This is a genomic window from Prevotella ihumii, assembly GCF_900155655.1.
Classification (GTDB): Bacteria; Bacteroidota; Bacteroidia; order Bacteroidales; family Bacteroidaceae; genus Prevotella; species Prevotella ihumii.
The window spans coordinates 383,359-494,982 of record NZ_LT706987.1; the positions used below are offsets into that span (position 1 = coordinate 383,359).

Sequence of the window (111,624 nt, forward strand, 5' to 3'; positions counted from 1 at the left end):
TAAACAAACTTTCACCTCTTTTATTAATATTATTCCATTAAAAAGCAGTAACTTTGTGGCGAATTTTTTGAATTTAAAAACTTACGTAAAAGATATATTATGGCACAAGAGGATGTATTCAAGAAGATAGTAAGCCACTGCAAAGAGTATGGCTTTGTCTTCCCAAGTAGTGATATTTATGATGGTTTGGCAGCAGTTTACGACTATGGTCAGAATGGTGTTGAACTGAAAAATAACATCAAGCAATATTGGTGGCAATCAATGGTGTTGTTGCACAACAACATTGTTGGAATAGACTCTGCTATCTTTATGCATCCTACAACGTGGAAAGCCAGCGGACACGTTGATGCTTTCAACGACCCATTGATTGACAACCGCGACTCGAAGAAGCGTTATCGTGCTGATGTGCTGATAGAAGACCAGTTGGCAAAGTACGAAGAGAAGATGGATAAGGAGGTGGCTAAGGCGGCTAAAAAGTTTGGCGACAGCTTTGATGAGGCTAAGTTCCGTGAAACCAATCCACGTGTGTTGGAAAACCAACGTAAGCACGACGAACTTCACGCACGCTTTGCCGAGGCTATGGAGTCGAACAATTTGGAAGAGTTGAAGCAAATTATCATTGACGAAGGCATTGTTTGCCCTATCAGTGGTTCGAAGAATTGGACCGATGTGCGCCAGTTCAATCTTATGTTCTCTACCGAGATAGGTGCTTCGGCCGACTCTGCAAGCAAGATTTACCTCCGCCCTGAAACCGCTCAAGGTATTTTTGTAAACTTCTTGAATGTACAGAAGACGGGTAGAATGAAACTTCCATTCGGTATTGCACAGATAGGTAAGGCTTTTCGTAACGAGATTGTGGCTCGTCAGTTTGTATTCCGTATGCGTGAATTTGAGCAGATGGAAATGCAATTCTTCTGCCAACCAGGTACAGAGATGGAGTGGTTCAACTACTGGAAGCAGTATCGCCTTGCTTGGCATCAAGCTTTGGGAATGGGCAATGACAACTATCGCTACCACGACCACGAAAAGTTGGCACACTATGCTAACGCTGCAACCGACATTGAGTTCCGTATGCCATTCGGTTTTAAGGAAGTAGAGGGTATTCACTCACGTACCGACTTCGACCTTTCGCAACACGAGAAATACTCAGGTCGTCAGATTAAATATTTCGACCCTGAACGCAACGAAAACTATACACCATACGTGGTGGAAACATCTATCGGTGTAGACCGTATGTTCCTTACAGTGATGTGCCACAGCTATACAGAGGAACAGCTCGAAAATGGTTCTACACGTGTAGTATTGCGCTTGCCTGAACCATTGGCACCTGTAAAGTGTGCAGTGCTTCCATTGGTGAATAAAGACGGATTGCCTGAAAAGGCGCAAGAGATTGTGAACGATTTGAAGTTCCATTTCAATACTACCATCGAGGCAAAGGATACCATTGGCAAGCGTTATCGTCGCCAAGACGCTATCGGAACACCATTCTGTGTTACCGTAGATGGCGATACACTGAACGATAACTGCGTAACCTTGCGTCATCGTGACACAATGGAACAGGAGCGTGTGCCTATCGCTAAGTTGCGTGAGATTATTGAAGACAGAGTGTCAATCACTTCTGTGCTGAAGAAATTGGACGTGAAGTAATTTATAAATATGACTTACAATAAAACAAAAACCACATTGCAGCGCATTATCTGTGCTGCAAGTGTGTTGCTACTATTGTGCGCAACGGTGGGAGCATTCACTTCTTGCTCGGACGACGACAAAGAGATGGGCGAGTTTGCCGATTGGAGAAACAGGAATGATAAGTATTGGAACGACCTATACACCCAAACCAAGCAGAAAATAGCTAATGGAGACAAGTCGTGGGATATAATTCTGAACTACACTTATCAGAACCAAAAATCAACACAAGGTGAATTGACTTATTCTCCAGAACGATACATCATTGTGCATAAATTAGAAAATGGTACAGGTTCGGGTACGCCTTTGTACACCGATTCTGCATTGGTACACTACCAAGGACGAATGATACCGTCTGAAAGCTATACAGGTGGCTTTGTCTTTGATAACAGTTGGGGAGGTTTGACCTTCAATCCTAAAACTTCAAGACCACGCCAAGTGTATGTGGGAGCTATGGTGGACGGATTTGCAACTGCACTTCAGGCAATGCATATCGGCGACAACTGGGAGGTTTACATTCCTTATCAGTTGGGCTATGGCTCGGTTAAGCAGAATGAAATACCAGCTTTCTCAGTGCTTATCTTCAATCTTCGTCTACATTCTTATTATCGTGCAGGAACAAAAGTTCCTGATGTAATTTAGAATATTTCGGTTCGCATAACACTAAATCACCATTTTAAAGAGGTGTCATTTAGTGTTATGCGCTTTCTTATATTCAGGTCAACATTTTAAAGTATATGGTATTTAGCAAGGCTATAACCGATGCGCTCTTAGAAAAGATAAGGAGTGGCGAGGCCATGTCGACCCAAGAGAAGCTCAACTTGATAGTTCAGTTGAGTATTCCGTCCATCTTAGCGCAGGTAACGTCTGTGCTGATGTTTTATATTGATGCCTCTATGGTAGGCTCATTGGGTGCTGCTTCCTCGGCTGCAATCGGTTTGGTAGAACCTGCCACATGGCTTTTTGGGTCGCTTGTAGCTGCTGGAGGAATGGGCTTCTCGGTGCAAGCAGCCCACTTTATTGGGGCTAACGACTTTGAGAAAGCACGCTCTGTGATGCGACACGGCTATATTTTCGGCTTGGCATTTAGTTTTTTGCTGATGGCAATTGCAGCTTTGTTGGCGTTTCCGTTGCCTCGTTGGTTGGGTGGAGGTGCAGATATACAGTACGATGCTTCAATGTACTGCCTTATCTTTTCGTTTGCTGTGCCGTTCCACATGGTGGAATACCTTTCGTCAGCTATGCTTAAAGTGTCTGGCGATATGCGTCATCCCAGCTTTATAGCTGTGATGATGTGCGTGTGCGATGTGGTTTACAACTTCTTTCTCATCTTTCCAACCCGCGAGTTGACCGTGTTTGGCGTTTCGTTCAATGTGTTTGGATTTGGCTTAGGTGTGGAGGGCGCAGCTTTGGGAACAATGCTTTCATTTGTAACAGCTGCTATTCCTTTGGCTTATTTTGCCATCTATCGCAGTCCAATATTGGCGTGGCGATTAGATACAAAACGCTTTGTTTGGGTATGGGAGTACGTTGTACACGCTGTAAAAATAGGTGCACCGATGGCTTTACAATACCTTCTGATGAATGGCGCACAGGTTATTTCGACGATGATAGTTGCTCCATTGGGCAATTTTGCTATAGCTGCCAACTCGTTTGCTGTAACGGCTGAAAGCCTTTGTTATATGCCTGGGTACGGTATTGGTGATGCTGCAACAACCTTGGTTGGACAAAGCGTGGGCGCAAAACGCCGTGAACTCTGTCGTAGTTTTGCTTATATGACGGTTGGATTGGGAATGGCTGTGATGGCATTGATGGGCGTTGTGATGTATATCTTTGCACCTGAGATGATTGGAATGTTATCTCCTGTGGCTGAAATACGTGAGTTGGGTGTAGCTGTGTTGCGTATTGAGGCTTTTGCAGAACCATTCTTTGCCGCTTCTATCGTTGCTTATAGCGTATGTGTGGGTGCTGGTGATACCTTCAAACCATCGTTGATAAATCTTGGATCAATGTGGTTTGTGCGTCTGACGTTGGCATACACCTTGGCTTCTACCTACAGATTGCAAGGTGTATGGTTTGCTATGGCAGTAGAATTAACCTTCCGAGGAACGTTGTTCTTAATACGTATTTTCCGTGGACGATGGATGAATAACATTGCAGATCAGTCGCAGAAGGAAAGTATAACAGCATAGAACATTAACAAATAAATGACATTTTTCGAACAAGTAAGTAATATGTTTAGCGTGTATAAACAACATTTCAGAACGTATAAACGATATGTTTAGAGCATATAAATAAATATTTTTAGAACAAGTAAATAACATTTTAGTATGACTTGGTTTTCATCTTTATTAGACACACTTAATTATTGGACAATCTTTCTTGGAATGTACATTGAGGGAACGGTTATTCCTTTCCCTTCCGAACTTATTGTTGCACCTGCAGCCTATCATGCTGCGGCAGGTCATTTAAATATTTTCGGTGTAGTTATCATTGCAACTTTGGGTGCAGTAGCAGGTTCTACAACCAACTATATTGCAGCTTATTTCCTTGGCAGACCTATTATTTATCGCTTTGTTAATAGCAAATTGGGTGCATTGTGTCTACTTAACGAGGAGAAGGTGCAGAAGGCTGAGAAGTATTTCTACGACCACGGAGTTATTGCAACATTAACGGGACGATTGATACCAGGGATTCGTCAGATTATTTCGGTGCCTGCTGGCTTATCCAAAATGACGTTTTGGAAGTTTTTGCTTTATACTTTTATTGGTTCAGGTTTGTGGAATTGTGTTTTAGCAACCTTGGGTTGGTATCTTCATTCTATTGTTCCAGAAAGCCAACTGACCCAAAAGATAGAAGAATACAATGCTTATATAAAGTATGGCATCTTGGGTATCGTAGCTGTTGTAGCACTCTATTTCCTTATAAAGCATTTTGCAAAGAAACAGAAGTCTGCAGAGTAATGCGTAAAGAAGGTTGAAGGAGAGTAGGACATAAGTCTACTTAGAACTTCTTTAAGCATCGTTAGAATATGATAAAAGCATTACATAGTAGACTCTCAAAAATGCGATGTCGCCTTTTTGAGGGTCGACTCGCTAAACGTCTTCAAAAACAACTAAAAATAGCTCAAAATAAGCTCGCAAATCTCGAAGAAGTCTAACGACCGATTTGGGTTTAAAGACATATCCATCAAATAAAAATAGAGCAGAACCTCTTCATCAAGGTTTTGCTCTATTTTTTTGTGTTATGACGATTTATATCGTCGTATTATCCGTAGATAATATTACCATTTTCGTCTAAAAATTCTTCGTCAATACCCTTCTCATAAGTAGTCATTGCACGAAGACTCATACCAATATTAGAGAAACCACCATCGTGATAGAGGTTCTGCATTGTTACCTTCTTGGTCAAGTCGGAGAACATTACGATGCAGTAGTCTGCACATTCGTCAGCCGAAGCGTTGCCTAATGGCGACATACGGTCGGCAAAGTCGAAGAGCTTATCCATACCCTTTACGCCCTGACCTGCGGTGGTCATTGTAGGCGACTGCGAAATGGTATTGATGCGTACATTCTTTTCACGACCATAAATATAGCCAAAACTGCGTGCAATACTTTCCAACAATGCCTTTGCATCTGCCATATCGTTGTAACCAAAGAAGGTGCGTTGAGCTGCTACGTACGAGAGTGCAAGGATAGAACCGTACTCGCTGATAGCGTCAAGCTTCTTTGCGCTCTGTATCATTTTATGGAACGATACTGCCGAGATGTCAAGTGTTGTATTGAGCAATTTGTAGTCTAAGTCGTCGTAAGTCTTACGTTTACGAACGTTAGGCGACATACCAATAGAGTGTAATACGAAATCAATCTTTCCACCTAATATCTCCATTGAGCGACTGAATACATTCTCTAAGTCTTCTACACTTGTAGCATCTGCTGCTATAACTTCACAATTCAATTTCTCTGCCAATGCGTTTACAGTTCCCATTCTTACGGCTACTGGGGTGTTGGAAAGTGTTATCACTGCTCCTTCTTCTACAGCCTTTTCGGCTACTTTCCACGCAATTGACTGTTCGTTGAGTGCACCAAAAATGATGCCTCTTTTACCTTTTAATAAGTTGTAACTCATATCTTTTCTTCTAAAGTAGGTTTCAAAGGTACAACAAATAGTTGAGAAAGGAGGACAAGTGGTATATATTTTAGGAATTTAAAACCTTTCATACCTTGTTCACGTGCATCTTATTACTATTTTTATTCTATGGTTATCGTGGACGCTTGTTACCTTTTAAAAGCGTTATATTATTGTTCTATTTTTCCTCGCATCATCTTTCAGAAATAAAACATCTATCTATGGTGTGCAAAACATATATGTTTGGCATTGCCAAAGTTCAACTTTGAGGTGGTAAAACATATATGTTTTGGGTGGTCAAACATATATGTTTCGAATGCAACTAATCAAGGAAAATGAAGAATTATCGTATAATGCGAAAACTATCTGATAATGAGTGAGAAATGGAGTTAACTGTATAGAAGTGCGCTGATTGAAAAGAGCAGAAATATGTAGATTTGTGCAGAAGTTCAGTTACTAAATCATTACCAAGATTGGGAATAGGTAACTAAATGCAGATATAGGTAACTGAAATTATTTGGTTCGTGTGTTTGTTGCTTTGGTCGGCAGTTTTCTGCATAAGTAAAGAACGCTTTAATTCGGGTAACTTTGCCCATAAAGATTAAAGCGTATGAAAACAGTAAAGATGAAGGTGTTGCTCTACCTCAAAAAGAGCGGTATGGACAAGTCGGGTAAGGCTCCCATCATGGGACGTATCACGCTTGGAAGGAGTATTGCGCAGTTCAGTTGCAAACTGTCTTGCAACCCCGATTTGTGGAATCCCCGTGAAAGCAGAATGGACGGAAAGAGTCGTGAGGCAGTGGAAGTGAATGCCAGATTGGAAAGTCTGCTGCTATCCGTCCAAACAGCCTATCAGTCTCTGCTATCCAAAGATTGCCCATTTGATGCAACTGATATAAAAGAGGAATTTCAAGGAAGCGTTCAATCTAAGTGTATGCTTATTGAAAGACTGGATAGACTCATCAAAGAGAAAGAAAACCATATAGGCATTGACATAAAGGGACAAAGCATATTTGGCTACCATTCCACTCGTACCCATTTGCAGAACTTTATAAAAAGTAGGTATAAGGTTTCTGATTTGGCTTTTTCACAGCTTACTGAGCAGTTCATCTACGACTTCCAACAATACTTTATGGGTATTTGTGGGTTTCAGGAAAGTACGTTCTATAATGCCGCTACCCATCTGAAAACGGTATGCAGATTGGCTTATCGTGAAGGATTAGCCGATATTTTATTGTTTGACAAAGTCAAGGTAAGCAAAGGCGACAAGAAACTACCCAAAGCTCTTGACAGGTGTTCGCTTGACAAACTAATGAACATACAGTTTGGAGAGTTGGAGGAAGAAATGGAAACCGCAAGGGACTTGTTTGTCTTTGCCTGCCATACGGGTGCAGCCTATTGCGATTTGATGGAGTTAAGCAGGTTGCATCTTGTCCGTGATGACGAGGGAAGTCTTTGGCTGAAGTTCAACAGGCAGAAGACTGGAGTACTTTGCCGTATCAAGTTGTTGCCCGAAGCCATCAGGATAATAGAGAAGTATCGAAGCAATGAAAGGGAAAGCCTATTGCCACAGATGAAATATGCCACCTATCAATCGTATCTTAAAGCATTGCGCCTAAGAGCAGGCATAGCCTTTCCCTTTACCACGCATACGGCAAGGCATACCTTTGCCACGCTCATTACCCTTGAACAAGGCGTACCGATAGAAACGGTAAGCAAGATGTTGGGGCATAGCAATGTGAGTATGACCGAGCGATATGCAAAGGTTACGCCACAAAAACTATTTGTGGAATTTGAGCGTTTCCTTTCTTTCACGGAGGATATGCAGATGAGTATTTAGCCATAGAATAGAAGCATTAAAACTAAAATCATGATGAGAAGTACATTTAAGACACTGTTTTATATCAACAGACAAAAGACCAAGGCAAATGGTCTGACCTCCATACTCTGCCGTATCACGATAGATGGCAAGAACTCTGTCATTACTACAAACGAAGAATGTAAGCCTGCGGAGTGGAATGCCAAGCAAGGAATAACTACAGATAAGAAAACAAACCTTCGCCTGCAATCATTCAGAGAACAAGTAGAAAAGACCTATCAGGAACTGCTCCTAAAAGACGGGGTGATAAGTGCTGAACTGCTTAAAAACAGATTGCAAGGCATAGCAACTTCTCCTACCACTTTGTTGGAGCTTAGCAATACAGAACTACAATCGGTAAAGGAAGGTGTGGGCAAATCAAAGGCAGAAAGAACATACACTAACCTTTGCTATGCTAACAGGATGCTGTGTGAGTTTATCAAGGATATAGGTAACGAGGATATTGACATCCGTACCATTACAGAGGAGCTATTTGAGGAATACCGATTCTTTCTTAAAAAGAAAGGGTTGAAAAGCTCTACCATCAACAATTATCTTTGTTGGCTGAGCCGTTTAATGTTCCGTGCGGTAAGCCAGCGCATCATTCGTTATAATCCATTTGAGCATACAGAATATGAAAAGGTGGAAAAGGCTATCCGCTTTCTTATCAAGAGTGATGTGGCAAAGCTGATGGCAATGAAGATATGTGATAGCGATGCCGAACTTGCAAGACGAATGTTCGTCTTCTCCTGCTTCACAGGTTTAGCCATTACGGATATGGAACATTTGATGTTTGGGCATATCAAGAGTGCCGCAGACGGACAAATATATATAAGAAAGGAGCGTCAGAAGACCAAGGTGGAGTTCATTGTGCCGTTACACCCCATTGCCAAGACGATTATCGAGCAGCAAAGGCAACTAAAAGCGGTGAAAGAAGAAGGCAATAACACGGATATGGATAATCGTCTTATCTTTCAGCCCTGTTGCAGCAGAAGTGTGTTAGCAGCGAAGTTAAGCATCGTAGGCAAGGCTTGTGGTATCAAGCAACGTCTGTCCTATCACATGGCAAGACATACCTTCGGAACGATGTGCCTAAGTGCAGGTATCCCCATTGAGAGCATCGTCAAGATGATGGGACACGCATCAATTGCAAGTACGCAGATTTATGCACAGGTGACGGGCAGCAAGATTTCGGAAGATATGGACAGACTTATAGCCAAGCATAAGTGTACTAATGAGATAATGGAAAAGGAAGCATATAAAACAGTGGTGTAAGGTCAGAGAGGGAAATGACCATTCCGCTGCAACTCCTTGTATCATAGTCTTTTATTTTTTTATTCTTTTTAATTGTAGCCATATTGTAGCCACAACAGAGTATTTTGAGAGTACACGCAGATACTGCTACCCGAAATGCGCACTTGCATTTCTTGGGTTCAAAAGTACAAAAAAGTAGAACATCCTCCAAATTATTGTGGGAAAATGTTTTAGAAATCTTTTGGCTACAATTTTCAGTGCATGGTGCAAGTCTATATATATAGATAGACCTTGCACCATGCACTGACAGTCCCAAAGATGTGATTGATTGATATGGCAGGCTAAAGATTTTCGCCTACGTATTGGGCAACACGGCAACAAATAACGCATAATGTTAAAAATGCAAAATGGCAATATAATGCCAATATTGGCAATTTAATATTCTTTCTAAAGCCCTATTTGTTAAGAACTTTGCAGCATTATTTCTAACAAAAAGACGGATACATATGAAGACAAAGAAACAAAACTCTGGAAGTAACGCAAAATTCTACGTTGTACTTCCGACGCTTGAAATCATGCTCTCCGCCAGCAAAAACTGCAAGCTAAGGGCAGGCTATGCCGATATGGAATATTCCAACTTTATGAAACACTGCAAGATGCAGACCGACCTTCGTATCAACACTTATGCAAGATGTGCCGCAGCCTTCGATATGGATGTGCTGCTGATACATCTCCCAAAGGGAATGATTGATTCCATGATTGCAACCACACCCCATAAAAGCCTTCGCTTCTCCACAATGGAGCAGGAAGATCTCATCGTTATTCTCAATCGGCTGTGCAAGCTAGACAGTAGAAGATTTAAGCAGCATCTTATGCAGTTATTGCACCAATTGGGGAAGGACTCTGAATTTCCAGACGGATGATAATCCACGGAGAGCAACAATTCAATCCTAAACTGAAAAGAGAAGTAGCATATGACAGAAGAAGATAATTTACAAAAGACGGTAATTGCAGAGTTACGCTCACTAAGGAACGACATGGAGCGAATAGCCAGCTTTATCGTGGAAATGAGACGCGATTATTCCGTTTTGGAGGATAAGATGGAACTCAGTTCCTCCGACGTCATCAGACTCTTGGGCATTTCGCGGGCATCCCTTGCCCGATGGAGGGACACCAACGCAATCCCGTTCAGGTATATATCATGCAACCACGTTGCTTATCCGTTCAAGGGACTTTACGTCGCCGTCAAGAGCGGACGTGCCTCCTTCAAGGGTTTCAGACGGGTGGAAGCCCTGCAACGACTCAACGCCTACAAGGATGGTGTCCTTAAAGGATATATGGGAAATGGTCAAACTTTATTTGAGGAACTATGAACATCAAAGAAGAAATACTAAGCCGAACCAACAAAGGACTGGATGTGTTCTGCTTCTATATGCCCATCGACTTTGTGCCAAAGCGCAATTTTCGAAATCCTTTGTATGACGACAAGCGTGCATCGTGCAATATCTATCTCGACAACAAGTCCGGCTGCTACCGAATGAAGGATTTTGGCAATGAAGCCTATTCGGGGGACTGTTTTTGGTTTGCAGCCACAATGCTCGGACTGGACGTGAGGAAAGACTTTGTTAAGGTGCTTGAAACCATAAATCGGGACTTGCAGCTGAATATTTGCATTGAAAGGAAAGAACATAGTAATCCCCACACAATGATGATGAAGCCTTGCAAACCAACCTTAGTACAACCACCTAACCAGCTCAAGAAGATGGAAGGTAAAAAGTGGTACAAGCTAATTGAGCAATCTTTCAATGTCAAAGAACTAGACTATTGGGAGCAATATGGTATTGATACTAAGACTCTGCAACGTTTTCATGTAAAGTCGCTTGCTCGCTATGAGTCTGTCTCCAATCAGGGTAAGCCGTTTACACTTGGTTCAACACATGAAGATCCGATGTTTGCATACAGTATGGGAAAGTTTGTAAAAGTCTATCGCCCTAAGAGTAAGCTGCGCTTTCTTTATGGGGGTGAGAAAGTGAACGACTATGTTTTTGGCTTCCAGCAGCTGCCCAGCAAAGGGGATGTTGTTTTCATCACAGGTGGGGAGAAAGACGTGCTTTCACTTTCGGCTCATGGTTTCAATGCCATCTGTTTCAACAGTGAGACGGCACAGATTCCAGAGAATATCATCGAAGGGTTACAGCTCCGCTTTCGCCACATTATTATATTGTACGACTCTGATGAGACAGGCATTAGAGAAGCTAAACGGCAGACAGATGCACTTGCTCAATACAAGGTATTGAGTCTAACCTTACCATTGCAAGGGGGTAAGTCGGAGAAGGATATATCGGACTTCTTTGCCTTGGGCTATGAAGCAAAGGACTTGAAAGTGCTTCTTAATGATATGTTCACCAATATGTATGCACAGACGATGATGATATTGCAATCTTGTGAGATAGACTACGATAATCCGCCAGACGCTTCAAAGTCGGTGGTGGCAGTAAATGGTGTTCCGCTTGGAACGCAGGACAATCTGTTTTGTATCACAGGTGGAGAAGGAACAGGCAAAAGCAACTACATTGCCGCCATCCTTGCCGGCACTCTTGGGAGAGAACGATTAAAGGCAGAGCAAACCTTGGGATTGGAAGTAACTGCCAACCCCAAAGGATTGGCTGTACTTCACTACGATACAGAGCAATCGGAGGCACAACTCTATAAGAACTTGGAGAAGACACTTCGCAGGGCTGGTATCAAGTCCGTGCCAGAGTTTTATCATTCCCTCTATCTAGCATCGCTATCACGCAAGGACAGACTGAAAATCATTCGTGAGAGTATGGACTTGTTTCATCACAAACACAGTGGAATTCATCTTGTGGTCATTGACGGTATAGCAGACCTGATACGCTCCGCCAACGACGAAACAGAGAGTATAGCCATCGTGGACGAACTCTATCGATTGGCAGGAATTTACAATACTTGTATCATTTGCGTACTCCATTTTGTACCCAACGGCATCAAACTCAGAGGACATATAGGGTCTGAACTGCAACGCAAGGCTGCGGGCATTCTCTCCATCGAGAAAGATGACAATCCCGAACACTCGGTCGTCAAGGCATTGAAAGTGCGTGATGGAAGCCCGCTAGATGTGCCGATAATGCTTTTTGGATGGGACAAGGAAGCCGATATGCACGTTTATCGTGGAGAAAAGTCGAAAGAGGATAAGGAAAAACGCAAGACCGATGAACTGTTGGCTGTTGTAAAGTCTGCATTCCGTGCCAAACTAAAGCTATCATATCAAGAGTTGTGCGATGTGTTGATGCGTGAAATGGAAATCAAGGATCGAACGGCAAAGAAGTATATTGCCTATATGAAGGAGCAGCGTATTTTGTCGCAAGACACAAGTGGTAACTATCAAAAAGGAGAATTATGTCATACATAGACCAAAGAACCGAAGATATATGCCAGAAACGCTTGTTTGACAAGCTGATGACTGTCGAGGACAAACTTGATCGCTTGCTGGTTTTACAGGAACAATCCATCGACACGACCGTACACCCTCCATTGAAACCTGAATACTTGGACATCATCGACGTTTCCAAGATACTCAAAGTGGAGCAGAAGACCATCTATAACTGGGTTTGGGCTGGAAAGATACCCTATCTTAAAGCCAATGGGCGTTTACTCTTTCTCAGAGAAGAGATAGATGAGATGCTCCGAAAGCGGGAGGGATGGTAATTATTGTTGCTTATATTTTTTTATCCGCAATTATTTTGTCGGGACAAAAATAATACTTACCTTTGCAAGCAGAAAGTTGGTTGCGGTTTTACCGCACATGAAGATAACAGTACTCGCTTGGCATACCGTAAGATCTGCCGGCGAGTCATTTTTTTATATATACTATGGCAAATAAAAAATCACGTTCCATTCAGGAACAAATCGATTTACTGAAAGATAGGGGTATGATTATTGAAGACGAGGATTTTGCCCGTCTTCACTTGAACCATATCAGCTACTACCGATTAAAGGGGTACTGGTGGGATATGCAAAAGGACAGAGACCATCATATATTTATGGAGGAATCCAGATTTGAGGATGTTATCTCACGTTATTTCTTCGATAAGGAATTACGCCTGATACTGTTTGATGCCATTGAAGCGATAGAGATAGCACTACGAACAAAAATGATTTATCATCTCTCACAATCTTTTGGCGGGCTATTCTATACCGACAAAAAACTCTTTGTAAATGAATCTCTCCACCAACAGCATATAGAGGATTTGATGAGCGAATTTATGCGCAGTGGTGAAGTCTTTATAAAAGAATACAAACGCAAATACGGAGTGTGGCAAGACGGGAAATGTACATCATTTACCCAGCAGCCTGATGCGTGGGTGATTTTTGAGGTGGCAACTTTCGGTACCCTTTCAAAGATATACAAGAATCTCTGTCATCAGTTACCGGAAAAGGCGAGAATTGCCAATGACTTCGGGCTTAACATACACACGGAACTCTCAAGCTGGCTCGAAGCTATATCCTATTTGAGGAATATTGTAGCCCATCATTCCAGAGTTTGGAGTCGGAATATGGTAAAACGACCTATGGATATCAACAATCCCAAAGGTATATGGCTGAGAAATCCTCTTTCGGAGTTTGCCAAGAAAAAGCCATATCTGATAATTACCTCTATGTTGTACCTGTGCAATGCTATCAATGCCGGAGACACTTACAAAAAGAAAATTATCTCATTGATAGAAGAACGTCCGGATATTCCAATTTACAAGATTGGCTTCCCTAATCATTGGAATAAAGAACCTATCTGGCAATAATGAATTTATGGAGATAATTCAACCAATTATCATACACAATATAAGAATGCCAAGATAAAAATTTTTCAAAAATCGAAAGTCAAGCACAAGAACAAGTGCTTGACTTTCATTTGGATAACCAATACATATTTAGTGTCTCCATTTGGGTCTGAAACTCTGTGAATGGCTATCTTCAAAGGAAAGGCTATTTCTTTTAGCAAATATATATTTTTTCGTAGATTTTTGAGCTGACTATGGATTTTAATATGTATCTTTGCTGTCGTGAATAATGTATTGTTTCGCGACAAAAATTATATGTAAATATGAATGAAAGTATTGAAAATAAAATACTTGCAAAGGTAAAAAAATGCGGACGTAGTTCTGTATTCTTTATTGGTGATTTTATTTCGTATGGTAGTCGAAATTCAGTTAATAAAGCATTGGAGCGCCTCACGGCGAAGGGACTGTTGCTTAGAGTCGCACGTGGTATTTACTGCTATCCTAAAATAGAAAAGGTGTATGGACTTGGTGCAGTCCCTCCATCGCTTGAAGACATCGCCAAGGCAATGGCAAAAAGAGACGGGGCAAGAATTGTCCCAACAGGGCTTTTTGCCCAATACCAACTGGGACTTACTCAACAGGTGCCGATGAATGTTGTTTATTTAACTGACGGAGTGTCTCGCACAATAGATCTTGGCGAGGGGAAAAACATAAAATTCAAGCGTGCCTCACCCAGATACTTTGCCATTCGCAGCCAGTTAGCTCTTCTTTTGACAATGGCACTTAAAGATTGGAAAGTGGAAAATTTGACGGAGGAACAGATCGCCCTCATTAAAGCACAGGTAAACGCAAATCCCCGCTTTCAGGCGACAGATCTAAAACTAATGACCTCAAAGGTAAGGGAATTTATAATTAGCTTGTATGAATAAGTTTTTGAAATTATCAGATTCACAGCGAAAAACCGTCTATGAATCAATTGCGCATAAGGTGGGACTGCCAGCCCAAGTCGTTGAGAAAGATTTCTGGGTAACCGCAATCCTACAGGTGATCTTTGCACTGCCTGTTGCCGGGCATATAGTTTTCAAGGGTGGTACAAGTCTGAGCAAAGGCTGGAAACTCATAGAACGATTTTCGGAGGATATAGACCTTGCTGTTGATCCCGTATTCCTTGGCGCGCAGGAAGGAGACCTTACGAAAAAACAAATCAAGAAATTGCGTAAGACATCGTCGCTTTTCGTTTTAGCGAAGCTGGCTCCCATGATTTGCGAAGAACTTGAACGGCAAGGATTACAGTCGTTTATTACAGTCGAAGCACAACCCAACGGCGAAGGTGATAACACGTATCCCGAACCACGTCAGATTTATCTTCATTACAAGTCTGTCTTTGATAAGGCACTCACATATCTTCGTCCTGATGTAGTATTGGAAGTCAGTGCGCGTTCATTGATTGAACCGACAGAGCCAATACAGATCAAAAGTATCCTTGGTGAGAACCTCCTTATTATGCCATTGACCGATAGTGTCATATATACTGCCATTCCTGCAAAGACATTTCTTGAAAAGGTGTTCTTGCTCCATGAGTTATTCTCTGTTCCCGGGCATGGAATGGTGGCTGAACGCAAAAGCCGACACCTTTATGACCTTTACGTCATGATGAATAAAGATTTTGCAAGGGATGCAGTTACTGATGATATTTTATGGGAATCCATACGCCATCATCGGGAAATTTACACCTCTGTGCGAGGTGTGGACTATACGCCTGATGTACGCAAACGTCTCCAGCTTATCCCCAGAAAAGATATTATTGACACATGGAGTTCCGACTATGAGTCAATGAAAGAATCTATGATTTACGGGGAAAAGCCAACATTTGATGAATTATTAAAGGGGATGTCAAAACTTCAAGAGATGTTTAGAGGAGAAGATTGTCACAAATAATGCTTACGGTTTTGGAATAGAACAAGATTTCGGCAATAAAATGGTATTATTGCCGAAATCTAATCGTTAACACTTATAGTTCTATATTTAGTGTCTCCATTTGGGTCTGAAACTCTGTGAATGACTGTCCTCTTCTTTATTTTGAACAGGAGACGGCTCATTGCTTATCTTGACAGAATGACTATTGCCAGATAAAGCCTCTTCTTGTTTCATGCCCTCCGTTTCTTCCTTTTCCTCTTCCGATGGTGCAAGTGTAAGGGCAATCTTTCTGTCCAACTCTGCCGACTGCCCTTTGAGCGAACGAAGCTCTTCTTCTTTCTTCCACGTTCCATTAGCGATAGCAGTATAGATTTCCTTATTGGCTGCAACCTTCTCTTTCTCCTTCTCGTGCGATTCTATCACCTTGGGGATACGCCCCAGCGCACCCAAGAAATTCTCACACGCAAGTTTCGGGTCCGCAGCCAACTTACCGTTATTATAGGTATAGTAAATGCTTTCCTGTCCTTTGACAAAGAAACGGTTCACGGAGCAGTCAAACAAATCCTTTGAGGTACTCTCCGTCTTCACCATGATAGAGAAACCATAAATCTCACCTATTTTATTGTACTCACCTTTGGTGCGTGCCTTGTCGTTAATTTCTTGCAGGCGTGCGGCAATGACCTTGATGTCTGTGCTGTCCTCCACACCCTTTATGACCAGTTTGTTGATAGGATTGCCCTCTGCATCACGTTCCACGCGCTTCTCAAAGCACACCAAGTCTGCCTTGGCTTCCTTGATCTTGTCTGAATGGAAAGACACGGAGCTGTCAATCTCTGCCAACTTTCCCGTTGCGGCATCACGTTCACGGAGGAAGTTCTTACGCTCGGATTCCAGCGTGGCAATCTTCTTGTCGAGTTTGGCTTTCTCTAACAAGTCCGTATTACCAGATAGCACGGCAACATACTCTGAAAAGTTCATACCGCTATCCTCGTCCATCGAACCCTCGTCAATGGTACGACTACCGAGCGTATTGGTCTTCAACTGATTGATAAACAATTGCTTGTTATGCAGAAGGTTGAACTTGTAGCTGTCAAGTGACCGTTCCACGGCATAGATAATCACATCGACCTTGTTGTCTGCAAATTCTTTGGCAACCAAATTTCCTTTACGGATTGCCCGACCATTGCGCTGTTCTAAATCTGAGGGTCGCCAGGGTGTATCAAGTTGATGCACCGCCACCGCACGCTGCTGGGCGTTGACACCCGTTCCAAGCATAGAAGTAGAACCGAAGATGATACGGATGTCTCCACGATTCATCGCTTCTACCATCGCTTTCTTGGCTTTCTCATTCTTGCACTCCTGAATGAAGCGTATCTCGTAGGACGGGATATGATAATCTTCCACCAATTTACGCTTTACCTCCGAATAGATATTGAAATCTCCACCGGGCTTATACGTACCCAAATCGGAGAATACAAACTGGGTACCTTTCTGTGCATCATACTTCTGATAGTAGTCATTGAGTAATTTCGCACAATGGCTTGCCTTGTTGTCGATATGGTCTGAGTACCCATTTTCGTCTATCATGCGTAGATCCAAGCTCATCTTGCGCGCGTAATCAGTTGCAATCAGCATCTTTGCCTTTTCCTCACTCTCGCTCAACGGCGCACGCCCCAAAAGCGTGGCATCACCGTTTTTGGCAAACTCCATCAACTTGCCGATAAACTCCTCCTGTTCAGGTGTCGGCGGAATGTTATGGAGTATCTCGTTTTTTTCGGGACGATCGATGCCTATATCCTTTGCTGTGCGGAAATCGCAAATCTCCGCATAAAAGTAATGGGGGTGTTGCGGCGTACCAATTGGGACAGGCGAAGAATACCCTGACGCATATCCACAGGAGTGCAACAAACCCGAAAAACATTTGTTTCGTTGAGTACAAACATAAGTTTTTCGGGCAAAGGTAGTAAAGTAAGAATGTTACACAAAGGCGGCTAATATTGGATGCTTACAATGGTTTTAACCCAAATCGAGCTTTCTATGTTAATATCCAAATATTTTGACCGTTATTTTCAATTTATGCTGAGATTTTATATTCAGGGGTGAATGTTTGGCGGTTTCTAACCATTGCAGTGACCAAATGCACAAGTTTGTTCTTGACATTGTTCAGTGCAACTTGCTTCTTCTTTCCGCGTTCCACGAGGCGCATATAGTACCTCGCCATAACGGGATTGAATTTGACGGCAGCCAGTTCAGCTTGTGTCAGCATAGCCTTTATCTGGCGGTTCGCCATATAATGTACATGCGGATCAGAATGCACACTGGTGCCAGAGTCTTTTCCGAATGGGGCTAAGCCGTAATAGCAGGCAATCTTGTGCGAGTCGTAGTTGAAACGATGGAAGTTGTCTGTATACACCATCAGACAGACAGCGTTCTGCGTTCCTATGCCAGGCACCGAGGTCACGATGGTGAACACCTCGGTGAGCTCTTCGTCCGACTTAATGAGCTCGGTGATTCGCTTGTCTATCTTCTCAACTTCCTTATTGAGTTCTGACACGATATGCCTTCCGCTCTGCGAGATCATCGTCTTGATAGGCGATTTCTCCATGGTGAGCTTCTTCTCGCTTCTACGCACCTGAAAGCTGCATCTATGACGTACCACCATTTGACGATACAGAAACAGCTCTCGTAGTTGTGCAAGTGACTCGCTAAGTGGCTCGTACATAACGGCTTTGTCGTGATTTCTCATAGCGTATTCTGCAATCATCGAGGCGTCGGCGCGGTCAGACTTCAATCGTCTGAGACCTGATGCGTCCTTGATGCTCTTGGCGTTCTCAAGCCACATGTCGTAGCCTTTGCCGTAGAGGAAGTTGCATAGCCCTTTGCTGTAGTCGCCAGTATTTTCACCGCAGAAGAGCCACAGGGATGGGTCGATGCCGTAGGAATTCTTCTCCACCCACTTGACCAGTTGCTTGTAGCCGGACACTGTTGTCTTGAACTCGTTGAACACTCTTGGGGCCGTTTCTGTCAGACCGTCTGCAAAAATGATAGCCACATCAACTTTTTCTTTCGAAAAATCAACTCCGATAAATAAATTCTTCATATCTTTGTACAATTTTATTAAGTAGAATTGGTCGATAGTTGTATGGACTAACACTCTAACAAGGCTCAGAGCCGATAATTTTCTATCTGGTCTTTGCAACTATGTCGATGAGGTCCGAAACGATTTATAGCTTTTAGTTGGGTCATTAGCTGGTTTACCTCTTCGACAGACCGATTCTACCTTTTTACAACAAAGGTACGAAACTGTCTTTAGTAATCATAGTTTTATCTTGATTATTTAATGTTTATGCGACTGCGTCGCATTCTTCTGCAAACTTAGAGGTCATTAGACCAGTTTAGGTGCTTACTTTATTATTTTTGAAACTTATGAGATGTCTTTTGGATTATTTTGGCTTTATTTTACCTATATCTGCAGTCACATAGCCCGCTATGCTCCTTTGATATATGCAAAATAAATCTCAACATAATCGCAAAATACATTCTCATTCTAACGACCGATTGGGGTTAAAAATAATTTATGACAAACAAAACCCATAAATTCATCCGCAGAGAGATGAATTTATAGGTTTCAAAAGTAGTGTTATGAGGATTTCTAAACAGAAAAGACTCATTCTTTGATGCGGATAAACGCATTGGCAAGAATGGCTGTAAGACCGCCCATTGTGATACCGCTTGAGAATATATTTTGAATGATTTCGGGCATTTTCTTCATAATATCGGGAACAAGTTCAACGCTCAAACCCATAGCAAAGCTAATAGCCATCACCAAAACTGCTTTACGATTGATAGTAGTTGCGGCAATGATGCGAATACCTGCTGCAGCCACTGTTCCGAACATAAGAAGTGTAGCACCGCCAAGTACACAGTCGGGAATTAAAGAGAACAATTGTCCTACTACAGGGAACAAGCCCAAAAAGACCAAAGCACCTGCTATGAAATAACCTACATAGCGACTTGCCACACCCGTAAGTTGTATCATACCATTGTTTTGCGCAAAGATAGAGTTTGGAAAGCTATTGAAAACTGCTGCCAAAAACGAGTTGAAACCATCGGCAAGAATACCGCCCTGAGCACGCTTCATAAACACTTCGCCCTCAACTGGTTGACCAGAGATGAGCGAGTTTGCAGTGATGTCGCCGTATGCTTCAACAGCTGTTACAAGATAGATGAGACCAATACCAATAATAGAACCCACGTCGAAACGCAATCCATACTTGAAAGGTACAGGAATGTTCAATGCACCAGCTCCATTAAGACGTGAGAGGTCTATCATTCCCATAAAATAAGCAACCACACAGCCCAACAACAAGCCAAGCACAATGGAAGCCATACGGAGGAAACGATTGCCCGAACGATTGAAAAACACAATACTCAACAATACCAAAAGTGCTAAACCAAGGTTTTGCATAGAGCCAAATTGCCCTGCTTCCATTGCCATCTGACCACCTCCACACGAATTAATACCAGCCTTAATCAAGCACATACCAATGAGCGAAACCACGATGCCCGAAACCAACGGAGTGATGATTTTACGCATATAAGGTAAAATGCGGCTCACAAACATTTCAACCACTGATGCCACCAAACACGCACCAAAAATATAGCTTAGTCCCATTTCTACATTCATCTTTCCGCCTACCATTCCGAGCATACCTGCGCCAATGATAGGACTAATAAATGAGAATGATGTACCTTGGATACAGAGCAAGCCTGCCCCCACAGGACCTAACTTATAACATTGTACGAAGGTAGCAATACCCGACACGAAGAGCGACATAGATACAAGAAAGCCCGTTGTCTCTAAATCGAATTGTAATGCCGAACTAATGATGAGCGGTGGAGTGATAATAGCCACAAAGATGGCCAAAAGGTGCTGAAGTGCCGCAAATATAGTTTCACGCAATGGCGGACGGTCGTTCAGTCCGTAAATAAGTTCTTTTGATTCTTCCATAGTTAGGTTACAATATAATAATTTTAGTTTTCAAAGTTTTCGTAAAGCAAAAACTAATCTCGCTTAATCTCTAAGTTTGATTTCGCAATTGTCTAACGACTCAATAATTGCCAAGCTCTCGCAGCGTACCCCCGCAGCCTCTATCGCCTCACGGCCGTGTTGGAAAGCTTTCTCAATAATAAAGCCCATTCCCACGAGTTCTGCCCCAGCCTGTTGACACAAATCCATAATGCCTCTGGCTGCATTACCATACGCCAAGAAGTCGTCTACAAAGAGCACTTTGTCGTCAGGAGTAAGATATTCTTTTGATATACACACGTGATATTCACGCTGTTTGGTGAACGAAAAGACCGTTGCCGAAAGCATATCGACCATTGTTGATGGCTTTTTCTTTTTTGCAAATACCACAGGTAGGTCGAGCAAGAAGCCCATCATTATGGCTGGCGCAATGCCACTTGCCTCCACTGTAATAATTTTGTTGATTTCGGTAGATGCGTAGCGGCGTATCAATTCCACAGCTATCTGCTTCATCAAGTTAGGGTCTAACTGATGATTAATAAACTTGTCTACCTTTAATATTCCTCCTTCAAAACATTTACCATCTTTAAGGATGCGGTCTTTCAATGTCTTCATTGTACAATTATTTTTATTTTGCGTGTATTTTGAATTAACTCTAAAAAAGCAAAAGGACTTCTAAATAAAAGTCCTTCAACAATAATTGCGTGCAAATTTACTATTTTTTTCAAAAACAAATTAGCTTTTATTCTAAATATTTTATCCCATCAATGAAATCCATAACTTTTATGCGGAAGTATGGGAGTAGAAAGCAGAAAATGGAATAAAACTCATATCTGACTGAAATACAGCGGATATTGCTTGTTTCTTCTTAGGGTTGCATCATAGAAAACAGGCAGAAAAGGGAGCGAAAAGGAGGGAGTTCAGTTACCAAATCGTTCGAAAAACGATGAAAGGAAAAGGACGGCTTAAAGTGGTAACTAAAACGGTGTTTTCTCTTTCATTATCAGTGCCTTACACCGCTCAAAGTTCCTCGAAGAAGTGTAATTTTGCAAGCAAAAAACAATGGAAAAAGAAAAATTCAAGCTGCTTTTCTACCGCAAAAGAGGTACGCAGAACAAAAACGGTAAAAGTCCCATCATGGGACGCATCAGCGCAGGACACTCTATGGTACAATTTAGTTGCAAATGCTCATGTACTCCTCGCTTGTGGGACAGTCGCAAGAACCGACTGCTGGGCAAGAGTGCTGAAACCGTATCGGTAAACAAGGAACTTGACCGCCTTCAGGTGAGTATTCACAAGGTTTATGAGTCTCTTTCGGGTAAATCCAATGCTTCCATCACGGCAGAGCGAGTACGGGATCGTCTTTTCATACTTCGGGACTTGGAAAACAAGGAAAGCAGTGTCGGCAACCGCCTACGCCACTTGCATTAGGTCATTCGCAAGGCATTGCAGGAGCGATACGTTCGTGAAGACCCTTTTGAACTCATAGACATAGAAACGCCTACCTACGATCGCAATGCACTTACGGCGGACGACCTGCAAAAACTCTTAGCTTACCGTCCGCACCGCTCGACAGACAACCATTGCAGACTTATTTTCCTCTTGGGATGTTTTACGGGGCTGGCATTCTCCGATTTGAAGAAACTCAGAATGGATGATGTTTATACGCTCGGTGATGGACGCAGATATATCTCCCTCTGCCGAACAAAGACACAGAACAGAAGTATTGTCCCATTGCTGCCCGTTGCCGAGAAAATACTCGCCATTGTGAGCCACGGACGAAGGGAGGGGCTTTTCTTTCGAGAGTTTCCCAGCAACAGTAATTTCAATAGAACTATTCAGGAGATATGTATTAAGGCAGGACTGCCACCGCATACCCAAGCGACCTCGCACACCGCACGGCACACCTTTGCTACGACCATCTGTCTGGAGAACGGACTTCCGATAGAGACGGTGAGCAAGATGCTGGGGCATCGCTTTATCTCCACGACCGAGATTTATGCACGGGTGACCAAGAGCAAGATTGCCAAGGAAATGCAACCCCTGATGGGTAGTGAGCATACAAGGGTACTGCGTAAAGCCTTACGGCTGTGTCCGTCAAGAACACCGAAAAAGTCAAGTCCCATAATTGGGATGTAACAGCCGTAATGAATGATTCAAAAAAAGAAGTCCAACTTTTTAACAAGAAGAACAATGAAACAGAAGAACAAAAAGGAACTTTCCTACTTCCGATTGAAGTTGGAAAGCTATATGAGTGAACATCACCCCGAAAGAATGAGTAATACGGAGTTTATCACGGCAAGAGCCGACATAGCACTGACCGCCTACTGCGATGCCGTGACGCAAGGTTTTAACCATTTAGAAGCAGAAAGAATAGCAAGTGAAGTGCTTTTCAGTGGACTGCACTTTTCAAAGTATGACACCCTTGTTTACATCTTGGAGAACGAATTTGAGAAGGAACTTCCTGCACCGCTCCCCGAGAGGCTTTCACTTTTGTTGTTGGCGAATAAGGCTGTTCAAGCCACATTCGACAAGTTCGGTTTGACGGACACATTGGCTTCTGACGAGCAATACGGCCGTCTTTACACCGAACTGACAGGCACGATAGTACTGCTCATCGAGAGCAACAACCTGCCAATGGTCAAACAGACGGAGGAAGCAAGCCCGAAGGCATTGTAGGCAAAGGCGCACGCAAAGTTCCTGATGCCGTTTCTTATCGTGCAAAGGTACAACGGCAGCCTATCTGCCCTGACAAGGTCGAGTCCTGCGGATGGAGAGAAGAATCTCCACCGCAGGATTTTTCTTTTTCAAGGCGGTACTACAATTCTCAATATCCGTGCGGTCGTATTCATCTCTCCCAACCTTGCAGGGCAGGGCTGCCGTAGAGAGATAGGCACGACAAGAATACGGCATACTCAGGCTCTTTGGACGCAAAAGCGAATTATAGAAACAATAGTTAGAACTAACGATTGTCTTGACAATCTTATTATATGACAAGCCTTTTTTTGTACAACTTATTGTCTGTACAATTTGTTGTCATAACAATTTATTGTCAAGACTATCTGTTGTCAAGACAAACTATCGTCAAAACAAACTATTGATAGTTCGACATCTCGATTTGTCGAACTATCGAACTGTTGATAGACCAACAAATATGCAATAAAAGGAAAGAGCCGGCACCTCATCTCATTACCGCAATAACGCTGAGGAATTTTCTCGTGGTCTTTTCTCTTGTTTTCCTAACATTTCCCTGCTTTTCCTCATTTCTTGCAGCGGTGCTTCCGAGGGTTTACTTTTGCACTCGATAAGTACGGCAATGGACTGCATAACAGTTTGTTTGCCGAGCAACAACAAAGTAATCAAAACAAAATTAAGGCAATGAAACTCATTATCATCGACCGCAAAGCGTGGGAGCGACACCACTCCGAATTTGCAGACTTTATCCACAGTATCGAACAACTCATCGGCAATCCGCCCAAAAAGGACGAATGGCTTGACAATGAAGCCGTATGCCACAGGCTCGGCATCAGCAAACGCACCCTGCAATCCTATCGCGACACGGGTAAAATACCCTTCTCCATCATTGGGCATAAATGCTATTATAAGGAGAGCGACATCGCAGAGTTACTGAATGCAAACAATGAATGAAATCAAACACAGAACGAACTATGGAAGAGAATGAAATCATTACACAGCAAGACCCTCAAATGCAGATGTTTGCACAGTTGATGGAGGGTACTTTGAAGAAACTGGAGCGTTATTGTTCTACAGCCCGTCCGATGCTGGGCGGAGAGATTTACCTCACTGGCGAGGAGGTTTGTAGCCAATTACGGCTCAGCACACGCACACTCCAAGAGTACAGAAACTTAGGAACGCTTCCTTTCTACAAAATCGGAGGGAAGATACTTTACAAACAGAGCGACATACAAACAATGCTTGAAAGACATTATAACGCAATACCCAAGAAATTATGGCAAGAATAGATGAACAAAGGAAACAACGTCTGGAACAAGCCCTTCGAGATATGGGCAATTATGGCGTTAAACTCCGCAAGCCCGAAGAGTTGCCCGATTTTGACCAGCCCGTAGATTATGAAGAGGAAAAGAAAAGATTTGAGCCTGTTAAAGTTGAGGAACAAAATGACAAGGAGAGTCACAAGGACTATTCTCAACCGTCCTATCAAGAAACAGAGTTGTCACCAACGGAAAGGGCTACTTCTACCGAAGAGAATCATCAACGAATGGGAAAAACAAGGGAAAGGAAGCAATTATCCGAGTTTCAGGGGAAATATCTCCAGCCCTTTCGCAACAGCCACCGCAAAGCCGTGTATGTATCAGAGGAAACTCAACGGAAGTTGGACTTCGTGGTGAGGAAAATCGGTGAGCAGGGAGCAAGCGTTTCAGGCTATGTGGAGCAGGTGCTTCGAGAACATCTCGACCAATACAAAGATGATGTGGAAAGATGGCGGAAACTCTGAAGTACTGCATTCCTCGAATGCAAGTCTACGCTGAGTTACTGTATTCAGTGAATGCAGTAACACGGCATGGGCTTATAATCCCATTTTCTACATCAGCAAGGTGTGTCTTTGTACCACAAATTGCTATTTGTACCACAAAGACCCTTGCCCCGAAAGGGGATTAAATCACTCCAAAGTCGTGATTAGAAAGCAATGAAAAAGCAGAAACAAAAGAAGCCAGACGGCAGATGTGCCACCTGCCCACGATGGGACAGATGGCACATCAGAATACCTAATTCCGAAGACCAGCAGAAGCTTATCAATCTCTACCGCAAGTCGGGAGCAAAAACGAAAAGTGATTTTGTCCGAGCAAGGCTTCTTGGTGAAGCCTTTAAGATCATCACCCAAGACCCTGCAAAAGAGCCTTACTTGGAGAAACTCTCCGAAATCGTCACCATGACTCATAAGATAGGCATGCTATACAACGAAGTCGTGAAAGTCCTCAATACTTATCATTCTGTAGTCACTTCTCAACAACTGCTCGGCAAACTTGAAACTTATTCCCAACTTCTTATCAGACTACAACAGCATGCACTATTTCTGACAAAATTTTAATACAGTTGGTTAAAATTAACAGAGCGTTTGTAAATCACCATCCCATTGTAAAGGCATGGGATGCCAGGTGTTGATGAAGGAGGGCTACCCCTCGCGTGTCACATCATGCTGCTCACGTCATTTAATCACCTTCTTTCCATTGACAACATACACACCTTTAGGCAAACGGGCGATTCCCTCTTTGCCCTCTCCAACTTTAACCCCTTGAAGGTTATAGATGGCATATTGGGAAGCATTTGTCGTTGTATGGGTAGGGATGCCCAACTCTACGTCATCCAACACAACAGCCAGCGACTTCACGGCGTTTTCGTTATTGTTATGATTAGGCTCCACAAAAGCAGAGAAACACTCAACAGTTGGTGCTTGAGACAGCTCAAAGCAATTTGTTTCTGCATTATAGAGATAAGCCGAGACTGGCTGATGTTGTTCAATCGTTCCAACAAAGTTATAATTGTCAGAGCCGAGAACACTCTTGACTTGCTGATTGACTTCTACATCCTTGCCATGGATGGTCAGAATCATGTCTGCTGTTGCGTCATGAATGTGTTTTATTTCCAGAAGATAAGGACAATAAGCCTCTATATGCTGAGTTGTGTTAAAATAAAGTTTGTTCTCCTGCTCATGAACGAAATTATAAACATGCAATTCGGCGGGTTGGCCGTTTATCTTGATGGCATCGGGAACAAAAGGTAAGGAGACGGTAGTCCATGCGCTTCCTGTATCCTTACCATTGGCAACCAAAGGACGCTGGCATGTAATTTCTCTTGCGGTAAAATTGCGCAACATCTTTATGGGCTGGTTGGTTTGTAAGGTTATCTTCGGTGCTTCATCGCCCAAGATGACATTTTTTCCTTTCAAAGCCTCGGGTACGGTGCTTGCTTCGTGCAGATAATATAGACAGTTGGGATTGTTGCTTGGCTTCAACTTTGTATCTGGCTTCACATTCAAGTCGCGCATGTCTACTGCTATGGCATCCGTCAAGTCGATACTCTCTTCTGGCTCAAGAGCCATTGACGTTCCATCTGACAGGTACTTCATCACGGCAGCTTTGCACGTAATGGCTCCATTGCATATAGCCTTACCTTTTTGATAGATACCTTCGTATCCCAGTAATGTTATGATATATCTTGTTCCAGGAATCAAGTTGTCGAAAGCAAACGGTAGTGTGATAGTCTTTCCTGCGGGAATGATGGCATTTAGCCGTTTCATCTGTACGTCTTGTTTCTTTCCAACTATTGCGATGAGCAAATCGCGGTCGTAATCATCAGTCGCCGTATTTTTAACCTCAAACCGTCCTTCCAGGTGGGTGCCATACAGTTCATCCGCCTTTTTACTACTACCGTTTGTGCAGAATACCGATGCCGTTAATTTAGCGTCTGGTACGTTCTTTCCTTCTGCGACGTCCACCTCTCCTTTACCTACGAAATCGATGTCGCAATCTTGCATGCTGTCCCAAACGTTAATGCGATATTGTGTTTTCGGCTTCGCCACATCGGGTTGAAAGCTCAAAGGTACTTCTATCGTTGCGCCAGGTGCTATGGATAAGCCCAATACCGAACGTTTGTTGCCGAAAACAAAACTTAACGAGCCTGTAAAGTCAGGACCAACATTCTTTATTTTTGCCATAGCCGTATAAGTTCTGCCCGTCTTGATGACTTTTGGCATGTCAATGGAAACCAATTTCAAGTCGATGGTTTGAGGATTGATGATGGAAGCATTCAGCTGGGTTTCCGTAATATGTAAGTTGCATACCGACTTCTCCGCACCAGGGCAAAGTTTCCAGGTGTTTGCCTTTTTGTCTTTGCATATGGGCAACAGCTGATAGTCACCTTTCAGTCCTGCGCCAAAGTTTTTCAAGATTGCCTTATAGAAAGTCCTTTTAGGGGTGATTGGCTCGTACGAGATGAAATCGCTCTCGTGCACCACTTTAATCAACTTACCGTCTTTATATAAGCCCACGCCCATTTTACCTTCAAAGGGCAACAGCATGTAATTGAACACCTCGTAAGACAGACTAAGGTTTTTAAAACCTTGATCAATTCTTTTTCTCGACATTTGGCTAAGGCCGCGCAAGTGTAGGTCTATTACCGTTATGGCGTCCAACTGCTCTTCACCTTCATTCGGCTTAACGCCTAAAATGGCACACTGGCTCAATGAATATCCGCCCTCAAACGATCCTATTCCTTGTTGGTCTGGATTGAGAATAGACAAGCGGAAATAACCATCAGACAAGCCGCTCCATCCCCAGTTGATGTGAAAGTAATCGCCCGACTCATATCCATCGCAAACGAATTCGTGTCCACCTCCAGTTGGCGCCACACCACCATACAGAACGGGGCGACCTTCATTCAATTCCTCGTAAATCATATTGTTCCATGTCTTTGAGGTATATCCACTACGGTCGGCATAGCGTGCCGTCTTGCTGTATCCAAAATAGTGTGTCAGTGCGTATGGCAACTCAACGGCTATCGTTCCCGAGCCCCCTTGCTTGGCGGTGGCATAGTCCATTTCCGTTGAGACTCCGCAATATTTCATCAATTTCGCCACGGCGTTTTTCTGCTCCCGATTGGCATTCTCGTCATACGTTCGCAGCATGTTTTTCCAATCGAATGTCGTTTTGGGCAGTGCGTCCAAAACCTTTCCTATCTTCGGGCTCTTGTAGCCGGGTATCGTTTCGAGGGTTTCTCCCTGCGGGCATTGATGATAATACATCACTTGTGCCATGGCTGTTGCGACGCATCCTGTTACCGTTCGTTCAAAAGCCCCCATCGGGCAGGCGTCATTATAGGGCGCTCCTTGATCCCAACGTGTTTCGATGAGCGGACGAATGGATCGTTTCACGCTTAGTCCCGCACGGGTTCCAGGAGTTGTTTTTAGGTTTTTTAACTGTAGACGGACAGCCGTTTTTATCTCGTGCTCATACAAACTGAGCAAGTCTTTCAATTGCACGGGAATGTTGTTTACGTCAAACTTTCCCGTATAGGCATATCCCAAGACAGCGTCTGTCCGATCGTCTGCCGACGTGATGACAAAGCCTTGCCCGTTTCCATTGTTGAAAACATAATAAGCGTTGGGACACTGCATGACCATTTTCAACTGGTTGCGCTGAGCTTTTGCGCGAGTGCTTGTCGTTGATTGTTTTTGCTTCAAAAATCGCATAGCCAGCTTCATGGCCTCTTGCTTTCCGATGGGATTGGCATTGGCCAAGGTGGAAATGGCGATTAAAACGAATAATAGAATTTTCTTCATTGTTGATTTCTTTTGCAGGCATACGAGCGTTGCTTGCGTAAGTATGGAAATAAAGTACGGCAAGGAGGGTACGGCTTCATTGCCGTAAGCGCCCCTGCCTTTTACTGTCGTGATGTTTTAAGATTTTGAAAATTTGACAACTTTGCTTCCTATTTTGGCTATATATTCGCCAGCAGGCAGTGTGTTTATACAGATAGTCTTGTTACCTCTTACCGCATGGGTTGCCACCAATTGTCCTGTTACGCTGTACACGCAAACTTGCTCCGTGCCATTGTTTGTTGCTCCCTCTATGATTAAGCAGCCATTGCTAAAGCTTATGTTCGCTTGGTCATAGGTGATTTCTGCGATGCCATCCGTTTTCCCCTCTACTGCCGTGTTTTTTTCATAACTACATTCGGTGTCATCCGAAGATTCGCTCACGGGAACATGCTTAAAAGCCTTGTTGAGCGGAAGGTGGTTGAAGTACAAACAGTTGCGCGGACCTAAGTAAAGGCGGTCTCCTTCTGATTGCGCCAAAGGAATGAACGTATGTGCGGCATCGTACTGTTCATCGCCTTCATCACCATAGCTGAATGTGTAAGGGAAATCTTCTGTTCCTGTGTTCTTGATGTCTCCATTGTCATCGTACACATACTTTAGCTCCATGATTGTGCGATCCGTCGCTTCTTCTCCTGGAATATATTTCAAACCTACCATGCGGTCGTCAATGTTTTTATCGTATTCAAACACTTCTTTCCATACATTGTTGCCGTTGCTCATCATAAAACTAAAGATCTGCTCACGTCCCTTGTCATCATAAGTAATGGTGGTATGGCGATCTGCGAAATCTTCCAGTTTCAGATTCTTCTCGTCAAACTGCACGTCATTGGTTTTAATCACGCGCATCTGTGCATCGTACTCGTATGTAGAACGTACGTCTTCCATCAATACAAGGTTCCCCTCTTTATCTAGTTTTAACGTGTATCTGTGATAGGTCTTGATGAATCCGTTGTTGTCACGATCGTAAACGTCACGTCGGTCTTTTTGCTGTCCGCCATCTGGCTTGACGGTATAGCGTGTTTCTTCTTTCAAATAGCCATTCGAATCATAAGCGAACTTGATGACTTCTGTTGGTTTATCATCTTTGGTAGATTCTACTTCTGTCAGAAAGCCATAGTCATCATATTTATATTTGAAGACTTCTGAACCTCCGAACGTACTCCATTGTGCAAGACGATGCGTGTGAACTTTTGGAATAGCTCTGTAATAATTGGGTGCTTTCTTACTTTGGGCGTTAATGCCTAAACTCAATACTGCCAAAAGAGCAGGTAGTAAAAATTTTCTCATGTTAATTGTTATTTTATAAAAGTTTAAATGTATCTCTATATCATAGTGCGCAAACCAAATGCGATACGCATATTTGAGTTATGACGCCTTTTGTATTGCAAAAGTACGTCTTATCAATATAATGAGCAATACCTACTAATTGTGGCGTTACTCAGGCATACCTATTTGTAGGTATAAATATAAGTCTGTTAAGGTATTAGCTTGTTTATCAAGTTGTTAGCTTGTTCAACATGAAACTTATAAAATAATTAATCTATGTTCTTTATGTTCAATAGTTCGTTAAAATTTGAGATAATTGTTACGCAGCTTTCCTCTGCCAGCCAAAGAGTTCTTTGATAGTATGACTAATTAACTTTCGGTTCGGTATGCTCCGACACCTGTCGAAAATTAATTTTGCAATGTATGTGCTCGCCATGAGCTCCTTGAAAGAAGCCATGGAATACGGTAGCCCGTTTTCCTTCATCATCACCTTTGCCACATTCTGTGATGCAAATGATGCGTTGTAGGAGAAGTCCAACTGATTCTTGTGCCTTGCCTGGCAATGCGCGAGTCCGGTATACTGCTTGGCANGTTGTCACCTTGTATTAAAGCTCTTCATTTTTCTTCTACCTACAACTAGTTACTTCTCTAAAAAAATCATTTTATCAGCTTATCTTCAAGTGAGCAAAATACATAAAAATAGGTATTTTGCATTTTTTTTCATCTTCGTATCTTTGCAACCAAATTTATAACACTCATTATTCAAACAATTATTAAAATGAAAAAAACAACTATCGCCCTGTTTTTGGGGCTTACAGCCATGGTCTTTACATGGACATCGTGTGACAAATCGGAGGATTTATCCCAAAAGAAAGAGAAAGAAGAACAACATGTGATTAGCAAGCATGCTGATATTTTGTTGCAAGCAGAACAAATGACCAACTACGACAAGTGGGTTTACATTGATTTGGAAAGCGGCAAGCAAGAAACCAAGACAGATTATCGTGAATGGGTGTATGGCATGATGAACCGGCAAACGGGCGAAATGCAACAGATTACCAAAACGATACCCGAGCGTGCAAATAACGAACCAAAGAAGTGGCATATCGCTTTCCACTTGTATGACCCCATGACCAATGGTGGTGAAGTAATGATTGCAGGTAAGGACACTACTTCTGTTGACCAAATCACTGAACTTCCCAAAGGTGGAACATGGACAAAAGACAAGCCTGTATGGATTTTGGTAGATATGGCAGGTATGATGCAGATGCCTCCGACAATGGGATACAGTAAGGGATTTTCTAATCCTAATCTGCACAAGTATATGCGTCGTGTGACGATGGGGCAATATGAAATGGCAAACAAAGGGCGCATCTTTATTGTAAAATTAAAGGATGGAAGTTTTGCAGCCATTAAGTTCACAGACATTACTGATGCGACAGGAAAGAAAAAACAAGTGTCATTCGACTACAAGTTTGTTAAAAAGAATTAAACCCTTGTGAAGATAACCACCTTTCATTCCGCTGATAAGGGCTGAGAGGTGGCTTTTTTGATTAATCAAGGCAGCAATCTATCAAACAGAATATCTCATCCTCGGAAAGGCGTTGTCTCCTATACGTCTTTCACAGCAATATCGCTCACTATATAATAAATAAGGTGAGAAACAAGCAAACTATCAAAGGTAGGTAACCCTCTCATCTCTTTTTTTTCGTTATTTTCATGAACAAAATATTCTTGCTCTGCTTATTCGCAGTACTCCAATTTGTCACGACCTCTGCCAAAGCCGACATTGCATCTTCTCGCTATACTATTCGTGGAACGGTAACCGATGAATGCAACTGTCCGCTGCCAGGAGCGCTCATTGCGGTTTCTGGCACTACCATCAAGCAAGGAACCAACAGCAAAGGCATGTTTGAAATCACGGTCAACGAAAATCGTAATTATGACATTACTGCTTCGTATGTAGGCTTTCAGCCCAAACATGTCATCGTACGCCCCGGTCAAAACGCCAGCATTACGCTGTTCCCCTCGCACACCAACCTGAACGAGGTGGTTGTAACCGGCACTCGTAGTGACCGCCCGTTAAAAGACATGCCTGTGCTGACACGAGTTATCTCGCGGCGCGAAATAGAAACGATAAACGCCATAGACCTTACCACACTGCTGCAAACGGCGTTACCGGGATTGCAATTCTCGTACAATGACATGTCGCAAGCTACCGAAATCACTTACCAGGGTCTGGGTGGAAAGGCGGTACTTTTTTTGCTCGATGGTGAGAGAATCAGTGGAGAGGGTGGTGCAAACAACATAGATTACGGCAGGTTTAACGTAAACGACATTGAACGGATAGAGATAGTGCGCGGCGCTGCTGCTACCTTATACGACAGCAGAGCCATTGGTGGTGTTATCAACATCATTACACGCAAAGGTTTCCGTCCCGTTACCGCTCGCGTTTCCACCCGATATGCAGGGCGAAACGGCGAGATGTATTCGGTTTCCGCAGGTGTTAATCGTAAGAACTTTTCAGCACTCACCTCGTTTGGGTATCGCAAGCGCGAGTCGTATTCCATTGCCGACAGTACAGGTAAGGTGCGTGAGACACGTTTGTCTAATGGGATGGTCGTGCGTGATACGCTGCCTGCTTACCAGTCTACCATTCATGGATACAGCATATTGGACGTCTCTCAAAAATTGTCATATGTATTCAATGACCAGCTACGCGCCGATTTCCGGGGTTCGTACTATAACAACAGGCGTCCGAGCAACGAATACAAAAAACTACATCAGGTTTATACGGATTTGACTTTGAGCGGAAAACTATCATACATACCAACCAGCAATCAGAACATAGAACTGACCGTGATACGTGACGACTATCAGAAAACAAACGTGTTTGACAAGGTTGACCTGAAAGAACATATGTATCGCAACATCAACACAACGGGAAGACTGTATTATTCGGGTACGTTTGGAAAACACACCATAAGCGCAGGTTTTGACTATGTTCGCGAAGACTTAAAACATTATTTCCTGCCAGACACCGCACAAATGCACACAAGTCAATTTTCCTGCTGTTTGCAGGAAGACTGGAAACCATGGCGGCAACTGAACATCGTGGCGGGCGTACGTGCCGACAAGGTTACAAAATATAAGTTGCACTTTACACCCAAACTATCTGTCATGTATCGCCCTTGGGCGTTTGTTACTGTCCGCGCAGGCTATTCACAAGGGTATCGTGCGCCAAACTTAAAAGAGTTGTATCAAGAATGGACCATGGGTGGACTTATACAAATGTATGGCAATCCTAACTTGAAACCTGAAGTGGGAAGCCAATTGTCCGCATCTGTCGAATATGATAAGAATGGGTTAAACCTTTCCCTGTCTTCTTACTATAATAATTATCTCAATAAGATAACTTATGCATATGTTCATCCTGAAAAAAACATGGACATGAGATGGGAAAACGCCGACAGTGTTAGGACGTTTGGGGTGGAGGCGACTGCCAATTACAAGTTTGTCTGGGGGCTGCAACTTGCAGGAGCATATACTTATATTACCGATTATAATAAGAAAAATGGATACAACCTGTCATGGTTGCGTCCACATAGTGCCAAGTTAAGTGCCATATATTCAAAGACTTGGGGAAAGACGACAGAAACATTGTCATTCTACGCCAACTGGGTTTCTGCTCTCTCTGCCTACACTTACAAAAAAAATAAAGATGAGCAGACAGGTAAAGTCGTTGAGAGTTTCACGCGAGAAGATTTTGATGCACGCACTATCTGTTCGCTCAACTTGCGTTCGCAATTACCCCATGGCATTACTATCGGTGTCATGATTGATAATTTGCTGAACTATAAGGAAAAAGCTGTTGATTCAGGATTACAATATCCACAAAATGGTCGTACTTATGTTGCTACGATTTCTATTAATATTGCAGATATGCTCAAGTTATAACCATATTAGAACATGATGAAAAAGAAAATTATCATTGCCGCTATTACAATAATAGTCATTATTTTGGCAACATGGGGATGGAATCATTGGTTCTCATGTACTCGTATTGCATTTGTTAATTATCAAGCCATTGAACTTGCTCAAATTAGTCGCGCAAACGAAAATGGAATGATTAAGATAGAAAATTTAAGTGTAGAAAATCTTGATGAGCTCAACAAATACGACATGGTGTTTGTACAAGCCATGGGATTGAAACTTACTGCTGAACAGCGCAAGCTCATCACGATGGCTGCCCAAAAGGGGATACCCATGCTAAGTACAATGATTACAACTCCTGAAAACGATTTTACAACCATTGACCAGATAAGTGCTGACACCTTGCGGCTGTACTTGGGAAACGGTGGACGACAAAACTATCGTAATCTCGCCTTGTTTGTACGCAAATATATTGACGCTAAAATCTTTAAGGCTCCAACGCCACAACATGTGGTAGAACATATATTAGGGCTGTTGCATCATCGTCCGAAAACAGAGGATAAAGCTGCCGATGATTTGCAGTTTAACTCTGTAAACGAATACAATGCTTACTTAAAAAAGCAAGGGTTGTGGCACAAAGGCGCACCAGCAATAGTGGTAATGGGTCAGATGGGCGAACCTACCTCGTTGATTGCACGATTGGAACAAACAGGAAATAATGTTTATCCTGTTAACGACATTCGAAAATTTATAGAAGAGGGACATGCTGACAGCATTCCTCTGCGTGCAGTTATCAATATGGCACATGGACGAGTTGGTGATAATTTGGTAGCTTTCTTGCAGCAAAAGAACATTCCTTTGTTCGCTCCGCTCAACGTAAACCAGCCTGAGAGGGATTGGCGCAATGACAAACAGGGAATGATGGGGGGATTTTTATCGCAAAGCGTAACCATGCCAGAGATAGATGGAGCTATCCGTCCGTTTGCTCTTTTCGCTCATTATAAGGGAAAAGACGGTCTTGATTATGTAGATGCGATACCCGACAGATTGAACACTTTTGTGAGAACGGTAAACAATTATATTCGTTTGAAAAATATACCAAACAGCAAAAAACGTGTTGCCATTTATTATTACAAGGGGCCTGGCCAAAATGCCTTAACAGCAAGTGGTATGGACGTCTGCTCTTCATTGTTCAATTTGCTCACCACCATGAAGCAACAGGGGTATAACGTGCAAGGTCTTCCGTCATCTGCAGATGGACTTGAAAAACTCATTCAACAGCAAGGAGCGGTTTTGGGTACATATGCCAAAGGTGCCATCACTCATTTCATTCACACAGGGCATCCTGCGCTGGTAAATAAAGAGGAATATGATAAATGGGTAAAGGCTTCTATCGTTGGTGAGAAATATAAAGAAATAGTAGAGAAGAATGGAGAATTTCCCGGTAATTACTTAGCGACAGACAAAGGCGAATTGGCTATACCGCGCATACAGTTGGGCAATATTGTTCTCATGCCTCAACTTGCTGTTAGCACGGAGGGTAATTCCTTCAAGATCGTACACGGAACAGATGCGGCTCCATCTCATGCTTTCATCGCATCTTATTTGTGGATGCAACATGCCTTTAAGGCCGACGTGTTGGTGCATTTTGGTACACATGGCAGCATGGAGTTTACGCCCAAAAAGCAAATTGCTTTGAGCAATGAGGACTGGCCCGATAGATTAGTGGGTTCAATTCCTCATTTATATATATACACAGTAGGTAATGTCGGCGAGGGAGTCATCGCCAAACGCCGTTCGTATGCTTGCTTGCAAACCTATCTTACACAGCCTTATATGAAGAATGACGTACGCACTATGTACAAGGCATTATTGGATAAAATGGATGTGTATCATACCAAAGTGGCTAAAAAACTTCCTGGTATAACGGAAACAGCCTTGCAAGTGAAGGCGATGGTTGTGAAAATGGGCATTCATCGCGACTTACAATTAGATGCGAACCTTAAGCAGCCGTACAATGAGGAGCAGATGCAACAGGTAGACAACTTTATTGAAGAATTGGCAACCGAAAAGATCGGTGGGCATTTATACACGATGGGAGTACCTTATGATACCCAAGGCTTGCACTCTACGGTTATGGCTATGTGTGCCGATCCTATTGCATATGCGCAATTCGCAGTAGACAAGCAAAAGGGGAGAGCATCTGATGTCATGATGAAACAACGTTCTTTGTTCGTACAACGTTATCTTTACCCTGCTCAGAAGTTAGTAGATAAACTTCTTGCAAACCCTTCTCTTGGCAATCCAAAAATGGTGTGCCAAGTATTAGGTATCGCTCCAGCCGAATTGCAAAAAGCACATCATCTTTGCGAGGCACTTAATGCGCCATCCAGTATGATGGCTATGATGCAAGGCATGAGTAAAAAGTCACCGATGGCTAAAGGCATGAAAAAGAACATGAATTCCATGAAAGGAAATATGCCAAAAGGAATGGGAATGGGTGGCATGAGAATGCAAAAGCCTTCGTTCTCATCTCATGAAAAGGATTTCGCGTTTGCTGTTATAGAAGCCGAACGAACAATTATGAACGTGGCGAAATACCGCAAATTGCTGATACAAAGCCCAGCAATGGAATTGAGAAGCATACTTAACGCAATGAATGGTGGGTATACATCACCCTCATCGGGTGGCGATCCCGTGACGAATCCAAACACATTGCCAACAGGGCGTAACATGTATAGCATTAATGCCGAAACAACTCCCAGCGAAGCTGCATGGGAACAAGGTAAACAACTGGCAGAAAACACCATTGCCCTATATCGGCAACATCACCATGACAGCATTCCAAGAAAAGTGAGCTTTACACTTTGGAGTAGTGAATTTATTGAAACACAAGGCGCATCTATTGCCCAAATTTTATACCTTTTGGGGGTAGAACCAGTTCGTGATTTCTTTGGACGCATATCAGACATCAAGCTTATTCCGTCAAAAGAGTTAGGACGTCCACGCATAGATGTAGTTGTACAGACCTCCGGACAGTTGCGAGACTTAGCCGCATCACGTTTATTCTTAATCAACAGGGCTGTCGAAATGGCCGCCGCTGCTCATGATGATAAGTATGAAAACATGGTAAGCGAGGGAGTAAAGGAGACCGAGCGAGTGCTGACAGAGAAAGGGGTTTCACCAAAAGAAGCACGAAGCATGGCTGCACGACGGGTGTTTGGCGGAGTAAATGGCAGTTATGGCACCAACATACAGCCGATGGTAATGAGTAGCGACCAATGGGAAAACCGTTCAGAAATAGCGGATACCTATCTTAATAATATGGGGGCTTTCTATGGCGATGACAAAGAGTGGGAAGATTTTAAACAATATGCTTTCGAAGCTGCCCTTACTCGTACAGATGTCATAGTTCAACCGCGACAAAGTAACTTATGGGGAGCATTAAGTTTAGACCATGTTTATGAGTTTATGGGCGGACTCAACATAGCCGTCACCAAGGCAACAGGCAAAGAACCCGATGCTTACATTAGTGATATGCGCAATCATTACAATATGCGTATGCAAGATTTAAAAGAGGCGGTGGGTATAGAGAGCCGAACTACTATCTTCAATCCTGCTTACATCAAGGAACACATCAAGAGCGGAAAAGAGGGTGCTGATGAGTTTGCCAAAACCATACAAAACACTTTTGGTTGGAACGTGATGCGTACCAACGTGATTGACCAACAGTTTTGGGATAAAATTTATCAAGTTTACATCAAAGACGAATATAAAGTAGGAATACAGAAGTATTTTGAACAAAAAAATCCTGCAGCTCTTGAAGAGATAACGGCCGTGATGCTGGAAGGCGCGCGCAAAGGTATGTGGAAACCTACGCACGAACAAATAAAGACCTTGGCTTCGCGGCACATGGACTTAGTGAACCGCTTTAAACCCTCATGCTCAGGATTTGTGTGTAACAATAATAAACTCCGTCAGTTTATCGCGAAGGAGGGAGCGGACAATGCCGTTCAACAGCAACAATATCTCCGAAACATTAATCAGATAAGAGAGAAGGCTACTGATGGCAAACAGGGGATGACCATGAAGAAGGAAACTCTGTCTGACAACCAGAATACTACCTCTGACTCCGTAAACGGTACGGTTATTATCATTGTCGTACTTATTGCTATAATTGCTGTTGCATTCATTGTGCGACGCAATCGTAAAATGCGATAAAAATGAAGGAAGGCTGTTTCTGAAAAATACCATCTTATGAGTAAATGTGATTATATGAGGGTACATCTTGATTTAAAAAACATGTTAAAAATTCATCATAGATAATTTTCAGAATCAGCAAAGAGCAAAAAAAATAAACAATGAAATTGATAAAATGGTTACTGTCATAGCTATTCTTATGTTATTGGTTTGCTTCAATTTTCTATTGAAGCAAACCTTTGGAACGTGGAAAGGAATTGTAGTATACACCATGCTCATAGCAGTGTTTACGATAAGTACATGGAAAATCGCCATTAACCAATCGCGTACGCATATAGCCGAATGGTTAGCTTCTGAGACGATTATGCAAAATATGGCTGTCATACTCTCAGTAGACATTATTGTCCAATTGCTTTTTTGTATGGTTGCAGCGCGGGAAAAGACAAAGATGCCACAGGCTGCTACGTTTCGTCAAGAAATATATTACGCTATATTACAATGGTGGCCAGGCTTTGCAATCTTTCCTGTTGTTTTTGCCATGCTGGTTGAGTGCATCTTTGGCTTGCCCGGCCTCTCGTTCTCGCTCATAGCATATGTATTGGCGGCAGTATTTGTCGTATCCATACCATTGCTCACTTTTCTGTTGCGAAGACTTTTAGGCGATAGAGACGTACGCTTAGAAATGCTTTTCCTTTCAAATTTAATCGTGGCAATGATTGCCGTCGTGGCAACGGTTCGGGTATCAACGCCACAAAATAGCAATTCGCCAGTTAATTGGTTCGCTACGGTTGGAGTGACTTTGTTGCTTTCACTGGGCGTTTTCTTAGGGGCATTGATACGTTACATTAAAATAAAATAGGACATTGATAAATACATGATTGTAAAAACATCTTGATTGAAAACTAAATAAAAACAAATATGACTTATATTTCAGATTTTCTTTTTTGGATTACCACAGGACTTTTAATTCCTGTCATCGTAATTTTATTGTTGCTCTTTATCCGAGCATTACTTTTGTTAGGGACATTCTTCGGACAGTATCTTGGCATGCGACATACGGTGCGTGTCATTGAAAAGCATTTCGACACTCTTACCGTCGATGGATTGCCCAGTCTCAAAGAGCAGCTGCCTACGCAAAGAACGTCGCCTCTTTTGGTTTACGCGCATCGCATATTAGATGCGAAAGGAAGCGAGCAACACATTGAGAGGTTGCTTTCACAATTTGAAATAGATTATAATAAAGAGATAGGCGCGCCTGCCTTGTTGGCTAAATTAGGCCCACAGTTGGGACTTATGGGAACGCTTATTCCCATGGGACCTGCTCTTGTGGGATTGTCAACAGGCGACATTGCTTCTATGGCGTACAATATGCAAGTGGCTTTTGCCACAACCGTCGTAGGATTATTCTCGGCTGGCGTAGGCATGATAACAATGCAGGTTAAGCGGCGTTGGTTCATGCAGCAGCGCACGCAATTAGAGTTCTTGGCAGATTTAATCTTAGAAAACAAGGAGAGGGTATGAGAAGACGTCGCCGTTATGCATCATCTTCAAACGATGAAGATTTTAATCCCATGAGTGTGGTGGGCAATCTGTTTGACGTGTCTATGGTCTTTGCCGTGGCTCTCATGGTGGCATTGGTAACACGGTACAAGATGCCAGAGATGTTCAGCAGTCAGGATTTTACGATGGTAAAAAATCCAGGTAAGGAAAATATGGAGATTATTACCAAAAAAGGTAAAAAAATAGAGCGTTATACACCGTCCAACGATAAAAGTAATGCCGATGGTTCCAGAGGGAAAAAAATAGGAATAGCCTACGAATTAGATAATGGACAGGTGATATATGTGCCCGAATGAGAACTACTCATGGAAAGTTTTGCAGTAAAAGAATGATTACCGTTATCAGTCACCTTGAATGCGCTGTCGTCAGAAATAGCGATCCCATCTTCGCAGCTGCTTCTTTTCATCGGCTGGGATTCAACCGAACCTCCGCACTCACTGGTGATAGTTACCTTCTTGTCATATAAGCTGCGCAGAATAGTTTCAACAGAAACATCCGAAGATTTCGTCAGTATTGGACACGGCTGGTCGTTGACCAGGAGATTACTCAAAGAAGAATGGCGTTTCGTGAATATAGAACTGAAATGCCAACTGGAAAGAAGTAAACCTTTGTACTGATTGACGCTCTTGCCGTTGATACGGTAATCCAAGTACTTGCCACTGTATGTTAGGGACAGTACGTCGCCTTTGGCAACGGTAAACTGCTTTTGTTCGTCCACTTTTCCTTTAACAATGACCGTAACTGTGGAACCGTTCACAGAGAAACCGAAGTCGGGAAGCCCGCCCAGCCTGATGACTGAACTCATACCTGCATGATAGACGGATGTCATGTCGCTGACACTCCACGAGAAAGTGGATTCAGGAAACTTACCGGGGGAGTTAGCATATGACTCTCCTTTATTTTCAGACATGTTGGCTGTGAGCACGGTACCTCCTGTCTGAATGACATCAACGTGGTAGATACCGGGAAGAAGTTTTTTGATGGTAGCGTGATCAGTAGTCATCAAGCCCGATTGCACAAGGGAGTCTGTAACTAGACCTGAAACAGATTCAGCACGTACCTCATAGCGATAGGATGGATTGCCGAAGAGAACTTTCACATCAATACTGCCGTCTGCCTGTGGCTTACTATCTATGCAGCTGGCTGGCTTTGGCGTCAAACGAGCGAAGACGCCATCATGATAGCCGAAGGTAAATACATCACTGCCGTTACCGTCAGTGTCAAAGAATACGTTATGGAAGATAAACTTACCTCTCTTGGCATCCTGTTCACTGCAACGATAAACACGTACCGTCTCGGGATCCCATTCGCACTTTCCCGTGCCATCAATCAGCAAAAGGGCATTGGATGCGTTTTTAACGAACTGCTTATCTTTCAGCAAATTCGTGGCGAGCTCAATAACATTACCTGTCACACCGAATCCACTGGCGAGAACGTCTCTGATTTCCAGACGATAGGCATTGTCAATGGGACGGATGAAAGCAATTCGCTTTGCTTCGCTTTCAGGAATATCCACAGTATACTTCACATCGCCTTCGGCTGATATGATGAGATGGAGCGCATTGCCTGTCTTGCGGATAATCATTCTTTCTCCTACGTTGATGGCACATAGGGCTTCTGTCTGTGGAATGCCTTTGATGATGGAATATACTTTTCCGTCTCTTATGCGATAGCCGTATACCGTGATGCTCTTCGCTTCGTCCGTGAAGCCCACATCAAAAGGACTGAAAGGGCAAAGCATGGAAATGCTTCCGTCTGTCCCGACAAGGGGCTTGCTGTATGCTACGGCTGTCATGTCCTTGTCATTTTGTAGGAGCGAGGTGAAATGTCCGTCGCGCTCAAAGTAAAACCCACTGCCACCCCATACGGCCGTCGTGTCAGCCGTTTCGTGTATATTGGTGGATGTGAGCCACTTTCGGTTCATGACATGCCAAGAGGAATATTTCTCAGGTATGCCGATGGCGGTGTTAACCCCATTGTCACGCCAAATCATATAGGACCCGTCCGGAATGGGACTGCCATGTTCCTGCCCGATAACTAATAAGCGGGATTCGGAGGAAAGGTTATAGGGCTTGGACTTGTAATAAGTATCATGGAGGGAAGAATACAGAGGTGTTTCCTCATAAGAGGTCGTTGACACGGGCTGGAAAAGCAACTCAACATCCTCACGAGCGATGCCCGTTACGCGGTGATGGTATGCAGCATTAGCTGATGCATCCCAAATGAGATTGCCACGTGGATCAAGGTAGGAACCTTTCAGCGTGACGCCGTACTTTAAACCAAGGTAACTTTCAATTCTAAGCCGCTCAGTATTGGTGAGATGGCGAGAGAATACGATAGCTTCGGGGCTGTAGCCATCAAAGATATTATTGCCAATATCGGTGGTGCTGAAAGCATTTTTGAGATTGACATCCTGACCGTTACAGGTGGAACCAACAGAATAGAAACCTCCACATTTCTCACCCCATACAGAACGCACGGCCTTGTTAGCTTTGATATAGGATACTATCCTGAGGGCACTTTCCTCAAATGTTTCCGTGGCTGTGGTGTCCACACTACCGTAAAGAAGATCTTGTCCGTATTCTTTGCCGTAATCCAACGTACTCGTGCCACTGACACCAACAGCTTTGTCCTTGGACATTAGGACACCGCTACCGGGACGACCACTCAACGTATACAGCACGGCATCCTTTTTGGCATCCGCAGGTTTGTGACAAAAGAGTCCGATAACGGTCGCCTGACCCAATGAACTGTATTTCATCAGGGAAACCTTGGGAGCATTTACTTGGGAGAGGTTAAGGGCAGGGCGGAAGTTAAACGTGCGCACATGCTGCTGGGACTGTATAAATTCCTTTCCATATCGACCGCTCTGTTTGTCCAAGATTCGTGAACGCACGGTATCCCCGGCATAGTCCCTCCAGAAGTAATTGCCAGTTAAATCCGTGTTCATGGGTACCGTCATGTGCCAGAGCTCCGCACCGTCAACGCCACCTGGCGACTGAGCTTCCACATATAGCGGGAAAGATAGCAGGAATAGACATAAGGATAGGTAATAGTTTCTCATAAGCTATTGTGTTTAGTGTCTTTATTTTAGACTTTCAAATAGATTCTCAGGTAAGTCTTCAAAAAATCTTTCTTATATTACAGGAAAATATGACGAAAATATATAAAACCAAATTGTTTACAACAAATTGTTCAGCATCTTTTTTCTCTGATTTTCATAATTTTTCCAATTTTTCCAATTTCATATAGTGAAGTTTTCTATGAATTTCTTGAAATCCGTATATCTTCTTGTGAAAAATTTATATCTTTGCAAACAAGAATAAAGAGTTCTTTGAGGCATTGCAAAAGAAAGAAGGAGAAAGAAACTCGCTCGTTTCCAAGTCGTTCACCTTTTATTATTCTTATTTATGCTTTCCTTTTGTAATCAGCCGATTACATTCGCTTCTATTACTTTTATGCGGAGATTTGCGATTTCCGCACAGCAAAGGATATAGGCATCGATCGTCCCGAAAAAAACGAGATACTCCATAACATTCCGCCGACACCTGAACAGGAGGAGTTTATCGGCAAGTTGATGGAGTTTGCCAAAAACGGTGATGCCACGCTTTTGGGGCGTGCGCCGTTGAGCGAGAGTGAGGAAAAGGCAAAGATGCTGATTGCAACTGATTACGCCCGCAAAAGATTCAAGATATTTGTATCTTTCAGATAATCAATAGAATAAGGAAGTGTAAAGGATAAAAGGGTTACGAGTTGGAAACGAGCAAGTTTCTTACTCTTTCTTTATTCTGCATTACTTCAAAGAGCACTTAAATTGATAATGCAAAGATAATATTTTCTGATGAAAACAGTGTATTTTTAGAGAAATAAATTGTAGATACACCTTAAAATATTCACATCTAATTCTATTGGCACTTATTTATTCAAGTTTTAGTGTTGTTATTATGCTATCAAAGTAAGCATCCAATATTAGCCGCCTTTGTGTAACATTCTTGCTTTACTACCTTTGCCCGAAAAACTTATGTTTGTACTCAACGAAACAAATGTTTTTCGGGTTTGTTGCACTCCTGTGGATATGCGTCAGGGTATTCTTCGCCTGTCCCAATTGGTACGCAGCAATGACTTCAATCCTTCTGATGGTGTTGTCTACGTTTTCTACAATCGAGCCCGTAACCGAATTAAATTGCTGCACTGGGAACGCTGTGGTTTTGTCGTGTATCATAAACAGATGGCACAGGGTTGCCTGAGTCCTAAAATCATACGGGCGAGAGCTGGATTTTATGAACTTCGCTGGGACGAATTGGTACTCTATATTGAAGGTATAAATCCTAATTGCTACCGAAGAAAAAGATACAATAAATCTTAGTATTTTCTTGCCAGTGTCAGATATTTTTTGTAATTTTACATCGTATAAAGAACTGATAATGTGATGGATATGCCTTATTGCACAATGACATCTGACTACCATTCTCTCACTCGGGAAGCTGTTGTTAAACTTCTTGAGCAAAGGGATGCTGAGCTTAAGGACAAGGATACTCAACTCAAGAACAAGGATGCTGAACTTAAGGATAAGGATGCAGAGCTTAAAGATAAGGATGCAGAGCTTAAAGATAAGGATGCAGAGCTTAAAGATAAGGATGCAGAGCTTAAAGATAAGAATGCTGAGCTTAAGAACAAGGATGCTGAGCTTAAGGATAAGGAGGCTGAGCTTAAGATTAAGGAGGCTGAGCTTAAGATTAAGGATGCTGAGCTGGAACGAAAGTCCCGTCGTATTCTTGAACTTGAGCGCATGGTATTTGGCAGGCGCAGCGAGAAACGCCTGCCTGAGAGTGCAAGCGGCTGGGCGGGTACGCTTTTTGACGAACAGTGGGCCAAAGAGGGTTCCCTGGCTCAGGTGGAAGCCCTTCCCATCATCAAGGAGATAAAACAGCAGGCCGGACAACGCAGGTCATCACGCCGTGTGAGCCGTCCTTCCAGAAAGGGTAGAGCCTACGCCTCCTATGTTCCCGAGAATATAGAGCGACAGGTGACGGAGATATATCCAGAGGGTTATGACGCTGAGCGCATGGTCATCATCGGGCATGACAGGAGCGAGCATCTGTGCCTGCGTCCCTCATCCTTTTATGTCAGGGTGGAGGACCGTGTCATCTGCCGTCTGAAGGAAGCCCGGCCAACGGATGCGAAGGTTGACATCCTGGAAGCCCCCTTGAAAAAGCAAGCGGTGGATTGTTTTGCCGACGCTTCCCTGCTCGCCGAAATCATCACCGCCAAATTCGCCTATCACCAGCCCGAGTATAGGCAATGTGAAAGATGGAAGGAACTGGGCGTGAACATCCCCACCTCAACCGTCAACAGTTGGGTTCACGATGCCGCCGATGCACTTTATCCACTTTACAAACTTCAAGTAAGCCAGATCCTGCAAAGTCCTTATCTTCAAGTTGACGAGACCAGCGTACAGGTTGCCGACCGCAAGGGAAAGACGCGCAAGGGATACTTGTGGGGCGTGCGTGACGCCATGCACTCCCAGGGTGTGTTCTTCCATTGGAAGGGCGGGTCGCGGTCGGGCGCTGTGGCAGATGAGCTCTTCAAGGGCTACCAGGGTGCCATACAGTCTGACGGGTATGAGGTCTACAGCAGGTTTGAGAACGTTCAGGGCATCGTGCTGTTAGGATGTATGGCACACGTGAGACGTAAGTTCGAACATCTGGCGGCTGACGATAAGAACGCCGCCCATATCATCGAAACGATAGCCACGCTTTATGAGTTGGAGGAAAACCTCAAACACAAGAAAGCACCACCCGAGGAAGTGGAGACAGAACGAAAGGCTAAAGCTTACCCCATTCTTAAGTATTTGGAGACCTATATGTTGGATGTACACAAACAGTACACCCCAGGCGAAGCTATGGAGAAGGCACTGCGTTATGCCTTCGCCGTATGGATACGCATTGGCAGGTATGTGCAGGACGGACGCTTCAACATAGACAACAACCTTATGGAACAGGCCATCAGACCCATCACGCTTGGAAGAAAGAACTACCTGTTCTGTGGTAACAATGAGGGAGCAGAGAACAACGCCATCTTCTATACCTTCATGGCGTGTTGCAGGGAAGCAGGCATAGAGCCATACAAATGGATGAAAGAAGTTCTTTCAAGGCCCTTGCCAGACATGACGGAGGAGGAACTCACGAAAATGCTACCTTCAAACTTCAAATAACAAATAACCCTTATATGCTGCCAGACATATAAGGGTTATTTATTGGTGTGAAAGGCGGCTAATATTGGATGCTTACAAAAGAACTTCGACATACAGAACAATGACTTCGGATGGTCACATCTGCCCTTTTCCTTTATGGCTGAGAATATGGTTTTCATGATGGTTACCGCTATGCTGAAGAACTTCTATCTCTATCTCGTCCGTCATATCAGCGATAAGGTCAAACCATTGAAAAAGACAAGCAGGCTGAAAGCCTTTATCCTCCATTTTGTCAGCGTACCAGCAAAATGGGTGCGCACTGGAAGGCAGAACGTTCTGAACCTATATACAAATAAAAACTACTACGCTGAGGTCTTCATTGAATAAACATCATTTTTTGTGGTTTTTCATACTTCCCCATTGGTTTGGATGGGGGATTTTATGCTTAGAAAAGACCCCAAAAACACCGAAGCACCTCATATCAACATATAGAGCCCCAAAAAGACATCCAAATCAGATTTAGTCCGTATTCAGAAAACGCTACGGCTGATTATTAAGTACTTAGCAAACCTGAAACCCTCAAAACACACTAAAAAATTATGAAAAATAATTATGCCCGTTAAACTTGGGCTAACGACCGATTTGGGATAAATGGGGCTAAGACTATTCCTAACCATTTATGGTGTTGTTCTCTATGTTGATTTCTTCACTCGATGCCCTTTTCACTTTATTTGGTTCTCTTTCGTAACCTACTCTTCAACCAAAGGTAAACACCCAATGAAAGAAACACTATAAGGATAACCACCATCTGCCATACATATTTCTCCGGCTCCACCCAGAACTCGTTGAAGAAATTGATGCGCCCGAGTATCTCTACGGGCGTCCAGAACACGATGACCGTGGCAATCGCCATTCGTATGTTCGCTCCCCATGAGGCAAGACGTAGCTGGCGGCGCAGCATGAAGAACGAACCCACGAGGCAACCCATACCCACAAGGAATGTTACGGGATGATGATCGCCAAGGAAATGCTTGTCGTAGCAGAACATGAGCAGCAAGTACATTGCCCAAAGAATCATGTTCAGTTCCATGAACGTGACGATGCTCGTGTGGTGCGTCATGGGTTGCACCACCACAACCTTGCGTTTGCTTCGAAAACATACCTTTTGTATCCATGTAATCAGGTCGCATCCGTTCTTTGTGCTGAACACATACATGGTCATCACCATCATCCACAAGCCAAACGAGGCCGGCATAATAAGGTATTCGGGCTTCGTCACCACCACGCCATTCTCTATTTCGGGCGACACACCGTAACGACGGGCGTAATAGAGGAAGAGGAATTCCACCCAGCCCGTCCAGAAGAGCAGACCGCCAAAAAGTCCCCAAAGGGTCTGGCGCGTGTCCCCTTTTACGAACACCCCGATAATAACAAGGATTAATCCTGCAAAGCCCATCGCAAAACCTGCAATATGCATGGCTTCCTCACTCATAAATTTCTCCATCAATATCATCAGCGCATGACCTAAGGGCATGGCGAAAAGCACCAATAGAAATGAGGCGATGGTGCGCCACCAGTAGTATTCTCTTACTTTCTTATCCATATTATTGAGATATGTTATGACTGACTGATGCGATGTATGGCCTGCCGTATCATCGTGATGAGCTTTTTTGTTCCTAATCCGGACCGTTCTCCCGCCATCTTGATAGTAGCTTTTTTCAGAATCAATTTTCCCAATGCTGTTTGCAACATTTTAAAAGGTGCGTATTGCTGAGCCAAGGTTTCCTTTAGACCAGGATATTGAGAGAAAAGATCTTTGAGCATAGTGTCTTCGGTAATCTCTGCTATCTGTTTGTCGTCATCTTTCTCTGTTTCCATAGAGTCTGTCATTGTAGAGGTGGGCGGTGTGGCATACTTCTCTTTTTCGTCTGCCCATGTGAGAAGCGTCTGCGACCCAGTGAGAGTACGAATGCGAGTACAGTCTTGCATCACTTCAAGGATGCCTCTGAAATCGCCCTGCTTGTCTCTCACAGCATAGTAAGTGATATAGATAAACAGATTAGGCTTGTTAATCCAAAATTCCGCCTTGTCCTGTTCGCCGCTTCGCATCTTTTCCACTATTTCACGAACGATGTGCACGCTCTTGCGTGGATGGCAGTTTTCTACTTTTCGCCCTATCACGTTTTTAGAGCGAGGAAATATGCGATGGTCGGTATCAGAGTAGAATTGCACCAGTTCATCTTCGTTGACAAACGAGATGTCGAAAGGCAAATGCTGGTAGATGAGATTGATTTGCTTGAGCGTGAGCTTGCCTGTTGTCACGTCTAACGGTTGGTCGTGTTTCACGGCGTAGCCATACTTCGCCAACAACGATTGCAGTTCTTGAGCAAAGCCGTCGGCAGGGCGGATGTTATCTTTCTTCTCTGTCTTTGCCACATTGATAAAGGCAAAACCTATCTCTTGGTCTCCACTCTTCATTTCCTCAAATTCCTCTTCTTTGATCAAAGCGAGCGAGGTTGGATAGAGGATGGCCTCTTCTTTATCCATCAAGTCGCGGAGATAGGGTATCAACTCTTTCACTTGTGCGACAAAAGTCTCTTCATCGTTAGCTTCAAGCAATGGATTCAACTTCTTCACGCAGTTGGAAATCATGTCGTCAAAGGTCCACATGGTGACGGTGGGACGGTCAAATCCTTTCTTCTCAAGTATCGGATAGAGCTGATTTTGTTTTCGGGTATAGTGTATGAGGTAGGCAGAGGCTTTGTCCAACAGTTCCAACCACTGATTCTTAATCACAGGATACTGTACCAAGTCTTCGGCAGCGTTCAGTATGCGACGCATCTCCTCATTCTCGCGATAGTAGTGACGAATGGGGTGATCATCAGGCAAGGTTGGAATGCTGTAATCCATCATCTCCTCCAATAGCTTGTTGAGCTCGGAAAGATTTTCCTTGAAACATTCCTCGGGGTCTTCTTCCGTCATTGTCTGCTCCATCAAGGCATAATGATAGGGTTTCAGCTTGCCCACTTTCTCTTTCAGTTGTCGTTTGGCTTCCTCAAGCGAAATAGTTCCAAAAGCGTATTGCTTTTTGATGTCAGCCAAATATTGCAGTCGTTCTATCTCTATCTTAGGCAAGTGCCGTTGCATTTCGCATATTTTCTTATTCATAACAATTGTTTTTTTACATTTATAATATAACGAGCAAATGTAAGCTTTATTTCAGTTCATCACAATAATAACTTATTTGTCCGCCCGTATCACCTATTTCAACATCGGCTTTGTACCAACTGATAATCTGTAGTTTGAAATATCGCTGTCCATCGGCAGTGCGTACCACGTATGTATGGAACGAGGGAGCATAGACAGGCGGTGGACCTGTAAAGGTCATTGCTTTTGCCAATGTGGGGTTAGCATCTGTCTGTGTCGATGCAGGACCGCGATTGGGGTCGAACCAAGGATTCTGTTCAAAGTCGAGTTTATTGGCGATGAGATACTTGTTCCAGTCGTTTTGCGACATGGTGATATATACCGAATGGTCATCCACCACCCATTGCAAATTGGTTGGCAATTGTGCCACCGTTTTCCAAGTGTCGTAACTGCCGTATCCTAAGTCGGCGGCTCCGCCTTTTCCATTGCCCGATGTTCCGCTATTCGTTCGCATACGGTAGCCGCAAAAGGCAATGTCCCAGTCGGTACGCTCCCGCTGTTCGCCCTCTTTAATGTCGCCATTGGGCTTGTCAAGGTTGAATATTTTTCCTGTGCGCAAATTGATGTACAGCCAATCGTTGGTAACGCCGGTGGTGTATCCCGTAACTCTTGGCAGCGTTTTGCCCGTAAACTCCTCTGCATCGTAACTCACGCACGAGGACAATGCTGTCGTTAAAGCGAAAAGTATGAATATGTATTTTCTCATTTCTTTATTTTTAATGATTTTACGATGTCATCAACAAGAAATTCCACTTGCACATATCCCTTTGCACCGCTGGTGGCAGGAACATTGAACATAGTGATGCCCGATCCCAAGGTGTGGGGCACATAGTTGAAGATGTTATCTACTCCGAGCGTAACTTTCACTTTGTTGTAGAATGTCTGCACCACTGCCAAGTTACAGAGTGCATAGGTAGGCAGCGTGCAGCGGAAATAGGCATCGTAGCTTTTATGATGTTCTTCCACCCACACACGATCTTGCACATCAAAGTTTTTCTCGCCCATGAGCGATGCACTGAAGATGGTTTTCAAGCGGTAGTTAGGCTTGTTATATACATAGTCGATGCTTGCCGTGGCAGCGTGTGGCGATGTGGTGTTCACCTGTATGCCGTTTTGCTTGCTTACGTTTACATAGCTGTATGTTCCATTCAGGGTAAACCGGTCGAGGAAGTGCCATTTCAGGATAGCCTCAATGCCCAGCATACGCTGACTGCTGAGGTTGGTGTATTCAAAGTTATACTGCATATCATAGATGTGCCATACTCCCTCTATCTTCTTTCTGAAAAAGTTTCCATAGGTGTTTACGTTGATGAAGAATCCGTTATGACTATACTCGGCACCCAGCGAAAAGTAATGATTCTTCTCGGGCTTCAAGTCTTCGCTTCCCCTAATTTGAAACATCCCTAAATGGTCCCAATTGAAAAAAAGTTCCTTGATGCTCGGTGCCCGGTAACCCATGGAGTAGTTGGCACGTATCGCCCAGTGCCCATCGGGAGAGTATTTTACCGCAATTTTGGGCATCCACATAAATCCGAAAGCTTTTGAAAAGTTGGTTCGCACACCTGTGGAGAGCATCCAGTGGGCATTTGCCGTCCATTCGTCTTGTACGAAGTACTCCGTCTCGTGCAGGGCGCGCGTGGTCATTTTCCTATTCACGAATCGGTCGCTGGTGAGTTCATCCGAAGTATGTTCCACTCCAAGTATGATGCTGTGTCCGCTAAAGTAGGTACTTGTCAGTGTGAGACGTGGCTCGAATATTTTGCTCTTGTACACCTTCTTGCGTTCATCGATACGCTCGTGCCGTTTGAAACGGTCGTAGAAATCGTTGTGTATGCTAAGGTTTACAGTAAACCAGTCTTTTACATTATATTTCGCCTTAACGCCTGTCATGAGATCGCGACTCTGCGAGAAAGTCATATCTTGTATCAAGTCGTATGAGTTCATGAAGAACATCGAGCCATACACCTGTACCGACAGGTTTCTGTTGGGCTCGTAATAGAACTTCTGCGCTGCCGAGATATGCTCCGTTCCCTCAATGCCCATTGGCGAACGTGCCGCCACACTGGTGAGCGTGATGTCATGAGGCAGAAAGGGGTTTGCCTCCTTTGTGTAGGTCTTGCTGTCGTTCTCCGCCTGATACATATAAAAGGCATCGTTCTCGCTATACCATACGTCGGTTTGAGAGGTAAAGGCGTTGTGTTTCACTCCAGCAGAGAGCCACGCCTGTAAGTTAGGACGGTCGCTGTTCTTCTCAAACATATATAGAAAATCTTTTGGAGACGGTGTTTTGTAGTTGCGCTCGTTCATCTGTGCCCAGCGCATACCTGCCTGAATATCCAATGGTTTGGTCGCTTTTTTAGAAATAAGATTGATGACCGCACCCGAAGCACGACTGCCATACAGAGTACTGCTGGCACCCTTTACAATCTCCACACGGTCAATGGCGTGCAGGTTAAAGCGTTCGTAGTCGAGGTTGCCTGCCATATCACCCGTCATTCGTTCACCGTCTTGCAGAAAAAGAACGTGGCGCGCATCCAGTCCCTGCATTGAGATTTCGTTGCCGAAACCCACTTTCTGAATGTTGAGTCCTGGTGTCTCTTGTTGCAGGGCATGTTGTAGGTCGCTGTACCCTGCATCAACGAGTGCCTTTCCGCCCAATACCTGTGTGGTGATGGGCGACAGTTTTACGGGACGCTCTGTTCGTGAACCTGTTACAACGACATCGTTCAGGTGCAGCACGTCTTCGCGCATAACAATCTTTATGTTGTTTTCCTGTGGCGGCACACTTCCTTTTACGGGGACGAAGCCCGTTGCATGGACATTATAGTATAGTTCCTTTCCCTTTTCTATACTTAATATCACCTTGCCATCAATGTCGGTAATGGCATTCTTAACATCCAACATCTCTTTGCTCGTGGCATATTGCACAGTAGCCCCTACCAAAGGTTGCTGCGTATCTTTTTCAAGTATGGTTATCCTTACCATGCGCTGTGCCTGTGCGCTTATCGCCAAAAGCAGGCAAAGGAGTAAGAATAAGAATCCTTTCTTCTGCATCGTTTCTTTTTATTTTTGAAAAAGGAAGTGAAAGCACTCACAGTCCCTCACTTCCTTTATTATCATATTTGTAACGTATTACAATCCGTGTTCCTTCTTATAGGCTGCCAAGTCCTTCTCGTATTGGGCAAACTCGGCTTCGTAATTGTTGATACGGTTCTTGTCGATAGTCTGCAAGAAACACTCGGAACGCACGTTCATCATATTGTAATCGACTATGAATGTAATCTGGTTCGTTTTCACATTCAGATAGCCTTCTACACCTGCGCCACTTCCTTGCTGTACTCCGGAATCATCTTTAGGATTTCCCGTAACGCTACCGTCCTTACCCTTAAACTTTATCCAACCATCGCCTTTATACTCATCTTTCTCCCAAGAATTGAGTTGCATAAATTTACATTGGCATGAGAAATACACAATCAATGGCATCTTGCCTACGGTAAAGCCCTCGAGTGAAAGTTTCATTGTCTTATCGTTCACCCAATCAAAACTAAATTTTGTAGGACATCCATTTGGCAATAATGTTTTGTCAACCCCACTCATCGTAGCTTTGGTAGACAAAACAATCTCACCATTCAAGATGTTTTTTGCCTCATTGAAATATTCCTCTATCGGATCTTTCTGTTCTAAATTCTCATCACTACTACAAGAAGAGAATCCCGCAAAAAGAACTGCAATAAGGCAAAATAAACTTATATTCGTAACAAACTTTTTCATCATTATAGCTAAAAATTCCCATCAAAAGTTACAGATGCAGGGAAGACAGGAACAGATTGCCAACCTGCGTATGTGTCAAGAACGAAATGGAGTTCATTATTTACAAGAGAGCCTGTAAAACTGGATAATTTAATTTTAATGGGTAATCCACCATCCAACAACATCAATTTACCGGCATAACCGCCTATGGGGGTCGTTGCTGTAACAACTCCGTTGTTGATAGAAACTCTAAGTTCTACTTTGATTGTTCCCGGCATCTTGCCAATAGGTCCCACTATACCTGTCAAATCATACAGGTTACCACCGGTGCTTATCAATGTAAAGCTCTGATTTGTAGCATTATTGTATGATTTCCCATTCATAGTAATGTTACTCAACGTACCATTGTAAGTACCTGTCTGCGCATTAGAATTTACTGCAAATCCTAAAATGCTGATTACTATCAATATGGTAGAAATAAAAAAATGTTTCATCTTTTTTATGTTTTGTTAATTATTAATTAGTGATGACCATTCAACTCCATCTATGTAGCCACCACCACTGGACAAGACCTTGAGATACTTCTTGATAAAGTCTTTTGTTTCCTGTCTGTCAAACACGTCTTGCGTACACGCAAAAGAGGTTTTTTTATCGTAGGTATGAAATTCCGTCAATTCCGGATAGGTAATACGACAATTCGCAGATAAACCGCCAAGTTCCAAATTGGATATCATCTTAAATTTGGACAAATCTACCTGCTCTATACTCTTCATATTCGCAAATGTTATCATATAAGAACGCAACCCGCTTTTTTCCGGTAAAGCTATCTTTTTCAAATCCGGGCATTCTACAAAAACAAGTGAGGAACCACCGGGACCATCCTGTTCCTGTTCTATTGCTCTCTGACCAAACAGGGTACTATGGCTTAAATCTATTTCGCTAATACCGCTAACCTTTACCCATAGGAAACCTGTCATGTTTGTAGCATCCTCAAGATTGATGCCTTCAGAGGCATCCACGTCTGTCAATGACAAGGTCATGAGACCGCTACAGGGTCTTAGGTACGGGAGTTTCGCTTTGTTTGTCAAGTTTACAGTAAGAAGTTTGCCGTCCCAATAAGGATTGTTCACAATATATTGTACCCCTTCCAATGTTGTAGCAGTGGCAACTCCATACCACTTATTAAATACACAGGCATTCGACCTTTCTTTGTTGCTTAACCGCTTGCTGATGTCAATATGAATACCGTCTTCATCAAAGATGCTGGAAAAGTATTTTTTGAAATTAGCCCTTATATTCTCATCAGGTATCTCGCGAATGGTATTGTATTTCTGCAAGTCGCCTTTTGCTGTTTCCATCTTCACGTCTATACTGCCAGACTCAATCTCAGCCTTCTTCTCTCGATAGAAACGCACAAGGTCTTTGATATTAAACTTTGCCGTCTGTGGCAAGTACAATTTCGTGATTTTGTGCAGCTGTGTTACGGTTTCATCACCATTCTCTTCCGTTTTTACATTCACCAGTCCTTCAAAGTCATAAATGTCGTTGCCCGTCAAATCTACACCGGTAATTTGTGCCGGCAGCTGGGCAAAGTCGAATACTGGTCCATATCCATTATTCGACAGCTTCACCTCCTTCAGGTTGGGCAGAATGTCAAGTCCGCTGAGATCTTTGAGTTTGGTTCCGCTTAAATCCAATGCGGTGGTTTTCTCCGCCAAGTCGTTGAGTTCCAACTTGCCGTCTTTGTCAAAGGTAAAGCCCCTCGTTTTCAGAATGTTCATTAACTCTGTGTTTTTAAGGGATTTTGTACTGTAATTAATTGCCTCGTCCTTGCTACATGAGGCAAGTCCCATCACAAGGAATACCAATACTGGTAATGTTAAATTCTTTACTATTTTCATTTTCGATAATAAATTAATTGTTTTGAGTTGCAAAGGTAGGAGTCTTGTTTGGATTTCACAATACCCATTTATTAGGATTTTATTTTTGTTTTTGCAATCCTCATTTATTAGGATTTTTCTGTTTGTGAGCATTTTTATCTGTTTTACTTTTGGTAAGGCTAAAACGTTCCTCGCCAGATGACAATTTGCATCGCCCCATATTTCAATGTCGTGGGGAAGTTCTACTGTGCCGCTGATGCCACAGTCGTAGTCAATGGTATTTACATAGGTGTTTGTCAGTAAGTGTTGGAACGGTAGAGATTGGGGTTCAATGGCTTTCCTTTGAACGATAGTTGCCTGTTCGCCTTGTCATATTCCATGCCCGGAATATTCCTGATTAAGTATTCCAAGTTAGCACCTTTCCTTACTCGAAGGCAATCAGTATTGATAAACGTGGTGTCTTTTCTTATGGAAAACAATTTCCGCTATCCAATAACTTGAACTTCATCGAGTTCTATCGTTTTATGTAATGAAGAAATATATTTTCGAGTAGGGTATATAGTATCACCCACAGCTAAATTCAAAATAGTAGCATTAGCAGTGGGAAACAGCAAAATAGAATTACTTTTATAAAGAAATAGCATACAAATAGGTAAATATAGGATATAAATATGTAATTTTGCACTCCGAAACTCTGATGTATTGCGCCAAAAAGGTGCAGTGCTTAGAGGTTATTTATCGTGGGGGAGATGATTTCCCCTTAATTTAAAATTATTTTTATTTATGTACAAACCAAATTTTAACAAGCGCAGCGTTGTGAAGTTTACCCACTTCTCTAACCACAGCTACTCTCTCTTTGCTGTTCTTGGCAAAGAGGTTATTATTGGTGTACTGAGTGTCGCAACCCTCCAACACGCTACGGCTCACAACCGCAGCATCGAGGCTATGCAAACAAGCAACGACACCACAGCTACCAATAAGAGTATCTTGATGGACGAAGTGAACGTAGCAGGCACACGGGCGCCGCTGACCGTTAGTCAGCAAGCGAGAATGGTAACTGTACTAAGCCGTGAGGACATTCAAGCGGCTCCTGTACAAAGTGTTAACGACCTGTTGAAGTATGCAGTAGGTGTAGATGTTCGCCAAAAAGGTGCATTGGGCGCACTCACCGATGTAAGCATACGAGGGGGCAACTCTGAACAAATAACGGTTTTGCTCAATGGTGTCAACATTTGTGATGCACAAACAGGACACAATGCTTTCGATTTCCCAGTCGATATTTCTGAAATCGAACGCATAGAAATTCTCGAAGGACCAGCAGCAAGAGTTTATGGTACATCTTCCTTATTAGGTGCAATAAACATCGTAACCAAAGCTCCACAAAATTCGTCACTCACAGCTCACGCCCAAGGAGGTTCGTTCGGACTCTTCGGAATGGGTGCTCGTGGAAACATTGCACACGGAGCGTGGAACAATCAGCTGTCGGCCTCTTACCTACGAAGCGACGGACATTTGCGCAGCAAAGTAGGCAATCTGAATGCCGATTACAACACTTTGAAGTCGTTTTATCAAGGTGTGTACAATGATGAAGCTATTCTTGTAAAATGGCACGCTGGTATGAGCGTTAAGAATTATGGGTCGAACACATTTTATAGCTCTAAGTTCGACAATCAGTTTGAACATACTTTCAAAACTTTCACTGCAATCCAAGCTGAAAACAAGCAAGGTCGTTTGCATCTTCGCCCTTCCATTTATTGGAATCGAAGTATGGACAGATTTGAACTTATACGTAATGTGAAGGATAAAATTCCGTTCAATTATCATCGCACAGATGTTTATGGTGCAAACCTCAATGCCTATTTTGATTGGACTTTAGGGCGTACTGCCTTTGGTGCAGAGTTGCGTTATGAAGACTTAGTAAGTGGCAACTTAGGAGAAAAACTCAATCGTCCTCGTCCTATTCATCGTACCGACCGAATGTACACCAACGGACTGCAGCGCACCAATCTACAATTTGTTTTTGAACACAACGTTATTCTTGATAGGTTTACGCTCTCTGCAGGATTGGTAGCCGTTAAGAATAGTCAAGCCGATATGAATATGCGTGTCTACCCCGGTATTGATGCAAGCTATCGTATAGGTAGTGCTTGGAAAGTGTATGCTTCGTACAATTCTTCGCTTAGAATGCCATCGTTCACCGAACTTTTCTATTCCGTTGGTGGGCATAAGGCAGACAAGCATCTACTTCCTGAAGAACTTTCGGCTGTGGAGGGTGGTATAAAGTACAATACGCAAAGTGTAAATACCAAAGCAAGTATCTTTTTCAATCATCATAAAAACCTAATCGACTGGATTTCAGATGGTACACTTGACGAAAGTGGGGCTACGCTATGGAAGAGTGTAAACTTTGGAAAGATAAACGCAATAGGTGTAGAAGCCAACGTTGACTTCAACTTCTTACACCTCATTCCTTCACAACACGTGGTGAAAAAGCTCAGCCTCGGTTATGCTTATCTGCATCAAAACGAGAAAGAACACGAAGGTATTGTGAGCAAATATGCATTGGAATATTTGAAAAATAAGTTTGTTGCCAACTTACAACTTAACCTTTGGAAACAATTAGACTTAGGGTTAAACTATCGTTTCCAGCATCGTATGGGTAGCTATCTTGACATCAACAATCTGCGTCATAAGTATGCAAGCTATGGCATTGTTGATGCTCGATTGAGTTGGAACACCACTAATTGGGGTGCATACCTTGAAGCCAACAACCTACTCAATAAGTCGTATGTAGACTATGGCAACGTTGTCCAACCCCGAATGTGGATTGTAACAGGTGTTAGCGTGAAGCTATAACCCCATTACCATTGAAGGTTGGTAGGACTTGTCAGACCTGTCAGATGCGTCCGACTTGTCTGACAAGTCCGAGCAATCCAATTTCTCTAAACAAAAACTCCCTCAACTCGTTCATATAGAAACTGTTGAGGGAGTATTTTATATAAAGCAATGCTAACTAAAGCATCGTTGCTGTTACTTATCTTTTACTTCACTTGAACTACCAAGTACTTGCTTGTGCTCCAGAAAGTTTGAGCATCGTTGATACGAAGAACAAACTGACCGCTTGCGTCCTTTGTAAGGCTATAACTGCTACCTGGGTGAGAAGTGAGCAACTTCACGTTCTTGCTGTAAAGTTTGATTTCCTTTGTAGCACGAATATCAATCTTTGTGAAGTAGTTCTTATTGAAGCTACCCTGCAATACCTTACCACCATCAAGCACGCGTTGGTCTTTCAGCTCTCTCTTTGTACCAAATACGTACCAAGCTGTGTTCAACTGCATATCCTGTGTAGAGATAGTTTCGCTCTTTTGCTTTGTTTCCTCTTGCAAGTTGCTCTTCTCTGTTTCAAGGTTTTGCTTCTCTGTTGTGAGCTTTTCCTTATCGGTCTTGAGGTTAGAAACATCGGTGTTCAAACCAGTGATAGTTTCGTCCAACTCTTTAATATGTATATTCTTTGAAGCCAATTCAGCACGCAACTGCTTCAGCTCGTTATCCTTCTGAACCAATTGAGCTGTCATCTGTGTCAAAGTCTTACGCATTTCATCGCCTTTGAAACCAGTCTCTTGGAGTTGAGCTTGGAGTTTCTTGATAAGCTCACGGTTTTCTTTCATACGCTGAGCGATGAACTGAATATTCTCCTTAATCTGTGTAGCCTTATCAGCACTTTCGCCTTCCTTAGCGAGTGTTACACGATTTTCAGCTGCATTAATCTCAGCAAAGCCTTGTTGAATTTGATTCATTGTAGCCATCATATCGTTCACCTCGTTGTCACGAGCATTGATGATAGCGCGCAAAGAGTCGTTCTGAATTTCTGCTGGGTTGAGTGCAGGTTTCTTGTCGAGGTTGCAAGCAGTGAAAGTCATCATTCCACAAGCTGCATAAATCAAAAGTTTTTTCATAATCTGTTTGTTTTTTAAAATGAAGAATTGCTTCTTCACTGTTTTTATTATTAGTCGTTTTGTTTGTTGCCTTTTTTAGTTTTTTCTTTTCCAGCCAACACAATAACAAACTCGCCACGTGGTGCAGTCTCTTTGAAATGGGTTATCACCTCTTCCAATGTGCCTCGCACACTCTCCTCGTGTAGCTTTGAGATCTCTCTACAACAACTCACTTGGCGGTCAGCACCAAACGTTTCGGCAAATTGTTCCAACGTTTTCACCACACGATATGGCGACTCGTAGAATACCATTGTGCGACTTTCGTCTTTCAAGCTCTCTATCTGTGTTTTGCGTCCCTTCTTTTGTGGGAGGAAACCTTCAAACACAAACCTATCGCAAGGGAAGCCGCTCGACACCAATGCAGGTATCATAGCTGTTGCACCTGGTAGGGTTTGCACCGTGATGCCTGCTGCTATGGCTTCGCGAGCAAGGAAGAACCCTGGGTCGCTAATGCCCGGTGTGCCTGCATCAGAGATGAGTGCTATTGTTTCGCCAGCTTTCAGTCGGTTTACGATGTTGGCAGATGTTCCGTGCTCGTTAAACTTATGATGCGCCATAAGATGATTTTTTATCTCAAAGTGCTTCAACAGAATACCCGATGTGCGTGTGTCCTCACACAGCACGAGGTCTGCCTCTTTCAGGATACGGATTGCACGAAACGTCATATCCTCCATATTTCCCACTGGCGTTGGTACAAGATATAAAGTGCCCATAACTGCTGCAAATGTAAAGTAATTCAATTAAACAAAGAAAAAAATTAGCATTTTTAGGCGAAAACAAATATCTTTTAACCACCCAAAGCATCTTTCCTATCATATTGTAATATCAATAGTTCGTTTATTCTCCCCATATACGCTAACACATTATTCGCTTCTATTCGCTATTTCTTCCACTTTTACAAACAATAGTGTTAAATTCATCTGAAATAAGGCGTGATTTTGCAACAAAGAAGTAGTTGGTGCAGAAAAGTGGGCTAAATGCGTGTGCAACCGTAAACAATTGAGCTACAAAAAGATACAATATAATAAAAGAAAGTGTGCAAAATGATAGACCTTTGAGAATGGATAGATAGAACTATAAAACAGAGAATATAGACACAAAAGACGTAATTTGTTGATATTCCAGAGGGTCATAGTTGAACTTTGAGGTTGCTAAAGTTCAACTATGGGAGGTTAAAACATATATGTTTGGGGTTGGCAAAGTTGAACTTTGACTTTCCGAAAAACCAACAAAGGAAATTTAGGAGATATAATAAGAAATAAAGAATAGTGCTATTTCGGGATTTAAAATGTTAAATCGGGGAATTTAAAGGTTTGGGGTGGCATAGGATTTGCTGAGGGCTTTTTAGGAGTAAAAGGGAATTAGAGGGGAGTTAAAGCCAAATGTTTTGTTGGTGCAGTTTTGTCGGACGGGTCGGACGGGTCGGACGAGTCCGACTTGTCCGACTTGTCCGACAAGACTACAGATAGCAAAGGTGTTGGCTATAACTCCTTTAACTCCCCCTAATTCCTCTAACTCCTAAAAGAAAACCTCCCTTAACTCCTAAAAGATAACTACCTCATTAAATAAAAAGATTATCCACTAAAAATACTGTTCTTAATTATTATTCGTACCTTTGTATGCGAAAAGATTTATCAACTCCTACGTAATGAATAATAATAAGCCTTTGAAGGCACACTTATGTATGCTGATAGCTGAAGTGATATGGGGACTAATGTCGCCCATAGGCAAAGATGCTATGATACACGGCATCAGCGGAATAACAATGGTATTCTTTAGAGTGTCGGGCGCAATGCTCCTGTTTTGGATTGCAGGCTGCTTTGTACCTAAAGAACACATTCCACGCAAAGATTTCTTCCTCTTTGCTGCTGCCGCACTCTTTGGTGTAACGTGCAATCAATGCTTGTTTATCATAGGGTTGAGCTACACTTCGCCTGTCAATGCAAGCGTTATTACAACAAGTATGCCTATCTTTGCAATGATGTGGGCATTCCTTATCATCAAAGAACCTATTACGCTGAAGAAGGCGGGAGGCGTAGCCATTGGTTGTGCAGGAGCTATCATTCTTATTCTGACCAGTATGAATGCCGCTTCGCACAAGGTGGGCGATGTACGGGGCGACTTGATGATACTCGTTGCACAATGTAGTTTCGCCCTCTATATGTCGCTCTTTAGCAAACTTATAAAGCGTTATTCGGTATTCACCATCAACAAGTATATGTTCTTTTGGGCGACCCTTTATATCCTCCCTATAGCGTTGGGCGACCTTCAGGCTACCAACTTTGCAGCTGTGAGCAGTCGCACTTGGATGGAGACAGGGTTTGTGGTATTCTTCGGAACATTCATTAGTTACATTACGTTGATGATGGGACAACGTGTGCTTCGCCCTACCATTGTAGGAGTTTACAATTACGTACAACCCATTGTGGCTGTGGTGGTATCGGTCTTAACAGGTATTGGCACCTTCACACTTTATCAAGGTGTGGCTATCGTGTTTGTATTCTCAGGAGTGTGGTTGGTAATAAAGTCGAAATCGAAAAGAGACATAGAAGCTTCTCAAAATATAAAGTAAAAGAATGAAAGTTTGCATAGCAGAGAAACCCAGCGTAGCACGAGACATCGCAAAAATTATTGGTGCTACCCATTCGCACGATGGATATATGGAAGGCAATGGTTATCAAGTAACTTGGACTTTCGGACATCTATGCGAGCTGAAAGAACCCAACGATTACTTCGTGAATTGGAAGTCGTGGAGCTTGGCTGCATTGCCTATGGTGCCGCCAAGATTTGGTATAAAACTCATCGACGATGAAGGTATAAAGAAGCAGTTTGCCATCATCGAACGATTGTATCAAGGTGCAGAAGAGATTATCAATTGTGGTGATGCTGGGCAAGAGGGTGAGCTTATTCAACGTTGGGTGATGCAGAAAGCTAAGGTAAAATGTCCTGTAAAACGATTGTGGATTTCTTCGATGACCGATGAGGCTATTCGTGAAGGATTTGCAAACTTGAAAGACCAAAAAGATTATGAACCGCTCTACCTTGCAGGACTTTCGCGTGCCATAGGCGATTGGCTATTGGGTATGAACGCTACACGCCTCTACACGCTAAAATATGGTAATAATCAGTATGGTAGAAATGCGCAAGTGCTGTCCATAGGACGTGTTCAAACGCCTACATTGGCACTTATCGTAGAGCGACAAAAGGAGATAAACAATTTCAAGCCAGAGCCTTATTGGGTATTGGCTACAATCTATCGCAATACACAGTTTACGGCAACAAAGGGCAAGTTTACATCAAAAGAAGAGGGAGAAGCTGCATTTGCACTCATCGAGGGTAAACCCTTTGAAATTACAAACGTAACAAAGAAGAAAGGAACAGAGCAACCCAAGCAGCTCTACGACCTTACATCGCTGCAAGTAGACTGCAACCGCAAGTTTGGTTTCTCTGCCGAAATGACGCTCAATACCATTCAGAGCCTATACGAACGTAAGTTTACCACTTACCCACGTGTAGACACGCAGTACCTTACCGATGATGTGTATGCGCAGTGTCCACAGATAATGAATACCCTCTTTCAAACGGCTTTTGCAGCTCAGAAACCATACGCCGACTTGGTGAAGGTGTTGGGTGGCAAACCATTGCCAAAGTCGAAGCGTGTGTTCGATGCAGCTAAAGTAACCGATCACCACGCCATTATTCCTACCAACGTTATTCCTCAAGGACTTACAGATGTAGAACGCAAGGTTTACGACCTCATAGCACGCCGTTTTATCGCTGTATTCTATCCCGATTGTAAGTTCTCTACAACAACCGTTTTGGGTAAAGTGGACGAAGTGGAATTTAAAACTACGGGAAAAGAAATATTGGACGAAGGGTGGAGAGCTGTGTATAACAAAGCAAACGAAAAAGAAGTAGAACCCGAACAAAACGAAAAGGCAGCAGACGAAGAACGTACACTGCCAACATTCGTTAAGGGAGAACAAGGCGAGCACACTCCAACTCTGACCGAGAAACAAACCACACCGCCCAAGCATTACACCGAAGCTTCGCTCCTAAGAGCAATGGAAACAGCTGGAAAATTGGTAGATAACGACGAGTTGCGCGCAGCCTTAAAGGAAAACGGAATAGGTCGCCCATCGTCACGTGCAGGTATTATAGAAACCTTATTCAAAAGGCGATACATCAGTAGACAGCGTAAAAACCTTGTTGCAACCGAAACAGGAATTGCATTGATAGACACTATTCACGAACGACTCCTAACTTCTGCCGAGCTTACGGGTATTTGGGAAAAGAAATTGCGTGATATTGAGCATCGAAAATACGATGCTGCACAGTTTATAGCCGAACTCAAAGAGCAGATAACAAAGATTGTAAACGACGTATTAGCTGATAATTCCAACCGAAAGATTGGCAATGTAACAACAGAAAAATAAAAATACTTAGGCTGTAATTGCAATAAATAAGGTAGAAAACACGTTATTCGTAGTATATGAAAAGAAGTAAATTCCTACATACACATAAATCGCTGCACAGCATTGCTTGTGGAGTGGGCTTGTTGCTTTTGTCTATGGTATTACTAAACAGTTGTGGCATAGATAGAAACATTAAGAAAGGCGACAAGTTTCTTGCAATAGGCGAATACTACGATGCGGCTGCACAATACAAAACAGCCTATCAGCGCACCCCAGCCAAAGACCGTACACAACGTGGACAATTGGCTGCAAAGATGGCACTCTGCTACGACCACATCGGACAGTCGCAGCGAGCAGTGGCAGCTTATAAAAACGTGATAAGATACAAACAAGACAGCATCAATACACACTTGAAGTTGGCAGCCAACTTGATGAAGAATGGGGCTTACACAGAGGCGTTGAAGGAATACAAACTTGTGCTCGATTCGATGCCGAACAACGAGTTGGCATCACAAGGACTTTCAGCTGCAACAGTTGCACCCACGATAAAAGAACAGGGGTCTTACTATGAAGTGAAAAAGATGGCTGTATTCAATTCACGCCGACAGGACTATTCACCAATGCTATTTGGTGACCAATACAACCAACTTTACTTTACCTCTACACGCAACGATGCCCAAGGCGACGAGCTTAGCGGTATTACGGGAGTAAAGCCCGGTGATATATTTTACAGCGAAAAGGACGACAAAGGCAAGTGGACACAGCCTAAAACAATAGAAAGCGGATTGAACACTGAGTTTGATGAGGGTACACCTGCATTCTCGGTAGATGGTCGCGAGATGTACATCACACAATGCTTAACCGATGCTACTCACCCTCGTTTTGCACAAATAGCAGTAAGTCAGCGCGCTGATGCAGCGTGGGGAAAGGCTACAAAGTTGGAAATAAGCAGAGATACACTGTCAAGTTTTGCCCACCCTGCTCTATCTCTTGATGGCAATTGGCTCTACTTTGTAAGCGATATGCCCGGAGGTAAGGGAGGCACAGACATTTGGCGTGTGCGTCTTATGGGTGGAACTACGGGAGGCGTGGAGAACCTCGGTGCGCCTATCAACACCGCAGGAAACGAAATGTTTCCTACATTCCGCCCCAATGGCGACTTCTATTTCTCGTCTGACGGACACGGAGGTTTGGGTGGTTTAGATATATTTATTGCAAAAGTGGGAACGGACAAACGCTACCACATAGAGCACCCAGGGTATCCGCTCAATTCACAGGGCGATGACTTTGGAATGACCTTTGACGGAGTTCACAACCGTGGTTTCTTCTCTTCCAATCGAGGTGACGGCCGTGGTTGGGACCATATTTATAGCTTTGAACTCCCTGAAGTGGTACAAACCATTAAAGGTTGGGTATACGAAATGGAGGGCTATGAGTTGCCAGCAGCACAGGTTTTCCTTGTTGGCGATGATGGTACAAACAAGAAAATATCGGTGAAAGGTGACGGTTCGTTCGAACAAGAAATACGTCCGAATGTAAATTACATACTCTTAGCAACGTGCGCAGGCTACCTTAACCATAAAGAAGAAATTCGTGTAGAACCTGTGAAAGAGTCGCAAGAATATGTGTTGCAATTCCCATTAGCTGGTATTCGTGTGCCTGTAATGGTAGACAATATTTTCTACGACTTCGATAAAGCAACGCTCCGCCCCGAGTCCAAAGACGCATTGGATAAACTCGTGAAGTTGTTAATGGAGAACCCTAACGTTACGATAGAACTTTCTTCGCACACCGACTATAAAGGTTCGGCTGACTATAACAAGCGATTATCGCAACGTCGTGCCGATGCTGTGGTAGCTTATCTTGTTGAGCACGGCATTGCTGCCGACCGTCTTTCACCAGTGGGATATGGTGAGGACAAGCCTAAGAAGGTACGCAAAAAGATGGCAGAGAAGTATGCGTGGGCAAAGGAAAACGATGTATTGACCGAGGAATATATAACCAAACTCGACAAAGAACAACAGGAGGTGGCAAATCAAATCAACCGCCGCACCGAGTTTATTGTACTTCGCACTACCTACGGTATGTTTGACGAGAAAGGCAACTTGAAAAAACAGCCTAAGCCAAAAGAAGAAAAGAAAGCAATAGAAGATGATGGAGACATCATTTTCGATATAGAATAACATTTGAGAATGAACTCAATAAATAAAAAAGAAGTATCGCCTACACCCTCAATACAAACACTTGAGGGTGTAGGCGATATTGTTTTACCATCAGCCTTTGAAGCCTATACGCTACAACTTATGGGCGAAGAACGCTACAAAAGGTTCAAAGCAGCCTTAACAGCTACATCACCTGTTAGCATTAGGCTTAATCCATTTAAAACAAAGGGGAAAGTTTCAAATGCTTTCGCACCACAACCCATACCTTGGTGCAAGGAGGGTTACTATCTCAACACTCGACCAAACTTTACCTTCGACCCTCTTTTTCACGCAGGGCTTTATTATGTTCAGGAGGCAGCCTCAATGTTTGTAGCGCACGTGTTGCAACATATTGTAAACCGTCCTATAATGTTATTAGACCTTTGCGCTGCCCCAGGGGGAAAAACAACGTGTGCACGTGGCACAATACCCACAGGCTCATTGGTATTTTCAAACGAACCGATAGGCAAACGCGCACAGATTTTAGCGGAGAACGTGCAGAAGTACGGGCATCAAGATGTGGTGGTAACAAACAATTACCCTCGTGACTACAAACGTACCAAACTCGCCTTTGATGTCATCATAGCCGATGTACCGTGTTCGGGAGAGGGAATGTTTCGCAAAGATTCACAAGCTATTGAGGAGTGGAGCGAAAAGAATGTAGCCAATTGCTGGCAATTGCAGCGCAGCATCATTGACGATATATGGGATAATCTTCGGTCGGGCGGTTATCTTATTTATTCTACTTGCACTTTTAATGCCCACGAAAACGAAGAAAACATTGCTTGGATATTACAAGAATATGATGCTGAATTAGTAGATATTCCTATCCAAGAGGAATGGAACATCACAAACTCTCTCATCGGAAACCCTTGTAAAGACGGAAAACGCTTCCCTGTTTACCGCTTTATTCCAGGATATACCGAGGGCGAAGGCTTATTTATGGCAGTTATACGCAAGAGAGGAAAAGAAGAAAATGGCACTACCCCATCTTCGGATACACATAAAAAAGCCATTGCCGAAGCTCGCAAACGCCTTAAAGTATTGGTTCACGGCATAGAAGAAGGCACAACAAAGGGGAAGAATATTATCCCACACCATAGCGCAGCACTAAGCATAACAGACGAAAAAGAGAAGTTTGAGGCAGTAGAGATAGATTACCCCACTGCCATAGCTTACCTTCGTCACGAAGCAATAACGCTCCCAACAGATGCTCCAAAGGGTATTGTGCGCCTCACCTATCGTGGAGCGACACTGGGATTTGCAAAGAATTTAGGCAACAGAGCCAACAACCTATACCCACAGGAATGGCGAATAAAAAGTAGCCACGTGCCTGAAGAACAGACAATTATAGAACTATGAAACAATATCACGACTTATTAAAACGTATAAAGACTGATGGTGTGCCAAAGGGCGACCGCACAGGCACGGGCACACTTTCTATTTTCGGACATCAAATGAGGTTCGACCTCGCTGATGGTTTCCCCCTTCTCACAACCAAAAAACTACATCTAAAAAGTATCATCTACGAATTGTTGTGGTTCTTAAGAGGTGATACGAACGTGAAATACCTACAAGAACACGGCGTAAGCATTTGGGACGAATGGGCAGACGAGAATGGCGACTTAGGTCCTGTTTATGGTTCGCAATGGCGGTCATGGCCCAATGGACGTGGGGGAACTATCGACCAAATTACTAACGTTGTGGAAATGATAAAGCACAATCCTAACTCGCGTCGCCTTATCGTTACAGCGTGGAATCCTGCCGAGGTAGACGATATGGCTTTGCCTCCTTGTCATTGCTTGTTCCAGTTTTATGTGGCAGAGGACAAACTCTCATTACAACTTTATCAACGCTCGGCTGACACCTTCCTTGGTGTACCTTTCAACATTGCATCGTATGCCTTATTGCTTCAAATGATGGCACAGGTAACGGGTCTTCAGGCAGGCGAATTTGTCTATACCACAGGCGATACGCATCTCTACAACAATCATTTAGAACAAGTAGACTTGCAGCTCTCTCGCACACCACGTGCATTGCCAAGAATGATAATCAATCCCGATGTAAAGAACATCTTCGACTTTAAATACGAGGATTTTCAATTAGTAGATTACAATCCTTATCCTCATATCGCTGGCGAAGTGGCAGTATAAAGATTGAACACATTGCTCAAAAACACAATAACAATGCAAATCAACATCATTGCAGCCATAGCACAAAATCGTGCTATCGGCTTTGAAAACGATATGGTATACTTCATAAAGGAAGATTTACGCCGATTTAAACAGCTCACAACAGGACATACGGTAATTATGGGTCGGAAAACTTTCCGTTCACTGCCCAAAGGTGCATTGCCCAACCGCCGCAACATTGTGTTAAGTCGCACCGAAACCGACTTCCCTAATTGTGATGTTTACGCCTCATTAGAGGAAGCCCTGCAATATATTGGGGCTGACGAACAAGCCTTTATCATTGGTGGCGCAAGTGTTTACAAGGAAGGTTTAAAGATTGCAGACCGCCTCTATCTCACTGAAATAGATGATACTCCTGCTCAAGCCGACGTCTTCTTTCCTGAATTTAACGATGGGGCTTGGAAGATAGAAAAGTGTGAATCACGCCCAGCCTCTGAAGATACGCCCGCTTATAGCTTTGTAGATTATGTGCGAGCAAAGTAAGCAAGCACATCTTGGAAGGAAGTATAATTAGGTTAAGCAAGGTAAATGGGTCGTGGAAGAATAGACCAATGCCATTTATAGCAAAATGTTTCAAAAACACATTGCTAACCTTTTGATAACAAGCAAGTTATAAACGGGTTCTAAAACATATATCTTTCACCACCCAAAACATATATGTATTGGCGTGCCAAAGTTCAACTTTGAGAAGCTCAAACATATATGGTAAGCATCCAATATTAGCCGCCTTTGTGTAACATTCTTGCTTTACTACCTTTGCCCGAAAAACTTATGTTTGTACTCAATGAAACAAATGTTTTTCGGGTTTGTTGCACTCCTGTGGACATGCGTCAGGGTATTCTTCGCCTGTCCCAATTGGTACGCAGCAATGACTTCAATCCTTCTGATGGTGTTGTCTACGTTTTCTACAATCGAGCCCGTAACCGAATTAAATTGCTGCACTGGGAACGCTGTGGTTTTGTCGTGTATCATAAACAGATGGCACAGGGTTGCCTGAGTCCTAANAGTATTTGGAGACCTATATGTTGGATGTACACAAACAGTACACCCCAGGCGAAGCTATGGAGAAGGCACTGCGTTATGCCTTCGCCGTATGGATACGCATTGGCAGGTATGTGCAGGACGGACGCTTCAACATAGACAACAACCTTATGGAACAGGCCATCAGACCCATCACGCTTGGAAGAAAGAACTACCTGTTCTGTGGTAACAATGAGGGAGCAGAGAACAACGCCATCTTCTATACCTTTATGGCGTGTTGCAGGGAAGCAGGCATAGAGCCATACAAATGGATGAAGGAAGTTCTTTCAAGGTCCCTGCCAGATATGACGGAGGAGGAACTCACGAAAATGCTACCTTCAAACTTCAAATAACAAATAACCCTTATATGCTGCCAGACATATAAGGGTTATTTGTTGGTGTGAAAGGCGGCTAATATTGGATGCTTACCATATATGTTTTGGAAACAAAAGATTGGTCTTTCATTTTCCATTTATAAAGAGTGGTAAAATAGAACAATAACTTCAAAAGAAATAGCCGCAAACTATCTCATAATGAAAGATCGTTTGCGGCTATTTTAATGCTTATTCAATAAACCCAAATCGGTCGTTAGACTTCTTCGAGAGTTGCGAGCTTATTTTGAGCTATTTTTGGTTGTTTTTGAAGACGTTTAGCGAGCTAAACAGCTGAAAAAACAAACGAAAAGAGCCAAAATAAGGTGCAAAGACGAAGAAAAGTATAACATCTAAACGCTTTAAAAAGCCTTTGCGGGCTAATGACCGATTTGGGATAAAATATTTACTCAATACTTTCGCTTAATCGAATGATACTAAACGAGTGCCGTCGGGCTGTTCCTCGATAGTTACCTTTACAGCGTTTTCGGGCAAAACTTCTTCTATAAGCTCTGGCCACTCCAAGAGACAGAGGTTGCCACTGTAAAAATAATCCTCGTAACCCATATCGTAAACCTCTTCCAACTTTTTGATGCGATAGAAGTCGAAGTGGTAAATGGACTGATTATTACCATCGGTATATTCGTTGACGATGGCAAAAGTGGGAGAAGTAATTACATCTTTTACGCCCAACACCTCGCAAATAGCTTTGGTAAAGGTGGTTTTTCCAGCACCCATCTTGCCATAAAAAGCAAATACTTTGCGGTTGCCAATGTTCTCGATGAATTGTTTTGCTGCCTCGTGAATGGTTTCAAGGCTATTTATTTTGATTTCCATTGTTTATATTTGTTTTATTTTCTGAATATCGTTATCGTTTCTTTGGGGTGAGTGTGATGAGCGGTACAACCATTTCTTCTATTGATATACCACCGTGTTGGAACGTATCTTTATAGTAAGCCACGTAATAATTGTAATTGTTGGGATAAGCAAAGAAGTCGTCGCCCGTAGCAAACACGTATGATGTGCTAAGGTTTGGCGCAGGGAGTTGTGCTTGGCGAGGGTCTTTAATGGTAAACACTTTCTTTGAATTATAATTCAAATTCTTGCCCAACTTGTAGCGAAGGTTGGTATTGGTATTGCGGTCGCCAATAATCTTTGTAGGTTTGGTGGTGCGAATAGACCCGTGGTCGGTGGTAAGAATAATTTTATAACCAGCGTGTGCCAACTCTTTGAACACTTCCGAAAGCACATTGTGGCGAAACCAACTCAATGTTAGTGAGCGATAAGCACTCTCATTGCTTGCCAATTCGCGTATCATTTTCATCTCTGTACGAGCGTGCGAAAGCATATCAATGAAGTTTACGACCAATACATTTAGGTCGTTTTGCTCCAAATTCTTCAATTGTTGCATAAACTTCTCTGCAGCATTCGAGTCGTTTATCTTATGGTAAGAAAACTTATCGTGGCGGCGATAACGCTCTATTTGCGTCTGAATAAGAGGAGATTCGTTCAGATTTTTTCCTTCTTCTTCGTCTTCATCAACCCATAACTCTGGGAACATTTGAGCAATTTGGAGTGGCATAAGTCCACTAAAAATTGCATTACGAGCATACTGAGTAGCTGTGGGAAGTATGGTCATATAGAGTTCTTCCTCTATATCAAATAGGTCGCCTATTTCTTCAGAAAGGACACGCCATTGGTCAAAGCGCAAATTATCTACCACGATTAAGAACACTTTGTTGCCCTCATCTATCGTAGGAAATACCTTCGATTTGAATATTTCGGGACTCATCAGTGGTCTGTCAGTAGCTTTGCTTTTGCTTTTGTCACTCAAATCGGTTATCCAGTTAAGGTAGTTCTTCACAATATATTTTGCAAAACTATTATTGGCTTCTTCTTTCTGCATAATGAGCATCTCCGTCATATTGCTTTCGGCACTGCTCAATTCAAGTTCCCATTTCACCAATTTCTTATATACTTCCACCCAATCGGTAAAGTTATTGCATTCAGAAATTTGCATTGCTATTTGCTGATAGTCTTGTTGATACCCCGACTGGGTAACCTCTGTAACTATCTCACGGCGATGTACATTCTTCTTTAACGTAAGAAGAATTTGGCTTGGGTTGACAGGCTTTATCAAGTAGTCGGCTATCTTTGAACCAATGGCTTGGTTCATAATATCCTCTTCCTCGCTCTTTGTTACCATTACAACAGGTGTTGCAGGCTGTATCTCCTTAATTCGTTGAAGTGTTTCTAAGCCCGAAAGACCTGGCATTTGCTCGTCTAAAAGTACCAAATCGAAAGCTTGTGTAGCGCATTGCTCTATTGCGTCTGCACCATTGCTTACGGTAATAACTTCGTATCCTTTTTTCTCAAGAAATATAATGTGGGCTTTGAGGAGTTCTATCTCATCATCAACCCAGAGTAATAATCCATTGATCATATTATGTGATGTGGTTTTATGTGGGCAGCACCTTCATTGTTCCGCCCTTATTGTTACTGATTGCGATTAGAAACCACCGAGGTCGTAATACTCGTCCTCAATGTCGTAGTCGAGCACAGGTTGCTGTTCGGGCTTCTTCTCTGTTTTTTGAGCAGGCTCAGCCTCATCTTCAAAGTAGATAACTGGACCGTCTGTATTCTGCTTCTTTGTAGGGTCTGCCTTCTTCTCTCCCTTTTTCGCATTTGGGTCTTGCTTTGTAGGTTGAAGTGTTTTGCCCTTTTGCTGTTTCAGCGTAGGCTTTCCGTTAGCAGGCTTTGGTGCTTGTGGCTGCTTACTCTTATCGTTATTCACCTTTGGCGCAATAGGTTTTGGCTCATCAATAGGAATTATGAATGTACCTTCAGGGGCGTTTGGTTCATCGTCTGTTGGTATCTCAAACGTATTCTCATCAATTGGCACAACAGGTAGTTCCTTCTTTTCGGGTTCAACCTTTGGTGTAGGCGCAACAGGCTTAGATGTTTCAGTTTCTGTATTCGACACTTGAGGGTTGCTTATTGGCTTATTAGGCTCAACAGGCTTTGGTGGCTGTGGCTTTGAAACAGGTGTTTCAGCCTTCGTTGGCTCTGCTTTCTTAGGCTGTTCGTCCATAGGAATGATAATTTCGGTAGGCGAATTAGGGCTCACTGGTTCGTCCGTAGGAATGAGTATTTCGCCATTATTATCCTCAATGACAGGCTCTTTGCCCTTCTTCGCATCGTCCGTAGGAATTACGAGTTCTGTATTTGGTGCTTCTGCATTTGTCTTTGGACTCTCTGCCTTCACCTTTGGTTCTTGTTCCATAGGGATTGTAACACCATAATCTACTTCGTTCTCCAATTTTTCCTTAATGTTAAGGTCGCGCTCGGTAGGATTACGACTTTCTATCTCGTCTTGTAAGTCGCGTTCTTCTTCACGTGGCACAGCTATTTCGGCAGGTTCAGAGAGCAAATAACGCTTTGTTACAGTAAGCGGTGCGAAATGTTTCGCATAGAAATCGTCGTAGTCTTTGTAACTAAAGGTCGTTCCAATGAGCTGCAAGTTCTTGTCGCTGATGATGATACCACGTGCCGACTTATTCAATTGTTCTACTACATTCTTTGCATTAAACAATTGGCGACCATACTGATATGCCTCATCGAAGTTTCTGAAGCCAGAGATTTGCATCTGATGAATGTCTTCAACATCAATGATTTCTATATCGAAGTTGCGTACATAGAAACTTGTAAAGTTGAAACGAGCCATCTCAAACAAGAGCTTGTTTTCCTTCAAAGAGTCGGGATGATAAACCAAGAGGAATTTGAAGTCGACATCTCTATCGGGAGAGAACTTCACTTGCTTTATACTATCACTATCGTTGAGAATATTAGTACGGTAGTTCCACACGTCACCAAGGTCGAACTTACCACTTCTAATCTTCTTTCCTGCCTGAACACCATTGACTATCATGCCTGCCATTTCGCTGATACGACTTTGTGGATATTGCTCTACAACGGTTTTCATTTCGGTCAAACAACCGTTAGCATCGCCCTCATTAAGTTTGCTCAATCCACCTATGAATAGGAATTTATCACGATTTGCGCCCATAGGGAAACGTGTATCAGAGATGCGCTTGTTAGCTGCCACTTCTCCAAAACGATTGGCTTTGAACGCTTCGTAGGTCGCAGCGTAGAGAGAGTCTTCTATCTGCTCGCCAAACTTTGCATTCTCTTTAAAGTAAGGGTCGGTCAAAACAGCTGTCCACTTGCTCTGTGGATAGCTTGCCTTTAGTTTTGAAATGTACGTATTGGCAATTTCGAGTTGGTTTTTCCTCATATATAAGAGGTAGAGATGGTAATATACATCGTCCATCTGCTCATATTCGGGGTAGTTATCGCTTACACGACGGAGTGCTTTCTCCGATAAGCGAAGATTATCCAACCTATCTTTAAAGATTACACCCGACTTGTGTAACCCTTCTTCAAGTATCTTATTGCTCGCTGCCAATTGGTCGGCAGAGAAGGGTATCTGTGCCAAATAATACTCACGCTTGTGAGGATCGTTCTGTGCAGAGTCCTTTAACATCTTTACAGAATCCATCTTTGCCTCTTCTTTTGCAATCGAATCGCGCTGTGCGTCAGTAAGATTGGCAAAGTTATTATTGGTATTAAGACCACCCACAACTGTTTTATTCATACGTTGCCAATGGTCTACATTCTCACGTTTTCCCCACAATTGTTGGAACGAAGTTTTACCTTGCTGAACTGCCGTTGGATTATAGAAATACCAAGTGCCATCGCTTTGCTTGTTAGGCAATGATGGTCGACGTACCATAGCGTTATCTATATCCAATCCTCCATTCTCGCTTTGGCGTTGTGCTGCTTCTTGTTCAGCCAATCGGTCTCGCTCTTCTTTCTCTTTTTTCTTCAACGCATTGATAACACGATCAATAGCTTCGAAACGTTCCTTTTCAGAACATTTAGCCAAATACTGCAATGAATCTTGCAATTGAACAGCATCGGTATGTGGGGCAAGGTCGTCCAATATCTTTGCACGAGTAGATAGTTGTTCGTAATCTTTTCTATCTTTATCCAACAAACCCAAGGCTTCATTGTAACATCTGCGTGCATCACCAAATCGCTCTTTTGCCCAATACAAGTCGCCAAGGTGCAAGAGCAGCACACCTTTTTCCACTCCCGACCGAGTAGCCTTTTGACTTCCTTGTTCGTAAGCACTGATAGCATTCATCGTATCTCGCTCAGCCAAGTAGATATTACCCATAGCGTAATACACCTGATCTAAGTATTCTTTATTATTGTCCGATGCAGCCATACGCTTCAGACGACTAATCATTTGCTTGCTTTGACCTGTTGCCATCACCTCTGTAGCTGCAATTCGGGCGTTAAACTCTAATTCATAAGGCGGATTAAGATGGATAACATGCTTGAAAGCATTGTGTGCCGCCTCTTTATGACCTAAAGCTGCTTGGATTTGTCCCATAAGATACCACTCACGAGCCTTCTGCTTTTTACGCATCTCGTACTTAATTACTTTGCGCAAATAGGGCACAGCTTTTTCTAATTCACCTGTATGAATATAGTAGTCGGCATAGGTGTAGTCCCATTCTTTCACTGCATGCCAATCCACAGAATCACGTTGCATATTGCGAATAACATCTTCTGCATCGTACAGCCAGCCAGCCTCTATATACGACTTAGCCAACCAAGCTCTTGCCTTACCATAGATAGCACTTTGCCCTTTGTAAAGTCTACTCATATAAGCAAATGTAGTAGCAGCATCTTCAAACGACCCTTTATAAAACTGAGAACGACCCATCAACATCCACGCCTTCCAAAGGAAAGGATTATACTCACGACGTGAAAGCCACTCTATATCTTTCACTGTCTTCTTGCGATGCTTATTCCATTCAGGTTTACGCTTAATGCTATGGCGTGCAATCGCCTTTTCAGCCTTCTCAATAGCCCGCTCAAAGTTGCCTTTGCCTAAATCTTTGCTATTCTTATTGCCCACCGTATAGAGCGGAATCATCTCGGTAAAGTTGTCTTTATTACCATTTTCTTTTTCCAATGACCCCTCTATGTAGGCTTGCGCACCATTGTAATATGTGTTATATTTGGCATTGAAAGAGTGCCACCATCGCGATTGCGAGGTGTTATTCTTAGTAGAACAGCTTACAATACCTATTGCAAGCACAGCCACTATCAAAAGCGGAATATATTTAGCATAAGTTGATTTCACGTATAATTAACTCTTTTATCAGCGTTTTTATTGCCTTTTAATAGAATTGTTTCATTCTTTTAACCCTCAATCATTGCAATCAGTTCGTCTTTCACTTGATTAGGAACATTTATCCCTCGAAGAATAAGACTTCTGTTCCACGCCTTTGCCTCGTGAGGTTGCATTGTATAAAGCACTTCCGCAAACTCTTCTGCCTCATCGTCAGTATAGTTTGCAGCATCTTTCCCCGCAAATCGGTCGAGCTCTTCATCATCAAAATACTCTATCGCCTTGGTTGCAGCCTCCATTATACACGTTTGTTCGCAGCTCTCATCTTCACCGCTACACGTAGAGCAATCGCCCGATGCTATCACAATAGCATCGTCTTCGGCATTGCCTTTGCGACTAATAAAAGTGCCTAAACCCACTAATACGCCTACAGCAAGAATGGCAAGCAATCCAATAACAATAATGTCCATTTATTTTAATTCTATAAGTACTTGATACGCCTTAAAGACCTTTTCAAACAAGTCTACTCTTCTATAATGGTAAAACCTACCTTGCGCAACTCGTTCCAATACTGTGGATAAGATTTAGATACCACTTCTGGGTCATTAATCTTTATCTCGCCCAAACGCAAACAAAGTGGTGCAAAGACCATAGCCATACGGTGGTCGCGATAGGTATTGATTACAATAGGTTCGGAAGGTTCGCATCGCTCCCCGTCCCATACCATTTTAGAATTGTCAGCATCGTGCATCACATAGCCCAACTTTGCCATTTCTACCTTCATTGCCTCAATTCTATCGGTCTCTTTGAACTTCAAACTGCTCAATCCACTGAACTTGAAGGGGATATTTAGCAACGGACAAAGACTTATCATCGTTTGTACCAAATCGGGTTGATTGGTAAAATCGTACTCTAATCGTGGCAACATTCTGTGTTTTCGCTTCAGTGTTACATCGCACAATTCGTCCTTCTCTTTGGCATCAAAAATAGTCTTAATACCCAACAAAGAGAAAATATATTTCACTGCTGAATCGCCTTGTTGCGACCCATTTTTTAATCCAGAGAAAGTAATCGTAGAATCTTCGTCATCAAGCAATGTCAACATTTCGTACCAATAACTTGCTGCCGTCCAATCGTTTTCTATCATATACTCACGCTCTGTGTACATTTTAGGCGCAATGGTAAGCGTATCTACGTCGCTCCATTCAGCTTCTGCGCCATATTCACGCATTACATAGAGAGTGAGGTCGATATAAGGTCGGGAGATGATGTCGCCCAATAGTTTTATTTCAAGTCCTTTCTCCAACGTTGGCCCTATCATCATCAATGCCGAAATGTATTGAGAACTTACATTACCCAATATTTCCAACTTCCCCCCCTTGAGCGGTTTGCCCTTTATTCTTAATGGTGGAAAGCCTTCCTCGCCCTCATAAGCTATCTCTGCTCCTAAAAATTGCAATGCCTCAACAAGAATTTTTATAGGGCGTTGCTTCATACGTTCCGTTCCAGTAAGTATATGTTCGCCTTCCGTAACGCTCAGATAGGCAGTCATAAAGCGCATTGCTGTTCCTGCCGCTTTGATGTCTATTTCGTAAGGATTATCCCTTAAAGCCCTCTTTATTACATCGGTATCGTCACATTCTGAAAGGTTATCGGGCAACAATTTACCCTTTGCAAGGGCGTTGATTATCAATGCTCTGTTGCTAATACTCTTTGATGAAGGCAAGGCTACTTTTGCACTCAATTGCTTGGGAGGGGTTATTGTATATAGCATTATCTTTTACGATTTTAAGAAACAACTTGGAATGGCATTAGCACATCCTTTTTCACATACAAAAATACAAATAAAAGTCGTGAAAGCTGAAAAACAAGTACAAAAGTTTGCTAATGTGTCAAAAAGTTGGTAATTTTGCAGCAACAAAAAATACGGGATGTAGTTCAGTAGGTTAGAATGCTGGTCTGGGGGACCAGTGGTCGGGCGTTCGAGTCGCCTCATCCCGACGCATCAAAGGTGGTAAGCAAGACGGTTTGCTTACCACCTTTTCTTATCCCTATATAGACCATTTACAATCCTCACACCAACTTGTAAGAAAGGAAAAACAGAACAATAAGAATAAAAAGCATTAGAGCGAAGAATAGCATTTTAACTATCTGATTACCAAATACATACACCTACACTGCAAAACATATATGTTTTACCACCCAATACATATATGTTTGACCCTCCCAAAGTTCAACTTTGACAATGCAAAACATATATGTTTGGCAATTAAAAGATAGAGGTATTAGAAACAAGCAACGAAGTGGTAAGAAACAGAACAATTTTAATAGGCGTACCAACCATAACTGCCGAAGCGAGATTACACCTTATTATATATATTAGAGATAAAAATAAAGTAAAAAAACGATGTAGATTATAACGCTACGACATAGATGAGATAAGAGGCAAAAGTGTTATGCGAACGAGTATTGTTTTTTTATAATAACCCTCTATTCGCAAAATCTCTCTATATATAGGTAGGTTTTTCAAAAATTGACTTTGGACAATAAAGAATAAATATTTAGCATTTTTTGCGTTTAAAATTATGGTTTAGTGCTTATGTTTTTGTAACTTTGCACATCTAATTACGGAAATTCATAAAAACAAAATGGCTGGTACAAAAAGAATTAAGACTGCACTGATTTCAGTGTTTCATAAAGATGGTTTAGACGATTTGTTGAAGAAACTGAACGCTGAAGGCGTAAAATTTCTTAGTACAGGTGGTACACAAGAATTTATCGAGTCGTTGGGCTACGAGTGTCAACGTGTGGAAGATGTAACAAGCTATCCTTCTATCTTGGGTGGTCGTGTGAAGACTTTGCACCCAAAAATATTTGGAGGTATCTTGGCGCGTCGCAACTTTGAAGGCGATAACGCACAAATGATGGAGTATGAAATTCCTGAAATCGACTTGGTAATTGTAGACCTCTATCCATTTGAACAGACTGTTGCAAGCGGTGCAAGCGATGCCGACATTATCGAAAAGATAGACATTGGCGGTATTTCGCTCATTCGTGCAGGTGCTAAAAACTTCAAAGATGTTGTCATTGTACCAAGTAAGGCCGAATATCCTGTGTTGCTCCAAATATTGAACACAAGCGGTGCAACAACCGAATTGGAAGACCGCAAGATGTTTGCTGAACGTGCATTCGGCGTGAGCAGCCACTACGATACGGCTATTCACGAATGGTTTGCAAAATAAAGTTTGCACACATCAAGGCAGAACTTAGGTTCTACTCAACTGAAATAGAATATAACTTTACTCGAAAACAGACAATGCGCTGTTAAGAGCAATCACTTTTAAATAATAAAGAATGGGATTTTTTTCATTTATCCAGGAAATAGCAATGGACCTGGGAACAGCTAACACTATCATTATCAGTGATGATAAGATTGTTGTTGATGAACCTTCAGTAGTGGCTCTCGACCGCCGTACCGACAAAATGATTGCGGTGGGTGGCGATGCAAAAATGATGTACGAAAAGGAACACCCTAATATTCGTACCATTCGTCCACTTCGTGATGGCGTAATTGCAGACTTTACAGCCTGCGAGCAGATGATGCGTGGATTAATTAAGATGGTACACAGCGGCAATCGCTTGTTCTCACCATCGTTGCGTATGGTTATTGGCGTCCCATCGGGTTCTACTGAAGTGGAATTGCGTGCTGTACGCGACTCTGCCGAACACGCTGACGGTAGAGATGTTTACCTCATCTTTGAGCCTATGGCTGCTGCCTTGGGTATGGGTCTTGATGTTGAAGCCCCTGAAGGCAATATGATTGTTGACATAGGTGGTGGTAGCACCGAAATTGCAGTTATCTCTTTGGGCGGTATCGTTTGCAACAACTCTATCCGCGTTGCAGGTGATGACCTCACAGCCGATATTCAAGAGTATATGAGCCGTCAACACAACGTTAAGGTGAGCGAACGTATGGCAGAGCGTATCAAGGTTCACGTAGGTTCGGCATTGACCGATTTGGGCGAAGAAGCTCCTGAAGACTACATCGTACACGGTCCTAACCGCATCACTGCGTTGCCAATGGAAGTACCTGTATGTTATCAAGAAATTGCACACTGTTTGGATAAGACTGTGGCTAAGATTGAGAACGCAGTATTGTCAGCACTCGAAAATACTCCTCCTGAACTCTATGCAGATATTGTAAAGAACGGTATCTATCTTAGTGGTGGTGGTGCTTTGCTTCGTGGTATCGACAAGCGATTGACCGACAAGATTAACATTCCATTCCATATTGCTGAAGACCCATTGCACAGTGTGGCAAAGGGTGCAGGCATAGCACTCAACAATGTAGACCGTTTCTCATTCTTGATGAGATAAACATACAAGAAAAAGCCATTAAAAGGTAGATGGCTGGTTCTATAAATTACCACCGCATATAGTCATTCATTTTTTATGAAATACGTTTTGTTATCTTTTGGCTTCTTTTTGGTTCAAAATGTAAGTTCGTTCAGTCGTGTAGCTCGCTACACTCCTTTACTCTCTTGTATTTTGACCTCAAAAATAAGCTCAAAATCTAACAAAGCTAATTTATAGAACCAGCCAGATGAAATTCTATCTTTTAATGGCTCATATCGTTTTATAAGCAGTAAGAATGCACAATCTAACGGAGTTTCTCGCAAAGTATAAACACTGGTTTCTTTTTGTATTATTAGAAGTTATCAGTATGGTACTTTTGTTTCGGTTCAACAATTATCAAGGAAGCGTTTGGTTTACCTCTGCCAATATCGTTGCAGGACAGGTGTACGAGATAAGTTCTGAGGCAACCTCTTACCTTACAATGGGTAAGGCTAATAAGGAACTCACACAACGCAATCTCTTGTTAGAACAAGAGGTGAAGAAACTTAACGAAATCTTGTATGCCAAAACACACGATGCGAAATACAAGCAACGTGGACAATATCGCTTTCTTTCCTCGTTCAAACTGATTGATGCGAAGGTGGTGTCAAACTCGTTAGACAAAGCTGAAAACTTTATTACCATCAATAAAGGTTCGTGGGATGGTGTTCGAAAAGATATGGGTGTAGCGTGTGGAAATGGCGTTGTGGGTGTGGTCTACTTGGTGGGTATTCACCACTCTATCGTTATTCCTGTGCTCAATTCTAAGTCGAATATCAGTTGTTCGCTACAAGGACGTAACTATTTTGGTTATCTGCATTGGAAAGGTGGAGCTAAAGATGTGGCTTATTTGGACGATGTACCACGCCACGCCAAATTCAAATTGGGCGATAGAGTGGTAACAAGTGGTTATTCTTCAATCTTCCCTGCTGGCATTTTGGTGGGCAAAGTGAAGCACGTCTACAACTCGGAAGATGGCCTATCGTTCCGTATAGCTGTACAACTCTCTACCGATTTTGGCAACCTACGTGATGTTTGCGTGATAGACGATGCCTCTATTCGTCAACAAAAACAAGTGATAGATGCAGCGACCGACTCTATTAAACAGCTCGGTACGGATTATAACACTACCGAATAATAGTGCGGTGAATGGAATTATTGGTTAACAAAGAAGAAAAGGCGAAAGCATAAAAATGAATATAGATATAGTAAAAATCTTTGGTTGGTTTGTTGTTTTAATACTTGCTCAGGTGTTTGTGCTCAATCACATACATCTGTTTGGTGTTGCTACTCCCCTACTTTACATCTATTTTGTTTTTCTGTTTCGTCGCAATATGCCACAATGGGGGTCGTTGCTTTGGGCTTTCATAATGGGACTGATAATTGATACTTTCTCAAATACTCCAGGCGTATCATCGGCTTCGCTAACACTGATTGCAGCTGTGCAGCCCTTTGTTCTTCGCCCTTTTGTTCCTCGTGATAGTGCAGAAGACCTCCAACCAGGTGTAAATACACTTAGTTATGTGCAGTACCTTTGGTATGCAGCAACACTAACATTTATCTACAATTTGGTATTCTTCTCTTTGGAAATGTTTAGCTTCTTCAATATTCTCACTTGGTTGGAATGTATCGGGGGAAGCACCTTGCTTACGCTACTTCTTATTTTAGTAATCGAACATGTAAGGAGTCGCGTATGAAAAATTTTGATTTAGAAAAGCGACGTTTGGTATTGAGTGGTGTTGCTATTGCAATCATCATAGCCTACGTTATACGCCTATTTGCCTTGCAAATTGCAAGCGACGACTACAGAAAGCGTGCCGACTCGAACGCTTTCTTGAAGAAAATAGAGTTCCCCTCACGTGGTATTATAACCGATCGTAAGGGGCAATTGCTCGTTTACAACCAACCTGCATACGACATAATGGTGGTGATGAACGAAGAAAAAGACCGCTTAGACACGGTAGAGTTCTGCAAAGCACTCAATATAAGCAAGCAATTCCTTATTCAACGTATGAATGACATCAAGGATAGAACCAAAAATCCTGGTTATTCACGCTTCACTCAGCAGCTATTTATGAGCCAGTTGAGCGACAAAGAGTTTAGCGCATTTCAAGAAAAGCTCTATCGTTTCCCTGGCTTCTATATCCAAAAACGAAGCATACGACAATATCACAAACCCATAGCAGGCCATATCTTGGGCGATGTAGCTGAAGTTAGCCAAAGCGATATAGAAGAAGACGATTACTATCAGCCTGGCGATTACATTGGGAAGATGGGGATTGAACGCAAATACGAAAAGCCTTTGCGGGGTCAAAAGGGGGTTCAAATCTTGCTTCGTGATGCCCACGGACGAATAAAAGGTAGGTATCAAGATGGCAAATACGACCAGAAACCACGCCCGGGAAGTGATATTCAGCTCGGTATAGATGCCGATTTACAAGCCTTGGGCGAGCGTTTAATGGAAGGAAAGCTCGGTGCAGTGGTTGCCATAGAACCAAAAACAGGACAAATACTTGCGATGGTTTCTTCGCCAACTTTCGACCCACGCTCTATGATAGGTAAGATGCGAGGTAAGAACCTACAAACGATGACGCTCGATCCTGCAAAGCCTTTGCTCAATAGAGCCATCATGGGACAATATCCACCTGGTTCAACGTTCAAGACAGGTCAAGCCATTACTTACTATTCAGAAGGTATTATCAACGATTCCACACGCTATCCGTGTCCACACGGTTTCTCTTTCAAAGGCCTTCACGTGGGGTGTCACAGTCACGCATCTCCTATTTCGCTTGTACCAGCACTAAGTACTTCGTGCAATGCTTACTTCTGTTGGGGACTTTACCATATGCTTTCAAATCGTCAACGTTACAAGACGCTTGACGGAGCAATGAACCGTTGGCGCGATTATATGGTTTCAATGGGCTTTGGATATAAACTCGGAATAGACCTCCCTGGAGAGAAGCGAGGTATGATACCGAACGCTAATTTTTATAACAACGCTTTCGGGAAATGGAACGCACTATCTGTTATCTCCATTTCTATTGGGCAAGGCGAAGTAAACCTCACTCCTTTGCAGATAGCAAACCTTGGTGCAATCATTGCCAATCGGGGATATTACTACACGCCACACGTAGTAAGAAAGATACAAGGGCATCGTTTGGACAAAGAATACCTCACCAAACATAAAGCAATGGGTACACCGCGGGCATACGATAGAGTTGTAGCAGGAATGGTTTCATCGGCTTTAGGCGGTACGTGTGCTCACGCTGCACGTGCAGGATATACATTGGCTGGTAAAACGGGTACGGCTCAGAACAGAGGAAAGGACCACTCTGTATTTATGGGGTTTGCACCTGTCGATTCTCCAAAGATTGCCATTGCTGTGTATGTAGAGAACGGTGGTTTCGGTGCGGTTTATGGTGTGCCAATTGGTTCGCTGATGATGGAACAATACATCAATGGCAAACTAACCCCTGGAGATGCAGCCAAGGCGGAAGCAATACAGAAGCGACACATCAGTTACCCCTTCAAACGACCCTTGTCAAAGGCGGACTCTTTACGCCTCGACTCCATCAAACGTGTGAACCAAATCAAGGATTCGTTGAAGATGGAACGAGAGAAGCAAAAGATGGAAGAAGGTGCAAAGGAGAAAGAGCTCAAGGCTAAGCGTGATGCAGAGAAGAAAGAAAAGGAGCAACAACCACTCAACGACCCTGCAATACGTGTAGATGAGGAGGTAAAGATAAAGTCTGAACGTGACGAAAAGGATAAAGACAAAGACAATGCTAACGGCGGAAAGAAGCGAGAAAGCGACTCAAAGCCGAAAAGCCCTTAACCTATCAGAAGCAAGATCAGGCTTTTAAAAGGTAAAACATATATGTCTATGAAGTATAACCTTATGCATTGAGCAAACAAAACATATACCTCCATAAGCATAACGTATGCGATGAGCAAACAAAACATATATGTATAGAGCACATAACGTTGCTTTAATATAGAATATTGATTATAATTTAAAAATCGTAAGTTAGCAATATAACGTGGCAAACAATTACAAATCCGACAAACAACCAGGTGTACTTCGTTCATTAGATTGGTGGACGATAGGTATCTATTTGGCTTTACTCACCTTTGGGTGGATAAGTGTCTGTGGTGCGAGTTATACCTATGGTGACACAGACATCTTCTCGCTCTCGTCTCGCTCGGGTATGCAGATTGTTTGGATTGGTACATCTATCTGTTTAGGTTTCGTGCTATTGATGATGGACGACCGAATGTACGACACCTTTGCTTACGTCATTTATGGGCTTTTAGTTCTATTGCTTTTCCTCACCATCTTCAATCCTCACTCCATTAAGGGCTCTCGTTCGTGGATTGTTATGGGACCTCTGCGGCTTCAACCTGCCGAGTTTGCTAAATTTGCCACGGCTTTAGCCATCGCCAAATTTATGTCTGCTTACGGCTTTACTATGTCTAATTTAAAGCATTTTGCGGCAGCTTGCGGCATTGTGCTTGTACCTATGCTGTGCATTGTGGGGCAAAGAGAAACGGGTTCAGCCCTTGTTTATCTTTCGTTCTTTCTAATGTTCTATCGTGAAGGCATGCCCGGATCGTTCCTTTTCACGGGTATTGCAATGATCATCTACTTCGTTGTAGGTGTAAAATATGAAAGCGTAACACTATGGGACGAGACCACTTCTGTAGGAAAATTTAGTGTTCTTCTTCTCGTCCAACTCTTTAGTACGGGCATGATATGGGTGTATCTCTACGACAAGATAAAGACCCAACGCATATTGCTTACCATCATAGGCGTTACAACACTGAGTTTATTGTTCTCCGTCTTCGTTATTCCGTTCGATATAGTTTGGGTTCAGCTCATTCTTTCAGCAGGGTTAATCGCTTATTTGGTTTACAATTCGATGAGTACACGCTTCATCAATTACCTTTATATTGCACTCTTTGCGGTAGGTTCGATAGGCTTTTTCTATTCAGCCGATTATGTTTTAAACGACGTGATGCAGCCCCACCAACGTGTGCGCATCAATGTTTTGTTAGGATTGGAAGAAGACCTTGCAGGCGCAGGCTACAACGTTCACCAAAGCGAGATAGCCATTGGATCGGGCGGACTTCAAGGCAAAGGCTTCCTGAATGGAACACAAACCAAACTGAACTTCGTTCCTGAACAAGATACCGACTTTATTTTCTGTACCGTTGGCGAGGAAGAAGGCTTCTTAGGCTCTGCCTCTGTACTCTTCCTTTTCTTAGCTTTGATACTCCGATTGATGTATGTTGCCGAGCGTCAACCGTTTAAGTTTGGGCGAGTATATGGCTATTGTGTGGCAGGCATCTTTCTATTCCACGTGTTTATTAATGTAGGAATGGTGCTCGGACTTACTCCTGTTATTGGTATTCCGTTGCCCTTCTTCAGCTATGGCGGTTCGTCCTTATGGGGCTTCACCCTCCTCCTCTTCATCTTCCTACGCATAGATGCAGGGCGCAATCTCATTCGCCAATAACGCTCGCTTATCTACGCTCTTTAAAGAAGCGTTGCATCAGTTCACGACATTTTTCCTCTAAAATGCCGTATGAAACATTAGCCCTGGGGTGCAAAGCCTTAGGCGCATACACGCTATACCCTCGCTTTTCGTCTTTACAACCATAAACGATGCGTTTCATTTGCGACCATCCCAATGCCCCAGCACACATAATACAGGGTTCAACAGTGACATAGAGCGTGCAATCCTGTAGGTATTTTCCACCCAACTCGTTAGCTGCCATCGTTACAGCCTGCATCTCTGCATGTGCCGTAACATCGGTAAGCGTCTCTGTAAGGTTGTGCGATCGGGCAATGATGCGACCTTGACAAACCACCACAGCCCCAACTGGAATTTCTCCAGCCTTGAACGCTTCTTCCGCCTCCATCAAGGCACGTTCCATAAAGTATTCGTCTTGCTTTTGCTGTTCTTCTATACTCATACGTGCAAAAGTACAACATTAATTTTGTAAATCAGAAACTTTATTCTACCTTTGTGTATCATTTTGAGGGAGTCCCTTATCCTCCATAACAGAAAACAACAGATGAAAATATTTGATAAACTAACAGCCGCATTTAGGAAACCACAAGAGCAGTCCAAAGCAACCATTATTCGGTTAGAAGAGGTGGATAGCACCAATAGTTATTTGCGTACCTATACCCCTCAAGAGGGCGAACAAATGACAGTTGTAGTGGCAGACTATCAAACCGCTGGACGTGGACAAGGCACAAATGTGTGGGAAAGCGAAGCAGGCAAAAACCTCCTTTTCTCTGTCCTACTCCACCCCTACGAAGTGCCCGTTGCTACCCAGTTTCTCTTGTCTGAATATGGAGCTTTAGCCCTTAAAGAAGCACTTTCAGAATATGTAAGCGAAGGCATTACGCTGAAATGGCCTAACGATATATATTGGAACGATAAGAAACTGAGCGGCACACTGATAGAAACCAAGTTGGGCGCAGGTCGCATTAAGGACTGCATCTATGGTGTGGGGCTGAATGTCAATCAAACCGAATTTAAGAGCGATGCCCCAAATCCAGTTTCGTTAGCTCAAATTTTAGGACACGAAGTGGACAGAGACGAACTGCTAAAAAAGATAATTCGCTCGTTCGAAAAGCATTACGACTTGATACGCAGTGCCAACTATGGCGCAATTTCAGGGTTGTATCACGAAGCAATGTACAGAGGCAAAGGCTTTCACGAGTTTGAAGATTCAGACGGAAAATTTGAAGGTGCAATTATCGAAGTGGAAGACGATGGGCATCTTATCCTAAGAGATAAAGAAGGAAGAATAAGAAGTTACGAATTTAAAGAAATAAAGTATGGCAAGATTTAAAAGAATATTGCTCAAACTATCGGGCGAGAGCTTGATGGGCAAGCAAGGTTATGGCATCGACTCTGAACGATTAGAAGACTATGCACGGCAGATAAAAGAGGTACACGAGATGGGGGTACAGATTGGCATTGTTATCGGTGGCGGTAACATTTTCCGTGGTTTGAGCGGTAGTCAAAAAGGTTTCGACCGTGTGAAAGGCGACCAAATGGGTATGTGCGCTACCGTTATCAACTCGTTGGCACTCAGTTCTGCATTAGGCGCAATAGGTGTTAAAGCAAAAGTTATGACAGCTATCCGTATGGAACCTATTGGCGAGTTCTACAACAAGTGGAACGCTATCGAGGCAATGGAGAATGGTTGCATCTGCATCTTCTCAGCTGGTACAGGCAATCCTTACTTTACCACCGACACAGGCTCAAGCCTCCGTGGTATAGAGATAGAGGCTGACGTGATGTTGAAGGGAACTCGTGTAGACGGAGTTTACACTGCCGACCCTGAAAAAGACCCTACTGCAACCAAGTTTACCGAGATTACTTACGACGAAATCTACAACAAGGGTTTGAAAGTAATGGATCTCACCGCCACAACTATGTGCAAGGAGAACAATCTACCTATCTATGTGTTCAATATGGACATCGTAGGCAACTTAAAGAAAGTGATGGACGGCGAAGAAATTGGTACGTTGGTACACAACTAATACTTTAACTCAAATCGCTTTCTATGTTAAAATCCAAATGTTTTGACCATTATTTTCAATTTATGCTGAGATTTTATAATCAGGGGTGAATGTTTGGCGGTTTCTAACCATTGCAGTGACCAAATGCACAAGTTTGTTCTTGACATTGTTCAATGCAACTTGCTTCTTCTTTCCTCGTTCCACGAGGCGCATATAGTACCTCGCCATAACGGGATTGAATTTGACGGCAGCCAGTGCAGCTTGTGTCAGCATGGCCTTTATCTGGCGGTTCGCCATATAATGTACATGCGGATCAGAATGCACACTGGTGCCAGAGTCTTTTCCGAATGGGGCTAAGCCGTAATAGCAGGCAATCTTGCGCGAGTCGTAGTTGAAACGACGGAAGTTGTCTGTATACACCATCAGACAGACAGCGTTCTGCGTTCCTATGCCAGGCACCGAGGTCACGATTGTGAACACCTCGGTGAGCTCTTCGTCCGACTTAATGAGCTCGGCGATTCGCTTGTCTATCTTCGCAACTTCCTTGTTGAGTTCTGACACGATATGCCTTCCGCTCTGCGAGATCATCGTCTTGATAGGCGATTTCTCCATGGTGAGCTTCTTCTCGCCTCTACGCACCTGAAAGCTGCATCTATGGCGTACCACCATTTGACGATACAGAAACAGCTCTCGTAGTTGTGCAAGTGACTCGCTAAGTGGCTCGTACATAACGGCTTTGTCGTGATTTCTCATAGCGTATTCTGCAATCATCGAGGCGTCGGCGCGGTCAGACTTCAATCGTCTGAGACCTGATGCGTCCTTGATGCTCTTGGCGTTCTCAAGCCACATGTCGTAGCCTTTGCCGTAGAGGAAGTTGCATAGTCCTTTGCTGTAGTCGCCAGTATTTTCACCGCAGAAGAGCCACAGGGAGGGGTCGATGCCGTAGGAATTCTTCTCCACCCACTTGACCAGTTGCTTGTAGCCAGACACTGTTGTCTTGAACTCGTTGAACACTCTTGGGGCCGTTTCTGTCAGACCGTCTGCAAAAATGATAGCCACATCAACTTTTTCTTTCGAAAAATCAACTCCGATAAATAAATTCTTCATATATTTGTACAATTTTATTAAGTAGAATTGGTCGATAGTTGTATGGACTGGAACTCTAAATAGGCTTCGTGTCGATAACTTTCTATCTGGTCTTTGCAACTATGTCGATGAGGTCCGAAACGATTTATAGCTTTTAGCTGGGTCATTAGCTGGTTTACCTCTTCGACAGACCGATTCTACCTTTTTACAACAAAGGTACGAAACTGTCTTTAGCAATCATAGTTTTACCTTGATTATTTAATGTTTATGCGACTGCGTCGCATTCTTCTGCAAACTTAGAGGTCATTAGAAAAAACTTTTTGTCATTTTCTAATGACCGCCATTAGAAAAACTGCTTTGTATATGCTTGATTCATAAATATTTACTAACTTTACCACAAAAAAAATATATACTCCGATGCGAAACTGTGACATAAAGTTCGTAAATAAGGAAATAACACCTTTTGGTGGGCTTTCCCTGTTCTTCAAAATGCTTGAAAAATGCCATTTTGAAGAGCATATTATGCAAAGTGGTATTCCACTTCAAGGATCTAGCCGTGGCTACAAACCAATCCAGTTAATATTGGGATTATTTGCAGGTATGTGGTGTGGCGCAAGTTGTTTTGGCCATCTTGACGTGGTGCGTTATGACGCTGCACTGTGTGACCTACTTGGGTGGAAACGCGGAGCTGACCATCGTGCATACCAGCGCTATCTAAACAAAATCTCCCAAGCTGTCAACCAACGTGCTTTCGGAAATTTGTTCCGTTGGTTTTTCTCAGAGTTGAAGTTCGACAATTACCCCTTGGACTTCGGTTCAACTGTGATGGTCCGTGAGGGAAATCAGGAGGGGGCAGCCAAAGGATACAACTCCAAGCGTCCTGGAGACTCTCGCATCATCCGCTCCTTGCATTCGTTTCCGATGTGAGGATGATAGCAAATTACTGGCTACGTCCAGGCAACACATCTGCAAGTTCCAATTATCCCAAATCGATCATTAGCCCGCAAAGGCTTTTTAAAGAATTTAGATGTTATGCTTTTCTTCGTCTTTGCACCTTATTTTGGCTCTTTTCGTTTGTTTTTTTCAGTTGTTTAGCTCGCTAAACGTCTTCAAAAACAACCAAAAATAGCTCAAAATAAGCTCGCAAATCTGGAAGAAGTCTAACGACCGATTTGGGTTAAACCTTATAATATGAAGTTCCTCTGTCGAAATTGTAAATATAAAAAGCAGAATAAAAAAATCCACTTACTATAACAGCAAGTGGAGAGGTATATATCTTCGTTAATCTTCATCAGCAGCGGTGAAATCTACATATTCGCCTTCATCATCGCCAATAACTTGTTTTCGGCGTTGCTCCTTTGGTCGGTTATCGATAATGGTATTGCCGTTTACGTGTACTTCCTCGTCACGCTGTTCGGGTTGGAAGCGTTGTGTGGAACGGCGAAGCATCTTAAAGAAAGCAAAACCTATAAGGATAACACCCACAAAAAGAGCCATAAAAAGAAAAAATATGAACTTGAGAAATATCATAATCTATATTCTTGTTTGTAAAATAAAGCTTGTTTTACTTGCGTACAATGATAGACAATAGTACATACCACGCAATGATGATAGCCAAAGAGGCAATACCAAAAATAAGAAGCAAGGGTATGCAGGTGAGCAAAAATAGGTATTTCACTTGATTACCTTTCCAGCCCCACTCCTTAAACTTGAGCGCAAACATTGGAATTTCAGCCACCATCAACCACGAACTTGCTACTATCCCACCCAAGAGGACAAACAATGCGGAAGGAGAGGTCTCAATCCACTGTCCACCACCAATAATGAGCGAACCCCAAAACAAAGCGTTTGCAGGTGTGGGCAGACCTATAAAGCCCAACGACTGACGTTCGTCAAGATTGAATTTAGCTAATCGGAGTGCGGAGAAAGCTGCCATAATGTAGGCAGAGAATGGAAGAATGGTACGTAAGGGTTCTAAAAAAGAAGGATAGTCCATTACGCTAAGCAAACTAAACAAGATGGTAGACGGAGCTACACCAAAGGTAATAACATCGGCTAAAGAGTCTAACTCCTTACCAATGGGCGAACTCACGTGCAACAAACGCGCACTCATACCATCGAAAAAGTCGAAAATTGCTCCAAGAATAATAAACCCAAAGGCTACTTTGGCATTGCCACTAAATGCAAAAGCTATAGCAATGCAACCTGAAACGAGGTTGCAACAAGTAATGGTATTGGGTATATGCTTCTTTATTGCCATAAGACTTGTTTTCTTAACTCAACTTTGCTATAACAGTTTGGTCGCCCGTAGTAGATTGTCCCATCTTGACACAGATTTCTGAGTCTATAGGGAGGAAAATGTCGACACGGCTTCCCAACTTAATAAAACCCATGTGTTCGTCTATGAAACATTCGTCACCTTCCTGCGCATAGGTCACAATACGGCGTGCCACAGCACCAGCAATCTGACGACAAAGAATATCTCTGCCATCGGTAGTGGTAAGTAAGATGTCTGCGTGTTCGTTCTCTTCGCTTGCCTTAGGTAACCAAGCTTTGTGGTAGTTTCCATCAAAATGCTTCACCATCTTTACAGTTCCATCTACAGGAAACCAATTGGCATGAACATTCCATAAACTCATAAAAATGGAAACCATAATGCGGCGGTCGTGAAAATATTTGTCCTCGTCCACTTCTTCTATAACTACAATTTGCCCATCGGCAGGGGCTACAACTATTTTTTCGGTATCTTCAGAGCCAAAATATCGAATAGGACAACGATAAAAATTGAGTACAATTCCATAAATCGTACCGAAAATTACGATGAAAATCCAAAACGGAATTTTTGAAGGAACGCCAAACCATAACAACAAGGCTATTAGGGCAATACCAATGCCACCATATAATAATTGGTCAGTGCCTTCGTGATGTATTCTAATCTTTTTAAGTTTCTTTTTTATTTTTCCCATAGGTGAGAACGGATATTTTAACGATTGCAAAGATAGGTATTTTTTGTTAGTCTCACAAATATTTATCTTCATTCTTTTGGCTATATCAGCTTTTAATCGTAACTTTGAAACTCAATTTTTGATACTATAATGGAAGATTACATACATTTACACGTTCACACACACTATTCTATTCTTGACGGACAGTCGAAGGTGCAATATCTTGTAGACAAAGCCGTGAAGGACGGTATGCGAGGTATGGCTATAACCGACCACGGTGTGATGTTTGGCATAAAAGAGTTTTCTGATTATTGTGCAAAAATTAATAAAGGACGCAAGAAAGAAGGGCTTGAACCTTTTAAACCTATCTTCGGTTGCGAAATGTATGTGGCACGCCGAAGAAAAGAAGATAAGGTGAAAGAGATGCACGACAACTCGGGTTATCACCTTGTTGTATTGGCTAAAAACTACACGGGTTATAAGAACCTTATTAAATTGGTATCGCGTGCTTGGGTAGATGGTTATTATTATCGTCCACGTACCGACCGTGAAGACTTAGAGAAATATCACGAAGGACTCATTGTTTGTACAGCGTGCATTGCTGGTGAAGTGCCTAATAAGATTATAAAAGGTGATATTGAAGGGGCAAGAGAGGCTTGTCAGTGGTATCATCGTGTGTTTGGCGACGACTTTTATTTGGAGTTGCAGCGTCACGAGGTGAAAGACCCAACGTTGGTAGCTAATCGTGAGGCATTCCCACTTCAGCAGAAAGCCAATCGAGTATTAATGCAATTCGCAAAAGAGTATGGCATTAAGTGTGTCTGTACCAACGACTGCCACTTTGAAGACAAGGAAACTGCAGAGGCGCACGACCACTTGTTGTGCTTGTCAACTCAAGAGGATTTGAACGATCCCAAGCGTATGCGCTATTCTAAACAAGAATGGTTTAAGACGCGTGAGGAGATGAACGAAGTCTTTGGCGATGTGCCTGAAGCGATGGCTGCAACAATTGAAATTCTTGATAAAGTTGAAGTTTATAGCATCGACAACGGACCTATTATGCCCTTCTTCCCTATCCCTGAAGAGTTTGGAACAGAAGAAGAATGGCGTAAAAAGTTTAGCGAAGAGGATTTATACAACGAGTTTACGACTGATGAGAATGGAGAAAATCAATTGTCACCCGAAGACGGGCAAGCCGTTATAAACCGATTGGGGGGATACGAAAAAATATATCGTATCAAGTTTGAAGCCGACTACTTGGCTAAATTGGCTTTTGACGGAGCAGCCAAGCTTTATGATACACCGCTCTCGGATGAAGTAAGAAAAGCGATAATTTTTGAGCTTCACGTAATGAAGACAATGGGTTTCCCTGGTTACTTCCTCATTGTACAAGACTTTATCAATGCGGCTCGAACAGAGTTAGATGTAATGGTGGGGCCTGGCCGTGGCTCTGCAGCAGGTTCTGTGGTGGCTTATTGCTTAGGAATAACTCGTATTGACCCACTGAAATACGACCTCCTTTTCGAACGTTTCCTCAATCCCGACCGTGTAAACCTTCCCGATATTGATACCGACTTCGACGATGATGGACGCGGAAAGGTATTGCAATGGGTAATGGAAAAATACGGCGAGGAAAACTGTGCGCACATCATTACTTATTCTACGATGGCAACCAAGAACTCCATCAAGGACGTTGCACGTGTAGAAGGATTGCCATTAGATATTTCTAACGCCCTTTGTAAAGCTATTCCAGATCGTCTTCCCGATGGGTTGAAGATGAATTTGAAGAATGCTATCAAGTGCACACCTCGGCTGCAAAATGCTGAAGTGAGCGAGGACGTACGTGAACGAAATACTATCAAATATGCAAAGATGTTGGAAGGAACGGTGCGTGGTACAGGTATTCACGCTTGTGGTTTCATCATCTGTCGCAGCCCTATCAGCGAGTGGGTACCTATCTCTACGGCTACCGACCCTGACTTCCCCGACCAGAAAGTTCCTGTAACTCAATACGATGGACACGTCATTGAAACCACAGGACTTATCAAAATGGACTTCCTTGGTCTAAAAACACTGTCCGAAATCAAGGAGGCTTGCAAAGTTATCAAGCAGACCACAGGCGATATAGTTGATATAGACAACATTCCAATTGACGACGAACTCACCTATCAGTTGTATCAAAAGGGACAAACCATTGGAACGTTCCAATTTGAATCAGCAGGTATGCAAAAGTATTTGCGCGAGCTCCACCCTACTGTATTTGAAGACCTTATTGCGATGAATGCGCTCTATCGTCCAGGACCGATGGACTATATCCCCGACTTCATTCGTCGTAAGCACGACCCCAGCTTAGTGACATACGACATTCCTTGTATGGAGAAATACCTCAAGGACACGTATGGTATTACCGTTTACCAGGAACAGGTGATGTTACTTAGTCGTCAGCTCGCCAACTTCACACGTGGTGAGAGTGATGCTTTGCGTAAGGCAATGGGTAAAAAGAAGAAAGACATCGTTGACCAAATGAAACCAAAGTTCTTAAAACAAGGTCAAGAGAATGGTCACGACCCAAAGATATTAGAGAAGATATGGACAGACTGGGAAAAATTTGCCAGTTATGCGTTCAATAAGTCGCACGCTACTTGTTATTCGTGGGTGGCTTACCAGACAGCTTATCTAAAAGCGCACTATCCAGCTGCATTTATGGCAGCGTTGATGACACGCCGTTTCAGCCAAATTACCGAAATTACGAAGTTGATGGAGGAATGTAAGGCGTTAAAGATAGCTACCCTTGGCCCTGATGTAAACGAAAGTCAGATAGGATTTGGTGTAAATAAGAAGGGCGAAATACGCTTCGGTCTCTCTGCTATCAAAGGTATGGGAACAGGCGCAGCCGATGCTATTGTAAAAGAACGTGAGACAAATGGCGCATACAAAGATATATTCGACTTTGCTCAACGTATCGACCTTAGCAATGTAAACCGCAAGGCTTTCGAAAGTTTAGCTTATAGTGGAGGCTTCGATAGTTTGGGTATTCAGCGCGAAGAGTTCTTCGGTGTAAATGCTAAAGGGCAAACTTTCCTCGATGCACTTATACGTTATGCGCAGCTATTCCAACAGGAAAAGGCGCAGATGCAGAACTCTCTCTTTGGCGGAAGCGAAGAAGTAGAGATAGCACACCCAACCATACCGAAGAGCGACAAATGGCCAGCGATAGAAAAACTCAACAAAGAACGCGAACTTGTGGGTATTTATCTTTCGGCACACCCATTGGACGAATATAGTGTGATACTCAATAATCTTTGCAACACCCACACTTCAGAGATGGGACGTTCAGCCGATATGGAAGAATTGTCTAAACGTGACGAAATAACCTTTGGAGGTATTGTTACTTCTGTGACAGAACGTTTCTCACAAAAGACGGGTAAACCTTTCGGCATTGTTACCATTGAAGACTTTGAAGGTGTGGGCGAAATTGCACTTTTTGGCGAGGATTGGGCACGATGGAATGGACTAATGAAAGAGAATTACACCATCTTTATAACGGCAAAATGTCAGCCTCGCTTTCGCAATAGCAATATCTTTGAGACAAAAATTCAGAATGTAGAGCAACTGTACGATGTAAAAGAAAAGCGATTACAGCGGTTCACAATATCTATAGAAGCTGCAGCACTGAATACCGAAACGGTATCCGAACTCACATCTATTATTGAAGAAACCCCCGGTAATACACAGCTGTACATACAGTTATACACTCCTGAACAAAACGCTGTAACCCTACACGCTACCAACAGAGGAGTGAACGTTGAGCGCAAGTTGTTAGACTATATCAAGGCTACCGACTTTATGGAGTACACCATTAATTGATGTCAAAGCAGTGTTTGGCACAATATTTGAAGTAAAAAAGATATATACATAAACTTATCAATTTCATAATTTAAAATAAACAAAAATGGAAGTAGAAATTACAACCCAGAACTTCGAGAGTTACAAGAATGGTGAATTACCATTAGTAGTTGACCTTTGGGCAACATGGTGTGGTCCTTGCAAGGCCATCGCTCCAATCATTTCTGAATTGGCAGAGGAATATGACGGCAAAATCGTTGTAGGTAAGTGCGATGTTGAAGACAACGACGACATCTCTATCGAATATGGTGTACGCAACATCCCAACAATCCTTTTCTTCAAGAATGGCGAGTTGGTAGACAAGTTTGTTGGTGCTGCATCTAAAGATAAATTGAACGAAAAATTCCAACAGCTCCTCTAAGTCGAACACCAACGAAACATATAATAAGGTGAATTCTCATTTATGGGGTTTCACCTTTTTTATTGCACCCAACAAAAGGAAGATATTAAGAAATAATTCGGACGAAGGGAACCTTATTTGTTGATGTTTTTTTGGGCTATTCATCTGAAAATATTTATCTTTGCAAGTATTATGGCAGCAATGGAAAATTTGAATGGAGAAAGACGCCGCCAAGGGCGTATAGAGGTAATTTGTGGAAGTATGTTCTCTGGAAAGACCGAAGAACTAATCCGCAGACTGAAACGTGCAAAGTTTGCAAAGCAGAAGGTAGAAATCTTTAAACCTTCGCTCGACACACGCTACTCCGATGAAGATGTTGTGAGCCACGACAAAAACGCTATCCATAGCACACCTATCGACTCGTCAGGCAATATCTTGCTCCTCGCATCAGATATTGATGTGGTGGGTATAGATGAAGCTCAATTCTTAGATGATGGGCTTAAAGAAGTGTGCAACCAATTGGCAAACAATGGTGTAAGAGTAATCGTAGCGGGATTGGATATGGACTTTAAAGGCGTTCCGTTCGGACCTATCCCCGACCTATGCGCCATAGCCGACGAGGTAACAAAGGTACACGCCATCTGCGTAAAATGTGGTGCATTAGCCTATGCCAGCCATCGTTTGGTACAAGACGAGCATCTTGTGATGTTAGGCGAACAAGCTGAATATGAGCCACTTTGCAGAGAATGTTATCAAAAAGCCCTTGCAGCAGAAAAATAACTCCCACTCATTACCGAACCAAAATATAGGCAAACGAGGGAAGAGTGGACTGATAAAACACGAATATAAATAAAATAAAGAACACAACGACAATGCAAAAACCCATCACATTCGATACTTTTATTCGTTGGGCAATGGTAGCTCTTGCCATAGTAACCGTATTTTTCATCGTAAAAACCCTCTCGGGAGTATTATTACCTTTTTTCATAGCGTGGCTATTTGCCTACTTGCTCTATCCCATCGTAAAGTTTGTTCAGTACAAAATGCACGTCCCTACTCGCGCATTGAGCATCATTGTTACAATATTCTTTGTTGTATTAGTCCTTACAGGCGTTTTCTTATTCATCATTCCACCATTGATAGAACAAATAGACAAGTTTATTGACATTGCAACCCACTATCTACAAAAAACAGCACATACCAATAACCTTTCGGCAATGGCACAAGAATGGATTCTAACCCATAAGCACGACATAGAACACTTCTTGAAAAGTCCCGACTTTACCGAAACTTTGAGGTCAGCAATGCCAGAGGTTTTTTCTGTAATTGGGCAAACGGCAAGTGTACTTATATCGATTGCAGCATCAATTATCACCTTATTATATATGTTCTTTATTCTGCTCGATTACGAGAAATTTACCACCAAATGGATAAAGATATTTCCACAAAAGGCACGCCCTTTTTGGAGCGGATTGGCAGCAGATGTAGAACGCGAGCTGAACAATTATATACGTGGGCAAGGCTTAGTTTCGTTAGTTATGGGCATTCTCTTTGCCATAGGGTTCACCATCATTGGTTTTCCTATGGCCATCGGTATGGGTATTCTCATCGGACTACTCAATCTTGTACCCTATCTCCACACCTTCGCCCTTGTTCCAGCTGTATTCTTAGCCCTATTAAAGGCAGCGGATACGGGGCAAAACTTTTGGATTATCCTACTTTCTGCCTTGGCAGTATTCGCCATTGTTCAGATATTGTGCGATATGGTGGTAACACCAAAGATTATGGGCAAAGCTATGGGACTCAACCCTGCCATCCTTTTATTGGCATTGTCGGTATGGGGCACACTTTTAGGATTTATTGGATTGATAGTTGCTCTTCCACTCACAACCCTCATTATAGCCTACTGGAAACGGTATGTTACAAAAGAAGGAGCTGAACATTAAAGCGCAGGTTCAGTCGCAGTTTTCAGCCGAAATATCTTCAAAATTTTCCTTTTATGGACTACTTAACAGCTATAAAACTTAAATAATGAGAAAAAATAGACAAATAATTTGTCGTATTCAAAAAATATAACTACCTTTGCACTCGCTTTTAAGAAAGAAGCTAATGGTAAGATTCGCTAGCTCAGTTGGTAGAGCACAACACTTTTAATGTTGGGGTCATGGGTTCGAGCCCCATGCGAATCACAAACCACAGAAGAGGACTTCATTGCTGAAGTCCTCTTTTTTTTGTTTTATACGCACCAAACATCAAGGTTAGCGCGAGCCCAAATCTATACTATTTGTGGAAAATGTAAATTGTTGAATTTCTTTTTATCGCCATAACAAATATAAAAATTCTATATCTGCCGACATTGTCAATAGTTCGCTCTATTTCGCTCGCTCGAATGAGATCCTTCAATTCGTAGCATAGTTATATTCTAAAATACAAGCTATAAACAAATTTCTACGGCACATTAGAAGAGGAAAATTAGAACAATAACAGAAACAGACATAAACGAAAAACACGTCTATATAAAACTCTGATTTACAACAGATTACAAACAAGATGCAAAACCTATATGTTTGAGCACGCAATACATATATGTTTTACCCTCTCAAAGTTGAACTTTGACAACCCAATACATATATGTTTTAGAAACAAAAGATAGATGTATTGTCTGCGAAGATTGGAAAGAGGAAAAAAAGAACAATAATCCCAAATCGGTCGTTAGACTTCTTCGAGATTTGCGAGCTTATTTTGAGCTATTTTTGGTTGTTTTTGAAGACGTTTAGCGAGCTAAACAACTGAAAAAACAAACGAAAAGAGCCAAAATAAGGTGCAAAGACGAAGAAAAGCATAACATCTAAACGCTTTAAAAAGCCTTTGCGGGTTAATAACCGATTTGGGATAATATCAACATCAAAATACATTGTTTTACAGCCAATAAATCTACACATCCACTTCGCAATTATACGTGCAAAAAAGATTATTTGATTACCCACTACAACCATTTTAGGTTTTCTCCCACATATTCCATTTTTATTTACTAACTTTGTAGCCTAAAACCATTGCGCTATAAACAAGAAATAAAAGATGGAATGGGCAAAAGTTATAGGTCAAGAAGACGCTAAGCACCGACTTACAGAGTTGGTGCAAAATGGGCACGTACCTCACGCTCTATTGTTTTGCGGTCCAAAAGGCTGTGGCAAAATGGCATTGGCTATGGCGTTTGCAAGCTATCTTATAGAGCAATCGGCTACAGACAAAGGCAATGCAAGGGCAATGCTTGCTAAGATGGAGCACCCCGATTTGCATTTCACTTTCCCTACCATCAAGCTATCGGGTATGAGTTCAGAGCACCAGCCTATGAGTGCCGACTTTGCAAAAGAATGGCATACGCTTATTACCGATAGTGCTTATTTTTCGATAAAGCAATGGATGGAAGCGATGGGAGCTACTACACAGCAAGCCATCATAACGGGGGCTGAAAGTGATGACGTTGCACGACGATTGGCATTGAAATCGAGCCAAGGGGGCTACAAGGTGTGCATTATTTGGTTGCCCGAACGTATGAACCTCACTTCTGCCAATAAGCTCTTAAAGTTGTTGGAAGAACCCACAGCAGGCACAATTTTCCTCTTAGTAAGCGAAGAACCCGAACGACTTTTGGAAACCATTATTAGTCGTACACAGCGTATTGAGGTGAAGCGCATTGCAGACGAAGCTATCGAACAGGCGTTGATAAGTCAGCGAGGGTTAGATACAGATACAGCACACCGTGTAGCACGCATAGCACACGGCAGTTGGCTTAACGCCATAGAGCTGTTGAGTGCAGATAACGAAAGTCGTGAGTTTTTACATCTTTTCCAAACACTTATGCGCCTTGCTTATATGCGTGAGGTGAAGGCGTTGAAAGGGTGGAGCGATAGCGTGTCGGCTTTCGGAAGAGAGAAGCAACGCCGTATGTTGACCTACTTCCAAACACAGGTGAGGGAGAACTTTATGTTCAATTTCCAAAATCCTGAACTTACTTATATGACATTGGAAGAGGAGCAATTTGCAAGTAAATTTGCTCGCTTTATAAACGAAGCAAACGTAATAGAGATAAACGAACTTTTCGGTCGGTGTCATCGTGACATCGGTCAGAATGCCAATGCCAAAATAGTGTTTTACGATATGGCATTGAAACTCATCGTACTGATATTGAAGAAATAATTTTTTCAAAGATTACATACATTATATATACCCTTGCGAAGTCGTGAAAAAAGACTGAAAACGTAAGGTCACAAATATCACAATATGGATTATAAAAATATGAAATTCAAGATATGGACAGGCTGCGACAGAGGTTTGTGCCATAGGGCTTGTGGACGTCAGGATAAACAGTTGAACACTTACGACTGGTTGGAGGACATCCCAGGGAATACAGATACAACCGACCTCGTGGAGGTACAATTCAAGAATACACGTAAGGGGTATTATCACAATGTGAACGGATTGGAACTCCAAAAAGGCGATGTGGTTGCAGTAGAGGCTAACCCTGGACACGATATTGGTGTAGTGACACTGACGGGAAGATTGGTAAAACTGCAGATTAAAAAGGCAGGTTGCATCAAGTCGCCCGAAGACATTCGCCGTGTATATCGTCACGCTAAGGAGGTAGATTTGCAGAAGTATGAAGAGGCTAAAGCTCGTGAACACGCAACGATGATAGAGAGCCGCCAGATAGCCAAGAACTTAGGTTTGCAAATGAAAATTGGAGACGTAGAGTATCAAGGCGATGGAAACAAAGCGATATTCTACTATATTGCTGATGAGCGTGTCGACTTCCGTCAACTTATCAAAGACCTTGCAGCAGCCTTCCACGTGCGCATTGAAATGAAACAGATTGGTGCTCGACAAGAGGCTGGTCGCATCGGGGGAACTGGTCCTTGTGGTCGCGAGTTGTGTTGTGCTACGTGGATGAAAAACTTTTCAAGCGTTTCTACTACCGCTGCACGCTTCCAAGACATTTCGTTAAACCCAACCAAATTGGCGGGTATGTGCGCAAAGCTGAAATGTTGTCTCAATTATGAAGTAGACCAATATATGGAAGCGGCAAAGCGATTGCCAAGCAAAGAAGTGATATTGGCTACAATGGACGCCGATTACTATCTATTTAAGACCGATATTCTCAATGGGCAATGCACTTATTCTACCGATAAACATTTGGCAGTAAACTTAGAAACCATTACCGTAGAACGTGCAAGAGAGATAATTGAGATGAATCGCCAAGGCGAGCGACCTTTATCGTTGCTCAACAATGGTAAGGCTAAACCTTCTAAAAAGCCTATCGACCTCTTGGCTGGGGCAGATATTAGTCGCTTTGACAAGGAAAAACAGCATCGTAAAAACAAGTCAAACAATAATCAGCGCAAGCAAAGTCAGCCTCGTAATGAGAATCGCAGACCACAAAAGGGTCAGCCTCAAGAACAGGGACAAGCACCTCGCTCACAGCGCAATAATCACCCAAATAATAATCGACCACACCACCATCAAGGAAGACAAGGTGGTAATAGACCTCAAAACAATAGGAGGAATGAGGAGTAAAGGACGTGTTTTTCTAACCTTAATAGGGCTTGTAGCAATGGCTATAAGCTCTATTTCGTGCGATGACCCTCGTACTTTCGACAGCTATAAGGCAGTAGAGGTGAATGGTTGGCAAAGAAATGATACGGCTACCTTCAAGGTTGAGCGACAATGGGAAGGCACTTATTGTATGGATTTGGGCATTAGAGCAAATCAAAACTATCCTTATAAAAATATTTCGCTTATTATTGAACGCACGGTTATTGCATCAAAAAAGAAAAAACTACCTAATAAAACTTATCAAGACACCATAACGTGCAGAATTATAGGTGACGATGGACGCCTTGTAGGTAAACGTGGCATAACCAATAGTGAAATTACACATCACGTTTGCTCATTTGTTTTAGAGCGCAACGACTCATTAAATATTGCTGTTCGCCACATTATGAGCAAAGAACAGCTGCAAGGTATCAGCGATGTAGGTATAAGGTTAATACGAACAGATAAGGCTATCAAGCAAAGAATATTCTAAAGCAAAAGGGAGAAACATCTAAACAAAAGGGAGAAAAGCGTCCTCTACGTGACGCACTTCATAGTTTTCGGGAGTTCCAACGATGGTTATAATATCAAAACGAAGTTCCTTGTCTATGCGTCTCGTTTTGACAAATGCGTTGGCAGCTATCGAAATTGAACGAATTTTCTGTGGAGTTACAGCCTTGTCTGCATCAACAAATTTCTCGTTGCTACGGGTTTTCACTTCCACAAATACCAATATATCATTGTAAATAGCGATAACATCTAAGTCGCGATGACCATACTTCCAATCACGTGCCATCACCCTATATCCGCTTTGCATTAGATATTCACACGCTATTTGCTCGCCCCATTTACCTATATCGTTGTGTAGTGCCATATCAAAAGATATAATTCCATTTAAAGATGAATAATTCTTTTACAAAGGTAAGGTATTGTTTCGAATTGTCCAAACTATTCCTCACACATTTCAGTTACACCTCCATTAAACCCAAATCGGTCGTTAGACTTCTTCGAGATTTGCGAGCCTATTTTGAGCTATTTTTGGTTGTTTTTGAAGACGTTTAGCGAGCTAAACAACTGAAAAAACAAACGAAAAGAGCCAAAATAAGGTGCAAAGACGAAGAAAAGCATAACATCTAAACGCTTTAAAAAGCCTTTGCGGGCTAATGACCGAAGTTGGGTTAAATGTAAAAACTTAATATTTGGTGCATCAAAAGATGAGTTCCTCTGAGCCTAACATTGATTGTGCAGAAACGAAAAATACAAGTAAGATTATCAAGAGATAAACTTCTCCTAACTCAAAAGAAATCAATCAGAAATAAAAAGATCCACATTGGAATATCAAGAGATAAACCAACGTGGATTAATTTTATAATGTATTAGGGCTAATTACTTGTTCTTGTACTTCTCTACACCCTTATCCAAGAATTCCTTATATCCAGGGATGTCTTCTTTGTAAACGAAGCTACCGCTCAAAGGATTACCTTGGTTGTCAACAGTAACATAGAATGGTTGAGCCAAGTAACCAAACTTAACCTCCTGGAGGTAACTCCACTTGTCACCAACAGTACGCAATGTACGTGGTGTACCATCTGCACGTTTCACCTTGATAGGTTCCTTCAAAGGAGTCTTGTCGTCAACATAAAGTGAAATCAAGATATAGTCTTCGTTCAACTTCTTTGCAACTTCAGGGTCTGTCCATACAGCACCTTCCATCTTACGACAGTTTACACAGCCGAAGCCAGTGAAGTCGAGCAATACTGGTTTGCCAGCCTTAGCTGCTGCAGCCATACCGAGTTCGTAATCCTTATACTTAGGTTGAACTTCCTCGTGGTTGAGGTTGAAATCCTGTGTGTACATAGGTGGTGCGAAAGCACTTACAGCCTTCAAAGGGGCACCCCAAAGTCCTGGAATCATATATACGGTGAATGCCAAAGTCAAGAGACCGAGCATAATTGCTGGAACAGGCATTGCCTTCTGTTCTTGGTCATCGTGTGGGAACTTTAGTTTACCAATGAGATACAAGCCCATCAAACCGAAGATTACAATCCATATAGCGAGGAAAGTTTCACGGTCAAGCAAACGCCAACCATAAGCCAAGTCAGCAACAGAGAAGAACTTCAAAGCAAAAGCCAATTCGATGAAACCAAGCACAACCTTGATCATATTCATCCAAGAACCAGACTTAGGTGCTTGCTTCAACATTGTTGGGAAGAGCGCAAAGAGAGAGAATGGCAAAGCCAACGCAAGCGCAAAACCGAACATACCAATGGTAGGTGCTACCCAGTCACCGCTGGTTGCAGCCTGTACAAGCAACAAACCTACAACAGGCGCTGTACAAGAGAAGCTTACCAAAGAGAGGGTGAATGCCATCAAGAAGATAGAAAGCAAACCTGTTGTTGATGCAGCCTTGTTGTCAACAGCGTTACCCCAAGAAGCAGGCAAACGAAGTTCGAACCAACCAAAGAAGCTAAGTGCAAATACCAACAAGAGGAGGAAGAACGCAATATTGAATGGTGCGTTTGTAGCCAACTCGTTAAGCTTTTGAGGACCAAAGACTGCTGTAATAACAGCTGCCAAAGCCATATAAATAACGATGATAGAAATACCATAAGTGATGGCATCACGAATACCTTTCTTCTTATCGTCCTTTGCGCGCTTGAGGAAGAAGCTCACAGTCATTGGAATGATTGGCCAAACACAAGGTGTAAGCAATGCTACGAAACCACCAACAATACCCATTAAGAAGATATAGAACAATGAGTGACTTTCTGATTTTTTATCTGTACCAAATGCTTGAAGTTCTTTGATAACTGGACGCCAAAGGTCTGAAGGATTTACATCAGAAGCACCAGCTACTTGAGCTGTATCGCCCAAAGCTAAATCGTCCATTGCCATAGCAGCAGAGTCGGTTGCAGAACCATCAAGTGTAGCAGCGTCCTCTGTTTTAGCTTCATCTTTAGTTTCCTCAGCCTTAGCTTCAGGAGCATCAGCAGGACCATTGCCAGAGTAGCTAAACTCAACAGTTGTAGGAGGCATACACATCTCGTCGTTACAAGCTCCATACTCCATATAGCCTGAAATCTTGTAAGTCTTACCTGTAATCTTGTACTTTTGGATAAAAGAAACAGTGCCTTCGAAGTAGCGGAGCTTCATATCGAACACCTTGTCGTACACGTTCAACTCCTTACCACGTGGAGTAAGCTTACCCACAGGTTGTGCGCCTTCAGCCTTTTCAGATGTGAATGTAGCCGAAGTAGGTCCGTCTGCAGGCAGACCAGTTGAGTACACGTGCCAACCACTATTAATTTTTCCCGTAAAGATAACATCTACTTCAGTAGGTGAAACCCGCTTCTGCTGTACACTAAAGCGTACAGGATTTTGTGCTATTGCTGTAAGATTAAATAATAGCACCAATAAGGTAAATAAAATTTTCTCCATCATTTTATAATATACTGTTTTTCTCTGTTAGGTAATTTCAAGATGTCATCTGCCACTCAGATTTAGTATCTTTCTTTAAATTATGCTGCAAAGATAATGTTTTCTTTTAAGAATAAGAATTACTCAAAAGAAATTTTGAAATATTTTTTGTGATTTATAAGGTAGGAATGTATAAATATTAAGTTTTGAGAACATATAGGGTAAAAAACAAAAAATACAATCCAAAATAATCGTTTCTTAGTATTGTGAGTTTCTATTATAAATCTTAACTTTGCAATCAAATCAGCGTACTACTATGCTTATCGTAAATAGCACGAAGAAAAAAATAGAACATTCGTCTACAAAAGAGGCAATTTTAAAAACAGATAGTAGTATCAATAAAATATTACCGATAGAATGGAAACAAAGAAAAAAATACACATTAGTCGCACCATAGCCTCGTTTGTGCTTGTGCTTTTTGCAATGCCGTTAGGCCACGCATTGATGATATTGATGGAGAAATTTATGAACGAAGGCGCAATGCACATCGCAGGTTTTGCCTTAGGCTTCGTAGGTTTGCTAATGGTTATCATAGGTGTTTTCGTAAAAGGCGATACCCGACAAACCCTTTGGGGACTATTCGGAGGCTTGCTCTTCTGGACAGGCTGGGTAGAATTTCTCTTCCTTTATTATGCGCGCCGCTATGGTGTGCAACCCGAAATAGAGATGGGCAAGGTGGTTACAAAGCCCGAATACCTCATTATGCCTGCATCGTTTGGAATGTGGATGATGGTAATGGTGATGTACACGTTCAGTACAAAGAATGGTTGCGACTTCATAACGTGGATTCAAAAGGTATGTTTCAGAGACAAGCGCAAAGCCATCGTGGTGCAACCAATGACCCGACACACCAGCATCGTTACCTTTATGGAAATCAATATGATGCTTTGGGGACTTTACCTTTTATTAATGTTCTGTTACGACAAGAATTTTCTTGGCGACCACCACCCTGTTACGTTCCTCGTAGGTTTAGTTTGTTTCGTTGGCTCATTGTTTATGTTCAAGCGACAGTTGCATTTAGCTTCGTGGGGGGCAAACATCAGAATGGCAATAGCTACCGTAATAGTGTTTTGGACACCTGTGGAAATCCTTGGCCGCATCAATTTCTTTAAAGAGTTTTGGGTAGAACCCGAACACTATGCGCCACAAATGATAGCCATACTTATTGTCTTTATAGCCGTAATGGCTTATCTTTGGAAAAAAGGAGTGCAACGCAATAGGTCGTCAAAGTAAACAAAGATAGAAATCCATTATATATATAATAAGGTGTAAATATATGAAACGTTCTACTTGGCGCAAACATCACAAATGGTTGGGGCTAGTTTTGGGATTCTTTCTCATTATGTTTTGCTTATCGGGCTTGGTACTCAATCACCCCACTCTATTCTCCGAAGTAAACATCGGACGCAACCTTCTACCCAACGACTACCGCTACACGGGGTGGAACAAAGGTTTGTTGCGTGGTGCTTTGAAATGGAACAAGCACGTTCTTATCTATGGTAATTCGGGCATTTGGCTCACCAACGACAAAGCAAAGGGCATAAAAGACTTCAACAACGGACTGCCTAAAGGGGCTGACCATAGAAATATAAAAGGTATGGCGCAAATGCCTAACCGCCAACTGTTTGCAGCAGAGCAATACAACTTGTACACGCTCAACAAACAAAACAAATGGGAGCGAATAGCCTTACCAAAGGACGAGGACGAACGACTAAGCGATATTACACAGAAGGGCGACTCGCTCTTTGTAACGAGCAGAAGTTACATTTATATAGCCTCATCACCTTACCGACAATTCACAAAAGTTATGCTTCGCCCTGCCAACAATGAGGACGGGCAAGTTTCGCTTTTCCGCACCGTGTGGCAACTTCATAGCGGAGGAATATTTGGCATCGTGGGCAGAGTTTGCGTAGACTTGATAGGCATCATCCTCATCGTTCTCACCCTGTCGGGCTATATTTATTGGTTTTTGCCTTATTTTAGCAGCAAGCCCAATGCAAAACTAATGCGCCAAACTTTATTCTTACACAACAAAATAGGTAAACTTTCCATTGTCTTCACGCTCTTTTTGTGCATCACAGGGTGGTTTCTTCGTCCCCCAGGGCTTATCGCCATTGCATCGGGCAAAGTACCAGCACTACCTTTCTCGGCAATGGATAGTCCGAACACGTGGAACGACGAATTGCGCACACTGCGTTTTGACAACAATGCCAACGAATGGTTGCTTTATACCTCTGAAGGGTTCTATACCCTACCCCATATCCAAGCTACGCCAAAAGCCCTCACCACCGCTCAACCGCCTGTGAGCGTGATGGGTATCAACGTGCAAGAAACCGACAATCAAGGGCATTGGCTTATCGGCTCGTTTTATGGTTTATATCGTTGGGACAGAGAGAATAACAAAATTATCGACTATTTTACAGGCAAGGCTGCTCAACCCATAAAGGGTATGCCAATAGGCGAACACGTCATAGCAGGCTACACCAAAGCATTTGGAGGTAAAGATATTGTAGCCGACTACAACAGCGGAACGTCGGCTATCGCTATGCCTCAATGGTTGAGCACGCTACCTATGTCACTTCGCAATGTGTGCATCGAGGTACACACAGGCAGAATTTACACTTTCTTGGGTATGGGCACAATGTTCTACATCTTTGTAGTAGGGCTTGCTGCAGTGTGGTGTATATGGAGCGGTTGGAAGATTAGATGTAGAAAAAAACAAACATAGCACAACACTCATTATTGTTCTATATTTCCTCCAACCATCTTTCAGAAATCAAACATCAATCTTTAGAAAGCAAAACATATATGTTTGACGTTCCCAAAGTTCAACCCAAGTTTAACACCTATCATCGTAGCATCTTGCTATTATTATACTTTTTCAGTTTTGGCTATGGACTCTGTGTCCTACAAATTTTTATTTTTCTGAATGGTGCATATTTCAGTTTTAATTTATCGTATATAGCAGTTGCCTGCTTTGAGGGATTGCTGCATTGTCGCATCTGTACGATGTCTCCTAACGGGTTCCTACCTTCCGTGGTTACAAGTTTCTGGGTGCTCATCCTCCGCACGATTTCGGTCCAATAGCAGGATTCGCCTTCTCGCTTCAATTGGCAGCGGATGGTATTTACCACCCAGTAGGCAAGCAGACCGAAGAAAAGATGCGCATCGCTCCGGTCATCGGTCTGATGATATATAGGACGGAGGTTCAGGTCGGTCTTCAACTGCCTGTTGGTACATTCGATTTCTCGTATGAGGTTGTAATAGTCCCATGTGGTACGCTCGTCGAGTGTTTCTACATTGGTCCGTAGGAAGTATACGCCGTGTCCGGACTCGATGGCTGAGAGGTCTTTGAGATTCCAGTCTACACGTAGCATTTCCTTTGGTTTTTCTTCGTTTCTAATGTAGTCTATCGCATAGTATCTTGCGATAGAAGGATATTTCTGTATGGCTCGTCCCGTACGCTCTACAACCTTCTCGTAGAGTTTCGTTCCACCTTTCTTTGCAATACCATCATTTATCTTCTTCAGCTCTGTCTCAAATCTTTCACGCCAAAGTTTGTTCATTGACGATTCGGTCATAGCCTTAGATGGAGAGGTTATCTCAAGATAGTAGTCTTCACCTTCGGTGTGTACCTTGTTGAGCGTTATCGTTTGCTTTCGGGCGTCTTTTACCATCACACTCTTATGGTCCTCACTGAGCGTGTAATCTTTCAGCTTGGTGCGGGATACGCAGAGATAGTTGTAACCCTTTGCCTTAATAAGATTTAGATTCTCTTCGGTTGCAATACCTGCATCCATCACAATAAGCGATTTTTCTTTTTGTACAGGATTCCTGTCTGCCAGCGTATCTATCATATCAGGCAGTGATTTAGGGTCAGCCGTATTGCCTTCCAGGATAGAAGAATAGCGTATGAAGCCCTCCTTATTGATACACAGGGCCAGGACGAGAAGTTTACAATCTGAACGCTTCTCTTTTGACCTACCAAACTGTGCCTTCTTGCTTTCACGCTTACTACCCTCAAAGTAGAAGTTTGTCAAGTCAAAGAGCATCAGCTTGTTATCTATATTAAAAAGGTTATCTGTTACATTGCACAAGTGACGTTCTATCTTCTCTTTAAGTTCATAGAGTTTGTCCGTTACCTTGTACAGGGCATTGATACCCGGAGTCCAGTCTTGCGACCCAGTGTAAAGTTCGGCGGCAGCCGAATTATCCCTGAGATAATAATACGAGGAACGTTCAGATACGGCATACACAGTCCGGATGATGAGCGCAGAGAGTGCGGTGTGGATAGAATGGTTGCTCCATCCTTGGTCACGCAGGAACTCTTCCAGCCCCAGCTTATCAATGGTCTGCTTACAGAGCCATTCTGCACCAACATTCCTTGCGTCAGTATGTTCTGCCGTAGCAAGATCGATATAACGTTCAGACTCCTTTCTTGCCTTCTGTTCCTTCTTATCGAATCTATCAATTCCACCTTCCTCTTTCATCCGCTGCCACCACTCATCCGCCTTAGCCTGTTCTATTTCAGTAAGCCCCTCCAAATGCTTGCCAAATAAAGAATTAGTTCCTCTGTTCTTAAACCCAAATCGGTTATTAGCCCGCAAAGACTTTTTAAAGCGTTTAGCTGTTATGCTTTTCTTCGTCTTTGCACCTTATTTTGGCTCTTTTCGTTTGTTTTTTCAGTGTAAGCATCCAATATTAGCCGCCTTTCACACCAACAAATAACCCTTATATGTCTGGCAGCATATAAGGGTTATTTGTTATTTGAAGTTTGAAGGTAGCATTTTCGTGAGTTCCTCCTCCGTCATGTCGAGCAGGGGCCTTGAAAGAACTTCCTTCATCCATTTGTATGGCTCTATGTCTGCTTCCCTGCAACACGCCACGAAGGTATAGAAGATGGCGTTGTTCTCCGCTCCCTCATTGTTACCACAGAACAGGTAGTTCTTTCTTCCAAGCGTGATGGGTCTGATGGCCTGTTCCATAAGGTTGTTGTCTATGTTGAAGCGTCCGTCCTGCACATATCTGCCAATGCGTATCCATACGGCGAAGGCATAACGCAGTGCCTTCTCCATAGCTTCGCCTGGGGTGTACTGTTTGTGTACATCCAACATATAGGTCTCCAAATACTTAAGAATAGGGTAAGCTTTAGCCTTTCGTTCTGTCTCCACTTCCTCGGGTGGTGCTTTCTTGTGTTTGAGGTTTTCCTCCAACTCATAAAGCGTGGCTATCGTTTCGATGATATGGGCGGCGTTCTTATCGTCAGCCGCCAGATGTTCGAACTTACGTCTCACGTGTGCCATACATCCTAACAGCACGATGCCCTGAACGTTCTCAAACCTGCTGTAGACCTCATACCCATCAGACTGTATGGCACCCTGGTAGCCCTTGAAGAGNCCAGGATAGAAGAATAGCGTATGAAGCCCTCCTTATTGATACACAGGGCCAGGACGAGAAGTTTACAATCTGAACGCTTCTCTTTTGACCTACCAAACTGTGCCTTCTTGCTTTCACGCTTACTACCCTCAAAGTAGAAGTTTGTCAAGTCAAAGAGCATCAGCTTGTTATCTATATTAAAAAGGTTATCTGTTACATTGCACAAGTGACGTTCTATCTTCTCTTTGAGTTCATAGAGTTTGTCCGTTACCTTGTACAGGGCATTGATACCCGGAGTCCAGTCTTGCGACCCAGTGTAAAGTTCGGCGGCAGCCGAATTATCCCTGAGATAATAATACGAGGAACGTTCAGATACGGCATACACAGTCCGGATGATGAGCGCAGAGAGTGCGGTGTGGATAGAATGGTTGCTCCATCCTTGGTCACGCAGGAACTCTTCCAGCCCCAGCTTATCAATGGTCTGCTTACAGAGCCATTCTGCACCAACATTCCTTGCGTCAGTATGTTCTGCCGTAGCAAGATCGATATAACGTTCAGACTCCTTTCTTGCCTTCTGTTCCTTCTTATCGAATCTATCAATTCCACCTTCCTCTTTCATCCGTTGCCACCACTCATCCGCCTTAGCCTGTTCCAGTTCAGTAAGCCCCTCCAAATGCTTGCCAAATAAAGAATTAGTTCCTCTGTTCTTAAAACGCTCTGTAAGTGCAAAAGCAATTCTTCTCACCTGCAAGGCTGTGAGAGAAGGTTCAAAACCAATATTGAGTAGGATGAGCGAATGTACGTGTCCAGCCACGTCACGATACGACTCTTTAAGTCTATAATAAAGAGCCTTTTCACCAGTTGCCGGATTAAAACGTGTCTGTACATTTGCGTGCATAGGTGCAAAGTAACAAAAAAAAATTGATATGCTGGTGTCCTACAAATCAGATTTAGCCCGTATTCAGAAAACGCTACGGCTGATTATTAAGTACTTAGCAAACCTGAAACCCTCAAAACACACTGAAAATTTATGAAAAATAATTATGCCCGTTAAACTTGGGTCAACTTTGAGGAGGCAAAACATATATGTTTGAGGTGGTAAAACATATATGTTTCAGAACATACTTATAACCATTTAATAACCAATAAGTTACAAGTACAATATTCAATATTTATATCTAAAAAGCTATTGTTCTGTTTTTCCTTTTACAAAGTCTCAATTAATCCCAAATCGGTCGTTAGACTTCTTCGAGATTTGCGAGCTTATTTTGAGCTATTCTTGGTTGTGTTTGAAGACGTTTAGCGAGCTAAACAATTGAAAAAACAAACGAAAAGAGCCAAAATAAGGTGCAAAGACGAAGAAAAGCATAAAATCTAAACGCTTTAACCCAAATCGCTTTCTATGTTAAAATCCAAATGTTTTGACCATTATTTTCAATTTATGCTGAGATTTTATAATCAGGGGTGAATGTTTGGCGGTTTCTAACCATTGCAGTGACCAAATGCACAAGTTTGTTCTTGACATTGTTCAATGCAACTTGCTTCT

At 42.7% G+C, this 111,624-nt stretch carries 84 protein-coding genes, 2 tRNA genes and 7 pseudogenes; 58 read left to right on the plus strand and 35 right to left on the minus strand.

Annotation, left to right across the window (positions count from 1 at the left end):
• Positions 1–99 precede the first annotated feature (99 nt).
• The 4 genes from CZ367_RS01805 to CZ367_RS01820 all read left to right on the plus strand — a co-directional run bounded on the left by CZ367_RS01805 (position 100) and on the right by CZ367_RS01820 (position 4,649).
• Complete coding sequence (locus CZ367_RS01805) at positions 100–1,647, plus strand: glycine--tRNA ligase (RefSeq protein WP_077195459.1); 1,548 nt, start codon at positions 100–102, stop codon at positions 1,645–1,647.
• 9 nt (positions 1,648–1,656) lie between these two features.
• The gene (locus CZ367_RS01810; RefSeq protein ID WP_077195460.1) at positions 1,657–2,328 is read left to right on the plus strand and encodes a BamJ family beta-barrel-assembly machinery protein; all 672 of its coding nucleotides are present in this window, start codon (positions 1,657–1,659) and stop codon (positions 2,326–2,328) included.
• 95 nt (positions 2,329–2,423) lie between these two features.
• On the plus strand, positions 2,424–3,878 hold the full coding sequence (locus CZ367_RS01815) for an MATE family efflux transporter (protein ID WP_077195461.1): 1,455 nt from the start codon (positions 2,424–2,426) through the stop codon (positions 3,876–3,878).
• Between the two features lie 138 nt (positions 3,879–4,016).
• Positions 4,017–4,649 (plus strand): DedA family protein, encoded by a 633-nt coding sequence (locus CZ367_RS01820; RefSeq protein ID WP_077195462.1) that lies wholly within the window; start codon positions 4,017–4,019, stop codon positions 4,647–4,649.
• A 304-nt stretch (positions 4,650–4,953) separates the two neighbouring features.
• On the opposite strand, the gene CZ367_RS01825 is transcribed toward CZ367_RS01820, so the two are convergent.
• Positions 4,954–5,814, minus strand: coding sequence for an enoyl-ACP reductase FabI (locus CZ367_RS01825; protein ID WP_077195463.1), 861 nt, complete (start codon positions 5,812–5,814; stop codon positions 4,954–4,956).
• A gap of 610 nt (positions 5,815–6,424) precedes the next feature.
• Here CZ367_RS01825 and CZ367_RS01830 point away from each other — a divergent pair.
• From CZ367_RS01830 to CZ367_RS01870, 9 genes are all read left to right on the plus strand, one after another.
• On the plus strand, positions 6,425–7,654 hold the full coding sequence (locus tag CZ367_RS01830) for a site-specific integrase (RefSeq protein ID WP_077195464.1): 1,230 nt from the start codon (positions 6,425–6,427) through the stop codon (positions 7,652–7,654).
• Positions 7,655–7,687: 33 nt separating this feature from the next.
• On the plus strand, positions 7,688–8,947 hold the full coding sequence (locus CZ367_RS01835) for a site-specific integrase (protein WP_077197331.1): 1,260 nt from the start codon (positions 7,688–7,690) through the stop codon (positions 8,945–8,947).
• A 485-nt stretch (positions 8,948–9,432) separates the two neighbouring features.
• Positions 9,433–9,849 (plus strand): hypothetical protein, encoded by a 417-nt coding sequence (locus CZ367_RS01840; protein ID WP_036857307.1) that lies wholly within the window; start codon positions 9,433–9,435, stop codon positions 9,847–9,849.
• Positions 9,850–9,900: 51 nt separating this feature from the next.
• On the plus strand, positions 9,901–10,299 hold the full coding sequence (locus CZ367_RS01845; RefSeq protein ID WP_021669139.1) for a hypothetical protein: 399 nt from the start codon (positions 9,901–9,903) through the stop codon (positions 10,297–10,299).
• Positions 10,296–12,359, plus strand: a complete 2,064-nt coding sequence (locus CZ367_RS01850) for a bifunctional DNA primase/helicase (protein WP_077195465.1) — start codon at positions 10,296–10,298, stop codon at positions 12,357–12,359. The genes CZ367_RS01845 and CZ367_RS01850 overlap by 4 nt, the downstream gene beginning before the upstream one ends.
• Positions 12,347–12,655, plus strand: coding sequence for a helix-turn-helix domain-containing protein (locus tag CZ367_RS01855; RefSeq protein ID WP_060941488.1), 309 nt, complete (start codon positions 12,347–12,349; stop codon positions 12,653–12,655). The genes CZ367_RS01850 and CZ367_RS01855 overlap by 13 nt, the downstream gene beginning before the upstream one ends.
• 164 nt (positions 12,656–12,819) lie before the next feature.
• Complete coding sequence (locus CZ367_RS01860) at positions 12,820–13,746, plus strand: Abi family protein (RefSeq protein WP_036885306.1); 927 nt, start codon at positions 12,820–12,822, stop codon at positions 13,744–13,746.
• 302 nt (positions 13,747–14,048) lie between these two features.
• Complete coding sequence (locus tag CZ367_RS01865; protein ID WP_036866237.1) at positions 14,049–14,654, plus strand: DUF6088 family protein; 606 nt, start codon at positions 14,049–14,051, stop codon at positions 14,652–14,654.
• Positions 14,647–15,663 carry a nucleotidyl transferase AbiEii/AbiGii toxin family protein gene (locus CZ367_RS01870; protein WP_036885309.1) on the plus strand — a complete coding sequence of 339 codons (1,017 nt, stop codon included), beginning with the start codon at positions 14,647–14,649 and terminating at the stop codon, positions 15,661–15,663. Before CZ367_RS01865 ends, CZ367_RS01870 begins: the two co-directional genes overlap by 8 nt.
• A gap of 87 nt (positions 15,664–15,750) precedes the next feature.
• Here the strand turns inward: CZ367_RS01870 and CZ367_RS01875 are convergent.
• The 5 genes and pseudogenes from CZ367_RS01875 to xpt all read right to left on the minus strand — a co-directional run.
• Positions 15,751–17,475, minus strand: a pseudogene (locus CZ367_RS01875) (helicase-related protein); the annotation flags it as partial.
• Positions 17,433–17,585, minus strand: a complete 153-nt coding sequence (locus CZ367_RS16115) for a hypothetical protein (protein WP_237581478.1) — start codon at positions 17,583–17,585, stop codon at positions 17,433–17,435. The pseudogene CZ367_RS01875 and the gene CZ367_RS16115, both read right to left, overlap by 43 nt.
• 131 nt (positions 17,586–17,716) lie before the next feature.
• A complete protein-coding gene (locus CZ367_RS01880) occupies positions 17,717–18,742 on the minus strand; it encodes an IS110 family RNA-guided transposase (protein WP_077195466.1) in 1,026 nt (341 codons plus the stop codon).
• A gap of 567 nt (positions 18,743–19,309) precedes the next feature.
• Positions 19,310–20,653 (minus strand): nucleobase:cation symporter-2 family protein, encoded by a 1,344-nt coding sequence (locus CZ367_RS01885; protein ID WP_077195467.1) that lies wholly within the window; start codon positions 20,651–20,653, stop codon positions 19,310–19,312.
• Positions 20,654–20,716: 63 nt separating this feature from the next.
• Positions 20,717–21,286 (minus strand): xanthine phosphoribosyltransferase, encoded by a 570-nt coding sequence (xpt, locus tag CZ367_RS01890; protein ID WP_077195468.1) that lies wholly within the window; start codon positions 21,284–21,286, stop codon positions 20,717–20,719.
• Positions 21,287–21,733: 447 nt separating this feature from the next.
• Between xpt and CZ367_RS01895 the strand changes: the two are divergent.
• Positions 21,734–22,810, plus strand: a pseudogene (locus tag CZ367_RS01895) (site-specific integrase).
• 54 nt (positions 22,811–22,864) lie between these two features.
• Positions 22,865–23,350, plus strand: coding sequence for a DUF1896 domain-containing protein (locus CZ367_RS01900; RefSeq protein ID WP_202613105.1), 486 nt, complete (start codon positions 22,865–22,867; stop codon positions 23,348–23,350).
• Positions 23,351–23,410: 60 nt separating this feature from the next.
• Here the strand turns inward: CZ367_RS01900 and CZ367_RS15775 are convergent, their stop codons facing one another.
• Entirely contained in the window at positions 23,411–23,668 is a 258-nt protein-coding gene (locus tag CZ367_RS15775) for a hypothetical protein (RefSeq protein ID WP_144005924.1), read from the minus strand.
• Between the two features lie 381 nt (positions 23,669–24,049).
• Between CZ367_RS15775 and CZ367_RS01905 the strand changes: the two genes are divergently transcribed.
• From CZ367_RS01905 to CZ367_RS01925, 4 genes are all read left to right on the plus strand, one after another.
• On the plus strand, positions 24,050–24,319 hold the full coding sequence (locus tag CZ367_RS01905) for a helix-turn-helix domain-containing protein (RefSeq protein WP_077197332.1): 270 nt from the start codon (positions 24,050–24,052) through the stop codon (positions 24,317–24,319).
• A 20-nt stretch (positions 24,320–24,339) separates the two neighbouring features.
• Positions 24,340–24,654, plus strand: coding sequence for a helix-turn-helix domain-containing protein (locus CZ367_RS01910; protein ID WP_077197333.1), 315 nt, complete (start codon positions 24,340–24,342; stop codon positions 24,652–24,654).
• Positions 24,642–25,148, plus strand: a complete 507-nt coding sequence (locus CZ367_RS01915) for a DUF3408 domain-containing protein (RefSeq protein ID WP_021668821.1) — start codon at positions 24,642–24,644, stop codon at positions 25,146–25,148. Before CZ367_RS01910 ends, CZ367_RS01915 begins: the two co-directional genes overlap by 13 nt.
• 192 nt (positions 25,149–25,340) lie before the next feature.
• Positions 25,341–25,742, plus strand: coding sequence for a plasmid mobilization protein (locus CZ367_RS01925; RefSeq protein ID WP_077195471.1), 402 nt, complete (start codon positions 25,341–25,343; stop codon positions 25,740–25,742).
• Positions 25,743–25,859: 117 nt separating this feature from the next.
• On the opposite strand, the gene CZ367_RS01930 is transcribed toward CZ367_RS01925, so the two are convergent.
• The 3 genes from CZ367_RS01930 to CZ367_RS14660 form a co-directional block, all read right to left on the minus strand.
• Positions 25,860–28,991 (minus strand): C10 family peptidase, encoded by a 3,132-nt coding sequence (locus CZ367_RS01930; RefSeq protein ID WP_077195472.1) that lies wholly within the window; start codon positions 28,989–28,991, stop codon positions 25,860–25,862.
• 117 nt (positions 28,992–29,108) lie between these two features.
• A complete protein-coding gene (locus CZ367_RS01935; protein WP_077195473.1) occupies positions 29,109–30,317 on the minus strand; it encodes a T9SS type A sorting domain-containing protein in 1,209 nt (402 codons plus the stop codon).
• A gap of 298 nt (positions 30,318–30,615) precedes the next feature.
• Positions 30,616–30,834 (minus strand): hypothetical protein, encoded by a 219-nt coding sequence (locus CZ367_RS14660; protein WP_202613106.1) that lies wholly within the window; start codon positions 30,832–30,834, stop codon positions 30,616–30,618.
• Between the two features lie 240 nt (positions 30,835–31,074).
• On the opposite strand from CZ367_RS14660, the gene CZ367_RS01940 reads away from it, so the two are divergent.
• The 6 genes from CZ367_RS01940 (at position 31,075) to CZ367_RS01965 (ending at position 40,285) form a co-directional block, all read left to right on the plus strand.
• Positions 31,075–31,788, plus strand: a complete 714-nt coding sequence (locus CZ367_RS01940; RefSeq protein WP_077195474.1) for an HmuY family protein — start codon at positions 31,075–31,077, stop codon at positions 31,786–31,788.
• 227 nt (positions 31,789–32,015) lie between these two features.
• Positions 32,016–34,253: a TonB-dependent receptor gene (locus CZ367_RS01945; RefSeq protein WP_077195475.1), complete on the plus strand. Its 2,238-nt coding sequence runs from the start codon at positions 32,016–32,018 to the stop codon at positions 34,251–34,253.
• A gap of 15 nt (positions 34,254–34,268) precedes the next feature.
• Positions 34,269–38,450 (plus strand): cobaltochelatase subunit CobN, encoded by a 4,182-nt coding sequence (locus CZ367_RS01950; RefSeq protein WP_077197334.1) that lies wholly within the window; start codon positions 34,269–34,271, stop codon positions 38,448–38,450.
• A gap of 154 nt (positions 38,451–38,604) precedes the next feature.
• The gene (locus CZ367_RS01955; protein ID WP_077195476.1) at positions 38,605–39,288 is read left to right on the plus strand and encodes a hypothetical protein; all 684 of its coding nucleotides are present in this window, start codon (positions 38,605–38,607) and stop codon (positions 39,286–39,288) included.
• 59 nt (positions 39,289–39,347) lie between these two features.
• Positions 39,348–39,950 carry a MotA/TolQ/ExbB proton channel family protein gene (locus tag CZ367_RS01960; protein ID WP_025072678.1) on the plus strand — a complete coding sequence of 201 codons (603 nt, stop codon included), beginning with the start codon at positions 39,348–39,350 and terminating at the stop codon, positions 39,948–39,950.
• The gene (locus CZ367_RS01965; protein ID WP_025072679.1) at positions 39,947–40,285 is read left to right on the plus strand and encodes a DUF2149 domain-containing protein; all 339 of its coding nucleotides are present in this window, start codon (positions 39,947–39,949) and stop codon (positions 40,283–40,285) included. The genes CZ367_RS01960 and CZ367_RS01965 overlap by 4 nt, the downstream gene beginning before the upstream one ends.
• Here CZ367_RS01965 and CZ367_RS01970 read toward each other — a convergent pair.
• Positions 40,243–43,053, minus strand: coding sequence for a DUF8202 domain-containing protein (locus CZ367_RS01970; protein ID WP_144005925.1), 2,811 nt, complete (start codon positions 43,051–43,053; stop codon positions 40,243–40,245). The two genes, CZ367_RS01965 and CZ367_RS01970, sit on opposite strands and share 43 nt — an antisense overlap.
• Before the next feature lie 390 nt (positions 43,054–43,443).
• Between CZ367_RS01970 and CZ367_RS16615 the strand changes: the two are divergent.
• The 4 genes and pseudogenes from CZ367_RS16615 to CZ367_RS14670 form a co-directional block, all read left to right on the plus strand.
• A pseudogene (locus tag CZ367_RS16615) lies at positions 43,444–43,701 on the plus strand (helicase); the annotation flags it as partial.
• A 309-nt stretch (positions 43,702–44,010) separates the two neighbouring features.
• Positions 44,011–44,355, plus strand: coding sequence for an IS66 family insertion sequence element accessory protein TnpB (tnpB, locus tag CZ367_RS01980; RefSeq protein WP_077195478.1), 345 nt, complete (start codon positions 44,011–44,013; stop codon positions 44,353–44,355).
• 84 nt (positions 44,356–44,439) lie between these two features.
• On the plus strand, positions 44,440–46,203 hold the full coding sequence (gene tnpC / locus CZ367_RS01985; protein WP_237581480.1) for an IS66 family transposase: 1,764 nt from the start codon (positions 44,440–44,442) through the stop codon (positions 46,201–46,203).
• 66 nt (positions 46,204–46,269) lie between these two features.
• A pseudogene (locus CZ367_RS14670) lies at positions 46,270–46,569 on the plus strand (IS1380 family transposase); the annotation flags it as partial.
• 340 nt (positions 46,570–46,909) lie between these two features.
• On the opposite strand, the gene CZ367_RS02000 reads toward CZ367_RS14670, so the two are convergent.
• The 7 genes from CZ367_RS02000 to CZ367_RS02030 form a co-directional block, all read right to left on the minus strand.
• Complete coding sequence (locus CZ367_RS02000) at positions 46,910–47,785, minus strand: hypothetical protein (RefSeq protein WP_077195479.1); 876 nt, start codon at positions 47,783–47,785, stop codon at positions 46,910–46,912.
• Positions 47,786–47,799: 14 nt separating this feature from the next.
• Positions 47,800–49,350 carry a DUF438 domain-containing protein gene (locus CZ367_RS02005; protein ID WP_077195480.1) on the minus strand — a complete coding sequence of 517 codons (1,551 nt, stop codon included), beginning with the start codon at positions 49,348–49,350 and terminating at the stop codon, positions 47,800–47,802.
• Between the two features lie 46 nt (positions 49,351–49,396).
• Positions 49,397–50,095, minus strand: coding sequence for an HmuY family protein (locus CZ367_RS02010; protein ID WP_077195481.1), 699 nt, complete (start codon positions 50,093–50,095; stop codon positions 49,397–49,399).
• Positions 50,092–52,443 (minus strand): TonB-dependent receptor, encoded by a 2,352-nt coding sequence (locus CZ367_RS02015; protein WP_077195482.1) that lies wholly within the window; start codon positions 52,441–52,443, stop codon positions 50,092–50,094. Before CZ367_RS02015 ends, CZ367_RS02010 begins: the two co-directional genes overlap by 4 nt.
• A gap of 78 nt (positions 52,444–52,521) precedes the next feature.
• Entirely contained in the window at positions 52,522–53,163 is a 642-nt protein-coding gene (locus CZ367_RS02020; RefSeq protein WP_004356095.1) for a DUF4903 domain-containing protein, read from the minus strand.
• A 5-nt stretch (positions 53,164–53,168) separates the two neighbouring features.
• Positions 53,169–53,633, minus strand: coding sequence for a hypothetical protein (locus tag CZ367_RS02025; RefSeq protein WP_077195483.1), 465 nt, complete (start codon positions 53,631–53,633; stop codon positions 53,169–53,171).
• Positions 53,634–53,648: 15 nt separating this feature from the next.
• Positions 53,649–55,040 carry a leucine-rich repeat domain-containing protein gene (locus CZ367_RS02030; protein WP_077195484.1) on the minus strand — a complete coding sequence of 464 codons (1,392 nt, stop codon included), beginning with the start codon at positions 55,038–55,040 and terminating at the stop codon, positions 53,649–53,651.
• Between the two features lie 762 nt (positions 55,041–55,802).
• Here CZ367_RS02030 and CZ367_RS02035 point away from each other — a divergent pair.
• Entirely contained in the window at positions 55,803–57,875 is a 2,073-nt protein-coding gene (locus CZ367_RS02035; protein ID WP_077195485.1) for a TonB-dependent receptor, read from the plus strand.
• 185 nt (positions 57,876–58,060) lie between these two features.
• On the opposite strand, the gene CZ367_RS02040 is transcribed toward CZ367_RS02035, so the two are convergent.
• Both CZ367_RS02040 and rsmI read right to left on the minus strand, forming a co-directional pair.
• A complete protein-coding gene (locus CZ367_RS02040; RefSeq protein WP_077195486.1) occupies positions 58,061–58,975 on the minus strand; it encodes a Cbp1 family collagen-binding glycoprotein adhesin in 915 nt (304 codons plus the stop codon).
• A gap of 50 nt (positions 58,976–59,025) precedes the next feature.
• Positions 59,026–59,727: a 16S rRNA (cytidine(1402)-2'-O)-methyltransferase gene (gene rsmI / locus CZ367_RS02045; RefSeq protein ID WP_077195487.1), complete on the minus strand. Its 702-nt coding sequence runs from the start codon at positions 59,725–59,727 to the stop codon at positions 59,026–59,028.
• Between the two features lie 935 nt (positions 59,728–60,662).
• Between rsmI and CZ367_RS02050 the strand changes: the two genes are divergently transcribed.
• The 8 genes from CZ367_RS02050 (at position 60,663) to CZ367_RS02085 (ending at position 69,195) form a co-directional block, all read left to right on the plus strand.
• A complete protein-coding gene (locus CZ367_RS02050; RefSeq protein WP_077195488.1) occupies positions 60,663–61,586 on the plus strand; it encodes a DMT family transporter in 924 nt (307 codons plus the stop codon).
• 4 nt (positions 61,587–61,590) lie between these two features.
• A complete protein-coding gene (locus tag CZ367_RS02055; RefSeq protein WP_077195489.1) occupies positions 61,591–63,450 on the plus strand; it encodes a DNA topoisomerase 3 in 1,860 nt (619 codons plus the stop codon).
• A 56-nt stretch (positions 63,451–63,506) separates the two neighbouring features.
• Positions 63,507–65,612 carry a PorE family type IX secretion system protein gene (porE, locus tag CZ367_RS02060; RefSeq protein ID WP_077195490.1) on the plus strand — a complete coding sequence of 702 codons (2,106 nt, stop codon included), beginning with the start codon at positions 63,507–63,509 and terminating at the stop codon, positions 65,610–65,612.
• 9 nt (positions 65,613–65,621) lie between these two features.
• Positions 65,622–66,992 carry a methyltransferase RsmF C-terminal domain-like protein gene (locus tag CZ367_RS02065; protein WP_077195491.1) on the plus strand — a complete coding sequence of 457 codons (1,371 nt, stop codon included), beginning with the start codon at positions 65,622–65,624 and terminating at the stop codon, positions 66,990–66,992.
• Positions 66,989–67,783: a thymidylate synthase gene (locus tag CZ367_RS02070; protein ID WP_077195492.1), complete on the plus strand. Its 795-nt coding sequence runs from the start codon at positions 66,989–66,991 to the stop codon at positions 67,781–67,783. The genes CZ367_RS02065 and CZ367_RS02070 overlap by 4 nt, the downstream gene beginning before the upstream one ends.
• A gap of 33 nt (positions 67,784–67,816) precedes the next feature.
• On the plus strand, positions 67,817–68,305 hold the full coding sequence (locus tag CZ367_RS02075) for a dihydrofolate reductase (RefSeq protein ID WP_077195493.1): 489 nt from the start codon (positions 67,817–67,819) through the stop codon (positions 68,303–68,305).
• A gap of 288 nt (positions 68,306–68,593) precedes the next feature.
• Complete coding sequence (tnpB, locus tag CZ367_RS16120; RefSeq protein ID WP_144005926.1) at positions 68,594–68,962, plus strand: IS66 family insertion sequence element accessory protein TnpB; 369 nt, start codon at positions 68,594–68,596, stop codon at positions 68,960–68,962.
• A complete protein-coding gene (locus CZ367_RS02085; protein ID WP_161942323.1) occupies positions 68,884–69,195 on the plus strand; it encodes an IS66 family transposase in 312 nt (103 codons plus the stop codon). Before tnpB (CZ367_RS16120) ends, CZ367_RS02085 begins: the two co-directional genes overlap by 79 nt.
• 441 nt (positions 69,196–69,636) lie before the next feature.
• On the opposite strand, the gene tsaE is transcribed toward CZ367_RS02085, so the two are convergent.
• The 5 genes from tsaE to CZ367_RS02110 all read right to left on the minus strand — a co-directional run bounded on the left by tsaE (position 69,637) and on the right by CZ367_RS02110 (position 77,192).
• The gene (tsaE, locus tag CZ367_RS02090) at positions 69,637–70,050 is read right to left on the minus strand and encodes a tRNA (adenosine(37)-N6)-threonylcarbamoyltransferase complex ATPase subunit type 1 TsaE (RefSeq protein ID WP_077195495.1); all 414 of its coding nucleotides are present in this window, start codon (positions 70,048–70,050) and stop codon (positions 69,637–69,639) included.
• A 31-nt stretch (positions 70,051–70,081) separates the two neighbouring features.
• The gene (gene porX / locus CZ367_RS02095) at positions 70,082–71,656 is read right to left on the minus strand and encodes a T9SS response regulator signal transducer PorX (protein ID WP_077195496.1); all 1,575 of its coding nucleotides are present in this window, start codon (positions 71,654–71,656) and stop codon (positions 70,082–70,084) included.
• 66 nt (positions 71,657–71,722) lie between these two features.
• A complete protein-coding gene (gene porW / locus CZ367_RS02100; protein WP_077195497.1) occupies positions 71,723–75,430 on the minus strand; it encodes a type IX secretion system periplasmic lipoprotein PorW/SprE in 3,708 nt (1,235 codons plus the stop codon).
• A 59-nt stretch (positions 75,431–75,489) separates the two neighbouring features.
• The gene (locus tag CZ367_RS02105) at positions 75,490–75,888 is read right to left on the minus strand and encodes a hypothetical protein (protein WP_077195498.1); all 399 of its coding nucleotides are present in this window, start codon (positions 75,886–75,888) and stop codon (positions 75,490–75,492) included.
• Between the two features lie 53 nt (positions 75,889–75,941).
• Entirely contained in the window at positions 75,942–77,192 is a 1,251-nt protein-coding gene (locus tag CZ367_RS02110; RefSeq protein ID WP_077195499.1) for a 3-phosphoshikimate 1-carboxyvinyltransferase, read from the minus strand.
• 153 nt (positions 77,193–77,345) lie between these two features.
• Here CZ367_RS02110 and CZ367_RS02115 point away from each other — a divergent pair.
• The 7 genes from CZ367_RS02115 to rodA all read left to right on the plus strand — a co-directional run bounded on the left by CZ367_RS02115 (position 77,346) and on the right by rodA (position 85,329).
• Positions 77,346–77,419 (plus strand) — tRNA-Pro (locus tag CZ367_RS02115).
• Between the two features lie 647 nt (positions 77,420–78,066).
• Positions 78,067–78,660 carry an IMP cyclohydrolase gene (locus CZ367_RS02120; RefSeq protein ID WP_077195500.1) on the plus strand — a complete coding sequence of 198 codons (594 nt, stop codon included), beginning with the start codon at positions 78,067–78,069 and terminating at the stop codon, positions 78,658–78,660.
• 112 nt (positions 78,661–78,772) lie between these two features.
• Entirely contained in the window at positions 78,773–79,795 is a 1,023-nt protein-coding gene (locus CZ367_RS02125) for a rod shape-determining protein (RefSeq protein WP_077195501.1), read from the plus strand.
• Positions 79,796–80,069: 274 nt separating this feature from the next.
• Entirely contained in the window at positions 80,070–80,951 is an 882-nt protein-coding gene (mreC, locus tag CZ367_RS02130) for a rod shape-determining protein MreC (protein WP_077195502.1), read from the plus strand.
• A 55-nt stretch (positions 80,952–81,006) separates the two neighbouring features.
• Positions 81,007–81,510, plus strand: a complete 504-nt coding sequence (gene mreD / locus CZ367_RS02135) for a rod shape-determining protein MreD (RefSeq protein ID WP_077195503.1) — start codon at positions 81,007–81,009, stop codon at positions 81,508–81,510.
• Entirely contained in the window at positions 81,507–83,648 is a 2,142-nt protein-coding gene (mrdA, locus tag CZ367_RS02140; protein WP_077195504.1) for a penicillin-binding protein 2, read from the plus strand. Before mreD ends, mrdA begins: the two co-directional genes overlap by 4 nt.
• 205 nt (positions 83,649–83,853) lie before the next feature.
• Entirely contained in the window at positions 83,854–85,329 is a 1,476-nt protein-coding gene (gene rodA, locus CZ367_RS02145) for a rod shape-determining protein RodA (protein WP_077195505.1), read from the plus strand.
• A 7-nt stretch (positions 85,330–85,336) separates the two neighbouring features.
• On the opposite strand, the gene CZ367_RS02150 is transcribed toward rodA, so the two are convergent.
• Entirely contained in the window at positions 85,337–85,789 is a 453-nt protein-coding gene (locus CZ367_RS02150; protein ID WP_077195506.1) for a nucleoside deaminase, read from the minus strand.
• Between the two features lie 102 nt (positions 85,790–85,891).
• Between CZ367_RS02150 and CZ367_RS02155 the strand changes: the two genes are divergently transcribed.
• Together CZ367_RS02155 and pyrH are read left to right on the plus strand one after the other, a co-directional pair.
• Complete coding sequence (locus tag CZ367_RS02155; RefSeq protein ID WP_077195507.1) at positions 85,892–86,680, plus strand: biotin--[acetyl-CoA-carboxylase] ligase; 789 nt, start codon at positions 85,892–85,894, stop codon at positions 86,678–86,680.
• Complete coding sequence (gene pyrH, locus CZ367_RS02160; protein WP_077195508.1) at positions 86,667–87,377, plus strand: UMP kinase; 711 nt, start codon at positions 86,667–86,669, stop codon at positions 87,375–87,377. Before CZ367_RS02155 ends, pyrH begins: the two co-directional genes overlap by 14 nt.
• Positions 87,378–87,437: 60 nt before the next feature.
• Here the strand turns inward: pyrH and CZ367_RS02165 are convergent, their stop codons facing one another.
• Complete coding sequence (locus CZ367_RS02165; protein ID WP_077195509.1) at positions 87,438–88,463, minus strand: IS110 family RNA-guided transposase; 1,026 nt, start codon at positions 88,461–88,463, stop codon at positions 87,438–87,440.
• Between the two features lie 396 nt (positions 88,464–88,859).
• Between CZ367_RS02165 and CZ367_RS02170 the strand changes: the two are divergent.
• Positions 88,860–89,425: pseudogene (locus CZ367_RS02170) on the plus strand (IS1380 family transposase); the annotation flags it as partial.
• A 298-nt stretch (positions 89,426–89,723) separates the two neighbouring features.
• On the opposite strand, the gene CZ367_RS02175 reads toward CZ367_RS02170, so the two are convergent.
• The 3 genes from CZ367_RS02175 to CZ367_RS02185 are packed head-to-tail and all read right to left on the minus strand — an operon-like array spanning position 89,724 to position 91,408.
• Positions 89,724–89,972 carry a DUF4834 domain-containing protein gene (locus CZ367_RS02175; protein WP_077195510.1) on the minus strand — a complete coding sequence of 83 codons (249 nt, stop codon included), beginning with the start codon at positions 89,970–89,972 and terminating at the stop codon, positions 89,724–89,726.
• A gap of 34 nt (positions 89,973–90,006) precedes the next feature.
• On the minus strand, positions 90,007–90,702 hold the full coding sequence (gene pssA, locus CZ367_RS02180) for a CDP-diacylglycerol--serine O-phosphatidyltransferase (protein ID WP_077195511.1): 696 nt from the start codon (positions 90,700–90,702) through the stop codon (positions 90,007–90,009).
• Between the two features lie 13 nt (positions 90,703–90,715).
• Complete coding sequence (locus CZ367_RS02185; protein WP_077195512.1) at positions 90,716–91,408, minus strand: phosphatidylserine decarboxylase family protein; 693 nt, start codon at positions 91,406–91,408, stop codon at positions 90,716–90,718.
• 129 nt (positions 91,409–91,537) lie between these two features.
• On the opposite strand from CZ367_RS02185, the gene dnaE reads away from it, so the two are divergent.
• The 8 genes from dnaE to CZ367_RS02225 all read left to right on the plus strand — a co-directional run bounded on the left by dnaE (position 91,538) and on the right by CZ367_RS02225 (position 101,718).
• Positions 91,538–95,254 (plus strand): DNA polymerase III subunit alpha, encoded by a 3,717-nt coding sequence (dnaE, locus tag CZ367_RS02190; protein ID WP_077195513.1) that lies wholly within the window; start codon positions 91,538–91,540, stop codon positions 95,252–95,254.
• An 85-nt stretch (positions 95,255–95,339) separates the two neighbouring features.
• Positions 95,340–95,654, plus strand: coding sequence for a thioredoxin (gene trxA, locus CZ367_RS02195; RefSeq protein WP_077195514.1), 315 nt, complete (start codon positions 95,340–95,342; stop codon positions 95,652–95,654).
• 171 nt (positions 95,655–95,825) lie between these two features.
• On the plus strand, positions 95,826–96,413 hold the full coding sequence (locus CZ367_RS02200; protein ID WP_077195515.1) for a thymidine kinase: 588 nt from the start codon (positions 95,826–95,828) through the stop codon (positions 96,411–96,413).
• 92 nt (positions 96,414–96,505) lie between these two features.
• Positions 96,506–97,579, plus strand: coding sequence for an AI-2E family transporter (locus CZ367_RS02205; RefSeq protein ID WP_077195516.1), 1,074 nt, complete (start codon positions 96,506–96,508; stop codon positions 97,577–97,579).
• Between the two features lie 170 nt (positions 97,580–97,749).
• A tRNA-Lys gene (locus tag CZ367_RS02210) sits at positions 97,750–97,822 on the plus strand.
• A gap of 889 nt (positions 97,823–98,711) precedes the next feature.
• Complete coding sequence (locus CZ367_RS02215) at positions 98,712–99,833, plus strand: DNA polymerase III subunit (protein WP_077195517.1); 1,122 nt, start codon at positions 98,712–98,714, stop codon at positions 99,831–99,833.
• A gap of 84 nt (positions 99,834–99,917) precedes the next feature.
• The gene (ricT, locus tag CZ367_RS02220) at positions 99,918–101,207 is read left to right on the plus strand and encodes a PSP1 domain-containing protein (RefSeq protein WP_077195518.1); all 1,290 of its coding nucleotides are present in this window, start codon (positions 99,918–99,920) and stop codon (positions 101,205–101,207) included.
• Positions 101,197–101,718, plus strand: coding sequence for a gliding motility lipoprotein GldH (locus CZ367_RS02225; protein WP_077195519.1), 522 nt, complete (start codon positions 101,197–101,199; stop codon positions 101,716–101,718). The genes ricT and CZ367_RS02225 overlap by 11 nt, the downstream gene beginning before the upstream one ends.
• A gap of 18 nt (positions 101,719–101,736) precedes the next feature.
• Here CZ367_RS02225 and CZ367_RS02230 read toward each other — a convergent pair whose 3' ends face one another.
• Together CZ367_RS02230 and CZ367_RS02235 are read right to left on the minus strand one after the other, a co-directional pair.
• A complete protein-coding gene (locus tag CZ367_RS02230) occupies positions 101,737–102,099 on the minus strand; it encodes a YraN family protein (RefSeq protein ID WP_077195520.1) in 363 nt (120 codons plus the stop codon).
• A gap of 512 nt (positions 102,100–102,611) precedes the next feature.
• Entirely contained in the window at positions 102,612–104,666 is a 2,055-nt protein-coding gene (locus tag CZ367_RS02235) for a protein-disulfide reductase DsbD family protein (RefSeq protein ID WP_077195521.1), read from the minus strand.
• A 393-nt stretch (positions 104,667–105,059) separates the two neighbouring features.
• On the opposite strand from CZ367_RS02235, the gene CZ367_RS02240 reads away from it, so the two are divergent.
• Positions 105,060–105,935, plus strand: coding sequence for a hypothetical protein (locus CZ367_RS02240; protein WP_077195522.1), 876 nt, complete (start codon positions 105,060–105,062; stop codon positions 105,933–105,935).
• Between the two features lie 43 nt (positions 105,936–105,978).
• Positions 105,979–107,430: a PepSY-associated TM helix domain-containing protein gene (locus tag CZ367_RS02245; protein ID WP_077195523.1), complete on the plus strand. Its 1,452-nt coding sequence runs from the start codon at positions 105,979–105,981 to the stop codon at positions 107,428–107,430.
• A 163-nt stretch (positions 107,431–107,593) separates the two neighbouring features.
• On the opposite strand, the pseudogene CZ367_RS02250 reads toward CZ367_RS02245, so the two are convergent.
• The 3 genes and pseudogenes from CZ367_RS02250 to CZ367_RS02260 all read right to left on the minus strand — a co-directional run.
• Positions 107,594–109,285: pseudogene (locus CZ367_RS02250) on the minus strand (IS1634 family transposase); the annotation flags it as partial.
• Between the two features lie 180 nt (positions 109,286–109,465).
• Positions 109,466–110,074, minus strand: a complete 609-nt coding sequence (locus CZ367_RS02255) for an IS66 family transposase (protein ID WP_237581767.1) — start codon at positions 110,072–110,074, stop codon at positions 109,466–109,468.
• Positions 110,047–110,976 (minus strand): annotated as a pseudogene (locus tag CZ367_RS02260) (IS1634 family transposase); the annotation flags it as partial. The pseudogene CZ367_RS02260 and the gene CZ367_RS02255, both read right to left, overlap by 28 nt.
• Positions 110,977–111,624 lie beyond the last annotated feature (648 nt).

Excerpts from the sequence above, each read along its gene's own strand:
- CZ367_RS02125 (WP_077195501.1), top strand. The coding sequence starts at position 78,773 with ATGGGATTTTTTTCATTTATCCAGGAAATAGCAATGGACCTGGGAACA.
- CZ367_RS02020 (WP_004356095.1), bottom strand. The coding sequence starts at position 53,163 with ATGATGAAAAAGTTTGTTACGAATATAAGTTTATTTTGCCTTATTGCA.
- mrdA (WP_077195504.1), top strand. The coding sequence starts at position 81,507 with ATGAAAAATTTTGATTTAGAAAAGCGACGTTTGGTATTGAGTGGTGTT.
- tnpB (WP_077195478.1), top strand. The coding sequence starts at position 44,011 with ATGTTTGTACTCAACGAAACAAATGTTTTTCGGGTTTGTTGCACTCCT.
- CZ367_RS01935 (WP_077195473.1), bottom strand. The coding sequence starts at position 30,317 with ATGAGAAAATTTTTACTACCTGCTCTTTTGGCAGTATTGAGTTTAGGC.
- CZ367_RS01850 (WP_077195465.1), top strand. The coding sequence starts at position 10,296 with ATGAACATCAAAGAAGAAATACTAAGCCGAACCAACAAAGGACTGGAT.
- CZ367_RS01930 (WP_077195472.1), bottom strand. The coding sequence starts at position 28,991 with ATGAAGAAAATTCTATTATTCGTTTTAATCGCCATTTCCACCTTGGCC.
- rsmI (WP_077195487.1), bottom strand. The coding sequence starts at position 59,727 with ATGGGCACTTTATATCTTGTACCAACGCCAGTGGGAAATATGGAGGAT.
- trxA (WP_077195514.1), top strand. The coding sequence starts at position 95,340 with ATGGAAGTAGAAATTACAACCCAGAACTTCGAGAGTTACAAGAATGGT.
- CZ367_RS01835 (WP_077197331.1), top strand. The coding sequence starts at position 7,688 with ATGAGAAGTACATTTAAGACACTGTTTTATATCAACAGACAAAAGACC.
- CZ367_RS02215 (WP_077195517.1), top strand. The coding sequence starts at position 98,712 with ATGGAATGGGCAAAAGTTATAGGTCAAGAAGACGCTAAGCACCGACTT.
- ricT (WP_077195518.1), top strand. The coding sequence starts at position 99,918 with ATGGATTATAAAAATATGAAATTCAAGATATGGACAGGCTGCGACAGA.
- CZ367_RS02230 (WP_077195520.1), bottom strand. The coding sequence starts at position 102,099 with ATGGCACTACACAACGATATAGGTAAATGGGGCGAGCAAATAGCGTGT.
- CZ367_RS02010 (WP_077195481.1), bottom strand. The coding sequence starts at position 50,095 with ATGAGAAAATACATATTCATACTTTTCGCTTTAACGACAGCATTGTCC.
- CZ367_RS02040 (WP_077195486.1), bottom strand. The coding sequence starts at position 58,975 with ATGAAAAAACTTTTGATTTATGCAGCTTGTGGAATGATGACTTTCACT.
- CZ367_RS01820 (WP_077195462.1), top strand. The coding sequence starts at position 4,017 with ATGACTTGGTTTTCATCTTTATTAGACACACTTAATTATTGGACAATC.
- CZ367_RS01970 (WP_144005925.1), bottom strand. The coding sequence starts at position 43,053 with ATGAGAAACTATTACCTATCCTTATGTCTATTCCTGCTATCTTTCCCG.
- tnpC (WP_237581480.1), top strand. The coding sequence starts at position 44,440 with ATGACATCTGACTACCATTCTCTCACTCGGGAAGCTGTTGTTAAACTT.
- CZ367_RS01860 (WP_036885306.1), top strand. The coding sequence starts at position 12,820 with ATGGCAAATAAAAAATCACGTTCCATTCAGGAACAAATCGATTTACTG.
- CZ367_RS02205 (WP_077195516.1), top strand. The coding sequence starts at position 96,506 with ATGCAAAAACCCATCACATTCGATACTTTTATTCGTTGGGCAATGGTA.
- CZ367_RS02165 (WP_077195509.1), bottom strand. The coding sequence starts at position 88,463 with ATGAAGAATTTATTTATCGGAGTTGATTTTTCGAAAGAAAAAGTTGAT.
- CZ367_RS02110 (WP_077195499.1), bottom strand. The coding sequence starts at position 77,192 with ATGCTATATACAATAACCCCTCCCAAGCAATTGAGTGCAAAAGTAGCC.
- CZ367_RS02120 (WP_077195500.1), top strand. The coding sequence starts at position 78,067 with ATGGCTGGTACAAAAAGAATTAAGACTGCACTGATTTCAGTGTTTCAT.
- CZ367_RS02055 (WP_077195489.1), top strand. The coding sequence starts at position 61,591 with ATGAAAGTTTGCATAGCAGAGAAACCCAGCGTAGCACGAGACATCGCA.
- CZ367_RS02075 (WP_077195493.1), top strand. The coding sequence starts at position 67,817 with ATGCAAATCAACATCATTGCAGCCATAGCACAAAATCGTGCTATCGGC.
- CZ367_RS02235 (WP_077195521.1), bottom strand. The coding sequence starts at position 104,666 with ATGATGGAGAAAATTTTATTTACCTTATTGGTGCTATTATTTAATCTT.
- CZ367_RS02150 (WP_077195506.1), bottom strand. The coding sequence starts at position 85,789 with ATGAGTATAGAAGAACAGCAAAAGCAAGACGAATACTTTATGGAACGT.
- CZ367_RS01955 (WP_077195476.1), top strand. The coding sequence starts at position 38,605 with ATGGTTACTGTCATAGCTATTCTTATGTTATTGGTTTGCTTCAATTTT.
- mreD (WP_077195503.1), top strand. The coding sequence starts at position 81,007 with ATGAATATAGATATAGTAAAAATCTTTGGTTGGTTTGTTGTTTTAATA.
- CZ367_RS01910 (WP_077197333.1), top strand. The coding sequence starts at position 24,340 with ATGGAAGAGAATGAAATCATTACACAGCAAGACCCTCAAATGCAGATG.
- xpt (WP_077195468.1), bottom strand. The coding sequence starts at position 21,286 with ATGAAGACATTGAAAGACCGCATCCTTAAAGATGGTAAATGTTTTGAA.
- CZ367_RS02015 (WP_077195482.1), bottom strand. The coding sequence starts at position 52,443 with ATGCAGAAGAAAGGATTCTTATTCTTACTCCTTTGCCTGCTTTTGGCG.
- CZ367_RS01815 (WP_077195461.1), top strand. The coding sequence starts at position 2,424 with ATGGTATTTAGCAAGGCTATAACCGATGCGCTCTTAGAAAAGATAAGG.
- CZ367_RS01870 (WP_036885309.1), top strand. The coding sequence starts at position 14,647 with ATGAATAAGTTTTTGAAATTATCAGATTCACAGCGAAAAACCGTCTAT.
- CZ367_RS02085 (WP_161942323.1), top strand. The coding sequence starts at position 68,884 with ATGGAGAAGGCACTGCGTTATGCCTTCGCCGTATGGATACGCATTGGC.
- CZ367_RS02025 (WP_077195483.1), bottom strand. The coding sequence starts at position 53,633 with ATGAAACATTTTTTTATTTCTACCATATTGATAGTAATCAGCATTTTA.
- CZ367_RS01885 (WP_077195467.1), bottom strand. The coding sequence starts at position 20,653 with ATGGAAGAATCAAAAGAACTTATTTACGGACTGAACGACCGTCCGCCA.
- CZ367_RS02155 (WP_077195507.1), top strand. The coding sequence starts at position 85,892 with ATGAAAATATTTGATAAACTAACAGCCGCATTTAGGAAACCACAAGAG.
- CZ367_RS01945 (WP_077195475.1), top strand. The coding sequence starts at position 32,016 with ATGAACAAAATATTCTTGCTCTGCTTATTCGCAGTACTCCAATTTGTC.
- CZ367_RS02035 (WP_077195485.1), top strand. The coding sequence starts at position 55,803 with ATGTACAAACCAAATTTTAACAAGCGCAGCGTTGTGAAGTTTACCCAC.
- CZ367_RS02245 (WP_077195523.1), top strand. The coding sequence starts at position 105,979 with ATGAAACGTTCTACTTGGCGCAAACATCACAAATGGTTGGGGCTAGTT.
- CZ367_RS01915 (WP_021668821.1), top strand. The coding sequence starts at position 24,642 with ATGGCAAGAATAGATGAACAAAGGAAACAACGTCTGGAACAAGCCCTT.
- CZ367_RS01865 (WP_036866237.1), top strand. The coding sequence starts at position 14,049 with ATGAATGAAAGTATTGAAAATAAAATACTTGCAAAGGTAAAAAAATGC.
- CZ367_RS02240 (WP_077195522.1), top strand. The coding sequence starts at position 105,060 with ATGGAAACAAAGAAAAAAATACACATTAGTCGCACCATAGCCTCGTTT.
- CZ367_RS02225 (WP_077195519.1), top strand. The coding sequence starts at position 101,197 with ATGAGGAGTAAAGGACGTGTTTTTCTAACCTTAATAGGGCTTGTAGCA.
- pyrH (WP_077195508.1), top strand. The coding sequence starts at position 86,667 with ATGGCAAGATTTAAAAGAATATTGCTCAAACTATCGGGCGAGAGCTTG.
- CZ367_RS02000 (WP_077195479.1), bottom strand. The coding sequence starts at position 47,785 with ATGGATAAGAAAGTAAGAGAATACTACTGGTGGCGCACCATCGCCTCA.
- CZ367_RS01830 (WP_077195464.1), top strand. The coding sequence starts at position 6,425 with ATGAAAACAGTAAAGATGAAGGTGTTGCTCTACCTCAAAAAGAGCGGT.
- CZ367_RS02185 (WP_077195512.1), bottom strand. The coding sequence starts at position 91,408 with ATGGGAAAAATAAAAAAGAAACTTAAAAAGATTAGAATACATCACGAA.
- CZ367_RS01825 (WP_077195463.1), bottom strand. The coding sequence starts at position 5,814 with ATGAGTTACAACTTATTAAAAGGTAAAAGAGGCATCATTTTTGGTGCA.
- tsaE (WP_077195495.1), bottom strand. The coding sequence starts at position 70,050 with ATGGAAATCAAAATAAATAGCCTTGAAACCATTCACGAGGCAGCAAAA.
- pssA (WP_077195511.1), bottom strand. The coding sequence starts at position 90,702 with ATGGCAATAAAGAAGCATATACCCAATACCATTACTTGTTGCAACCTC.
- CZ367_RS01845 (WP_021669139.1), top strand. The coding sequence starts at position 9,901 with ATGACAGAAGAAGATAATTTACAAAAGACGGTAATTGCAGAGTTACGC.
- CZ367_RS01960 (WP_025072678.1), top strand. The coding sequence starts at position 39,348 with ATGACTTATATTTCAGATTTTCTTTTTTGGATTACCACAGGACTTTTA.
- CZ367_RS01900 (WP_202613105.1), top strand. The coding sequence starts at position 22,865 with ATGAAACAGAAGAACAAAAAGGAACTTTCCTACTTCCGATTGAAGTTG.
- dnaE (WP_077195513.1), top strand. The coding sequence starts at position 91,538 with ATGGAAGATTACATACATTTACACGTTCACACACACTATTCTATTCTT.
- porE (WP_077195490.1), top strand. The coding sequence starts at position 63,507 with ATGAAAAGAAGTAAATTCCTACATACACATAAATCGCTGCACAGCATT.
- CZ367_RS02065 (WP_077195491.1), top strand. The coding sequence starts at position 65,622 with ATGAACTCAATAAATAAAAAAGAAGTATCGCCTACACCCTCAATACAA.
- CZ367_RS02030 (WP_077195484.1), bottom strand. The coding sequence starts at position 55,040 with ATGAAAATAGTAAAGAATTTAACATTACCAGTATTGGTATTCCTTGTG.
- CZ367_RS02105 (WP_077195498.1), bottom strand. The coding sequence starts at position 75,888 with ATGGACATTATTGTTATTGGATTGCTTGCCATTCTTGCTGTAGGCGTA.
- CZ367_RS02175 (WP_077195510.1), bottom strand. The coding sequence starts at position 89,972 with ATGATATTTCTCAAGTTCATATTTTTTCTTTTTATGGCTCTTTTTGTG.
- CZ367_RS16115 (WP_237581478.1), bottom strand. The coding sequence starts at position 17,585 with ATGTTTGTACTCAACGAAACAAATGTTTTTCGGGTTTGTTGCACTCCT.
- CZ367_RS01940 (WP_077195474.1), top strand. The coding sequence starts at position 31,075 with ATGAAAAAAACAACTATCGCCCTGTTTTTGGGGCTTACAGCCATGGTC.
- CZ367_RS02050 (WP_077195488.1), top strand. The coding sequence starts at position 60,663 with ATGAATAATAATAAGCCTTTGAAGGCACACTTATGTATGCTGATAGCT.
- CZ367_RS01905 (WP_077197332.1), top strand. The coding sequence starts at position 24,050 with ATGAAACTCATTATCATCGACCGCAAAGCGTGGGAGCGACACCACTCC.
- CZ367_RS01810 (WP_077195460.1), top strand. The coding sequence starts at position 1,657 with ATGACTTACAATAAAACAAAAACCACATTGCAGCGCATTATCTGTGCT.
- CZ367_RS01855 (WP_060941488.1), top strand. The coding sequence starts at position 12,347 with ATGTCATACATAGACCAAAGAACCGAAGATATATGCCAGAAACGCTTG.
- CZ367_RS01950 (WP_077197334.1), top strand. The coding sequence starts at position 34,269 with ATGAAAAAGAAAATTATCATTGCCGCTATTACAATAATAGTCATTATT.
- porX (WP_077195496.1), bottom strand. The coding sequence starts at position 71,656 with ATGATCAATGGATTATTACTCTGGGTTGATGATGAGATAGAACTCCTC.
- CZ367_RS02200 (WP_077195515.1), top strand. The coding sequence starts at position 95,826 with ATGGCAGCAATGGAAAATTTGAATGGAGAAAGACGCCGCCAAGGGCGT.
- CZ367_RS01925 (WP_077195471.1), top strand. The coding sequence starts at position 25,341 with ATGAAAAAGCAGAAACAAAAGAAGCCAGACGGCAGATGTGCCACCTGC.
- CZ367_RS02070 (WP_077195492.1), top strand. The coding sequence starts at position 66,989 with ATGAAACAATATCACGACTTATTAAAACGTATAAAGACTGATGGTGTG.
- CZ367_RS01805 (WP_077195459.1), top strand. The coding sequence starts at position 100 with ATGGCACAAGAGGATGTATTCAAGAAGATAGTAAGCCACTGCAAAGAG.
- CZ367_RS01880 (WP_077195466.1), bottom strand. The coding sequence starts at position 18,742 with ATGAAGAATTTATTTATCGGAGTTGATTTTTCGAAAGAAAAAGTTGAT.
- CZ367_RS01840 (WP_036857307.1), top strand. The coding sequence starts at position 9,433 with ATGAAGACAAAGAAACAAAACTCTGGAAGTAACGCAAAATTCTACGTT.
- CZ367_RS02005 (WP_077195480.1), bottom strand. The coding sequence starts at position 49,350 with ATGAATAAGAAAATATGCGAAATGCAACGGCACTTGCCTAAGATAGAG.
- mreC (WP_077195502.1), top strand. The coding sequence starts at position 80,070 with ATGCACAATCTAACGGAGTTTCTCGCAAAGTATAAACACTGGTTTCTT.
- CZ367_RS01965 (WP_025072679.1), top strand. The coding sequence starts at position 39,947 with ATGAGAAGACGTCGCCGTTATGCATCATCTTCAAACGATGAAGATTTT.